General features: G+C 67.5%; 97 protein-coding genes, 1 tRNA gene and 2 riboswitches (1 of these 100 cut by a window edge). Of the genes, 66 read left to right on the top strand and 32 right to left on the bottom strand.

Annotation, left to right across the window (positions count from 1 at the left end):
- Positions 1-138: 138 nt before the first annotated feature.
- Positions 139-1,164, bottom strand: coding sequence for a hypothetical protein (locus ABZ004_RS22765; protein ID WP_355682460.1), 1,026 nt, complete (start codon positions 1,162-1,164; stop codon positions 139-141).
- 274 nt (positions 1,165-1,438) lie between these two features.
- On the opposite strand from ABZ004_RS22765, the gene ABZ004_RS22760 reads away from it, so the two are divergent.
- A complete protein-coding gene (locus tag ABZ004_RS22760) occupies positions 1,439-2,305 on the top strand; it encodes a GNAT family N-acetyltransferase (protein WP_355682458.1) in 867 nt (288 codons plus the stop codon).
- A 49-nt stretch (positions 2,306-2,354) separates the two neighbouring features.
- On the opposite strand, the gene ABZ004_RS22755 is transcribed toward ABZ004_RS22760, so the two are convergent.
- Positions 2,355-3,467, bottom strand: coding sequence for a dipeptidase (locus tag ABZ004_RS22755; RefSeq protein WP_355682456.1), 1,113 nt, complete (start codon positions 3,465-3,467; stop codon positions 2,355-2,357).
- A 12-nt stretch (positions 3,468-3,479) separates the two neighbouring features.
- On the bottom strand, positions 3,480-3,677 hold the full coding sequence (locus ABZ004_RS22750) for a hypothetical protein (RefSeq protein WP_355682455.1): 198 nt from the start codon (positions 3,675-3,677) through the stop codon (positions 3,480-3,482).
- A 92-nt stretch (positions 3,678-3,769) separates the two neighbouring features.
- On the opposite strand from ABZ004_RS22750, the gene hisI reads away from it, so the two are divergent.
- From hisI to ABZ004_RS22690, 12 genes are read left to right on the top strand one after another with little or no spacing between them, the layout of a single operon-like run.
- Positions 3,770-4,099, top strand: coding sequence for a phosphoribosyl-AMP cyclohydrolase (gene hisI / locus ABZ004_RS22745; RefSeq protein ID WP_355682453.1), 330 nt, complete (start codon positions 3,770-3,772; stop codon positions 4,097-4,099).
- Positions 4,096-5,586 (top strand): anthranilate synthase component I, encoded by a 1,491-nt coding sequence (locus ABZ004_RS22740; protein ID WP_355682451.1) that lies wholly within the window; start codon positions 4,096-4,098, stop codon positions 5,584-5,586. The genes hisI and ABZ004_RS22740 overlap by 4 nt, the downstream gene beginning before the upstream one ends.
- Positions 5,586-6,116 (top strand): Trp biosynthesis-associated membrane protein, encoded by a 531-nt coding sequence (locus ABZ004_RS22735; protein WP_355682449.1) that lies wholly within the window; start codon positions 5,586-5,588, stop codon positions 6,114-6,116. Before ABZ004_RS22740 ends, ABZ004_RS22735 begins: the two co-directional genes overlap by 1 nt.
- A 53-nt stretch (positions 6,117-6,169) precedes the next feature.
- Complete coding sequence (locus ABZ004_RS22730; protein ID WP_355682447.1) at positions 6,170-6,433, top strand: HGxxPAAW family protein; 264 nt, start codon at positions 6,170-6,172, stop codon at positions 6,431-6,433.
- A 16-nt stretch (positions 6,434-6,449) separates the two neighbouring features.
- Complete coding sequence (gene trpC, locus ABZ004_RS22725) at positions 6,450-7,256, top strand: indole-3-glycerol phosphate synthase TrpC (protein WP_355682445.1); 807 nt, start codon at positions 6,450-6,452, stop codon at positions 7,254-7,256.
- 56 nt (positions 7,257-7,312) lie between these two features.
- Complete coding sequence (gene trpB / locus ABZ004_RS22720; protein ID WP_355682444.1) at positions 7,313-8,521, top strand: tryptophan synthase subunit beta; 1,209 nt, start codon at positions 7,313-7,315, stop codon at positions 8,519-8,521.
- 55 nt (positions 8,522-8,576) lie between these two features.
- Positions 8,577-9,401, top strand: a complete 825-nt coding sequence (gene trpA / locus ABZ004_RS22715) for a tryptophan synthase subunit alpha (protein ID WP_355682442.1) — start codon at positions 8,577-8,579, stop codon at positions 9,399-9,401.
- A 7-nt stretch (positions 9,402-9,408) separates the two neighbouring features.
- Positions 9,409-10,071, top strand: a complete 663-nt coding sequence (locus ABZ004_RS22710) for an SCO family protein (protein ID WP_355682440.1) — start codon at positions 9,409-9,411, stop codon at positions 10,069-10,071.
- A complete protein-coding gene (locus ABZ004_RS22705; protein ID WP_355682438.1) occupies positions 10,068-10,754 on the top strand; it encodes a thioredoxin domain-containing protein in 687 nt (228 codons plus the stop codon). Before ABZ004_RS22710 ends, ABZ004_RS22705 begins: the two co-directional genes overlap by 4 nt.
- A gap of 51 nt (positions 10,755-10,805) precedes the next feature.
- Complete coding sequence (gene lgt, locus ABZ004_RS22700; protein WP_355682436.1) at positions 10,806-11,804, top strand: prolipoprotein diacylglyceryl transferase; 999 nt, start codon at positions 10,806-10,808, stop codon at positions 11,802-11,804.
- Positions 11,801-12,523 (top strand): VIT1/CCC1 transporter family protein, encoded by a 723-nt coding sequence (locus ABZ004_RS22695; protein WP_355682434.1) that lies wholly within the window; start codon positions 11,801-11,803, stop codon positions 12,521-12,523. Before lgt ends, ABZ004_RS22695 begins: the two co-directional genes overlap by 4 nt.
- Positions 12,524-12,565: 42 nt before the next feature.
- The gene (locus ABZ004_RS22690) at positions 12,566-13,375 is read left to right on the top strand and encodes a hypothetical protein (protein ID WP_355682433.1); all 810 of its coding nucleotides are present in this window, start codon (positions 12,566-12,568) and stop codon (positions 13,373-13,375) included.
- Here the strand turns inward: ABZ004_RS22690 and ABZ004_RS22685 are convergent.
- Entirely contained in the window at positions 13,348-14,265 is a 918-nt protein-coding gene (locus ABZ004_RS22685) for an alpha/beta hydrolase (RefSeq protein WP_355682431.1), read from the bottom strand. The genes ABZ004_RS22690 and ABZ004_RS22685 overlap by 28 nt on opposite strands.
- Positions 14,266-14,366: 101 nt before the next feature.
- Here ABZ004_RS22685 and ABZ004_RS22680 point away from each other — a divergent pair, with 101 nt between their 5' ends.
- Positions 14,367-14,825, top strand: coding sequence for a MarR family winged helix-turn-helix transcriptional regulator (locus tag ABZ004_RS22680; protein WP_355682429.1), 459 nt, complete (start codon positions 14,367-14,369; stop codon positions 14,823-14,825).
- Between the two features lie 150 nt (positions 14,826-14,975).
- Here the strand turns inward: ABZ004_RS22680 and ABZ004_RS22675 are convergent, their stop codons facing one another.
- The gene (locus ABZ004_RS22675; RefSeq protein WP_355682427.1) at positions 14,976-15,911 is read right to left on the bottom strand and encodes a phosphotransferase; all 936 of its coding nucleotides are present in this window, start codon (positions 15,909-15,911) and stop codon (positions 14,976-14,978) included.
- A gap of 263 nt (positions 15,912-16,174) precedes the next feature.
- Between ABZ004_RS22675 and gltB the strand changes: the two genes are divergently transcribed.
- From gltB to pyk, 4 genes are all read left to right on the top strand, one after another.
- On the top strand, positions 16,175-20,698 hold the full coding sequence (gene gltB, locus ABZ004_RS22670) for a glutamate synthase large subunit (RefSeq protein WP_355682425.1): 4,524 nt from the start codon (positions 16,175-16,177) through the stop codon (positions 20,696-20,698).
- A complete protein-coding gene (locus tag ABZ004_RS22665; protein WP_355682423.1) occupies positions 20,698-22,164 on the top strand; it encodes a glutamate synthase subunit beta in 1,467 nt (488 codons plus the stop codon). The genes gltB and ABZ004_RS22665 overlap by 1 nt, the downstream gene beginning before the upstream one ends.
- A 141-nt stretch (positions 22,165-22,305) precedes the next feature.
- Positions 22,306-23,868 (top strand): metallophosphoesterase, encoded by a 1,563-nt coding sequence (locus tag ABZ004_RS22660; RefSeq protein ID WP_355682422.1) that lies wholly within the window; start codon positions 22,306-22,308, stop codon positions 23,866-23,868.
- A gap of 61 nt (positions 23,869-23,929) precedes the next feature.
- Positions 23,930-25,372 (top strand): pyruvate kinase, encoded by a 1,443-nt coding sequence (gene pyk / locus ABZ004_RS22655; RefSeq protein WP_355682420.1) that lies wholly within the window; start codon positions 23,930-23,932, stop codon positions 25,370-25,372.
- A gap of 75 nt (positions 25,373-25,447) precedes the next feature.
- Here the strand turns inward: pyk and ABZ004_RS22650 are convergent, their stop codons facing one another.
- Positions 25,448-26,029 carry a transposase gene (locus ABZ004_RS22650; protein ID WP_355682418.1) on the bottom strand — a complete coding sequence of 194 codons (582 nt, stop codon included), beginning with the start codon at positions 26,027-26,029 and terminating at the stop codon, positions 25,448-25,450.
- Between the two features lie 211 nt (positions 26,030-26,240).
- Here ABZ004_RS22650 and ABZ004_RS22645 point away from each other — a divergent pair.
- The 3 genes from ABZ004_RS22645 to ABZ004_RS22635 all read left to right on the top strand — a co-directional run bounded on the left by ABZ004_RS22645 (position 26,241) and on the right by ABZ004_RS22635 (position 27,748).
- Positions 26,241-26,323 (top strand) — tRNA-Leu (locus ABZ004_RS22645).
- Positions 26,324-26,355: 32 nt separating this feature from the next.
- Positions 26,356-27,144: a transcriptional regulator gene (locus ABZ004_RS22640; RefSeq protein WP_355682417.1), complete on the top strand. Its 789-nt coding sequence runs from the start codon at positions 26,356-26,358 to the stop codon at positions 27,142-27,144.
- A gap of 16 nt (positions 27,145-27,160) precedes the next feature.
- Positions 27,161-27,748 carry a response regulator gene (locus ABZ004_RS22635; RefSeq protein ID WP_355682415.1) on the top strand — a complete coding sequence of 196 codons (588 nt, stop codon included), beginning with the start codon at positions 27,161-27,163 and terminating at the stop codon, positions 27,746-27,748.
- Here the strand turns inward: ABZ004_RS22635 and ABZ004_RS22630 are convergent.
- Positions 27,719-28,036, bottom strand: coding sequence for a hypothetical protein (locus tag ABZ004_RS22630; protein WP_355682414.1), 318 nt, complete (start codon positions 28,034-28,036; stop codon positions 27,719-27,721). The genes ABZ004_RS22635 and ABZ004_RS22630 overlap by 30 nt on opposite strands.
- 79 nt (positions 28,037-28,115) lie before the next feature.
- Positions 28,116-31,082 carry a BTAD domain-containing putative transcriptional regulator gene (locus tag ABZ004_RS22625; protein WP_355682412.1) on the bottom strand — a complete coding sequence of 989 codons (2,967 nt, stop codon included), beginning with the start codon at positions 31,080-31,082 and terminating at the stop codon, positions 28,116-28,118.
- Positions 31,083-31,338: 256 nt separating this feature from the next.
- On the opposite strand from ABZ004_RS22625, the gene ABZ004_RS22620 reads away from it, so the two are divergent.
- The 5 genes from ABZ004_RS22620 to ABZ004_RS22600 all read left to right on the top strand — a co-directional run bounded on the left by ABZ004_RS22620 (position 31,339) and on the right by ABZ004_RS22600 (position 37,243).
- Positions 31,339-32,583 (top strand): branched-chain amino acid ABC transporter substrate-binding protein, encoded by a 1,245-nt coding sequence (locus ABZ004_RS22620; RefSeq protein ID WP_355682410.1) that lies wholly within the window; start codon positions 31,339-31,341, stop codon positions 32,581-32,583.
- A 79-nt stretch (positions 32,584-32,662) separates the two neighbouring features.
- Positions 32,663-33,979 (top strand): branched-chain amino acid ABC transporter permease, encoded by a 1,317-nt coding sequence (locus ABZ004_RS22615; RefSeq protein ID WP_355682408.1) that lies wholly within the window; start codon positions 32,663-32,665, stop codon positions 33,977-33,979.
- On the top strand, positions 33,976-35,655 hold the full coding sequence (locus tag ABZ004_RS22610; RefSeq protein ID WP_355682406.1) for a branched-chain amino acid ABC transporter permease: 1,680 nt from the start codon (positions 33,976-33,978) through the stop codon (positions 35,653-35,655). The genes ABZ004_RS22615 and ABZ004_RS22610 overlap by 4 nt, the downstream gene beginning before the upstream one ends.
- Positions 35,652-36,530, top strand: a complete 879-nt coding sequence (locus ABZ004_RS22605; protein WP_355682404.1) for an ABC transporter ATP-binding protein — start codon at positions 35,652-35,654, stop codon at positions 36,528-36,530. Before ABZ004_RS22610 ends, ABZ004_RS22605 begins: the two co-directional genes overlap by 4 nt.
- Entirely contained in the window at positions 36,527-37,243 is a 717-nt protein-coding gene (locus ABZ004_RS22600; RefSeq protein WP_355682402.1) for an ABC transporter ATP-binding protein, read from the top strand. The genes ABZ004_RS22605 and ABZ004_RS22600 overlap by 4 nt, the downstream gene beginning before the upstream one ends.
- A 43-nt stretch (positions 37,244-37,286) precedes the next feature.
- Here the strand turns inward: ABZ004_RS22600 and ABZ004_RS22595 are convergent, their stop codons facing one another.
- Positions 37,287-38,027 carry a DUF554 domain-containing protein gene (locus tag ABZ004_RS22595; RefSeq protein ID WP_355682400.1) on the bottom strand — a complete coding sequence of 247 codons (741 nt, stop codon included), beginning with the start codon at positions 38,025-38,027 and terminating at the stop codon, positions 37,287-37,289.
- A 159-nt stretch (positions 38,028-38,186) separates the two neighbouring features.
- Here ABZ004_RS22595 and ABZ004_RS22590 point away from each other — a divergent pair, with 159 nt between their 5' ends.
- Entirely contained in the window at positions 38,187-38,831 is a 645-nt protein-coding gene (locus tag ABZ004_RS22590) for a GNAT family N-acetyltransferase (protein ID WP_355682399.1), read from the top strand.
- Here the strand turns inward: ABZ004_RS22590 and ABZ004_RS22585 are convergent.
- A complete protein-coding gene (locus tag ABZ004_RS22585) occupies positions 38,794-39,219 on the bottom strand; it encodes a hotdog fold thioesterase (RefSeq protein WP_355682397.1) in 426 nt (141 codons plus the stop codon). The genes ABZ004_RS22590 and ABZ004_RS22585 overlap by 38 nt on opposite strands.
- 128 nt (positions 39,220-39,347) lie before the next feature.
- On the opposite strand from ABZ004_RS22585, the gene polA reads away from it, so the two are divergent.
- Positions 39,348-42,059 carry a DNA polymerase I gene (polA, locus tag ABZ004_RS22580; RefSeq protein ID WP_355682464.1) on the top strand — a complete coding sequence of 904 codons (2,712 nt, stop codon included), beginning with the start codon at positions 39,348-39,350 and terminating at the stop codon, positions 42,057-42,059.
- Between the two features lie 785 nt (positions 42,060-42,844).
- Here the strand turns inward: polA and ABZ004_RS22575 are convergent.
- Both ABZ004_RS22575 and ABZ004_RS22570 read right to left on the bottom strand, forming a co-directional pair.
- A complete protein-coding gene (locus ABZ004_RS22575; RefSeq protein ID WP_355682395.1) occupies positions 42,845-43,324 on the bottom strand; it encodes an NUDIX domain-containing protein in 480 nt (159 codons plus the stop codon).
- A complete protein-coding gene (locus ABZ004_RS22570) occupies positions 43,321-44,586 on the bottom strand; it encodes a polysaccharide biosynthesis protein (RefSeq protein WP_355682393.1) in 1,266 nt (421 codons plus the stop codon). Before ABZ004_RS22570 ends, ABZ004_RS22575 begins: the two co-directional genes overlap by 4 nt.
- Before the next feature lie 48 nt (positions 44,587-44,634).
- Here ABZ004_RS22570 and ABZ004_RS22565 point away from each other — a divergent pair, with 48 nt between their 5' ends.
- A complete protein-coding gene (locus ABZ004_RS22565) occupies positions 44,635-46,317 on the top strand; it encodes a hypothetical protein (RefSeq protein ID WP_355682391.1) in 1,683 nt (560 codons plus the stop codon).
- 59 nt (positions 46,318-46,376) lie between these two features.
- Positions 46,377-46,541: a DUF2613 family protein gene (locus ABZ004_RS22560; RefSeq protein WP_185444721.1), complete on the top strand. Its 165-nt coding sequence runs from the start codon at positions 46,377-46,379 to the stop codon at positions 46,539-46,541.
- Positions 46,542-46,553: 12 nt separating this feature from the next.
- On the opposite strand, the gene ABZ004_RS22555 is transcribed toward ABZ004_RS22560, so the two are convergent.
- Positions 46,554-47,654, bottom strand: coding sequence for a glycosyltransferase family 4 protein (locus ABZ004_RS22555; protein ID WP_355682389.1), 1,101 nt, complete (start codon positions 47,652-47,654; stop codon positions 46,554-46,556).
- A 132-nt stretch (positions 47,655-47,786) separates the two neighbouring features.
- Between ABZ004_RS22555 and ABZ004_RS22550 the strand changes: the two genes are divergently transcribed.
- Both ABZ004_RS22550 and ABZ004_RS22545 read left to right on the top strand, forming a co-directional pair.
- Positions 47,787-48,539, top strand: a complete 753-nt coding sequence (locus ABZ004_RS22550) for a class I SAM-dependent methyltransferase (RefSeq protein ID WP_355682387.1) — start codon at positions 47,787-47,789, stop codon at positions 48,537-48,539.
- Complete coding sequence (locus ABZ004_RS22545) at positions 48,536-52,603, top strand: alpha-(1->3)-arabinofuranosyltransferase (RefSeq protein ID WP_355682385.1); 4,068 nt, start codon at positions 48,536-48,538, stop codon at positions 52,601-52,603. The genes ABZ004_RS22550 and ABZ004_RS22545 overlap by 4 nt, the downstream gene beginning before the upstream one ends.
- Here the strand turns inward: ABZ004_RS22545 and ABZ004_RS22540 are convergent.
- Positions 52,492-53,715 (bottom strand): acyltransferase, encoded by a 1,224-nt coding sequence (locus ABZ004_RS22540; protein WP_355682384.1) that lies wholly within the window; start codon positions 53,713-53,715, stop codon positions 52,492-52,494. The genes ABZ004_RS22545 and ABZ004_RS22540 overlap by 112 nt on opposite strands.
- The gene (locus tag ABZ004_RS22535) at positions 53,712-55,529 is read right to left on the bottom strand and encodes a hypothetical protein (RefSeq protein ID WP_355682382.1); all 1,818 of its coding nucleotides are present in this window, start codon (positions 55,527-55,529) and stop codon (positions 53,712-53,714) included. Before ABZ004_RS22535 ends, ABZ004_RS22540 begins: the two co-directional genes overlap by 4 nt.
- 111 nt (positions 55,530-55,640) lie before the next feature.
- On the opposite strand from ABZ004_RS22535, the gene ABZ004_RS22530 reads away from it, so the two are divergent.
- The gene (locus tag ABZ004_RS22530; protein WP_355682380.1) at positions 55,641-56,732 is read left to right on the top strand and encodes a DUF3068 domain-containing protein; all 1,092 of its coding nucleotides are present in this window, start codon (positions 55,641-55,643) and stop codon (positions 56,730-56,732) included.
- Positions 56,733-56,750: 18 nt separating this feature from the next.
- Here ABZ004_RS22530 and ABZ004_RS22525 read toward each other — a convergent pair whose 3' ends face one another.
- Genes ABZ004_RS22525 through ABZ004_RS22515 form a run of 3 tightly spaced genes read right to left on the bottom strand, consistent with a single transcriptional unit; the run spans position 56,751 to position 58,650 of the window.
- Positions 56,751-57,557, bottom strand: coding sequence for a class I SAM-dependent methyltransferase (locus ABZ004_RS22525; RefSeq protein WP_355682378.1), 807 nt, complete (start codon positions 57,555-57,557; stop codon positions 56,751-56,753).
- Between the two features lie 5 nt (positions 57,558-57,562).
- Positions 57,563-58,087, bottom strand: a complete 525-nt coding sequence (locus ABZ004_RS22520; protein ID WP_355682376.1) for an SRPBCC domain-containing protein — start codon at positions 58,085-58,087, stop codon at positions 57,563-57,565.
- The gene (locus tag ABZ004_RS22515; RefSeq protein WP_355682374.1) at positions 58,084-58,650 is read right to left on the bottom strand and encodes a TetR/AcrR family transcriptional regulator; all 567 of its coding nucleotides are present in this window, start codon (positions 58,648-58,650) and stop codon (positions 58,084-58,086) included. Before ABZ004_RS22515 ends, ABZ004_RS22520 begins: the two co-directional genes overlap by 4 nt.
- Positions 58,651-58,822: 172 nt before the next feature.
- Between ABZ004_RS22515 and ABZ004_RS22510 the strand changes: the two genes are divergently transcribed.
- The 4 genes from ABZ004_RS22510 (at position 58,823) to ABZ004_RS22495 (ending at position 63,067) form a co-directional block, all read left to right on the top strand.
- Positions 58,823-59,704: an SGNH/GDSL hydrolase family protein gene (locus ABZ004_RS22510; RefSeq protein WP_355682373.1), complete on the top strand. Its 882-nt coding sequence runs from the start codon at positions 58,823-58,825 to the stop codon at positions 59,702-59,704.
- Positions 59,705-59,735: 31 nt separating this feature from the next.
- The gene (locus ABZ004_RS22505) at positions 59,736-60,647 is read left to right on the top strand and encodes a phosphotransferase (protein ID WP_355682371.1); all 912 of its coding nucleotides are present in this window, start codon (positions 59,736-59,738) and stop codon (positions 60,645-60,647) included.
- Between the two features lie 259 nt (positions 60,648-60,906).
- The gene (rpsA, locus tag ABZ004_RS22500) at positions 60,907-62,385 is read left to right on the top strand and encodes a 30S ribosomal protein S1 (RefSeq protein WP_355682369.1); all 1,479 of its coding nucleotides are present in this window, start codon (positions 60,907-60,909) and stop codon (positions 62,383-62,385) included.
- Between the two features lie 130 nt (positions 62,386-62,515).
- Complete coding sequence (locus ABZ004_RS22495) at positions 62,516-63,067, top strand: isochorismatase family protein (protein WP_355682367.1); 552 nt, start codon at positions 62,516-62,518, stop codon at positions 63,065-63,067.
- Here the strand turns inward: ABZ004_RS22495 and ABZ004_RS22490 are convergent.
- The 6 genes from ABZ004_RS22490 to ABZ004_RS22465 all read right to left on the bottom strand — a co-directional run bounded on the left by ABZ004_RS22490 (position 63,060) and on the right by ABZ004_RS22465 (position 66,844).
- A complete protein-coding gene (locus tag ABZ004_RS22490) occupies positions 63,060-63,641 on the bottom strand; it encodes a DUF664 domain-containing protein (RefSeq protein WP_355682365.1) in 582 nt (193 codons plus the stop codon). The genes ABZ004_RS22495 and ABZ004_RS22490 overlap by 8 nt on opposite strands.
- Positions 63,642-63,693: 52 nt before the next feature.
- Positions 63,694-64,407: an SDR family oxidoreductase gene (locus ABZ004_RS22485; protein ID WP_355682363.1), complete on the bottom strand. Its 714-nt coding sequence runs from the start codon at positions 64,405-64,407 to the stop codon at positions 63,694-63,696.
- Between the two features lies 1 nt (position 64,408).
- A complete protein-coding gene (locus tag ABZ004_RS22480; RefSeq protein WP_355682362.1) occupies positions 64,409-64,852 on the bottom strand; it encodes an SRPBCC domain-containing protein in 444 nt (147 codons plus the stop codon).
- Positions 64,853-64,877: 25 nt separating this feature from the next.
- Positions 64,878-65,216, bottom strand: a complete 339-nt coding sequence (locus ABZ004_RS22475; RefSeq protein ID WP_355682360.1) for a metalloregulator ArsR/SmtB family transcription factor — start codon at positions 65,214-65,216, stop codon at positions 64,878-64,880.
- On the bottom strand, positions 65,213-65,674 hold the full coding sequence (locus ABZ004_RS22470; RefSeq protein ID WP_355682358.1) for an SRPBCC domain-containing protein: 462 nt from the start codon (positions 65,672-65,674) through the stop codon (positions 65,213-65,215). Before ABZ004_RS22470 ends, ABZ004_RS22475 begins: the two co-directional genes overlap by 4 nt.
- A gap of 84 nt (positions 65,675-65,758) precedes the next feature.
- Positions 65,759-66,844, bottom strand: coding sequence for a crosslink repair DNA glycosylase YcaQ family protein (locus tag ABZ004_RS22465; protein WP_355682357.1), 1,086 nt, complete (start codon positions 66,842-66,844; stop codon positions 65,759-65,761).
- A 97-nt stretch (positions 66,845-66,941) separates the two neighbouring features.
- On the opposite strand from ABZ004_RS22465, the gene ABZ004_RS22460 reads away from it, so the two are divergent.
- From ABZ004_RS22460 to uvrB, 8 genes are all read left to right on the top strand, one after another.
- Positions 66,942-68,279, top strand: a complete 1,338-nt coding sequence (locus tag ABZ004_RS22460) for an NAD(P)/FAD-dependent oxidoreductase (protein WP_355682356.1) — start codon at positions 66,942-66,944, stop codon at positions 68,277-68,279.
- Complete coding sequence (locus tag ABZ004_RS22455; RefSeq protein ID WP_355682355.1) at positions 68,276-68,698, top strand: DUF4440 domain-containing protein; 423 nt, start codon at positions 68,276-68,278, stop codon at positions 68,696-68,698. The genes ABZ004_RS22460 and ABZ004_RS22455 overlap by 4 nt, the downstream gene beginning before the upstream one ends.
- Positions 68,699-68,707: 9 nt before the next feature.
- Positions 68,708-69,313: a dephospho-CoA kinase gene (gene coaE, locus ABZ004_RS22450; protein WP_355682353.1), complete on the top strand. Its 606-nt coding sequence runs from the start codon at positions 68,708-68,710 to the stop codon at positions 69,311-69,313.
- Between the two features lie 110 nt (positions 69,314-69,423).
- Positions 69,424-70,635, top strand: a complete 1,212-nt coding sequence (locus ABZ004_RS22445; protein WP_355682351.1) for a PrsW family glutamic-type intramembrane protease — start codon at positions 69,424-69,426, stop codon at positions 70,633-70,635.
- Positions 70,632-71,690: a hypothetical protein gene (locus ABZ004_RS22440; RefSeq protein ID WP_355682349.1), complete on the top strand. Its 1,059-nt coding sequence runs from the start codon at positions 70,632-70,634 to the stop codon at positions 71,688-71,690. The genes ABZ004_RS22445 and ABZ004_RS22440 overlap by 4 nt, the downstream gene beginning before the upstream one ends.
- 506 nt (positions 71,691-72,196) lie before the next feature.
- Positions 72,197-72,793, top strand: a complete 597-nt coding sequence (locus ABZ004_RS22435; RefSeq protein ID WP_355682347.1) for a hypothetical protein — start codon at positions 72,197-72,199, stop codon at positions 72,791-72,793.
- A gap of 43 nt (positions 72,794-72,836) precedes the next feature.
- Entirely contained in the window at positions 72,837-73,748 is a 912-nt protein-coding gene (locus ABZ004_RS22430) for a hypothetical protein (RefSeq protein ID WP_355682346.1), read from the top strand.
- Positions 73,749-73,827: 79 nt separating this feature from the next.
- Positions 73,828-75,933, top strand: coding sequence for an excinuclease ABC subunit UvrB (gene uvrB / locus ABZ004_RS22425; protein WP_355682344.1), 2,106 nt, complete (start codon positions 73,828-73,830; stop codon positions 75,931-75,933).
- Positions 75,934-75,988: 55 nt separating this feature from the next.
- Here the strand turns inward: uvrB and ABZ004_RS22420 are convergent, their stop codons facing one another.
- Complete coding sequence (locus ABZ004_RS22420) at positions 75,989-77,881, bottom strand: galactose oxidase early set domain-containing protein (protein ID WP_355682342.1); 1,893 nt, start codon at positions 77,879-77,881, stop codon at positions 75,989-75,991.
- A 186-nt stretch (positions 77,882-78,067) separates the two neighbouring features.
- Here ABZ004_RS22420 and ABZ004_RS22415 point away from each other — a divergent pair, with 186 nt between their 5' ends.
- The 3 genes from ABZ004_RS22415 to ABZ004_RS22405 all read left to right on the top strand — a co-directional run bounded on the left by ABZ004_RS22415 (position 78,068) and on the right by ABZ004_RS22405 (position 80,528).
- A complete protein-coding gene (locus ABZ004_RS22415; protein ID WP_355682340.1) occupies positions 78,068-78,421 on the top strand; it encodes an MmcQ/YjbR family DNA-binding protein in 354 nt (117 codons plus the stop codon).
- Positions 78,422-78,486: 65 nt separating this feature from the next.
- Positions 78,487-79,224 carry an SDR family oxidoreductase gene (locus ABZ004_RS22410; RefSeq protein WP_355682338.1) on the top strand — a complete coding sequence of 246 codons (738 nt, stop codon included), beginning with the start codon at positions 78,487-78,489 and terminating at the stop codon, positions 79,222-79,224.
- A 278-nt stretch (positions 79,225-79,502) separates the two neighbouring features.
- Positions 79,503-80,528 (top strand): TerC family protein, encoded by a 1,026-nt coding sequence (locus ABZ004_RS22405; RefSeq protein ID WP_355682336.1) that lies wholly within the window; start codon positions 79,503-79,505, stop codon positions 80,526-80,528.
- 58 nt (positions 80,529-80,586) lie between these two features.
- Here the strand turns inward: ABZ004_RS22405 and ABZ004_RS22400 are convergent, their stop codons facing one another.
- The 3 genes from ABZ004_RS22400 to ABZ004_RS22390 are packed head-to-tail and all read right to left on the bottom strand — an operon-like array spanning position 80,587 to position 83,317.
- A complete protein-coding gene (locus ABZ004_RS22400; RefSeq protein ID WP_355682334.1) occupies positions 80,587-81,453 on the bottom strand; it encodes a C40 family peptidase in 867 nt (288 codons plus the stop codon).
- Positions 81,450-82,517 carry a dipeptide epimerase gene (locus ABZ004_RS22395; RefSeq protein WP_355682332.1) on the bottom strand — a complete coding sequence of 356 codons (1,068 nt, stop codon included), beginning with the start codon at positions 82,515-82,517 and terminating at the stop codon, positions 81,450-81,452. Before ABZ004_RS22395 ends, ABZ004_RS22400 begins: the two co-directional genes overlap by 4 nt.
- Positions 82,514-83,317 (bottom strand): serine hydrolase, encoded by an 804-nt coding sequence (locus ABZ004_RS22390; protein WP_355682330.1) that lies wholly within the window; start codon positions 83,315-83,317, stop codon positions 82,514-82,516. The genes ABZ004_RS22395 and ABZ004_RS22390 overlap by 4 nt, the downstream gene beginning before the upstream one ends.
- Before the next feature lie 118 nt (positions 83,318-83,435).
- Here ABZ004_RS22390 and ABZ004_RS22385 point away from each other — a divergent pair, with 118 nt between their 5' ends.
- From ABZ004_RS22385 to ABZ004_RS22375, 3 genes are read left to right on the top strand one after another with little or no spacing between them, the layout of a single operon-like run.
- Complete coding sequence (locus tag ABZ004_RS22385) at positions 83,436-84,374, top strand: cobalamin biosynthesis protein (RefSeq protein ID WP_355682328.1); 939 nt, start codon at positions 83,436-83,438, stop codon at positions 84,372-84,374.
- A complete protein-coding gene (locus tag ABZ004_RS22380) occupies positions 84,365-85,045 on the top strand; it encodes a histidine phosphatase family protein (RefSeq protein WP_355682326.1) in 681 nt (226 codons plus the stop codon). The genes ABZ004_RS22385 and ABZ004_RS22380 overlap by 10 nt, the downstream gene beginning before the upstream one ends.
- The gene (locus ABZ004_RS22375; RefSeq protein ID WP_355682324.1) at positions 85,036-85,995 is read left to right on the top strand and encodes a DUF3500 domain-containing protein; all 960 of its coding nucleotides are present in this window, start codon (positions 85,036-85,038) and stop codon (positions 85,993-85,995) included. Before ABZ004_RS22380 ends, ABZ004_RS22375 begins: the two co-directional genes overlap by 10 nt.
- A gap of 12 nt (positions 85,996-86,007) precedes the next feature.
- Here the strand turns inward: ABZ004_RS22375 and ABZ004_RS22370 are convergent, their stop codons facing one another.
- Together ABZ004_RS22370 and ABZ004_RS22365 are read right to left on the bottom strand one after the other, a co-directional pair.
- Positions 86,008-88,101: a beta-galactosidase gene (locus tag ABZ004_RS22370; RefSeq protein WP_355682322.1), complete on the bottom strand. Its 2,094-nt coding sequence runs from the start codon at positions 88,099-88,101 to the stop codon at positions 86,008-86,010.
- Between the two features lie 47 nt (positions 88,102-88,148).
- Positions 88,149-89,192 carry a LacI family DNA-binding transcriptional regulator gene (locus ABZ004_RS22365; RefSeq protein WP_355682320.1) on the bottom strand — a complete coding sequence of 348 codons (1,044 nt, stop codon included), beginning with the start codon at positions 89,190-89,192 and terminating at the stop codon, positions 88,149-88,151.
- Positions 89,193-89,367: 175 nt separating this feature from the next.
- Between ABZ004_RS22365 and ABZ004_RS22360 the strand changes: the two genes are divergently transcribed.
- From ABZ004_RS22360 to ABZ004_RS22345, 4 genes are read left to right on the top strand one after another with little or no spacing between them, the layout of a single operon-like run.
- A complete protein-coding gene (locus ABZ004_RS22360; protein ID WP_355682318.1) occupies positions 89,368-90,738 on the top strand; it encodes a sugar ABC transporter substrate-binding protein in 1,371 nt (456 codons plus the stop codon).
- Complete coding sequence (locus ABZ004_RS22355) at positions 90,728-91,618, top strand: sugar ABC transporter permease (protein ID WP_355682317.1); 891 nt, start codon at positions 90,728-90,730, stop codon at positions 91,616-91,618. The genes ABZ004_RS22360 and ABZ004_RS22355 overlap by 11 nt, the downstream gene beginning before the upstream one ends.
- On the top strand, positions 91,615-92,484 hold the full coding sequence (locus ABZ004_RS22350) for a carbohydrate ABC transporter permease (RefSeq protein WP_355682315.1): 870 nt from the start codon (positions 91,615-91,617) through the stop codon (positions 92,482-92,484). The genes ABZ004_RS22355 and ABZ004_RS22350 overlap by 4 nt, the downstream gene beginning before the upstream one ends.
- Positions 92,481-94,334: an RICIN domain-containing protein gene (locus ABZ004_RS22345; protein WP_355682313.1), complete on the top strand. Its 1,854-nt coding sequence runs from the start codon at positions 92,481-92,483 to the stop codon at positions 94,332-94,334. Before ABZ004_RS22350 ends, ABZ004_RS22345 begins: the two co-directional genes overlap by 4 nt.
- Before the next feature lie 56 nt (positions 94,335-94,390).
- Here ABZ004_RS22345 and ABZ004_RS22340 read toward each other — a convergent pair whose 3' ends face one another.
- Together ABZ004_RS22340 and ABZ004_RS22335 are read right to left on the bottom strand one after the other, a co-directional pair.
- The gene (locus tag ABZ004_RS22340) at positions 94,391-94,657 is read right to left on the bottom strand and encodes a hypothetical protein (RefSeq protein WP_355682311.1); all 267 of its coding nucleotides are present in this window, start codon (positions 94,655-94,657) and stop codon (positions 94,391-94,393) included.
- Positions 94,658-94,668: 11 nt separating this feature from the next.
- Positions 94,669-94,869 (bottom strand): hypothetical protein, encoded by a 201-nt coding sequence (locus tag ABZ004_RS22335; RefSeq protein WP_355682309.1) that lies wholly within the window; start codon positions 94,867-94,869, stop codon positions 94,669-94,671.
- Between the two features lie 93 nt (positions 94,870-94,962).
- Here ABZ004_RS22335 and ABZ004_RS22330 point away from each other — a divergent pair, with 93 nt between their 5' ends.
- The 11 genes from ABZ004_RS22330 to ABZ004_RS22280 all read left to right on the top strand — a co-directional run.
- A complete protein-coding gene (locus tag ABZ004_RS22330; protein ID WP_355682307.1) occupies positions 94,963-95,793 on the top strand; it encodes a GNAT family N-acetyltransferase in 831 nt (276 codons plus the stop codon).
- Between the two features lies 1 nt (position 95,794).
- Positions 95,795-95,922, top strand: a riboswitch (cobalamin riboswitch).
- Between the two features lie 33 nt (positions 95,923-95,955).
- On the top strand, positions 95,956-99,675 hold the full coding sequence (gene cobN, locus ABZ004_RS22325; protein WP_355682305.1) for a cobaltochelatase subunit CobN: 3,720 nt from the start codon (positions 95,956-95,958) through the stop codon (positions 99,673-99,675).
- A gap of 43 nt (positions 99,676-99,718) precedes the next feature.
- A complete protein-coding gene (surE, locus tag ABZ004_RS22320) occupies positions 99,719-100,495 on the top strand; it encodes a 5'/3'-nucleotidase SurE (RefSeq protein ID WP_355682303.1) in 777 nt (258 codons plus the stop codon).
- 83 nt (positions 100,496-100,578) lie between these two features.
- Positions 100,579-100,716, top strand: a riboswitch (cobalamin riboswitch).
- A gap of 72 nt (positions 100,717-100,788) precedes the next feature.
- On the top strand, positions 100,789-102,906 hold the full coding sequence (locus tag ABZ004_RS22315; RefSeq protein ID WP_355682301.1) for a putative cobaltochelatase: 2,118 nt from the start codon (positions 100,789-100,791) through the stop codon (positions 102,904-102,906).
- Positions 102,906-103,520 (top strand): cob(I)yrinic acid a,c-diamide adenosyltransferase, encoded by a 615-nt coding sequence (gene cobO, locus ABZ004_RS22310; RefSeq protein ID WP_355682299.1) that lies wholly within the window; start codon positions 102,906-102,908, stop codon positions 103,518-103,520. Before ABZ004_RS22315 ends, cobO begins: the two co-directional genes overlap by 1 nt.
- A complete protein-coding gene (locus ABZ004_RS22305) occupies positions 103,517-104,683 on the top strand; it encodes a cobyrinate a,c-diamide synthase (protein ID WP_355682297.1) in 1,167 nt (388 codons plus the stop codon). Before cobO ends, ABZ004_RS22305 begins: the two co-directional genes overlap by 4 nt.
- A gap of 15 nt (positions 104,684-104,698) precedes the next feature.
- Positions 104,699-104,872: a hypothetical protein gene (locus ABZ004_RS22300; protein ID WP_355682295.1), complete on the top strand. Its 174-nt coding sequence runs from the start codon at positions 104,699-104,701 to the stop codon at positions 104,870-104,872.
- On the top strand, positions 104,869-106,272 hold the full coding sequence (gene bluB / locus ABZ004_RS22295) for a 5,6-dimethylbenzimidazole synthase (RefSeq protein ID WP_355682293.1): 1,404 nt from the start codon (positions 104,869-104,871) through the stop codon (positions 106,270-106,272). Before ABZ004_RS22300 ends, bluB begins: the two co-directional genes overlap by 4 nt.
- Before the next feature lie 13 nt (positions 106,273-106,285).
- Positions 106,286-106,876, top strand: coding sequence for a hypothetical protein (locus ABZ004_RS22290; protein ID WP_355682291.1), 591 nt, complete (start codon positions 106,286-106,288; stop codon positions 106,874-106,876).
- A 228-nt stretch (positions 106,877-107,104) separates the two neighbouring features.
- Entirely contained in the window at positions 107,105-108,235 is a 1,131-nt protein-coding gene (locus tag ABZ004_RS22285) for a hypothetical protein (RefSeq protein WP_355682289.1), read from the top strand.
- 193 nt (positions 108,236-108,428) lie between these two features.
- Positions 108,429-108,788 carry the beginning of an ABC transporter ATP-binding protein gene (locus ABZ004_RS22280; RefSeq protein WP_355682287.1) on the top strand. It continues 504 nt past the right edge of the window, so the window shows 360 of its 864 coding nt (coding positions 1-360); it begins with the start codon at positions 108,429-108,431; its stop codon lies beyond the right edge, outside the window.

The raw sequence follows: 108,788 nt of genomic DNA, 5'->3' as shown, positions 1-108,788 counted from the left end.
GCCCCCACCTCTCGCGCCCGCCCGCGCCCCGCCCGCCTTTGGAGGGGCACCTTGTGCCCGAGATATCCATCGGGTCGGCGCGCGTTTGGTGGAATGGGGCACAAAGTGGGTCGCGAGCAAGGGGGCGGGCGATGGCGGTCAGGTGAAGGCGTCGTGGCCGGGGTGGGGGCGGAATGGGTAGTCGGCCAAGTCGGGTGTGCGCCATACGGGGCTGTCACCGGTACGGCGGAGTCCGCGGCTGAACGCGGCCCGGAACCGGTCGGCGAGTTCCGCGGGACGACCGACGTCCTCCCATCCGAAGTGGACGACTTCGACGTCCAGGTCTGCGAGTCGATGATCTCGGTGCTGATGGCGCCGGAGAAGTCGGCGGCGCTCGGCTGCCGTCGCAGCCTCGAATTTGCCGAGACCATCCCCTTCACCGATGGTGCGGTATTCCGGCCACCAGAAGTCGACCCGTTCGTCCATCCACCACGACCCCTCCCAGAACTGGACCTGCAGCACCGGCGCCGGCAGTCCGGCCTCGGCGAACACCACTCGCGCGAACGACTCGAGGGGGGATTCCGAGCGAGGGTCTGCGAAGGCCAGAACCGACCTTGCCCCGGCGATGCCCGGCCAGCGGCGCTGGCGCCGGACGACATCCTCCAGTTGTTCAGGGGTGACCGCGACGGCGAGTGCGTGATCGGCCGTCACCACCGCCTCGGCGAACGGTAGTTCCCGGGCCAGGTCGATCGTCGTCCGGGCATCCGAGGTCAGCACCAATCCCAGGTGGCGCTGGAGATCGCCCGGTCGGAGAGTCGCTCGCCGGAGTACGAGGTCGGTTTTGTTCCGGTTGCGTCGACACTTACCCGGTGGGTAGGTCAGCCAGGTCCTCGCTGGTGGAGGGGGGTGTCCATCGGACCAGACGCGGAGATCACGTAGTTGAGCGGCGGTGACATGGCTGATCACCGAATGGGCATACGCCGCCTGCACGCAGCGAGCTGTAGCCAACTGCACATCAAGGGTGCCGCTGATGTAGTGGTGATGAAATCTCTGCAGGGTGTCGTTGCGTAATAGCCGCCGGACGTCGTGGTCGAGCAGACCGAGTCGTCGGAGATCGCTGTACCGCTGAGGCGTCCAGAGAACGGCCTGCAGCGACTCCCGGACCTCGACGCTGAGCTTTTCCATCATCAGATGCTGCCGGACGAACCCGTGCCGCCGCTCTCTCCCGCTGCCCTCCTGTGGATAACCCACAACCCGCATCCGACGCGCGCCTTCGGGGTGACCTTGTGCCCCACTTCACCGCCGAGGTCGAGCCCGTTTGGTCAAGCCGGGCACAAAGTCGCCGGAATGAGGCGGCGACGCGAGGCGGCGATGCGGGTGGCTGGGTGGGCGTGAGTTGGGGTCGGGCCGCGGGGGAACTGGGGTGCGGGGTGGGGGTGGGGTGGTGTGGGATGGGGGGATGACTATTTCGTTGGGGACGGCCTCGGTGGAGGGGTTGGCGGGGGTTGCGCGGGTGCTGGGGGAGTGGCAGACGGATGCGGGGGTGTTCCAATTGCATCCGGGGGACCTGGGGTGGTTCTGGCGGTTTGGTGGGGAAAGGACCGCGGGGGCGGTTCGGGTGTGGGAGCGGGACGGGGTGACGGTCGCGGTCGGGTTGCTGGATGAGCCGGATCTTTTGCGGCTGGCGCTGGCGCCGGACGTGTTCGAGGACGAGGAGGTCGCCCGGCAGATCGTTGCGGATGTGTCCGATCCGGAGCGCGGCGTACTGATCGAGGGCAAGGTGTACCTCGAGGCGCCGACCGACTCGCGGGTGAAGGACCTGTTGTTCAAGGACGGGTGGGCTGTCGATGCGCCGTGGACGCCGCTCCGGCGCGGGCTCGCGGAGCCGGTCGAGGAGCCCGGGCTGAGCATCGAGGTGATCGACGCGGAGAGCGCGCCGGTCCGTACTGCGGTGCAGCGGGCCGCGTTCGACGGGTCGACCTTTACCGAAGAACGCTGGCACGCGATGGCCGGGGGAGCGCCGTACGCCGATGCGCGGTGTCTCGTCGGTCGCGACGCGGATGGCGAGCGGGTCGCCGCGGTGACGGTGTGGTCGGCCGGGCCGGGGAAGCCTGGTTTGCTGGAGCCGATGGGTGTCCACCGGGACTTCCGCGGCAACGGGTACGGGCAGGCGATCACGCTCGCCGCGGCCGCGATGCTGCGCGAACTGGGTTCGTCGAGCGCGGTGGTCGCGACGCCGAGCTCCAACGTCGGCGCCGTCGCGACCTACCAGGCAGCAGGTTTCGTCCCCCTCCCCGAAACCCGCGACCTGGTCCGCGACAACTAACCCCTCGACACCTCGCCGTGCGACACCTGGCTGCTCGACGACTGAACAGTCAGGCGGCGGCCTCGTCGGCGGCGCGGAGGGTGCGGAGGATGTTGCCGCCGGCAAGTTTTGCCAGGTCGGCGTCGCTCCAGCCGCGGTCGGCGAGGGCGTAGAAGAGGGACGGGTACGTCGCGACGTCGGACAGGCCGGCCGGGAACTCGGGGCAGCCGTCGTAGTCGCCGCCGATGCCGATGTGGTCGACGCCGGCCACCTCGCGGACGTGCTCGACGTGCTTCACCACGTCGTCCAGAGTGGCCTGCGGTTTCGGCTTGTCGTACGCCTCCATCAGCTTGCGCTGGTCGGCGGGCCGCAACGGGTCGAGGTCGAGCGACCCAGCGACCTCCTGCGCCTCGGCGACCCAGTCGACGAAGGGCTGCGAGACGAAGTACGGGACGAAGGTGACCATGCAGACACCGTCGTTCGCAGCGAGGGTCTGCAGCACGTCGTCGGGTACGTTCCGCGGTACGTCGCAGACCGCGCGCGCCGACGAGTGGCTGAAGATCACCGGCGCGCTCGTCACCCGGAGTGCGTCGCGCATGGTGTCCGCCGAGACGTGCGAGAGGTCGACGAGCATGCCGATCCGGTTCATCTCCCGGACCACGTCCTCACCGAACGCGTTCAGCCCACCCAGCACGGGCTCGTCGGTCGCGGAGTCCGCCCACGGCACGTTGTGGTTGTGGGTCAGCGTCATGTACCGCACGCCGAGCGCCCGCATCACCCGCAGTACCCCGAGCGAGCTGTCGATCGAGTGCCCGCCTTCCATCCCCATCAGGGAGGCGACCTTGCGATCCTTGAACACGGCCTCGACCTCGTCGGCCGTCGACGCCAGCGCGAGCGAATCCGGGTAGCGCGCGACGAGCCGGCGTACGAAGTCGATCTGCTCGAAGGTGCGCCGTACGGCGTGCTCGTCCTCCGGCACCCACAGCGACCAGAACTGCCCGCCGACCTGCCCGACCCGCAGCCGCGGCAGGTCGGTGTTCAAGGCCGGTACGCCGACGCTGAGGTCATGCGCGTCCAGGTCGTACTCGCACAGTTCGTAGAACGCGATCGGCAGATCGTTGTGACCGTCGATCAGCGGATTCTCCTGCAACAGACCCTGCACCCGCGCAACACTCGTCGTCATCCCGCCATCCTGTCAGGACTGCTCGAAACTCGCGCGCGGGGTGACAAACGTGTCCATCACCTTCACCAGTACGTCGTACGCCGTAAGGCCGGTCAGTGAGGCATAGGCGATCGCAAGGGCACCGGCCCGGTCGGCGGCCAGGACCAGCCTCGTCAGTCTGTCCGGCGGCACGGGTGCCCTCCGGTCGTTGCCCAGGACGGCCCAGCGCATCGCCGCTGTTCCGCGTAGTACGCCTTCAGGTTCACGTCCCGAACCTACCCGTGTGGTCGGAAGTGTCGGAGGGATGCGGGAGAATGAGACCCGTGAGCATCGAGGAGCTGAAGTTCGACTCGGCGGGGTTGATTCCTGCTGTGGTGCAGCAGCACGACACGCGTGAGGTGCTGATGGTCGGCTGGATGGACGCCGAAGCGGTACGGCGTACGGCGAAGACCGGGCGCAGCACGTTCTGGTCGCGCAGCCGCCAGGAGTACTGGGTGAAGGGCGAGACCAGCGGTCATCGTCAGCACGTGAAGCAGATCCTGGTCGACTGCGACGCCGACACCCTCCTCGTCCTCGTCGACCAGGAAGGTCCCGCCTGCCACACCGGCACCCGGAGCTGCTTCGAACACGGCGAAATCGAGGTCACGCAGTGAACACCCCCGATCTGGAGACGTTCCGCGAATACGCCAAGGACCGCCGCGTCATCCCGGTGACGCGGCGGCTGCTCGCCGACGCCGAGACCCCGATCGGCGTCTACGGCAAGCTCACCGCGGAGCGCGAAGGCACCTTCCTGCTCGAGTCGGCCGAGAACGGCGGCGTCTGGTCGCGTTACTCGTTCATCGGCGTCCGCTCGGCCGCGACGCTGACCGAACGCGACGGCCAGGCCCTCTGGACCGGCAACCCACCGGTCGGCCTGCCGCAGACCGGTGACCCGCTCAAGGCGCTGCGCGAGACTCTCGAGATCCTGCACACCCCACGTCTGCCGGGCCTGCCGCCGCTGACCGGTGGCATGGTCGGCTTCCTCGGGTACGACGCGGTCCGCCGGCTGGAAAGGTTGCCGGACACAACGACCGACGACCTCGGCCTGCCGGAGCTGACCTTCCTGTTCGCGACCGACCTGGCCGCGCTCGACCACGAGACCGGCGAGGTCTGGCTGATCGCGAACGCGGTCAACTGGGACGACTCCGACGAGCGCGTCGACGAGTCGTACGCCGACGCAGTACGCCGCCTCGACGCGATGGAACGCGATCTCGCTCAGCCGACCCCGTCGTACGTCGTACACGCTGACCGCCAGGCGCAACCGGACCCGCATCGCCAACGGTCCAGCGCCGAGTACCGGGAAGCAGTCGAGACCGCCAAGGAAGAGATCCGGGCAGGCGAGGCCTTCCAGATCGTCGTCTCGCAACGCTTCGAACTGCAGACCAAGGCCAGCGCGCTCGACATCTATCGCGTACTGCGCAGGTCGAACCCGAGCCCCTACATGTATCTGGTCCGCCTCGACGGCTTCGACATCGTCGGTTCCAGCCCGGAAGCGCTGGTGAAGGTCACCGACAACAAGGTGATCCTGCACCCGATCGCCGGCACCCGCCCGCGCGGCGCGACGCCGGAAGAGGACCACGCGCTGGAGGAGGAGCTCAAGGCCGACGCCAAGGAGCGCGCCGAGCATCTGATGCTGGTCGACCTCGGCCGCAACGACGTCGGCCGCGTCTGCGCACCCGGCACGGTCGAGGTGGTCGACTTCATGGACGTCCGCCGCTACAGCCACGTGATGCATCTGGAATCGACCGTCACTGGTCGGCTGGCAGCAGGGAAGACGGCGTTCGACGCACTGACCGCAGCGTTCCCCGCCGGAACCCTCTCCGGCGCACCGAAGCCACGAGCGATGCAGATCATCGACAAGCTCGAAGTGACCAGACGCGGCGTGTACGGCGGCGTCGTCGGCTACCTCGACTTCGCCGGTGACGCCGACACAGCGATCGCGATCCGTACTGCGGTGCTTCGCGGCACCACCGCCTACGTCCAAGCAGGCGCCGGCATCGTCGCCGACTCGGACCCGGCTTCGGAAGACGCCGAGTGCCGCACCAAGGCCGCCGCCGTCCTGAACGCGATCGCCGTCGCCGGAACGTTCTCCGAGGTCTGATGCGCCCACAACGACTGGTGGACCTGCTGACCCTGGTAGCCCTCGTGCTGCTGGCCCTCTCGGGTTACCTCACGTGGTCCAGGGCCGACCCGGGCAGCGGCCGCCCGAAGGTGAACTTCAACGGCTACACGGTTTCGCACGCGCCCGTGACGCTGGGCCTGGCGGCAGTGGTGGCGGTGATCGTCACCAAACTGGCCGGTACTGCGCTGCGCCGGGTGATCTCCGGCCTGCTGGTGTTCATGGGTGCGGCCGCGATCGGCGTTGCCCTGCAGGTGCGGCCCAACGCGACCGAGCTCGGCAGGCTCCGCCCGGAGCTCAGCCAGGCCGTCACCGACCACGTCACCTTGAGCACCGGACCTGCCCCGTGGCTCGCGTTGGCAGGCGGTCTCGTGCTCTTCGCGGCCGGCGTGATCGCCGTACTGACCGCTCATCGATGGCGGCGGCCCACCGCGCGGTACGAGCGTGATCCGGCCGCCACACCGGCTGATCAGTGGAAGGCGATCGACGCGGGTGAGGACCCGACGATCTGAGTTCGGCGGGGTACCGCCACAATAGGACGGGACGACAACGAGGAGTGGCGCCAATGGTGGACAATACGACCGCGGATCAAGCGGCGACTTACGAGAGCGAAGACGCTCACGCAGGCGGCCTGCACGGCAGCACTCCGGCGGCCTGGACCGCCGTGGTGATCGTGCTCGTCGGTTTCACCCTCGGCGCCATCGCGATGGTGATGGGCCCGAACTGGGTGCTGTTCTGGATCTCCGCCGCGATCGCCGTGGCCGGTGGTCTGGTCGGCAAGGTGATGCAGCTGCTCGGCTTCGGTGCCAAGTCCAGCGACCACCACTGACGGACGGACCACAGACATGACTGTGCTTGACGACATTCTCGCCGGGGTTCGGGAGGACCTCGCGGAGCGCCAAACGCGGGTCAGCCTGGACGACCTGAAGCAGGAAGCGCAGCGCAAGCCCGACGCGAAGGACCCGATGCCGGTGTTCCGCGGCGACGGGATCGCGATCATCGCCGAGGTGAAGCGCTCCAGCCCGTCCAAGGGCGCGCTGGCCGACATCGCCGATCCGGCGGCGCTGGCCTACGAGTACGCCGAGGGTGGTGCGGCGGCGATCAGCGTGCTGACCGAGAAGCGCCGGTTCGGCGGCAGCCTGGAAGACCTCCGTGCGGTCCGCGGCCGGGTCGACGTACCGGTGCTGCGCAAGGACTTCATCGTCTCCTCGTACCAGCTCTGGGAAGCGCGCGCGGCCGGCGCCGATATGGTGCTGCTGATCGCCGCGGCGCTCGAGCAGGAGGCGCTCGTCTCGCTGATCGAGCGGGCCACGTCCATCGGGTTGACCCCGTTGGTGGAAGTGCACGACACCGAGGAGACCCTGCGTTCGGTGGACGCCGGGGCCCAGCTGATCGGCGTCAACAACCGCAACCTGAAGACGCTCGAGGTCGACCGGGACACCTTCGCCCGGGTCGCGCCGTCGATCCCGACCAACCTGGTCCGGGTGGCGGAGTCGGGTGTCCGCGGGCCGCATGATGTAATCGAGTTCGCGCGCGCCGGGGCCGATGTCGTCCTCGTCGGTGAAACCCTGGTGACCGGCCGCGATCCGCGCGCCTCGGTCGCCGACCTCGTCGCTGCGGGATCGCACCCCGCCATCCAGCAGCGTCACTAAGACGTCCGCGGTTTCCTCCACTGCCGTGGAGGAAACCGTGCACTGGAAGGCGAATGATGACTGCTGTGCTTCCTGACCAACTCGGGCACTTCGGCCGCTTCGGCGGCAGGTTCATGCCGGAGGCGCTGATCGCCCCGCTCGACGAGCTCACGAAGGCATGGCAGGAGGCGATGGCCGACAAGGCCTTCACCGACGAGTTCGAGCGGATGCTCCGCGAGTACGCCGGTACGCCGAGCCTGCTCTACGACGCGACCCGGCTGTCCGAAGTCGCCGGCGCCCGGATCCTGCTCAAGCGCGAGGACCTCAACCACACCGGCGCGCACAAGATCCGCAACGTGCTCGGCCAGGCCCTGCTGACCAAGCGGATGGGCAAGCGACGCGTCATCGCCGAGACCGGCGCCGGCCAGCACGGCGTCGCCACGGCCACCGCTTGTGCTTACCTGGATCTCGACTGCGTCGTCTACATGGGCGAGGTCGACACCGAGCGCCAAGCCCTGAACGTCGCCCGGATGAAGCTGCTCGGCGCCGAGGTGATCCCGGTGAAGACCGGCAGCCGCACCCTGAAGGACGCGATCAACGAGGCCTTGCGCGACTGGGTCTCCAGCGTCGACGACACCCACTACCTGCTCGGTACGGCGGCCGGCGGTCACCCGTTCCCGGCCATGGTCCGCGACTTCGTCCGTGGCATCGGTGACGAGGCCCGCGCCCAGTCGCTCGAGCTGCTCGGCAAGCTGCCGGATGCCGCGATCGCCTGTGTCGGTGGCGGTTCCAACGCGATCGGTCTGTTCGCTGCCTTCGTTCCGGACGTCGATGTGAAGCTCTACGGCATCGAGGCCGGCGGCGACGGGTACGAGACCGGCCGGCACGCCGCGACCATCACGGCCGGCCAGATCGGCGTACTGCACGGCGCCCGGTCCTACCTGTTGCAGGACGAGGACGGTCAGACGATCGAGTCGCACTCGATCTCGGCCGGCCTGGACTACCCGGGCGTCGGGCCGGAGCACTCGTGGCTCGCGGAGACCGGGCGCGCGTCGTACCGGCCGGTCTCGGACGCGGACGCGATGGAGTCGTTCCGGCTGCTGGCCAGGACCGAAGGCATCATCCCGGCGATCGAGTCGGCGCACGCGATCGCCGGCACGCTGGAGATCGCCAAGGAGCTCGGCCCGGAGGCGACCCTGCTGGTCTGCCTGTCCGGCCGCGGCGACAAGGACATGGACACCGCCGGCGAATGGTTCGGCCTCATCGATGCAGAAGGCAAAAAATGAGCGAGCTGGTGGCCGGCGAATGGTTCGGCCTGATCGACGCCGAAGGCGGCAGCAAATGAGCGAACTGGTTGCCCTGGGCAACGCCGGGGCCGCGATCCGGAAGGCCAACGACGAAGGGCGCGCCGCGCTGGTCGCCTATCTGCCGGCGGGGTACCCGACGATCGCGGGCGGGATCGACGCGATCAAAGCGCTGATCGACGGCGGTGCTGACGTGCTCGAGATCGGGTTGCCGTACAGCGACCCGGTGATGGACGGCGTGACGATCCAGCGGGCCGCGGAGACCGCGCTGGCCCAAGGGCTGCGCACGCGGGACGTGCTGAGCACGGTCGAGCAGCTCGCCGCGTACTCCGACGTACCGGTGCTCGTGATGACGTACTGGAACCCGATCGAGCGGTACGGCGTGGACCGGTTCGCCGCCGACTTCACGGCCGCCGGGGGAGCGGGGCTGATCACGCCCGACCTGACCCCGGACGAGGGCGCGGAGTGGATCGCGGCGGCGGACAAGAACGAGCTGGACAAGGTGTTCCTGGTCTCGCCGTCCTCGACCGACGCGCGGATCTCGATGACGACGGCGAACTGCCGTGGTTTCGTCTACGCCACGGCCGTGATGGGCGTCACGGGTGCTCGCGAGAAGACCTCGGATCTGGCGGCACCGCTGGTGGCCCGGACGAAGGCGGTCACCGGGATCCCGGTCGGGGTCGGTCTCGGGGTCTCCAACGGCGACCAGGCGGCGGGAGTCGCGGCGTACGCCGATGCGGTGATCGTGGGCTCGGCCTTCGTGAAGGCGCTCGACGAGGGCGGGTCTTCCGGCGTACGGGAACTGACCGAAAGCCTGGCCGAAGGCGTCCGCCGGGAACCTCGCACCTTCGCCGTCCGTTAGAGCGAGCGTGAGTCGAAACCGGAACGCGGCCATTTTCTTCGCCGCGGTGGCTCTGCTTGCCCTGGTGGGCTGCAGTGGCGGTCAGAAGCAGACAGCGGACAACCCTGGCGGAGCGATCATCCGTACGCCGGCCGGTGATCCGAACGGGTTGCGTGGGGCAACTTTGGACCGGCCGTACACGCTGCCGGCCAAGTCGCTGACCGATACCGACGGCAACGAGTTCAACCTGGTCACCTCGACGAAGAAGCCGGTCACGCTGGTGTTCTTCGGCTACACGAACTGTCCGGACGTGTGCCCGACGGTGATGGCCGACGTCGCGTCCGCGCTGACCAAACTGGACGATGCCACCCGCAAGCAGATCCAGTTGCTCTTCATCACGACGGACCCGGCCCGCGACACGGGGCCGGTGATCCGGAAGTACCTGGATCGCTTCGACCCGTCGTTCGTCGGGCTGACCGGAACGCTGCCGGCCATCAAGGACATCGCGAAGGCGGTCGGCGTACCGGTCGAGGGCATGCAGAAGCTGCCGTCCGGCGGGTACGAGGTCGGCCACGGCGCGCAGGTGATCGGCTTCGGCGCGGACGACAAGGCGAACGTGCTGTGGCTGTCGAACGCGGCGATCGGCGATCTCGCCCACGACTTCGGCAAACTGGTGGCGGACAACCAATGAGTAACCCGTTGTTGCAGGAACGGCGCCGGCGGCTATCGGTCGGTGTAGTGGCCGTGGGCGTCGTCCTGCTCGCCATCGTCACCATGGTCGGCGTGAAGTACTGGCAGGAGCACTCCAAGATCTCCGTCACCGCGAGCGGAAGGCCCGAGCCGGTGGTGATCACCGGGCCGGGGACCGCTGGCAAGGGCATCACCATCGGCAAGGCCGGGGCGAAGACGAACATCGACCTGTACCTCGACTTCCGCTGCCCGCACTGTGAGGAGTTCGAGACCGCGACCGGTCCGACCCTCGACAAGCTGGTCGAGGACGGCACGGCGACGATCACCTACTGGCCGCTGGCGTTCGTCAGCCCGGACGACTCGCCGCGCCTCGCCAACGCGTTCGCCGCCTCGGCCGCTTCGGGGAAGGCGCTCAGCTTCGTCGACGCGGTCTACGGGGACTTCTCGAAGGCCTGGACGACCGATCAGCTGATGCAGCTCGGCAAGCAGTTGGGGGTGGACGAGACGAAGTACGCGGCCGCCGTGAACGGGAACACGTACGCCGGGTGGATCGACTCGGTCTCGAATGCATCGACCGATCGCGGGGTCACCGGGACCCCGACGGCGTACGTGAACGGCAACCAGGTGGATGCGCAGAAGATGACCCCGGACGGCATCAAGGCGGCAGTCGAGTCTTCATCGTGACCGCCTGTCGGTGGTCGGGCCCGGGGGCGTCGAGTAGCGTTCGTGCTTGCCATGTCTAGTCAGCTTCCCGCCGTGGTCGTGCCGGCATTCATCCCCAGTCCCAGCCAGGGCGTCTGGCACCTCGGCCCGTTGCCGGTGCGCGCGTACGCCCTGTGCATCCTGATCGGCATCTTCGCCGGCTACTGGCTCGGCCGGAAGCGCTGGATCGCCCGCGGCGGAACGCCCGAGGTGCTCGCCGACATCATCATGTGGGCGGTCCCGTTCGGCCTGGTCGGGGCGCGGATCTACCACGTGATCACCGACAACGAGCTGTACTTCGGCGAGGGCAAGCACCCGATCGACGCGCTGAAGATCTGGCACGGTGGGCTCGGCATCTGGGGCGCGGTCGCCTTCGGGCTGCTCGGTGCCTGGATCGCCTGCCGCCGGCACAAGGTGCCGTTCCTGGCCGTCGCGGACGTGATGGCACCGGGGATCGCGCTCGCCCAGGTGGTCGGCCGGTTCGGCAACTACTTCAACCAGGAGCTGTTCGGGAAGCCGACGACGCACTGGTGGGGACTGAAGATCGACGCCGCGCACCGGCCCGACGGGTACGCCGACTTCGCCACCTTCCACCCGACATTCCTGTACGAAGCGATCTGGAACCTCGCCGTGGTCGCGCTGGTGATCCTGGTCGACAAGCGCTTCAAGCTCGGCCACGGCCGGGCGTTCGCCCTGTACGTCGCGGGCTACACGGCCGGGCGCGCCTGGATCGAGAACCTTCGCATCGACACCGTCAACCACTTCGCCGGGCTGCGGCTGAACGTGTGGACGGCGCTGATCCTCTTCGTGCTGTCGGTCGCGTACTTCGTCTACGCCTCCCGCACCAAGCCGGGCCAGGAAAGCATCGTCACCGCGGCGCCGTCCGACGACAAGCCGACCGAGGACGCGGCCGAGGTCGATGCCGCCGAAGCCGAAGCCGAGGCCGGCAAGGCAGCCGGTACTGCGAGCAGCACGTCTGCTGGGGCTCCGGAATCCACCGAGCTGCCCTCCGTCATCAAACGGGAAAAGTGACCGACGCCCAGGTGTCCGCGGAGCACTCCGGGGACCACGTTCACCGGGACGTGACCGGCGGGTGGCTGCGCCCGGCGGTCTTCGGGGCGATGGACGGGCTGGTCTCGAACTTCGCGCTGATCGCCGGGATGGACGGCGGGACCGAGTCCGGCTCGAAGTTCATCGTGCTCGCCGGCCTGGCCGGGCTCGCCGCCGGCGCGTTCTCGATGGCGGCGGGGGAGTACACCTCGGTCGCCTCGCAGCGCGAACTCGCCCGCGCCGAGATCGAGGTCGAGCGCCAGGAGATCAAGCGGCACCCGAACGACGAGGAGCGCGAACTCTCCGCGACGTACCAGCAGAAGGGTCTTGACCCCGAGCTGGCCGACCAGGTCGCCAAGCAGTTCCACGCCAACCCCGACCAGGCGCTGGAAGAGCACGTCCGCGAGGAACTCGGCCTCGATCCCAACGACCTCCCGTCCCCGGTCGTCGCGGCGGCCTCCTCGTTCATCTGCTTCGCCATCGGCGCCCTGATCCCGCTGCTGCCCTACCTGCTCGGCGCCGGCAGCGTGATCCCTTCGCTGGTCCTGTCGCTCACCGCCCTGTTCATCTGCGGTGCGGTCGTCAGCCGCGTCACCACCCGCTCCTGGTGGTACTCCGGCCTGCGCCAACTCATCCTCGGCGGCGCCGCAGCAGCCCTCACCTACGCCGTCGGCACCCTCGTCGGCCCAGGCGTCGGTTAAATCCGTCGTGCCGGCCGTCCGCTGATCACTAGAGTCGGCGGAATGTTTCCTGGGGAGATCGACGAACAGCCAGTCACCCATCTCGAGCGAATCGGCGAGGTCTTCGCCCGCTTCGGCGCCGACACGCAGGACTCGGGCAACATCTCGTACGGCGTACAAGTCGGCCCCGAGCGCTACTTCTTCAAAACCGCCGGTGTCGCGTCCGACACCGAGCCCTACCTCGACTTCGAAGCCCGCCAGGAACTCCTCCGCAACGCCGCCCGCCTGGCCGAGTCGGTCCTCCACCCGGCGATGCCAACCTTCCACGGTGTGATCGAGTCACCCGGCGGCCCCGTCCTGGTCTACGAATGGCGCGAAGGCGAACTGCTCTACGCGGCCGGGGATCAGCCTGACGATCCAACTAGCGCACCCCAGCGCTTCAAGGCGCTTCCCGTTGACGAGTTGGTCGCTGCACTGGACCAGCTCTTCGACCTCCACGCCGACCTCGCCAAGGCCGGCTGGGTGACAGGCGACTTCTACGACGGCGCCCTCATCTACAACTTCTCGGAGCGACAGCTGACGGTCATGGACCTCGACAGCTACCGTCCTGGGCCGTACCGCAACGACATGGGCCGCATGTTCGGCTCCAGCCGTTTCATGGCCCCCGAGGAGTTCTCACTCGGCGCGCCCATCGACGACCGCACCACCGCGTTCGTGATGGCGCGCACCGCCCTCGTCTTCCTCTCCGACGGCACCCTCGACCCCACCGCCTGCCGCGCTATCGCCCCGCAGTACGCCGTACTCCAAGAAGCCACCACCACGAGATTCCCCAGCTATGCAGCCTTCTACGACGCCTGGCGAGCAGCTTCGTAACGCACCAGTTGGTCGCTCAAGAAGAGCCCGGCGCGGTCGAGGGCTTCGTCAGCCTCTTCGAGTTCGCCGGCGAGGAGCTGGAAGACATGAGGCGCGCCGGCGACGACCTCCAGCCGGACGTCGAGTTCGCTCTCGGCTGCCCGGGCGGCGAGCCGGAGCGAATCATCGAGCAGCACTTCGTACGAGCCGACCTGGATGAGCAACGGCGGCAGACCGGTCAGGTCGGCGAAGGCGGGGCTGACCAGCTCGTCGAGCGGGCTCTGGCCGGCGAGGTACTGGTCGGCGTACCACTGCACCTGCGCACGGTCGAAGATCGGGTCGAGGTGCTCCCGGTGGGCCATGCTCGCGCCGGACAGCGACAGATCGGTCCAAGGCGAGAAGAGCGCTGCGCCGGCCGGTAGCGGCAGGCCGTCGCGGCGAGCCGAGAGCAGCAGGGCGAGCACCAGTCCGCCACCGGCCGAGTCGCCCGCGAGGACGATGTCGCTCGCCGGGGTGCCGCCGTCGAGCAGCGCGCGGTAGGCGGCGTACGCGTCGTCGACGGCCGCCGGGAAGGGATGCTCGGGAGCCAGCCGGTACTCCAGCGAAACCGCCGGGGTGCCGACGCGGCGGGCGAGTGCGGTCGCCAGGATGCTGCCGGTGTTCGCCGAGCCGACCACGTAGCCGCCACCGTGCAGATAGAGGATCACGCCTGGACGGTCGCCGCCGTCGACGGTGATGTCGATGGCGTCGACCCCGCCCAGCTTGGTGGCGCGCGACGTGACGCCCGCACCGAGCGGGCGGTCCTTGAACTGCCGGTCGAACGAAGCACGCTGACCGGCCGTCGTCCGGTCCTCCGACTGTGGTGCGCTGCGCATCAGTTCGATGATCGCCGCGCGTTGTTCGTGACTCATGTCAACCTCCGGGGGAGTTGTCTGCGAGGATGGATTCCAAGGAATCCACTTCCTGTCAACTACATTCCCTTGAATCTAATTCCCGAGAAGGTTGTCTTTCTGTGGCGGAGCTCGCGGCGGTGTTCAACGATCTGGTCCGGGTGGAGACGCGGCTCTACAACGCGATCGATGCCCGGTTGCGGGCGGAGCACGAGCTCCCGCTCGGCCAGTACGAGTTCCTGCGGTTCATCGACAGCCGTGGGACGTGCCGGGTGTACGACCTGGCCCAGGAGATGGCGATCACCGTCGGCGCCACCAGCAAGGCGGTCGACCGCCTCGAAGCGGCCGGCCGCGTACGCCGCACCGCCAACCCCGACGACCGCCGCTCGTCACTCGTCGCCCTGACCCCCGTCGGCCGGCGCCTGCTCGCCGAAGCCGAGCCAACCTACAAGTCCGAACTCACCACCTGGATCGGCTCGATCCTCCCCACCGACTCCGTGGACCAGCTGGCCGCTACCCTCTCGACCCTCCGCCAGCACGCCGACCGGGACCCCCGAACAGCCCGCGCAGACCACCCCTGACCCCCACCTCCTGCGCCCCCCGCACCACGCTGACCCGCACCACGCTGCCCCGCGCTCCGGCGAACCCACACGATGAGGGGTTAACCCCTCAAACCGTGGGTTGCCTCTGTGCATACCGGGTGCCAACCCACAGTTTCGAGCGTTAACCCCTCATCGTGTGGGTTCGCCGTTGGCTTCGGCGATCAGGTTGCTCAGGTGGAGGAGGCGGGTGAGGTGGTCGCCCGGGTCGGGTTGGGTGAGGGACCAGGCGGCGCGGGAGATGGCCGTGTAGGCGGCGGTGAGGACGGCGCCACGTCGTACGGCGTGGAGGTTGGCGGCGGTCATCCGGTTGGAGGGCTCCTGTTCGCCATTCGGAGGTCGGTCGGCGAGTGCGTAGGCCGCGAGGAGGTCGTCCAACGGCAGGTCGACGGCGAGTATGAGGTAGCCGAGGTCGAAGCCGGTGGGGGCAAGGCCGAATTGTTCCCAGTCGATGGCGATCACGTCCTCGCCGTCCCGGCCGATCAGGTTGCCCGGGTGAGCGTCGCCGTGCGTAGGAACACGCGGCAGCGCGTCCAGTTCCGCAAGAGCCGCGTCACGCCGTACCCACAGATCCCGTACGACGTGACGCAGGTCCGCCGGCAGCTCCGGGTCGAGCGCGCCCCACCCACCCCGACCGGCAACCGTTGCGAGCCGATCCCGGAGCACATCCCGCGCACCCCAAGAAGGCTCCGGAACGTGGGCCTGGGCGAAGCGCCCGAGCGCCACCGCGAGGAAGAGCGGATCCCCAGCCCCGGGCGAGCGGCCATTGGCGGCGGGCGAGGCGGCGGCATCGGTGGCCGGTGAGACCTCGGCTGTCCAGATCGTTGCGCCTCCTTCGTCCCACTCGACCTTCAGGCAGGTAGGGGAGCGCAGGCCTGGGGTTGCTTCCAGGAGACGGGATTCGGCTAGTAGGGGCTGGCGGCGCCAGTAGGCGTGGTGGCGGGGGTTGTCGACGCCGGGGACCAGGCGCTTGACCACCCAACCCTCGGGGGTGCGCCAGACGCCGACGTTCGATTGGCCGGTTCCGGAGGTGAGTGGTTGCCAGCCGGCTGCAGGACGCCAGGTCATGTGCCCAGGAGTATCACGACGTCTTGCTGAGAAGGTGATGAATATTTGGGTGCTGTCTGGTGGTCGGGAAGCGGTTGCTGTCACCATGAGTGGAGAAGGAGTGAGCGCTTGCTTACAAGCGGTGACAGTGAACGGTGAAGACGGCCGCAACGGTGGAATGTCTGTCCACCTGTCGGTCGTCATGAGGTAGTCTCGGGACTCCCGGCTTGGGCCAATGTTGTCCCGCGGCCAGTTGTTGACCGTAGGACGACGGGAGCCCCTGAATGTTTGGTCGCCCCCCATTCCCGAGCGAGGGTCTGTACGACGGACGCCACGAGCACGATGCGTGTGGCGTTGCCTTTGTCGCAACCCTGACCGGTGAACCCACCCACGACATCGTGGCGAAAGCACTGACCGCCCTGCGGAACCTGGAACATCGCGGTGCCTCCGGCGCCGAACCCGATTCCGGCGACGGCGCCGGCATCCTGCTACAGGTCCCGGACGCGTACTACCGCAAGGTGTGCGACTTCGAGCTGCCCGTCGCTCGCGGCTACGCGACCGGTATCGCGTTCCTGCCGCAGGACCCCGACGACGCCGACAAGGCGGTCGCCCGGATCGAGGAGCTCGCCGCCGAGGAGAACCTGACCGTTCTCGGCTGGCGCGACGTCCCGACCAGCCCGGACCTGCTCGGTGCCACCGCGCGCTCGGTGATGCCGGTCTTCCGCCAGTTGTTCGTCGCCGCATCCGCGGGCCGGGTGCTCGGCCTCGCGCTGGAGCGGATGGCGTTCCGGCTCCGCAAGCGCGCCGAGCACGAGACGGCGACCTACTTCCCGAGCCTGTCGAGCCGCACCATCACCTACAAGGGGATGCTGACGACCGACCAGCTGGACAAGTTCTTCCCCGAGCTGACCGACCCCGACCTCGCCTCGGCGATCGGCGTCGTGCACAGCCGATTCTCCACCAACACGTTCCCGTCCTGGCCGCTGGCCCACCCGTACCGGTACATCGCTCACAACGGCGAGATCAACACCGTGCAGGGCAACCGGAACTGGATGCGGGCCCGCGAGGCGCTGCTGTCCAGCGACCTGATCCCGGGCGACCTCGAGCAGATCTACCCGATCTGTACGCCGGACGCCTCGGACTCGGCCTCGTTCGACGAGGTGCTGGAACTCCTGCATCTCGGCGGCCGGTCGCTGCCGCACGCGATGCTGATGATGATCCCGGAGGCGTGGGAGAACGCCACCACGATGGATCCGAAGCGGCGCGCGTTCTACGAGTTCCACTCCACCTTGATGGAGCCCTGGGACGGCCCGGCATCGGTCGTGTTCTCCGACGGCACCAAGGTCGGCGCGGTGCTCGACCGCAACGGTCTGCGCCCCTCGCGGTACTGGGTGACCGAGGACGGCCTCGTCGTACTGGCCTCTGAAGCCGGCGTGCTCGACATCGACCCGGCGACCGTTGTCCAGAAGGGCCGGCTCGAGCCGGGCAAGATCTTCCTGGTCGACGTCGACGGGCACCGGATCATCACCGACGACGAGGTGAAGTCGGCACTCGCCGACGAGCACCCGTACGACGAATGGCTGCACGCCGGCCTGATCCGCTTCGAGGACCTGCACGAACGCGAGCACGTCGTACACAGCCACGCCTCGGTCACCCGGCGCCAGCAGGTGTTCGGCTACACCGAGGAGGAGCTGCGGATCCTGCTCACCCCGATGGCCAAGACCGGCGCGGAGCCGATCGGCTCGATGGGTACGGACACCCCGATCGCCGTGCTGAGCGACCGTCCGCGGCTGCTGTTCGACTACTTCGCGCAGCTGTTCGCCCAGGTCACCAACCCGCCGCTGGACGCGATCCGCGAGGAGCTCGTCACGTCGCTGTCCTCGTCGCTGGGGCCGGAGGCGAACCTGCTCGACCCGAGCCCGGCGTCCTGCCGGCAGGTGGTGCTGCCGTTCCCGGTGATCACCAACGACGAACTGGCCAAGCTCCGGCACATCAACCTGGACGGCGACCTGCCCGGCCTGGCGACCACCGTGCTCCGCGGGGTCTACGAGGTCGAGGGCGGCGGGCCCGCGCTGAAGGCCCGGCTGGACGAGATCTGCGCCGAGGCCGACGAGGCGATCGCCGGCGGCGCCCGGATCCTGGTGCTGTCCGACCGGCACTCGAACGCCGAGAACGCGCCGATCCCGTCCCTGCTGCTGACCGCCGCGGTTCATCACCACCTGGTGAGGGAGAAGACCCGCACGCAGGTCGGTCTGGTCGTCGAGGCCGGGGACGTCCGCGAAGTGCACCACGTCGCCCTGCTGATGGGGTACGGCGCCGCGGGCATCAACCCGTACCTGGCGCTGGAGTCGGTCGAGGACCTCTGCCGGCGCGGCACCTACCTGCCCGGGATCGAACCCGAGCAGGCGGTCCGCAACCTGGTGAAGTCGCTCGGCAAGGGCGTCCTCAAGGTGATGTCGAAGATGGGCGTCTCCACCGTCGCGTCGTACACGGGCGCGCAGATCTTCGAGGCCAACGGTCTGTCGCCGGACCTGGTCGACGCGTACTTCACCGGTACGTCGTCGAAGCTGGGCGGCATCGGGCTGGACGTGATCGCGCGCGAGGTGCACGAGCGGCACCTGCGGGCGTACCCGGCGGACGGGATCGTCGCCGCGCACCGAGCACTCGAGGTCGGCGGCGAGTACCAGTGGCGGCGTGAAGGTGAGCCGCACCTGTTCGACCCTGAGACGGTCTTCCGGCTGCAGCACTCCACCCGCACCGGGCGCTACGACATCTTCAAGCAGTACACGTCCCGCGTGGACGAGCAGTCCGAGCGACTGATGACGCTGCGCGGGCTCTTCGGCTTCGCGTCGGATCGTGAGCCGATCAGCATCGACGAGGTCGAGCCGGTCTCCGAGATCGTCAAGCGGTTCTCCACCGGTGCGATGAGCTACGGGTCGATCAGCGCCGAGGCGCACACCACGCTGGCGATCGCGATGAACCAGCTCGGCGGCAAGTCGAACACCGGTGAGGGCGGCGAAGACTCCGATCGCCTGCACGACCCGGCCCGGCGCAGCTCGATCAAGCAGGTCGCGTCCGGTCGCTTCGGGGTCACCGCGGAGTACCTGACGAACTCCGACGACATCCAGATCAAGATGGCGCAGGGCGCGAAGCCCGGCGAGGGCGGGCAGCTGCCCGGCCACAAGGTGTACCCGTGGGTCGCCAGCACCCGGCACTCCACACCAGGCGTCGGGCTGATCTCGCCGCCGCCGCACCACGACATCTACTCGATCGAGGACCTGGCGCAGCTCATCCACGACCTGAAGAACGCGAACCCGTCCGCACGGGTGCACGTGAAGCTGGTCTCCGAGGTAGGCGTCGGCACGATTGCCGCAGGCGTCAGCAAGGCGCATGCGGACGTCGTACTGATCTCTGGTCATGACGGCGGAACTGGTGCTGCTCCACTGACGTCGCTGAAGCACGCGGGTGGTCCGTGGGAGCTGGGGCTGGCTGAGACGCAGCAGACGCTGCTGCTCAACGGGTTGCGCGACCGGATCGTCGTACAGACCGATGGTCAGCTCAAGACCGGCCGGGACGTCGTGATCGCGGCACTGCTCGGCGCGGAGGAGTACGGGTTCGCCACGGCTCCGCTGGTCGTCTCGGGCTGCATCATGATGCGCGTCTGCCACCTGGACACCTGCCCGGTCGGCGTCGCGACCCAGAACCCGGTACTGCGTGAGCGGTTCGCCGGGAAGCCCGAGTTCGTCGTGAACTTCTTCGAGTTCATCGCCGAGGAGGTCCGGGAATACCTTGCTTCGCTGGGATTCCGGACGCTGAACGAGGCGATCGGGCACGCCGAAGTGCTGGACATCCAGCGCGCGGTGGACCACTGGAAGGCCGACGGGCTCGACCTGTCGCCGATCCTGCACGTGCCCTCGCTGCCGGAAGGTGCCTCCCGGCACCAGACCGTGCTGCAGGACCACGGCCTGGACAAGGCGCTCGACAACGAGCTGATCCGGATCTGCGCGCCGGCCATCGACAACGGCGAGCCGGTCCGGGCGCAGCTGCCGATCCGGAACGTGAACCGGACCGTCGGCACGATGCTCGGCCACGAGATCACCAAGAAGTACCGAGCCGCCGGGCTGCCGGACGGCACCATCGACCTGACCTTCACCGGGTCGGCCGGTAACTCGTTCGCCGCCTTCGTGCCACGTGGCGTCACGCTGCGGCTGGAGGGCGACGCGAACGACTACGTCGGCAAGGGCCTGTCGGGCGGCCGGGTGGTGATCCGGCCGGACCGGAACGCGCGCTTCGACGCGGCCGACCAGATCATCGCCGGCAACGTCATCGCGTACGGCGCGACGTCCGGTGAGCTGTTCATCAATGGTGGCGCAGGGCAACGGTTCTGTGTCCGGAACTCCGGTGCCACCGCCGTGGTCGAGTCGGTCGGCGACCACGCCTGCGAGTACATGACGGGTGGTCGCGTCGTGGTGATCGGCGCGGTCGGCCGGAACTTCGCAGCGGGCATGTCGGGCGGCGTGGCCCACGTGCTCGACCTGGACCCCGCGCTGGTGAACCCGGAGCTGGTCGACCTGCTCCCGCTCACCGCCGAGGAGTCCGAACTGTTGCAGGACCTGGTGCGGCGCCATCACGAGGAGACCGGTTCGGAGCGGGCAGCGAAGCTGCTCGGCGACTGGACCGCCGCCGCTGCCAGGTTCGCCACGGTGATGCCCCGCGACTACGCCCGGGTGCTCGCAGCGAAGGCCGCTGCCGAGCGGGACGGGCTGGACGAGGACGCCACCACGCGAGCGATGATGGAGGCCATCTGATGGCTGACCCGAAGGGATTCCTGACCACCCCGCGCGAGGTCGCGGAGCGTCGCCCGGTCGAGGAGCGCAAGCAGGACTGGAAAGAGGTCTACCCCGGTGGCGCGGGCAAGGCGCTGCTGCCGATCATCACCAAGCAGGCCGGCCGGTGCATGGACTGCGGTATCCCGTTCTGTCACTCCGGCTGCCCGCTCGGCAACCTGATCCCGGAGTGGAACGACCTGGTCTGGCGCGACGACTGGACCGGTGCGATCGAACGGCTGCACGCGACCAACAACTTCCCGGAGTTCACCGGGCGGTTGTGCCCGGCGCCTTGTGAACCGGCCTGCGTGCTGGGGATCAACCAGGAGCCGGTGACGATCAAGAACGTCGAGGTCGCGATCATCGACAAGGCCTGGGAGGCCGGCGACGTCAAGCCGCAGCCGCCGGAATGGCTGACCGGCAAGACGATCGCGGTCGTCGGCTCCGGCCCCGCAGGACTGGCTGTTGCCCAGCAACTGACCCGGGCCGGGCACACGGTCGCCGTCTACGAGCGTGCTTCGGCACCGGGTGGGCTGCTGCGATTCGGCATCCCCGAGTTCAAGATGGAGAAGGTGCAGGTCGAGCGCCGGATCCAGCAGATGAAGGAAGAGGGCACCGTCTTCCGGGCCGGCGTCAACGTCGGCGTGGACGTCACCGGCACCCAGCTCAAGCAGCGGTACGACGCGGTCGTGATCGCCACCGGTGCGACCGCGGCCCGCGATCTGCCGGTGCCCGGCCGCGAGTTCGGCGGTATCCACCAGGCGATGGAGTACCTGCCGCAGGCGAACAGGGTCGCGCTGGGGGAGACCGTCGAGGACCAGATCGTTGCTACCGGCAAGGATGTGGTGATCATCGGTGGTGGTGACACCGGAGCCGACTGCCTCGGGACGGCACACCGCCAAGGTGCCCGGAGCGTGACCCAGCTGGAGATCATGCCGCGGCCGTCCGACGAGCGGCCGGCCGGGCAGCCCTGGCCGACGTACCCGATGATCTACCGGGTCGCCTCCGCGCACGAGGAGGGCGGCGAGCGGGTCTACGCGGTCTCGACGGTGAACTTCGAGGCCGATGCTGCCGGCAACGTCTCCGGCCTGAACCTGGTCGAGGTCGAACTCGTCGACGGCCGGTTCACCCCGGTCGAGGGTTCGGAGCGGACCATCCCCGCGCAGCTCGTGCTGCTGGCGATGGGCTTCCTCGGCCCCGAGCGCGAGGGCTTCCTCGAGCAACTGGGTGTCGACCTGGACGAGCGGGGCAACGTCAAGCGGGACAAGAACTACCAGACCTCGGTCGACGGTGTCTTCGTCTGCGGCGACGCCGGCCGCGGTCAGTCGCTGATCGTCTGGGCCATCGCCGAAGGCCGCTCCTGCGCCAACGGCGTCGACAAACACCTCACCGGCTCCTCCACCCTTCCCACCCCCATCCCCCCCACCGCCCGCCCCCTGGTCGTCTGACCGCTTGCGTCCGAAGAAGTGGAGTGCACGTCCCTCCGCTTCTTCGGACGCAACGGAGGGTGAACGAGGGGCGGTCCGCAGTACGAGATGCACCGCGCGGCGAGCTGCGGCGATTTGATCGTTCGCAATAGGTTGTAAACCGTGTCTGCTCGGCTGGTGACGAAGGCGCGGCTCCGCAAGGCGGCGCCGTGGGTGGCGCTGGTCGTGCTCTGGGCGGTCGTCTCGGCCGGGGTCGGGCTGCTCGGTTTCGTCAACGACTCCGAGCGGGTCACCATCGGCGCGCACGCCGCCGAGGTCTCGCCGACCTTCGACGGTCACGCGACCCTCGACCTCGGCGCCGTTCTCCCGCGGCTCCGGCTGAAAACCGACCTGCCGGCCGGTCTCGGCCTCAACGTCGACATCCAGGAGACCGACGCCGACAACCTCACCGACCTGCTCAACCGTGACGCGCTGATCGCCAGCCAGCCGGACGGTGAGATCGCCAAGATCCAGCAGGTGATCCAGGAGATGGCCGTCGACAACGCGGTCGCGGGTGCCGGATCGGGACTCCTCGTCGCGGTCGTGGTCGCGACCGCCTGGGCGATGGTCGGCCCGCGCCGGCGCCGGGAGCTCTTCGTCGCCCTGCACAGCTCCGAGCGACGCGTCCAGCACCGGGCATTCGTCGTACTGGTTGCGATGCTCATCACCATCGCGTCGATCTTCGGACCGGGCCGGATGCGCGCCCCCGAGATCGCGCCGACCGTCTGGAAGCCGCTCGCCTCACTGCTGCCGGAGGTCTCTTTCGACCAGCGGCTGAAGGATGTCGAGGTGGCAGCCGGGTTCAACACCACCGGCGGCGTCGGGGTGATCCGTACGGCGGTGCAGACGTACGAGCGGTCGACCCAGTTCTACGGCAAGGTCTTCGACAAGGTGGATATGGTCGGCGGCCGGATCCATCAGGCCGCCGAGGGGGAGACCGTCGCGCTGATGGTCTCCGACCGGCACGACAACATCGGGATGGACCCGATCGCCGCCGAGATCGGCAAGGTGGCCGGCGCCAAGGTACTGATCGACGCCGGCGACGACTCCTCCTCCGGGCAGTCCTGGGAGGGGTTCACGATCAACTCGCTGGCCCAGCACTTCAAGGACCTCAAGGTGGTCGCGGTCGCGGGCAACCACGACGCGGGCGGCTACATCGAGTCCGAGATGCGGAAGAACAAGTTCACGGTGCTCGACAGCAAGCCGGTCGAGGTGGAGGGGATTCGGTTTCTCGGTGACAGCGACCCGACGAGGACTGGTCTGGGGAGCGCCGATACTCCTGGCGACGAGACCACCGCGCAGCAGTCGGTGCGGCTCGCGGATGTGGCCTGCGACCAGCCGGCCGACAAGCCGATCTCGACGATGGTGGTGCACGACCCGGCGTCGTTCCAGGACACCGCCAACCGCGGCTGCGCGAACCTGTTGCTCTCCGGCCATCTGCATCGCCAGGTCGGCCCGGACAGCAAGATCATCGAGGGCCGCTCGGTGACCACCTTCACGAACGGGACCACCGGCGGAGCGGCGTACGCGTTCGCCCTCGGCTACACCCTGCGGCGGCCCGGTGAGGTCACTCTGGTCACCTATGTGAAGGGATTGCCGGTCGGTCTGCAGACCGTCACGGTCGAACTGACCGGCGACATCACGGTCGGCACGTACCGCTCGCTGCCTCCTGACACGGAACGTTAACCGTCCAGTAACGGGGACGCACCAGCTGGCGACTGGTCTTGTAGGAGTAGGGTTTTGTGACGTGCGTCGCGCAAAGATCGTTTGTACGCTTGGCCCGGCTACTGCCGCCCCCGAGCGTGTCCTTGAACTCGTCCAAGCTGGTATGGACGTCGCCCGGCTGAACCTGAGCCACGGCGCCCATGCCGAGCATGAGCGCATCTACCAACGGATCCGCACCGCAGCGGCCGAGACCGGCAAGAACGTCGGCATCCTGGTCGACCTGCAGGGCCCGAAGATCCGGCTGGCCGAGTTCGCCGAGGGCAAGGTCACCCTCACCTTCGGCGAGCGCTTCACGATCACCACCCGGGAGGTGCCCGGTGACGTCACCGTCTGCGGTACGACGTACGACGGGCTGCCTGGTGACGTGAGTCCGGGCGATCAGCTGCTCATCGACGACGGCCGCATCGCTCTGGTCGCCGAGGAGGTGACCGAGACCGACGTGATCTGCCGTGTGGTCGTCGGCGGACCGGTGTCGAACCACAAGGGCATCAACCTGCCCGGTGTCACGGTGAGCGTGCCGGCGATGTCGGAGAAGGACGCCGAGGACCTGCGCTGGGCCCTGCATCTGCCGGCCGACATGATCGCGCTGTCCTTCGTCCAGCGCGCGGACGACATCCGGGCCGTGCACAAGATCATGGAAGAGGAAGGTCACCGGATCCCGGTGATCGCCAAGATCGAGAAGCCGCAGGCGGTCGCCAACCTGGACGAGATCATCGACGCCTTCGACGGCTTCATGGTCGCCCGCGGTGACCTCGGCGTGGAGCTCCCGCTGGAGGAGGTTCCGCTGGTCCAGAAGCTGATCATCGACCAGGCCCGGCTGAACGCGAAGCCGGTGATCGTCGCCACCCAGATGCTGGAATCGATGATCTCCGCCCCGCGGCCGACCCGGGCCGAGGCGTCCGACGTCGCCAACGCCGTCCTGGACGGTGCCGACGCGGTGATGCTGTCCGGCGAGACCAGCGTCGGCCGGTTCCCGATCGAGACCGTCAAGACGATGGGCCGGATCGTGGAGTCGACCGAGGAACACGGTCTGAGCCGGATCAAGGAGTTCGAGTGGGAGCCGAAGACCAAGGGCGGCGTGATCGCCAAGGCGGCCGCTGACGTCGCCGAGGCGCTGAACGCGAAGTTCCTGGTCGCCTTCACCCAGAGCGGCGACACCGCGCTCCGGCTGGCCCGCTACCGCACCGAGATCCCGGTCCTGGCCTTCACCCCGGTCCCGTCGGTCAGCTCCTGGCTGTCGGTGGTCTGGGGCATCGAGACGCACATCGTCCCGACCGTCCAGCACACCGACGACATGGTCCGCCAGGTCGACCAGCGTCTCCTCGAACTCGGCAAACTCGACAAGGGCGACCTGGTCGTCATCGTCGCCGGCTCACCCCCGTCCATCCCCGGCTCCACCAACGCCCTCCGCGTCCACCGCATGGGCGACGCCATCTCCGGCGCAGCCCCCGCCTACCGCGACTGACGAACCAACAAGAAGTGCTAGAGGGTTGTCAGCAACGTCTGCCAACCCTCTAGTTCCATCCGGTCACGCCGTCGGCTACGACTTCGGCCCGATGAATTCGTCCAGCCGGGTGGTCCAGTTCACGACTCGGCACCTGTCGGAGTCGAACAGGCCGCGCAAGAACTCCATCGGATGGACGCGCACGATCTCCTGCTGCCAGTCGTCCAGCTCGATCCGCCGAAGGTGCTTGGGACCAGGCCCGTGCTGCGGAAACAGACAGGGCCAGTGCTTCCAGTAGGAGAGGACGCTGGTGTACCCGACTGCCTGCACCCGATGAACCGGCCGACTTGGGTGTACTGCTGTAACCGCCGCCTCAGCCTCATCGATCAGTCGTGGGTACTTGTCATCACACGCGATCCGCAGCGAATACACGCCCTTCTTCAACGCCGACAGACACCCATCACCCAGATACAACCCGAGCAGATGCGCGAACGGTGCCGCCGGAAGCTTCCCCTCCGAGCACCGAGGACAGTCGTTCGTGCGAACCGCACCGCCCGACCGGTCCCGCCAGTCACGCAGAGTGGCCCGGCTCACCCCCAGCCGCCTGCTCACTGAGTTCAGGCTCTCACCAGCCGTGAGGGCTGCCCGTGCGATCTCGCGTGTCCGCTCGTCGTACATTGCCCAAGGCTCCCAGCATCCACCGACAGGTCCTGGCCATTGCCCGAGGGACCCCGGCACGAGCGAACCCGCGCGAACTGCGCCAACGTTCCCGCGCGATGCCGCCCGCGAAGACCGCCTGCTCTTGTTCGCTTGGGGCAGTCTCGGTGTGTCCCGGTGAGCTGAGGTGAAATCGGACCGCCAAAGAGGTTAGAGTTTCTCCAGCAACCTCGCCGGGTTGGTGGAATGGCAGACACGATGGATTCAAAATCCATTGCTCGCAAGGGCGTGTGGGTTCGAATCCCACACCCGGCACAAACTGTCCGTGCTCTGCTGGAGCATGAGACATGGCTCACTTCAGGTCGCAGGAGACGGTGGACTCCGCGTTGCGGATGTCCGACAACGGGGTCAGTGATCGGGCCAACGCCGAGATCCATGGTGTGGCGATCAAGACGATCAGACGGTGGCGTCGGCAGTATCAGAGGCTGGGGCTGCCTCGAGGACAGGGGTTTGAGCCGACGCCTTGCCCGCGGTGCGATGGGGCTGCGTTGGACGAGTCGGCGTACGCGTTGTTGCTGGGGTGGTATCTGGGCGACGGCCACATCGTCGCGGCTCGGCGTGGGGTCTACACGCTGCAGATCGCGAACGACGCCAGGTATCCGGAGCTGAGTCAGGAAGTCGCGGCGACCATGCGGCTGGTGAAGCCGACCGCGAGTCCGTGTCTGAGGGGGCATGCGACGGCGGCCTGCACCAGGATCGAGGTGCGGTGGAAGCATTGGCCGTGTGTGTTTCCGCAGCATGGGGCGGGCCGGAAGCATCTGCGGAGGATCGAGTTGGTCGACTGGCAGCGGGAGATCGTTGCCAAGTACCCCGAACAGTTGCTGCGGGGGCTGTTCCACTCTGATGGGTGCCGGATCATCAATTGGGCGACGCGGCCGATCGTCGGTGGGGAGATCCGGCGGTACGAGTACGTCCGGTACATGTTTTCCAACGAGTCCGAGGACATCATCGGGATCCTCACGGATGCGCTGGATCTGCTCGGGATTCCGTGGCGGCGGCCGCGACGGAATGTAGTGGCGGTGAGTCGTAAGGAGGGGGTCGAGGCGCTGGATCGGTTCGTCGGGGCGAAGAAGTAGGGAGGGGATCGCTAGGGTGTGGGGTGTGACTGCTAAGCGTGTGGTGATCGCTGAGGACGAGGCGTTGATCCGGATGGATCTGGCCGAGATGCTGGCCGAGGAGGGGTACGACGTGGTCGGCCAGGCCGGCGACGGCGAGGAGGCCATTCGGCTGGCGATCGAGCATCGGCCCGATCTGGTGATTCTGGACGTGAAGATGCCGAAGCTGGACGGGCTGAGCGCGGCCGAGAAGATCGCGGGGGAGCGGATCGCCCCGGTGCTGATGCTGACGGCGTTCTCGCAGCGGGAGCTGGTGGAGCGGGCGCGGGACGCGGGTGCGATGGCGTACCTGGTGAAACCGTTCTCCAAGGCTGATCTGCTGCCGGCGATCGAGATCGCGGCGTCGCGGTACGTCGAGTTGGCGGAGCTGGAGCGCGAGGTCGCCGACCTCGCCGAGCGGCTGGAGACCCGCAAGCTGGTAGACCGCGCGAAGTCGGTCCTGCAGACCAAGTTCGGCCTCTCCGAGCCGGACTCCTTCCGCTGGATCCAGAAGACCGCCATGGACAAACGCGTCTCCATGCGCCAGGTAGCCGAACTAGTCGTCGACGAAGCCGGTACGGCGTAGTACGGGCGGCCGGTACGGCGTGATCTTGGCGGTTCGCCGCTGGAAAGCGGCGGCAGGGAAACGGCAGGTGGGGGCGCCAGACTGGCTGCGGAACGTGTAGGTGACGCGTTCGGCAGGCAGTGGAGGAGAACTGTGCTCGAGAGCCGCCCCGTCGAGAGCCGTCCTGTTGAGAGGTCCCAGCGCGAAAGACGCGAGGCCGACGCGAGCGTCCACAGGAACGTGCCGAGCCGCCACCGGGAGAGCCGGCGCTGGGAGACGTCGTACGGCGGCCCGCGCTCCGACAGCCACCGCTGGCTCCGCTTCCGTTGACACCCGTCGCAGCACCGATCGCCCCGCCGACTTCGCCGCCGACGGAACCACTGGTCGATCAGATCGACGAGTCGCCAGGGCCGTCTGCTGAGCCCGAGGATGAGTGGAGTGCGCCGGCGTTGGCTGCTTGGTGATCTTTGGCGGTGAGGAATTGTTCTAGGAGGTCGTCGGAGGAGGGGAGGTCGGCGAAGAGGATCTTGAAGCGCTGGTGGGCGGCTTCTGCTTCGTCGGTTCGGCCTAGGGCATGGAGGGCCTTGCTGAGTTGTCTTTCGGCGGCTGCTTCGCCGTGGGGGTTTCGGAGGCGACGGGAGATCGCCAGGGCCTGGCGTACTGCCGGCTCGGCCTCGGCTGGCTGGTGCATGCGTAGTAGTAGCTCGGACTTCATCAGCAGCGCGACCCACTCGTCCTCGCGGTTGCCGACCTGACGACAGACCTGCAGTCCTTCGGCGAGCATCTCCAGCGCCTCCTGATGGCGCCCCAGCTGCCCATAGGCCCGTCCCAGCGCCACCAGCGTGATGCTCAGGCCGCCGACGTCACCCTGCTGCCGGCGTACGGCGAGACTGCGCTCGAGGTACTGCATCGCCTGGTGATGCTCACCTGCCTGCGCATACGCCTCGCCGAGATTGTGCAGCCCCATCCCCAGCCAGGACGGCGGCTCGAGGTCCTTCACCAGCTCGATGCTGCGGCCGAGCTGCTCGATCGCATCGGGCAGCCGGCCCATCCGATGGAAGAGCCAGCCGAGGTTGTGGATCGCCCGTGCCTCGCCCTCGACGTCCCCGGTGAGCTGGATGAGCCGCAACGACCGCCGGAGATTCTCCTCGGCCTCGTCGAACCGCCCAGCACGCCAGTTGCAGGTCGCCAAGGACCGAAGTGCCATCGACTCAGCGGTCTGATCGTCCAACCGGCGCGCGGTGGCAACCGAGAGCGTCGCCAACCGCCTGGCCTCATGCCACCGCCCGCGCTTCTGCAAGATCACGGCGACCAGCGGTGTCACCTGAGTGAGCCAGTTGCCCAGCAACTCCGGTCGCTCGGCCGCCTGCGCCGCGAGCGCCACCAGGGTCCCCAGCTCGGCGTCGAGCCAGTCGATGGCGTCGGCGGGGGAGTCCAGCTGCAGAACCGGCGGCGCATTGGTGTCGCGCACGTCCGACCGCGTCCCGTTGATCGAATGGTTGACCTCGGCAACAGCCGTCAGATACCAGTTGTACGCCCGGAGTACCGTCGCGTCCCGAGCAGAAGCGGAATCGATCCGGGTCGCGAGGTCGCGGCTGTACAGCCGGAGCAGGTCGTGCATCCGGTACCTGCCCGGTACGCCGGAGACTTCGAGCAGATGCAGTTCCACCAGCTGCTCCAGAATCCGGGCGGCTTCGTCCGCCTCCACCGAGAGCATCGCGGCCACAACGGGCACCGTGACCTCGGGAGCCAGCAGCAGCCCGATCGACCGGATCGCCCGGGCCGCCGCCAGCGAATGATCGGGATCGTCGCGCCGATCCTCACTCTGCAACTGCCGATAGCTGCTGTCGAACGACGACCGCACCGACAGCTCATCCGTCTCCTGCCACTGCCCAGCCTGAAGCTGCCGCGCGACGGTCGCGATCGCAAGACTGGGACTACCGGCCAGCCGAGCTCCGACCATCCGCAACGCCAGCGGACTGTGCCCGCACCAACGAGCAACCTCAGCCGCGGCATCGGACTCGGCAAGCACGCGATCGCGTCCGGCAAGCAACGACAGCAACTCGATGGCCTGAGCAGTATCCAGCGGCGTCGCTGCCACCTGCACAGCGGGCAATGTTGTTAGTTGCTGCCGGCTAGTAATCAGTACTGCGCATGTCGAGCTGGCCGGGAGCAGCGGCATCACCTGCTTGATCCCCGCCGCGTTGTCCAGCAGAAGCAGCATCCTGCGTCCGGCGAACTCGGTCCGGAACCTGGCGGCGAGCTCACCCTCGTCGCTCGGCAGATCAGCTTCGGGCGTCCGTGCCCGCAGGAACCGCCCGAGCACGTCGACCGTGGTCAGCGGCTCCAGCCCAGGACTCGAGCCCTGCAGGTCCACATAAAGCTGCCCGTCGGGAAAGCGGTCGCTGACCAGGTGCGCAGCGCGGATCGCCAGCGTCGACTTCCCGACTCCACCGGGTCCATGCAAGGCGACGACGACCGGCGCCTGCCGAGGCCCGCTGCGGTTGTCCAAGGCCTGCACCAGCGTTTCGAGCTCAGCCGCACGGCCCGCGAAAGTGACGATGTCCGGCGGCAACTGGCGGGGCGCGCGATCAGGCTCTTCCGTAGTACCGGCGGATTCGGCGAGGAGTGCGGCGTGTAGCTCGCGCAGCCGGGGACCAGGGGCGACGCCGAGTTCGTCGTCCATGACCTCACGCACCGTCTGGAAGGCGGCCAGGGCCTCTGCCCGCCGGTCGGACCGGTACAACGCCTCGATCAGCTGCTCCCAGAAGACCTCGCGCAGGGGGTACTCGTTCGTCAACGCCCGCAGCTCGGCGATGACCTCCGCGTGCCGGCCGAGCAGCGACTCCACTTCGACCCGTCGCTCGATCACCTGCAGGCGTTGCTCGGCAAGCCGCGGCACTTCAGTGAGCTGGAGCCGCTGGGAAGGGATGTCGGCGAGCGGAGCACCTCGCCAGAGCGCGAGCGCCTCGGCCAGCGAGGAGGCCTCCGACGCGAGGTCGCCCTGCTCGCCGGCGCGCCTGCCGCGGAGTACGAGGTCCTCGAACTGGTGCAGGTCGATCGCCTCCGGGGCGACCTCGATCAGGTAGCCGTCCGCCGCGGTGCGGATCAGCTCGTCGCCGCCGATGCTCTGGCGGAGGCGCATCACGTACTGGTGAACGGTTGCCCGCGCAGTTCCGACCGGCTCCTCGCCCCAGAGCCGATCGATCAATTCATCGATGGAGACCGGCCGGTTCGGCTGCAGCAGCAGGGACGCGAGGATCACCCGGTGCTTGCCGGCCCGGACCGGCACGAGTCCGCCCCGGGAGCGCACTTCGAGCGGTCCGAGCAGTCCGAACCGCAACTGTGCTGTCATCCCGCCCTACTCGCCTGGAAAGCCGAGCCAGCATCCTATGCGAATCGACGGACAGCGTCGGGATCCTCGACGCAGCGTGACGAGGCGCACGTTGTCGCCGGGCCTGCACAGCTACAACTTGGCAGGACGATCCTTACCAGGGTAACGACCTCACAACACACGCTCCGTCACGTTCGCTTGGAGAGCCGCCGGAGGTCTAGCCTGCGGGTGCTCGCGGCAAACGCGGGGGTCCGGTCATTTGCCGGACCATCCAGACATGGGAGGAACAGTGCAGCAGCGTTCCGTAGTACGGGTCGGCGCGACGCTGATCGTTGCGTCGTTGGCCCTGACTGCTTGCGGTTCACGCAATAGCAACGACAGCGGCGGCGACAACTCCACGAGCACCAAGACCGCCAAGATCGGCGTGATCGCACCCTTGTCGGGCGACCTCTCCGCGCTGGGTCTGGGCATTCAGCACTCCGTCGAGCTGGCCGTCAAGCAGGCCAACGACTCGGGCGCGATCCCGGGCTGGAAGCTCGAGGTTGCTGCCAAGGACGACGAGGGCAAGCCGGAGCCCGGTAAGAACGCGGCGACGTCGCTGTCCTCCGACAAGGACGTGATCGGCGTGGTCGGCACGCTGAACACCAGCGTCGCGCAGCAGGTCACCCCGGTGCTCGCGCCGAAGAACATCGTCCAGGTCTCCCCGGCCAACACCGGTCCCGGCCTGACCCAGGGCGCCCAGTGGCAGACCGCCCCGAAGCGGCCCTTCCCGGTCTACTTCCGGACCTGCACGACGGACGCCGTCCAGGGCCCGTTCGCTGCCCGGTACCTGTACGAGACGGCGAAGATCACCAAGGTCGCCACGATCCACGACAAGAAGGCCTACGGCCAGGGTCTGGTCGGCACCTTCACCGACGAGTTCAAGAAGCTGGGCGGTACGGTCGTCGCGGCCGAGACCGTGAACCCGGACGACACGAACTACCAGGCTGTGCTCTCGGCGATCAAGCCGTCGGCGCCGCAGGCCATCTACGTGGGCAGCGAGTACCCGGTGGTCGGCCCGCTCTCGCAGCAGGCGAAGGCCGCCGGCCTCACCGTCCCGGTGATGGGTGGCGACGGCATCTACGACCCGAAGTACATCCAGCTCGCCGGCAAGAACAGCAACGGTGACCTGGCCACCTCGGTCGGTGCCCCGGTCGACGCGCTGCCGTCGGCGAAGAAGTTCGTCGCCGACTACGCCGCGCAGGGCTACAAGGAGCCCTACGCGGCGTACGGCGGTTACTCCTACGACGCGGCGAACGCGATCATCGCTGCGCTGAAGGTGTCGCTGAAGGACGCCAAGGACGTCGAGTCCGCCCGCCAGGCGACCGTCACCGCGATGAGCAGTGTGTCGTTCGACGGCGTCACCGGCAAGGTCGCGTTCGACCAGTACGGCGACACCACGTCCAAGGTGCTGACCGTCTACAAGGTGGACGGCGGCAAGTGGGTGACCGTGGAGACCAAGGACTTCGCGGCCAGCAAGTAGTCGACCTGATGACCTCGGGGGTGGGACCCACGTCCCACCCCCGAGTCATGTCGGAACTGAAAGCAGTTGGGAGGTCGACGTGGACCAGTTCTTCCAGCAGCTCGTCATCGGGCTGACCCTGGGATCGCTGTACGCCCTGATCGCGGTCGGGTACACCGTCGTCTACGGAATCGTGCAGCTCATCAACTTCGCCCATGGCGAGGTGTTCATGATCGGTGCGTTCGGCGCACTGACCACTTATCTCTTGTTCTTCAACGGTCATACCTCGGTCTGGATCCTGCCGGTGATGATCATCGGCGCCATGGCGGCGTCGGTCGGGACCGCGGTGCTGATGGAACGTGTCGCGTATCGTCCCCTGCGGAACGCGCCACGGCTGGCCCCCCTGATCACCGCCATCGGCATCTCGGTCTTCCTGCAGGAGTTCATCCGGCTGTTCTACGAAGAGCCGGCCTGGACGATCTTCGCGGTGTCCGGGCTGACCATCCTGGTCACCTACCTGATCGGCGCGCGGTTCAGCAAGGTTCCGCTGGACCACCCGATCACCAGGTGGCGCGACCGCGCTCCGTTGTTCGCGGCAACGGTCTTCGCGCTGGCCGTGTGGATGGTGCTCCGGCTGCTCGAGCGTGACCTGTCGGTGCTGATCACGCTGGCGGCGGTCGTCGGCGGCCTGATCGTCGGTACTGCGGCCGGCTGGCTGGTCGCGGCCGGTCTGACCGGTCAGGACCGGGCCAGGGCACTGGTGCAGCCGGTCGCGATCGTCGCGGTGGCCACCGGCGTACTGCTGGAGATCTTCTGGCTGTTCTACAAGGAGGTCATTGGCAAGGTCGAGTGGCCGAGCGCGAAGCTGAAGATCCCGTTCCCGCAGATCGACGTGGTGACCGGTCAGGCGTTGGAGATCGGTGGCATCACCGTCCAGCGGCCGGCCATCTTCACGATCGGCGCGCTGGCGATCTGCACGGCGCTGCTCTGGTACTTCGTGAACCGGACCCGGCTGGGTCGGGGCATGCTCGCGGTCTCCCAGGACCCGGACACGGCGCGCCTGATGGGCATCAACGTGGACCGCATCATCGTGATCGCGTTCGTTCTCGGTGCGGTACTGGCCTCGATCGCCGGCGTCGCGCAGGGCGTGCAGGACAGCAACATCGGCTACCGGATGGGCTTCCTGGCCGGTCTGAAGGCGTTCACCGCGGCCGTGCTCGGCGGCATCGGCAACATCCAGGGCGCCGTCGTCGGTGGTCTGGTACTCGGCGTCGTCGAGTCGATGGCCACGCAGTACGTGCCCGGGCAGTTCGGCGGTGGTTCCTGGAAGGATGTCTGGGCCTTCGTCATCCTGATCCTGGTCCTGGTCTTCAGGCCGCAGGGTCTGCTCGGAGCAAGGGTGGTGGACCGCGCATGAGCGACGTGAAGACGACAGAGCCGGGCCGGCTGGCCTGGTCGCTGGGGGTCGCCGGTGTGGTGCTGGTGATCGCCGGCTCCTTCCTGTCCTGGAGTTACGACCGGAGCATCCTCGGGGACCTGTCGATCATCGGCAATCCCGGTGGCCTGCAGCGGCTGACGATTCTCGGTGCCGTGCTGGCGCTGCTCCTGCTGCTGACGGTCAAGGGCCCGCTGACCCACGGGCTCGGCCACTGGCTGGACGCGACCCTGGGCCTGCGAGCCTTCGGGATCGGCCTCACGCTGTACATGGTGCTGGTCCTGGTCGCGGTCGGCAAAGAGTCCTCCGGCCTGATCAACGTCGACCCGGGGGCGTATATCGCCCTGGTCGGATCGATCCTGTTGCTGGTCAGCTCGCGGATGCTGCCGTTGCGGCAGCTGAAGGACCTGAGCAAGGCGAGGGCACCGGGCTGGGCCGAGATCCTGGCCATCGCGGTGACGATGGCGGCGTTCCTGTTCGGCGCGGCCTACGCGCTCGGCCTGGGCGATGCGTGGTCGTTCATCCTCTGCCTGGTCTTCTACGCCGCGGTGATCACGGCGCTCTTCCGGACCGGCACGCTGAGCTGGTTCGGGCACGTCGCCCAACGCAACAAGAAGGTCCTCACGCTGGCGGCGTTCGTGGTGGCGTTCTTCTTCCCGTTCACCCAGAACGGGTCGGACGCGAACATGTCGATCGCGACCCAGGTGCTGATCTTCGCGGCCACCGCGATGGGCCTGAACATCGTGGTCGGCCTGGCCGGCCTGCTCGACCTCGGGTACATCGCCTTCCTCGGTTCCGGCGCGTACGTCGCCGCGATGCTGTCCGAGTCCGCGTTCGCGACGATCCACTGGCACCCGCCGTTCCCGGTCGTGGTGCTGCTCGGTGCCTGTGTGGCGGCGACCCTGGGTCTGATCATCGGTTCGCCGACGCTGCGGGTCTCGGGCGACTACCTGGCGATCGTGACGCTCGGCTTCGGTGAGATCTTCCGGCTGTCGATGGGGAACCTGGACGGCACCAACGGTCCGCTGCTGACCAACGGCCCGAACGGCATCCCGGGCATCCCGGAGCTGGAGATCGGCGGGTTCAACTTCGGTGACACGCACACCGTCGCCGGGATCGAGCTCGGCCGGTTCTCGAACTACTACTTCCTGCTGCTGCTCCTGATCGGTTTCGTGATCCTGGTCTTCGCCCGGATGAACGACAGCCGGATCGGGCGTGGCTGGGTGGCGATCCGGGAGGACGAGAAGGCCGCCGAGGCGATGGGTGTGAACGTCTTCGGACTGAAGCTCCTCGCCTTCGCGATCGGTGCCTTCCTGGCCGGCCTGGCCGGCACCATCAAGGCTCACCAGGACGCCGCGGTCAGCCCTGACCAGTACGTCTTCCTCGAGTCGGCGTTCCTGCTCGCGGCGATCGTGCTCGGCGGTATGGGCACCATCGCGGGCGTCCTGCTGGGTGCGACGATCCTGAAGCTGCTGCCGGAGAAGCTGCGGTTCTTCTCGGAGTACCGGCTGTTGATCTTCGGTGCGACGCTGGTGCTGATGATGCGATTCCGTCCTGAAGGACTGGTCGCCAGTAGACGCAGGCAGCTGGAGTTCCACGAAGAGGACGAGGCGCTCGCGGTGGCCATCGAGAGCGAACTGGTCGAGGAGGCGAGATGACGGTCACGGATACGCCGGCCAGCCCGGCGCGCGCGATCGGCGCCCCGGTCCTGGAGGCCTCCGGCGTCACCATGCGGTTCGGTGGTCTGCTGGCGGTCAACGATGTGAACCTGACCGTCCGCGAAGGCGAGATCGTCGGTCTGATCGGTCCGAACGGGGCCGGCAAGACGACGTTCTTCAACTGCTTGACCGGCCTCTACAAGCCGACCAGCGGCCAGGTCAGGTTCGCCGGCCAGCCGCTGGCGCCGAAGCCGCGGGCGGTGGTGCGCGCGGGGATGGCCCGGACGTTCCAGAACATCCGGTTGTTCGCGAACATGACCGCGCTGGAGAACGTGATGGTCGGGCGCTACTGCCGGACCAGCTCGGGCGCGATCACCTCGATCCTGCGCGGGCCGAAGTTCCGTCGCGAGGAGGCGGCCACCCGGGCGCGTGCCCAGGAGCTGCTCGAGTTCGTCGGACTCGGCAAGTCGACCGAGTACCTGGCGCGGAACATGCCGTACGGCGACCAGCGGCGGCTCGAGATCGCCCGGGCGCTGGCCACCGACCCGAAGCTCATCCTGCTGGACGAGCCGACGGCCGGTATGAACCCGCAGGAGACCCGGCAGGCCAGTGACCTGATCTTCAAGATCCGGGACTCCGGGCTGTCGGTGGTCGTGATCGAGCACGACATGCGGTTCATCTTCAACCTCTGCGACCGGGTGCTCTGCCTGGTCCGCGGCGAGGCCCTGATCGAGGGCACGCCGGGTGAGGTGCAGTCGGATCCGCGGGTGATCGAGGCCTACATCGGCACCGGCGAGGACGACGACGATGACGTGGACGTCACGACCGCCCGGGTCCAGGACACCACGGTGGCCGAAGAGGAGGGCCAGGCATGACCGCGATGCTCGAGGTCAAGGACCTGGAAGTTGCCTACGGCAAGATCGTCGCGGTGAAGCGGATCAGCTTCTCAGTCGAGCAGGGCCAGGTGGTCTCGCTGATCGGCACGAACGGTGCCGGCAAGACGACCACGCTGCGCACGATCTCGGGTCTGCTCCGGCCGACGTACGGCGAGATTTTGTTCCAGGGTCAGCGGATCGACCAGGTACCGGCCCACGAGATCGTCACGATGGGGCTGGCGCACTCACCGGAGGGCCGGCGGATCTTCCCCCGGCTGTCGGTGGAGGAGAACCTGCTGCTCGGTGCGTTCTCGCGCAACGACCATGCGGCGATCCGGACCGACCTGGACGCGGCGTACAACCTGTTCCCGATCCTCGGGGAGCGGCGCAAGCAGCCGGCCGGGACGTTCTCCGGTGGTGAGCAGCAGATGCTCGCGATGGGCCGGGCGATGATGAGCAAGCCCAAGCTGTTGATGCTGGACGAGCCGTCGATGGGTCTGTCGCCGATCATGATGAAGCTGATCATGTCGACGGTCACCGAGTTGCAGAAGCAGGGCACGACGATCCTGCTGGTGGAGCAGAACGCCCAGGCGGCCCTGAAGCGGGCCGACTACGGCTACGTGCTGGAGGTCGGCAGGATCGTCCTGTCGGGCACCGGCCGCGACCTCCTCACCAACGACGAGGTCCGCAAGGCCTACCTCGGCGAGGACTAGCAGCTAGTTGCTGGAAGCCCCGATCCGCTCGGATCGGGGCTTTTCAGCGTCTGATGACCACCAGGAGCTGGACGAGGAGCGGCGCGACGATCAGTGCGGGGAGGAGGTCGGCCACGGCGATCTGCTTCAGCTTGAGGAGCCGGAGCGCCACGCCTATCAGCAGCAGGCCGCCAGTGGCGCCTAGGGCCGTCACGTGGGCGTCTGGGAGTACGTCGCCGAGGACGGCACCCACCGCGGTCATCAGGCCCTGTATGACGAGCACGACGACCGCCGAGGCCGCGACACCCCAGCCCAGCGACGCGGCGAAGGCGATCGAGGCGAAGCCGTCGAGCACGGACTTGAGGAAGAGCTGGTCCGCGCCCCGGCCGAGACCGTCCGACAGCGCACCCAGGAACGTCAGCGGTCCGACGCAGAACACCATCGACGCGGAGACGAACCCTTCGACGAAGGTGCTCTCGCCGTCGCCGCGGCTGAACCGGTGCTGCATCCAGGCGCCGAGCCCCTCCAGCCGCTGCTCGATCCGTAGCAGCGAGCCGGTGATCCCGCCGATCAGCATCGCGCCCAGCACGATCAGGACGGGAGCACTCGAGCCGACCGCGTCGCTGAGCACGTGATCGCCGACGGTGAGTGCGGAGGTGATCGCGATCAGCAACGTGACCAGGCCGAGCGCGTCGGTGACCAGGTCCCTGGTGCGCTGGCTGAGCCGATGGCCGATCAGTACGCCGAGCACCGATCCGGTGAGGACGGTCGCGACGTTCACGACAGTCCCGATTCCGATGAACAAACCTGGTCTCCGATCGCCGGCTGTGACTGCCGGTGTGGGGGCTGTAAGGTGCGCACGTCACTGCTTTGAAAGTGACACCGGAAGCCCTACTGTTGCGCGGGGATGAGCGTATCCGCCCATCCTGTTCACCTCGGGGGTGGACCAGACCAGGAGGCCGACGTGGCACCACTGATCGAGGTGCGCGACGCTCGCCCGGACGACGCGGACGCCTTGGTGACGCTGTGGCGGGAGATGGCCGCCGGCACCGGACATCAGTCCAGGCTGCTGGCAGCGCCCACCGCGGAGTCGGCCCGGTCGTCGATCGAGCGGCAGCGCAACGATCCCTTCGGGCGGCTCGTCGTGGGGGAGATCGACGGTCACCTCGGCGGGATGGCGTACCTGCGCCAGACCCCGATCAGCCCGTTGCACGACGAGGTCACCGTGACGGTGGAGTACTTACACGTCAGCGATCACGCCCGCCGGCATGGCCTCGGCAAGGCGCTGATCGCCGAAGCAGCCGGCTGGGCCGAGCACGAGAACTGCCCGCACCTTGCCGTCGTCGCTCCCGCGGTTGCCCGCGAGGCCAACCGGTTCCTGGCCCGGCTAGGACTAGGACAGGCCGCCGTACTACGGATCGCCGGCACCCACACCGTCCGGCGGCGCCTGGCTGCCGAGCACGCCCCGAACCTGCTGGCCCTGCTCTCCTCGCGCCGCTCGGTGATCGCGCGCCGCGCCCAGCTCACCAGGTCGCCGCTGACCGACGACCCGGCGTACGCGGGCAGTGAACTCAGGATCCCGGCGGAGCCTGAATCAGCTGGCACGTGATCCGCGCCGTACAGACCCGCTTGTCGCGCTCGTCGGTGATGACGATCTCGTACGACGTGGTGGTGCGGCCCAGGTAGATCGGCTTCGCGACACCGGTGACGACACCGTCGCGGACGGCGCGATGATGGGTGGCGTTGATGTCGACGCCGACCGCGACCTTGCCGAAGTTGGCCGCGTGCAGCGCGGACCCGATCGAGCCCAGTGTCTCGGCGAGCACGCAGGAGGCGCCGCCGTGCAGCAGGCCGTACGGCTGGACGTTGCCCTTCACCGGCATCGTCGCGACCACTTGCTCGGGCGAGGCCTCGGTGACGACGATGCCCATCAGCTCCAGCAGGGTGCCCTCGGTCTGCATCCCGGCGGGCAGGTCCGCGGCGTTCTCGTCGCTCACTTGGTGTCTCCTCAGCTTCTTGTGCCCTGTCGTTTCGAAGACTACGTGAGCGCCAGTGTCCGCGTGTAAGAACTGTCGGCGGGACCCACTAGAGTCGGTACGTGGCTCCTGAAACTGACTCCTCGACGTTGACCAAGGACCCCGGTACGGCGGTGGCCGAGCCCACCACCCGGCCGCGGATCCTGCTGCTGGACGGGCACTCGCTGGCCTACCGGGCGTTCTTCGCGCTACCCGTGGAGAACTTCTCCACCACGACCGGGCAGCACACCAACGCGGTGTACGGGTTCACCTCGATGCTGATCAACATGCTCCGCGACGAGCAGCCGACCCACATCTGCGTGGCGTTCGACGTGTCCCGCAAGACCTTCCGGTCCGAGCAGTACACGGAGTACAAGGCCGGCCGGTCGAAGTCGCCGGACGAGTTCAAGGGGCAGGTCTCGCTGGTCAAGGAGGTGCTGGAGGCGCTCCGCATCCCGACCACCGAGATCGACGGCTGGGAGGCCGACGACGTCATCGCGACGCTCGCGACCCAGGCCGACGAACAAGGCTTCGAGGTGCTGATCAGCAGCGGCGACCGGGACTCGTTCCAGCTGATCAACGACAACATCACCGTGCTCTACCCGAAGCGCGGCGTCTCCGAGATCGCCCGGATGGACCCGGCTGCCGTCGAGGCGAAGTACGGCATCCCGCCGCGGATGTATCCGGACCTGGCAGCGCTGGTGGGGGAGAAGAGCGACAACCTGCCCGGCGTCCCGGGGGTCGGCGACAAGACCGCCGCGAAGTGGCTGAACCAGTTCGGTTCGCTGAACGACCTGATCGACCGGGTGAACGAGATCAAGGGAAAGGCCGGTGAGTCGCTGCGCGAGCACCTGGCCGACGTGATCCGGAACCGGCAGATCAACGAGCTGGTCCGCGATCTGACGCTGGACGTCTCGGTCGACGACCTGGTCCGGCACCCGTGGGACCGCGACAAGGTGCACACGCTGTTCGACAGCCTGGAGTTCCGGGTGCTGCGCGAGCGGCTGGTCGCCGAGCACGAGCAGGTCGAGGAGACCATCGAGGAAGGCTTCGACCTCGAAGGCACCCAGCTGAAGCCGGGCGAGGTGGCCGGCTGGATCAAGGAGCACGTCTCCACCGGCGCCCGCACCGGTGTGGCTGTGCAGGGTAGTTGGGGACGTGGCACCGGCGAGATCACCGGCCTTGCTCTGGCGACCTCGACCGGCGCGGCCGCCTGGTTCGACCCCGCGACGCTGACCGCGGACGACGACTCTGCCTGGCAGTCCTGGCTCGCGGATCCCAAGCAGCCCAAGGCTCTGCACGACGCGAAGGGCCCGCTGCTGGGGTTCCTCGAGCGCGGCTGGAAGCTCGCCGGCCTGACCTCGGACACCCAGTTGAGCGCCTACCTGGTGCGTCCCGACCAGCGTTCGTACGACCTCGCCGACCTGACTGTGCGGTATCTCAAGCGTGAGCTGCGGACCGAGGAAGCCGAAAACGGGCAGCTGAGCTTCGACGACATCGAGGGCGGGCCGGCCGCCGACGCGACGATGCTGCGAGCGCGCGCGATCGCCGACCTGGCCGACACCCTCGACGCGGAGCTCGAGAAACAAGCCGGTACGGCGTTGCTCGCCGACGTGGAGTTGCCGCTGATCGACGTGATCGCCGACGTCGAGCGAGTCGGCATCGCGGTCGACCGGGCGTATCTCGAGCAACTCGAGGAGCGCTTCGCCACCGGCGTACGGGATGCGGCGACGTCGGCGTACGAGGTGATCGGTAAGGAGATCAACCTCGGGTCGCCGAAGCAGCTGCAGGTGGTGCTGTTCGACGAACTGCAGATGCCGAAGACGAAGCGGACCAAGACCGGGTACACGACGGACGCGGATTCGCTGCAGGCGTTGTTCGAGAAGACCGAACACCCGTTCCTGGCCTACCTGCTGGCGCACCGCGACGCGACCCGGCTGCGGCAGACCGTCGAGGGGCTGCTGAAGACGATCAGCGCGACCGACGCGCGGATCCACACCACGTTCAACCAGACGATCGCGGCGACCGGGCGGCTCAGTTCGACCGACCCGAACCTGCAGAACATCCCGATCCGGACCGAGGAAGGTCGCCGGATCCGGGAGGCGTTCGTGGTCGGCGAAGGTTTCGAGGCGCTGATGTCGGCCGACTACAGCCAGATCGAGATGCGGATCATGGCGCACGTATCGGAGGACGCCGGGTTGATCGACGCGTTCAACTCCGGCGAGGACTTCCACTCGGTCACGGCCGCGCGGGTCTTCTCGGTCGAGGCGTCCGAGGTGACGCAGGAGCAGCGCGCGAAGATCAAGGCGATGAACTACGGGCTGGCGTACGGCCTGTCGGCGTACGGCTTGAGTCAGCAGCTGAAGATCGGCGTGGACGAGGCGAAGGGCTTGATGGACGAGTACTTCGAGCGCTTCGGCGGGGTCCGCGACTACCTGCGCAGCATCGTGCTCGAAGCCGGCAAGAGCGGCTACACCGAGACGATCCTCGGTCGCCGGCGCTACCTGCCGGACCTGACCAGCGACAACCGGCAGCGCCGCGAGATGGCCGAGCGGATGGCGCTGAACGCACCGATCCAGGGTTCGGCCGCGGACGTCATCAAGATGGCGATGCTGAAGGTCGACGCGTCGCTGCGCTCCGAAGGCCTGAAGTCCCGGATGCTGCTGCAGGTCCACGACGAACTGGTCTTCGAGATCGCCCCCGGCGAACGCGAAGCCCTGGAGAAGCTGGTCCGCCGCGACATGGGCAACGCCGTCGAAATGGCCGTCCCCCTAGACGTCTCGGTCGGCATAGGCCGCACCTGGCACGAAGCCGCCCACTGACCGATGCCCGACGAGCACGAACCACTCCACCCCGGAGGTCGGCCTGGTGGGCCGTCTCCGCTGGGGGATTGTGCTGGTCGAGCCGGCGGGTATCAAGGGCGCCTTCGGCGTCCCTGCGGGATCTTCGACCTTTGACACCCACCACCTCGACCAGGGAAAGACGCAACTACGCGAATCCCGCCAGACATGTGAGCCGGGAGCAGGTGACGCCGAAGCCGGTCGGGTCGAGGGGAAGGGCCGCCGACTCGACTCCACCCGCACCGGCTGGTCGGTCCGCGGCCCCGGGAACCAGGTTGAAGGGCCAAACGGTCGCCGCCCGCTCAACCTGTTCGACCTGCGACTGTCCGGCGCCAAGAGGGCCAGCCAAGAGGCGGCCTCGCTCCCGGTGCTGGGGTTCACCCCCTCCTCTAGCAGGGGGCTAAGCACCACAAGAAGAGCGGAGAACACCCGGAGAGCCGGGCACGCCCGCGGAGGAGGGAACCCGGGCGTAGGGAAGGCGGCGAATGGGGTTCCATCACCACCGGCGTACCGACGGACATGAGGTGTCGGGCTTCAGGAGGGCAGAGTCACGCTCAAGCACGGCCGGGCGGCGGGGGAAATGGCGCATACCTCATGTCCGTCGGGACGGCAGGCGACGAGGCTCTGCGCGAATCAGGTCGGATGGGAGCACGGGCAATCAGTTCCGGGCAGGAGTGGGCGCGGGACCGTACTTCGGCCAGGGAGGCGGTGCGGGATGCGGTGCGGACGGGATTGGAAAACGGTGACCTGGCTCGCCGGTAGCTGGTTCAGGCGGGGCGGCCGGTGTACTTCGGGAGGGGGTCGGACGACAACGCGTTGGTGAGGCAGATTTGTTCGCGGGCGGGGATTTCGGGCATGGCGTCCAAGGGGAACCAGCCGACTTCGAGGGACTCGTCGTCGTTGACGCGGGCTTCGCCGGAGAGCGGTCGGCAACGGAAGCAGAGGTCGAGGAACTGGACCTGGTCGCCGTTCGGGTAGGACGACGGCGGCATGGCCTCGAAGCTGACCAGGCGCTCCACCTCCGCCACGATGCCGGTCTCCTCCTGGATCTCGCGGAGGATCGCGACGGCTGGTTCCTCGCCGGGTTCCAGCACGCCCGCGATCAGGGTCCAGCGGCCGTTGTCGGCGCGGCGGACCAGAAGCACGCGGTCGTCGGGGTCGAGGACGACCGCGGTGATGCCGGCCAGGAAGAGCGGATCGTGGCCGATCTTCTCGCGCAGCTGGAGAATGAACTTCGGCGTCGTCATGAAGCAGCCTGCCGGTGGAGGCCGGAGGCGAGCGCTGCGGACAAGGCCAATGCACACGTCGCAGTCATCGCGACGAGCACCTTCACACCAGCGAGTCCGGTGGCGATGTGCGCGCCGAGGATGATCGCTGCAGCAGCCGCCAACCCGATCAAGCCGATCCAGATCAGCAGCGCAGCCCGCTTCTCCTGCTGGGCGATCGCCGCGTAGACGACGAGTTGCAGTACGGCGTACGACGAACCCGCCAAGGCGAAGAGCCACGCAAACGGACCGAGCGCGGCGTACTTCTCCTTGCCGCCGACAACCGCCACCACGATGTCCGGCAACAGCAGAGCCCCAAGCACGCAACAGACTCCGAGCGCCGCCACCGCCTGGATAGCGCGCCGAAGCCGGGCAGTGTCGCCCGGCGACGAAGCCAGCGAGGGGAACACAGTGACGATCACGAACTGCGGCAGGAAGAGGCACGCCTTCGCCACGATCACCCCGGCCGCGTAGTACCCGCTGCTCTGCTTGTCGAGCAGACCACGTGCGAGCAGCACGTCCGCGTTGGCGATGACGAAGAACGCCAGCAAGGTGTGCGTGCCGTGGATCGTCTCCCGCAGCACCTCCTTCACCTGCTCCGGAGTACCGCCGGTCGACCCGCGGAGCAGGAAAGAACCGACTGCTGCCGGGATCACCGCGCCAAGTGCGATGCCGACCATCGCCGAGGTCAGACTCGGATGCACCAGCAGCGCCCCGCCCCCCAGCACGACCCGTCCGACGCCGACGGAGATGTAGACGGCCGCGAGTTCGGTCCAGTTCTGCCCACCTTGCAGTACGCCGAGTTGCGACCCCATCAGCGACAAGCAACCGAGCGTCGGCGCAACCAGCAGTACGGAAACGACCGAATCGATGTGCAGCAGGATCACGAACAGCGGCGTGAGTACCAGCGACACCACGGTCAGTCCGACGGCCGCCCGACGACCCGCTCGCAGCATCGAGTCGGCCAGCGCCGCCTGCCCCGGACCGGTATGCGTGGCGATCCGCCGGGCGCCGGAGGCCTGTAGTCCGAGCGGGATCACGTTGCCGATCAGCAGCAGTCCGAGCAGGGCGGTGACAGCACCGAACTGTTCCGGCACCAGCCGGTGGACCGCAATCAAGGTGAAACCGTAGGCCGCAAGGTTCATGATGGCCATGCCGACCGCTACTACGGCAGCGCTGCGGAGGAAGCTCGGTTGAGCCGCCGCGGTGGGAGGCTGCTGCTCTGGCGTCGTGTCTGAAGTCATGCAGCTTCCAGGTAGGTTGCGCGGGAACAAGACGGTGAGGTGGGGGTTGTGGAAGGGCGTGCGGCGAGGTGGGCGCCGTGGGGCTGGCCGGTGGCGCTCACTGTGCTGATCACCGCTCCTCTGCTCGCTCCCGGGTATGTCGTCGGGTACGACATGGTGTTCGTGCCGGACCTCACGCTACGGCGTGATCTGTTCGGAGTCACAACTGCCTTGCCGCGTGCCGTGCCATCGGATCTGCTGGTCGCCCTGCTCGACGAGGTCGCAGGCGGTCAGTTCCTGAACAAGCTGGCGCTGATACTGATCCCACTGCTCGCCGGCCTCGGCATGACCGCTCTCTGGCGAGAGCTCCGTCTAGGCGGCCCGCTGGCAGGCGCAGCCGCTGCCACTCTCTACATGTGGAACCCGTACGTCGCCGAGCGTCTCCGCTTAGGCGCCTGGGCCTTACTGCTCGGCTACGCGGCTCTTCCTTGGCTACTAAGAGCAGCTCTCCGCGTACGCCGAGGCGAAGGCTGGCCTGGATTCCTCCTCGCCGCAGCCGCCTGTGCTCTCACTGCATCAGGCGGCCTCATCGGACTACTGCTGGCTGCCCTAGTCCTGCTCTGGCCCGGCACCACCGCCAAGCGAGGCTGGCCGCTCCTAGGCGCAGCCCTCTTGAACGCACCCTGGCTAGTAGCCGGCCTAGCCCGTACTACGGCAGCCACGACCGACCCAGCTTCGGTGCGAGCCTTCGCTGCGCGCGACGAAGGCTACGGAGGAGTCCTGCCGACCCTGCTCACACTGGGTGGCTCCTGGAACGCCGACGTCGTACCGGCAAGCCGTGGTGACCTCCTCCCGCTGATGCTCGGCTTCGCCATCCTCCTGGCCTCCGTAGTCGGTGTAGTGATCTGGTGGCGCCAGGACCGGCTGGCAACGCCACTGGTGATAGCCGCCGTCCTTGCTGTCCTCCTAGGCGTAGCAGGAGTCGTCGCGCCCAATGCAGCAGCTCAAGTCGTCGCGCATGTCCCAGGCACCGGCCTACTACGCGATGGCCAGCGCTACCTGTCACCACTGGTTCTCCTGGAGTCCATAGGGCTTGGCGCCGCGCTGGCAGCACTGCTCCAGATAGCCCCGCTCAAGCGTTTGGTTGCGGCGACGGTGGTGCTACTGCCGATCGCAGCACTCCCTGGACTCGCCTTCGGTGGCGGGTTGAAGGTCGCGCAGTACCCGGACGACTGGAAGCAGGCCCGGCAAGTGCTCGCCGACGATCATCATCCAGGCGACTTCATCCCCTGGCCGTTCGAGGCATACCGCGCACCGGCCTGGAACGGACGCCGGCCCGTGCTGGATCCGATGGAGCGGTACTTCACCCGACAGGCCGTAGTACCGGATGAACTGATCGTCGGCGGCCGTCGGTTGGCGGGGGAGGACCTGAGGTCTGCTGTGGTGGCGGATGCGGTCAGAGCGGCGGTGCGGAACGGCACTGATCCGACAGCGGCCCTGCTGCAGCAAGGGGTCGGCTGGATCGTCGTCGACATCGAAGCAGGTGGTCCGCCGCCCCACGCGCAGTTCACCGAGGTCTTCGCCAGCCCGACCGTGGCGGTCTACCGGCTCAACGGCGACCCGTCGCCAAAGCGCGTCCAGCCGTGGTTCGTCGTCGCGGTGCTGCTCGCCTGGGCCCTCGCAGCGGGTGTGCTGATCGCCGCTCTGGTAACGGTTGTCGCCCGCAGAGCAGCCATCAGGACCGGGCACTAGCGAAGTTACTGGCCGGTTGCTAGCATCCCCGCTACTTGTCTAGGAGGGGACACGCTTACATGGGAACACTGATCGGTGCGGCTATCGCCGTGCTCGCCGGGATGGCCGTCGCGACCACCGCCGTCGTCGGAGTCGTGCAGACGGTCAAGGACGACCCGGCCGTGCCGCCGGGCCAGACCAACGGACAAGCGGACGTCCCGCTCGTCAACTACGGGGACAAGTAACAACAGCAACTGTCACGGGCCGGTCAGCGCAGTAGCTGGCCGGCCTTCGTGCGCAGCGGACCCGGTCAGCACCCGGTCCCACGCAGCGACCGTCGCAGTCCACGTGAACTGCCCAGCCGTCGCAGTAGCTCCGGCAGACAACGCGTTACGAGCCGTCTGATCCTGCAGCAGCGCAGTGATCGTGGCAGTGAACTCCTCGGCAGTGTCGACGAGCACGCCCGAGTGCCCGTCATGCACGGACTCGGTAGGACCACCCGCGCTCCGATAGGCAACAGCCGGTACGCCGTGCCCGGCCGCCTCGCCCACTACCAATCCCCAGCCCTCCTTGAGACTGGGCAGCGCGAGCACCCACGCCTCGTCGTACGCCGCGTGCTTGTCGGCCTCACTGACGTGGCCGCGGAACTCCACTGCGTCTTCCAACCCACGCTCGACCACATACGAACGCAGCGACTCCTCCCACCACCCAGAGCCCACGACGACGAGCTGCGCAGAGGGCAGGGTCAGCCGTGCCTCGGCAATGGCGTCCACTGCGTGCTCCACCTGCTTGTGCGGCACGATCCGCCCGACACAGACGACAGTCGGTACTGCGGCCCGCTGCCGCTGCCTGGGAGGCGCAGGGTCGGTCCCGTTGTGGATCACCTCGACCGCGCGGACTCCGAGTCCGTGCAGCTCGTCGCGCGATGCCGAGGAGACGGTCACATAGCTGCAGTCCCGGTAGAGCCTCGGTGCCACCCGTGATTCGAGCCACCAGCCGAGTCGCCCGCGCCAGCCCGGATAGACCACCGGCCACTGCTCCTGGTGCACGTGGTGGACGAGCACGACGACACCGGTACGACGTACGAAACGGGTAAAGAATGGGAGTCCGTTCTGCACGTCCACCACCCGGTCCGGGCGGCTCAGCAACGTGTGCAGCAGACCGCGCAGGTAGACGGTCACCTTCGTCCCGCGGTACAGGTACCGCACGTTGTCCCGCCGGGCCTCCCGGGGACTCCCGGGATAGGCGGCGCACAACACCGTGACGGACCAGCCCAGCACTGCAAGGCCTCTCGCGACCTCTTCCACGTACCGCTCGGATCCACCACCCTCCGGATTCGTCGTGTCCCGCCAGTTCACCAAAAGCACGGTCTGCGCGCGCACTCTCCAAGCCCCACCCTCTGCTAGCCCGCCCCCGGGGTAATGGGGCGCGAGGTTACCAAGGAGTAACGATGTCCGCCAGACCTCGTCGAATCCGTTATCGTCCCGGCTGTGCCCGAAGCGATCGCCAGCCCGTCAGCAGCCACCGGCTGGCGGGCCGATCTCAGCCGCACGCTACGGCTGTACCGGGCCTTCCGGGTCGAGCAGACGGACCCGGATCGCTTCTACACAACGCTTGCCGAGGACTCGGTCGGCCAGGTCGGTACCTACGCGGATCCGCGTGGTGCGACGGTGCTGGACGTCGGCGGCGGCCTCGGATATTTCGCGGATGCGTTCCGTGCTGCCGGCGCGACCTACTACCTGATCGACTCCGACCCCACCGAGCTCAGCCGGCGAAAACTACCGGGCACTGTGCAGGGCAGCGGGATGGCGTTGCCGATCGGCGACGGCAAGGTCGACATCTGCTTCTCCTCGAACGTGCTGGAACACGTGCACGATCCCTGGCTGATGGCCGACGAGCTGATCCGCGTCACCCGGCCGGGCGGCACGATCTTCCTCTCCTACACCGGCTGGTGGGGACCGCACGGCGGCCACGAGACCGCCCCCTGGCACCTGCTCGGCGGCGACTACGCGGCCAGACGCTACGAACGCCGCCAGGGCCGCCCGCCGAAGAACCGGTACGGCGTATCGCTCTTCCGCATCACGGTCGCCGAAGGCCTGCGCTGGGCGCGCGACCGGGCCGACGTGGAGCTGGTGGAGGCGTTCCCGCGCTACCACCCGCGCTGGGCGTACGGCGTACTGGCTGTGCCCGGGGTGCGTGAGGTTGCCACCTGGAATCTCGTCCTGGTGCTCCGGCGCCGATGAAGAACCTGAAGAGCGCACAGCTGGTGGTCTGGCGAGCACGGCTCGTCCTGGGCTGCCTGGTTCTCGTGGCGTTGTGCTTCCACCAGGCACCGGGCGAGATCGTGCCGGACACCAAGCTGGACCTGACGGCGAACCCCGGTGGCTTCCTGGCGAGGGCACTGCACCTATGGGATCCGCAGGGCGCGTTCGGGCAGCTCCAGAACCAGGCGTACGGCTACCTGCTGCCGATGGGTCCGTTCCACTGGCTGCTGGACGCGGCCACCGTGCCGGACTGGGTCATCCAGCGGCTGTGGTGGTCTCTGGTCCTGTGTGTCGCCTTCCTGGGTGTCTGGAAGTTGTCGGGCGCTCTGGACCTCGGAGCGCCCTGGGCGAGGTACGCGGCAGCACTGCTGTACGCGATGAGTCCACGGATCCTCGGTGAACTGGCGATCCGCTCCATCGAGGTCTGGCCGATCGCGATGGCCCCGTGGGTCCTGCTGCCCCTGGTGACGCCTAGGGCGAGGTCGGGCTGGTGGCGGGTCGGGTGGTCGGCGCTTGCCTTCGGTCTGGTCGGCGGTGTGAACGCAGTGGCGACCGGTGCCACTCTGGTGCTGCCTGCGATCTGGCTGGTCACCCGTCGCTGGGACCGCTCGACGCTGAAGGTCACTGCGGGCTGGCTGGTGTGCGTAGTGGCCGTCGCGTTCTGGTGGCTGGTCCCACTGATGCTGCTCGGCCGCTACAGCCCGCCGTTCCTCGACTGGATCGAGAACGCCGCGGTCACGACCAAGACAGCGAGTGTCTTCGAGTCCTTCCGCGGTACGTCGCAGTGGCTGAACTTCCTGAAGACCGGAGGCGGCCCCAGCTGGCCCACTGGCTGGCTGTTCGTCACGCAGCCCGCCTTGATCATCACGACAGTCGCTATCGCTCTACTGGGCCTAGTCGGACTAGCGATGAGTTCACTGAAGCACCGCGGCTTCCTTCAGCTCTCACTGGTCGCAGGCCTACTGCTGATGACCATGGGCCACGACAGCTCGCCACTGTCGTCGCAGTTTCAGGCACTGCTGGACGGACCGCTCGCGGCTGCACGCAACACGCACAAGTTCGAGCTGGTCGCCCGGCTACCGCTGACGCTTGCGGCAGTCCATGCGATGACTCGTATAGCCACCTGGAGCAGAGCACGCGGTATCCATCGACGCACCGTGCCGGCACTGGTCGCCTGCCTCGCACTAGCAGTCGCCAGTCCTGCGATCTTCGCCCAGCTACCCACACCCGAGGGCTACAAGGCGATCCCGGCTCACTGGCGGGATGCGGCCACCTGGCTCGACAAGCAGCAGACGAGCGGCAGCGTGCTCGTAGTACCGGCTGCTTCGTTCGCGGACTTCGCCTGGGGTTCCACTGAGGACGAGCCGTTCCAGGCGCTGCTGAAGCGCCCGATGGTGGTGCGTGACTCGCTACCGCTCGGCTCTGCCGGTACTACGCGTTGGCTGGACGAAGTCGAACGCCGACTCGGCTCGGGCGTCGGTGACGGTACCATCCGGCAGACGCTCGCTCGAGCAGGCGTGAGGTACGTCCTGGTCCGCAACGATCTCCGGTACGACGCGCAGGTCAACTCGCTGATCGCTGTTCACGAGAGTCTGGCCGAATCCGGTCTCGGCCGCGTCGCCGACTTCGGCCCGCCGGTCGGCAGCACTCTTGAACGCCCCGACCTGACCCTCGACGAGAAGTCACGGCTGCCCTACCCGAGCCTGGAGGTCTACGACGTCGGTGATGCCGCTCCCGCGCGGTTGGTGCCGCAGTCGCAACTGGTAGAGGTCCGGGGAGCCTCCGAAGACGTGCCTTCGGTCCTGACGGAGCTGGGTGGTGACCGCGAGGCAGTCACGAGCACTGACGCGAAGGCCCTGCCCGGCAAGCTTCCGCTGGTCCAGACCGACGGCATGCAACGCCGTGAGGTCGACGTCGGCCGACCGGCCCAGAACGTCTCACCCGTCCTCGCGGCGAACGACCCGGGTCGCCTGGACCGCCGCACACTCGGCTACGTCATCGACCCGAACGCACCCAGTACTACGAGGTTGTCGGCGGGCGGCGTCGTCGACATACGGGCCTCGTCGTCGGCAGCCGACGCCGGTGCGACGCTACGGACCGGGCCCGGCAACGGGCCCTTCGCTGCGGTGGACGGAGATCCGTCGACCCGCTGGATCTCGGGGAGATTCGGTCAGAGCGGCGGGGAATGGCTCGAGCTGGACTTCGTGACGCCGAGATCCGTCGAGAACCTGAAGCTGCAGTTCTCGCTCGCTGCGCCGACGACCGATCCGGTGCGAACCCTGCAGATCGACACCGACAGTGGAACGTTGACGACCGTCGTCGGTGCGACCGACAAGCCGCAGAACGTACCGACCCCGTCCGGCCCCACCCAGCGACTACGGATCACCGTCGGAGTCACCGATGGCAAGAACCCGAACGGCGTGGCCATCTCCGAGGTGTCCCTGCCCGGACTGGCTCCGCGCAGCAGACTCGTCGTACCGGGTGGGCTCGACCGGCAGCCGGACGCACTCGTACTACGGAACCAACAGCTCGGTCGCTCAGGATGCCTGCATGCAGGTGGCCGGCCTTTGTGCAGCGCGGGGTTCGCGCAGGACTCCGAGGAACCGACCGGGCTGTTCCGCAGCATCGAGTTGCCGGCCACCACGGCGTACCAGTTCACCGGAACCGCGTTGCCGCGGGACGGAGCCTTCCTCGAGCGGTTGCTCGCGGCGCCCGGTGCGATCAGCGCGACGGCGTCCTCCCGGGCGGTCACGGCGCCGGAGGGGAGACCGAGCGCGGCGATCGACCGCGACCTCGGGACCGGCTGGGTGGCCGCGGTGGGGGAGCTCGACCCGTCGCTGACGATGAAGTTGCCGGCGGCAAGGAAGCTCCAGGGGCTGCAGTTCCTCAATGACGCCTTCCTGGCCGCGTCCAAGCCGGCCGAGGTGTCGGTCCGGTTCGACGACGGCCATGAGGTCAAGCTGCCGGTCTCCGCGAAGGGTTACGTCGACTTCCCGGACAAGAACCGGCTGGTGAAGTCGTTGAAGCTGACCTTCACGGCGAAGCACGACGTCTTCACCGTCGACTCGGCCACCGGATTCGCGCATGCGCTGCCGGTGGGGGTCTCCGAGATCCGGGTGCTCGGTGCGGACAACTTCCGCAAGGGACCGAACCTGAACGCGAAGACCGGCTCCCTCTGCGGGTTCGGCCCGGAGATCGAGGTGAACGGCGTCCGGCACGACACCCGGCTGACGGCGACCGTGCGGGACGTCCTGCAGCGGCGTGAGGTGAGCTTCACCACCTGCCGGTCCGACCTGCAACTGCCGGCCGGTCGCGGCACGCTGGATGTCCTGGCCAGCAAGGACTTCGTGCCGACCGAGGTGAAGCTGACCCGCACCGGCCTCGACAACAAGGCGGTCACCCCGACCAAGCAGGTCGACATCTGGCGACCGAACCCGGCCGAGCTGACTCTCGAAGTACCGTCGGCGGACGAGCCCTCGGTGCTGACCGTCGCGCAGAACTACAGCGACGGCTGGGAGGCGTACGACAGCAGCGGCCACAAGCTCGCACCGATTCGCATCGGCGGTTGGCAGCAGGGCTGGTTGCTGCCTTCGGGACCCGAGCAGGTCGTCACTGCGCGGTTCCTGCCGGACAGGACCTATCGTGCGGGCCTACTGGTCGGACTGCTCAGCCTGTTGTCCGTTGCGGCGCTGGCGATCTTCTCCCGGCGCAGGTCGAGGCACTCGAGCCACCGGTTGAAGGAGAGCCGCCGCATCGGTCCATGGCTCGCGACGGTCCTGGCTGTCGCCACCGGAGTGTTCATCGCCGGCTGGGTCGGTCTGGCAGCTACAGCCGTCGCTGCAGTACTGGCGTGGTACCTCAAGGGTCGCAAGCCGTTGCTGATCGGTCTGGCCGCCGGTGTCGTCCTGCTGGGCGGAGCGATCGCCGCTGCTCAGCCCTGGCCGGCCGGGGCAGCGGGCCTGGACTCCGGAGTCGTCCAGGCATCGGTCCTGTTCGGCTGCGCGCTGGTCCTCTTGTCCAAGCCGACCGGCGACACGTCGTAGTTCCGGTCGCGCCGGCCGCGGCGCATGATCGGCCGCTCCATCCAGTAGTAGCTGGCCGCGGCCAGCAGCGCCGAGATGATCACCGTGCTGAAGAACAACACCACGAAATGCCCCTTGAACAAGGGGTAGCCGGTGATCTGGGCCACCAGGTTGAGAACGATGAGGTGGTAGGCGAATACGCCGTACGAGATGTCACCCGCAACATGTCCCGCCTTGCCGCCCAGTACTGCGGCGATGCGACGGGTCGGCGAGATCGCCGGGAACACCACGCACGCGGCGATCGCGGTGTAGAGCAGGCTCTTGACGAACGCCTGCCCAGGCGTCGGTGCAGTCAGGTTGTACGTCCCGGCCACGGGGCTGGACGCGATCAGCAGCAGCGCAAGGCCGATGCCCCAGACGGTCGCCGGGATCTTGGCAAGCGTGTCGAGCAGGGACGACCCCAGTCGCCCGCTGCTTCGCGCTACCTGCCACAGCGCGAGCCCCATCCCGACGGCGAACCAGCCGAGGTACCCGGGCAGCCAGAGGCCTGCATGTGAATGATCCGAAGCCGTAGCAGTAGCCATCCAGACAGGCCCGAGCACAGTGAAGAAGGCCAGTACTGCGAGGCGCCAGCGCACCGCTCGCCGGGTCGGCCGTTCGTAGCCGGTCAGGAACCTCGCCAGCACCGGCAGCGCCAGGTAGAACAGCACCTCGGTCGCCAGGCTCCACAGCTGGGTCAGCCCTTCGACGACCGGGCCGTCGAGGTAGATCTGGGTGAGCGTGGCGTGCTGCAGGTACGACGTCCAGCTGACCGGCCCGTTGTTCGGCACCAGCAGCGCGGCAAGGATCACGGCGACCCAGAGTGCGGGCAGGATCCGCAGCGCGCGGTTGCGCAGGTAGGGCAAGGTCAGCGGCGGGTCGGTCTCCTCGAACCACGCGACCACGTGCGGGCGGTAGAGCAGGAAGCCGGAGATCGCGAAGAAGATCGCGACGCCGATGTCCAGCCGGGACAGGATCCCCGCGAACGGGCCGTGCAGCGCGTCGCCGCTGCGGAAGCCGACATGGGTGCTGACGACGGCCAGCGCGCCGAGTGCGCGCAGGCCGTCCAGGGCAGGGAATCTGGTGCGCCTCATCCGGTCACCACGGGAAGTCCGATCTCGAGGTCGGTGATGCAGAGGTTCGTCTCCGGGTCGGTGGTGGTCAGCCGGATCGAGGTGGCCAGGATCCTTGCTGACGGTCCGAAGTACATCGAGGAGCCGTTGCTGGCCGGCCAGCTGGCGGCCGGCTCGGGCAGCGCTACCGTTCGGCCGGAGGCGTCGAGCAGTTCGATGCGCAATCGTGACTCGTGGTCGGCGAAATAGCCGGCCTTGACGAACCATTCCGCCTCGATCAGCTCCGACTGGGTCGGCCGCAGCGGGAAAGTGAGCGAGGCGGCGCCGGACATCGGCATGTCGCAGATCGGGTTCTTCTTCGGTGCCCCGGCGCGGGACCAGACGGCCAGGTGGGACGGTTTGAGATGACCGGTTTCGTCGACGAAGTAGGGATCGCTGCCAGGTCCCTGTAGGCGGAACGGGACGCCGAGCATCCGTAGTACGGGGGACAGGCGGCGGTCGGGGGAGAGGAGAGTGACGACGTCCGCGGGCATTGGGGAGTCCCACAGATTGACGGACGGACCAGCCTTGTCCAGCTCGGCGGTGACGTTGTCGAAGTACGGGCGGGACGGGTTGTCACCCCAGGCCTTGGCGAAGTTCGCGTCCGAGACGACGACGCCGGCGGTCCAGGCGAGCAGGCAGCACCAGGCGATCGACGGAGCCAGGATGCCCTTCAGCTGAAGAGATTTCGCCGTCAGTACGACGGCGAGTGTCAGTGGGATCGAGAGGTCCGACCAGTAGTGATAGTGGATCGTGAAGGTGTCGCCGAAGGCCGCGAACCGGCCGTAGGCGACGAGGAAAAGGGTGACGAGGACATAGATCAGGATCGATGCCCACAACAGCAGCGCGCGCCGATCCTGCCGCCAGGCGACCGCCAGCAGGAAGACCGCCACGATGCCACCGAGCAGCACTGCGATCGGCGGCGCCGCGGCCGTACTGAACGGCGCCGCGAACGTGATCCAGTGCCAGGGCCCGCCGGCGAGTGCACCCAGCGGTACGGCGAACGACTGCCCGCCGAGATCCAGCAGCTTTCCGAAGCCCGGCAGTTGCTGGGACGAGGCCTTCTGGTGCGTCAGCCAAACGATGCCGAAGGCAACTACCGGGACGATCAGAGCGGCTGCGTAGGCGATGCTCTGCCGGAACCACTGCCGGATCGGCCGATCCCGGACGTACAGGGCGAGCGCGACCGCGGTGAAGATGATGAGGCCGGATTTCTCCCAGCAGGCCAGCGAGATCAGCAAGGAAAGGGGGCCATAGGCAACGGCTCGGCGGCGGTTGCCGGCGTACCAGTCGAGGGTCGCATGCAGGAGCAGCAGGCCGAAGACGTGCGCGGGCAGATTGTTCACCGCGCTCGACAGCGACATGAACGACGGCATGCTCAGCGGGGTCAGTGCGTAGAGCAGGGTGCCGGCCACGATCCAGCGGCTGCGGCCGAGCAGGCGGATCAGGAGCATCCCCATCAACGCGATGGCGACGGCCTGCATGAGCACCCGCCAGACGACAGTCACATCCCAGTTCAGCGGAGCGACGGTCGCGAACATTGCATAGACAAAGCGAAGTCCGGGTGCGATGTGATCGTTCACCGGAGTGAGCAACTCCGCGGGGGCGAAGCCGCGATCGCCCTGGACCAGGAAGTCGATGTCGTCGCTCAACCAGGAACCGCGCCGCGCGAGCAGGCCGAGAAGGCCGGCCTGGACGACGGCGATGACGAGCACGACGGTTCGCAGTACTGCGCTGTCGGGCGCGCCGTGGACCACCTTGGCCAGCCGGGCCGGCACGCTTTCGATCCCCCTCATGGAGCCGGACTATATGACAGTTCGGCCACTGCCGGATTTTGTCGATGCCGGTCCCTGTTCAACCTGGCTACCCGCTGGTAGCGTCCCGCGGACAGACCGGGAGGGGTTGTTGTGGGGAATCGCAGTCGTGCCTTGGTGATCGCACTGGGGATCTTCTTCATCGGCGTTGCGGCGTTGGCCAAGTTCTACGCGTATCCGACGCTTTCGGTGGCACCGCCCGACCAGGTGGCGCACACCTTGTCGACCGGACCGAACGCGACCATCTTCAGCGTGAAGGACCTGGCCGAGAAGCCGGGAGTCGATCTGTGGGCACGGCGTACGGTCCGGGGGGACGTCGCCGCGGCGGACAAGATCAGCAAAGCTCTGAATCGTAAGGTCGTCGTCTTCGACACCGCCGTGGTGACCGACGACGAGAAGGACTACACGTTCCCGGACGACGCGACGCAGACCGACAAGCTGCCGTTGAGCTTCGTCCAGGAGCGGGTCGTGCTGGACGCGCACACCGGTGAGTCGGTGCGCTGGAACCCGAAGGATCCGGCGGACAACAGCGGCGAGTACGTCGCCACCTCGCTGGACCCGGCCGCGCGGCTGAAGCCCGACGAGACGAGCGAGTTCTTCAAGGGTCATGACGGCCTGGTGCTGAAGTTCCCGTTCGGCACCGAGAAGAAGACGTACAAGTTCTGGGACACCACCACGCGCAAGGCGTACCCGATCCAGTACAAGGGCTCGACCAAGCTCGACGGGCTGCCGGTGTACGTCTTCGAGCAGAAGGTGCCGAAGCAGGACCTGCCGCAGGCGAAGCCGCTCGAGGTGCCGGGCAGCCTGGTCGGCGAGCAGGGCAAGGACTCGGTGGTGGTGCAGCGCACCTACCAGAACACCAGGACGCTGTGGATCGAGCCGGTCACCGGCGCGATCATCAAGGGCCAGGAAGACCAGCTCGCCACCTTCGCCTACAACGGCGAGGACAAGGTCACCGCGACCAAGGTGTTGATCCACTACGACGACGACACGGTGCGCAAGAACGTCGAGGGTGGCAAGGGCGCGGAGTCCAAGGAGGGCGGCTACAAGTCCAAGGCCGCTCAGCTGCACCTGATCGGTTTCTGGGTGCCGCTGCTGTCCTTGATCATCGGGCTGTTGCTGCTCGCGATGGTCGGCTTCTTCCAGCTCCGGCCGCGCACCACGCAGCCGACCGAGGAGTCCTAGCGACAGGCTGAGGGTCTCTCAGAGGGACTTATGGGCGGACCAGATCGCGGTGCCGGGAATCAGCCGGCCGCGTTCTGGTCCCCAGCCGCCCCAGACCTGGTCGTGACCGGCCGGCCATTCGGGTTCGAGCAGGTCGTCGACGACCAGGCCGGCGCCGGTGAGGGCACGGATCCAGTCGCCGGTGGTGCGGTGGTGCTCGGCGTAGACCGGCGTACCGGCGTCGTCGACCTCGACGTACGGGGTGCGGTCGAAGTACGACTGGGTGATCCGCAGGCCGGCCGGCGACGGGTCGTCGGGCAGGCTCCAGCGGATCGGGTGGCTGACGGAGAACACGAGCAGGCCACCGGGTTTCAGCACTCTGACGATCTCGGTGAGCGCCGCTTCCGCGTCGGCGACGAAGGGGAGTGCCCCGAACGCCGAGCAGACGATGTCGAAGACGCCTGTTGCGAAGGGGATCCGCACGGCGTCGGCAGCAACAGTCCGTACGACGGTCGCCGTCTTCCGGTCGAGCTCTTTGGCTTTCAGGAGCTGCTGGATCGAGATGTCGAACGCATAGGCGTCGGCACCTTGCTGGGTGAGCCAGCGTGAACACTGCGCTGCTCCGGCCCCGACCTCCAGCACCCGCTTGCCTCTGACGGGCCCGAGCAGCTGTGCCTGCTCCTCGTCGACTCCCTCGGGACACCAGATGAACCGGTCGTCACCGAGGAACTCACCATGCTCGGCGAGATACTCGTCCGCTGCGCTGTCCCAATACGTGCGGCTCGCCCGCGACGTCTCCGCCTCGGTCAACCCGATCCGCCGCGGCCCGACCACCTCGTAATCCACGCGGATCACCCTAGTGCGGCGGCCCTGGTCGCGAGTGCCTGGTTCATGGCGGCGAACTGGGGCTTGATCTTGCCTTCGAGCCAGCCCGCCGTCATCGGTACGGCGACGCCGCGGAAGGTCTCCTGCTGGATCAATCGTGAACGGCCGCCGGGCAGCGGCTCGATCCGGAACGAGTGCTCGCCGTCGAAGATGCCGCCGAAGCCGACCTTGCCGATCCAGCGCAGTTCGCGACCGGGCTCGACGGCCAGCAGCTCGGGCGTGAAGATGGTCTCCGAGCCGCTCGAGTCGCGGAGGACGTTGGTGATCTTCGCGCCGGTCTTCAGCTCGCCGGTCGACGAGACGATGAAGGGATTCCACTCCGGATAGCTGGTGCGATCGGTGAGCACCTGCCAGACCTGGTCCGGTGATGCGTCGACCTCGGTGGTCACCCGCAGAACGGTCGGCTTGGCGATCGAGAACACGCAGTACGCGATCAGTACGACGGCGGCGGCGCCGAGTCCGATCAGAACTTTCCGCCTCCTGGACGTCATGATTTCTCCTCACCGAGGACGCTGCTGACGAGCGTCCTCGCGTAGTCGGGGGTGAGCGGCTCGCCGGTGACGAGCAGGCGGTAGTACAGCGGGCCTACGAGCTGGTCGACCAGAACGGCGGGGGCGACATGGCCGAGCACCAGGCCGGCTTCCTGGGCGTTGGCGACGACGGCCGTCACCGCCCGGTGCCGGTCGGCCCAGAGCGCGCGGACGCTCTCGCCGACCCGGGGTTCGCGGGCTGCCGCGGCGGCGAGATCCGCGATCAAGGTGGTCGGGGTGCCGGCCAGGCCCGCGGCGATCGCGGTGACGAGTCCGGTCAGATCGCGCCGCGGGTCGTCGGTCGGCTCGAACGGCACCTCCGAGCGCATCTCGGCGATCAGGGCGACGACGAGCTCGGCCTTGCTGGCCCAGCGCCGGTAGAGCGTGGTCTTCGCGACCCCGGCCCGTTCGGCGACGCGGTCGATCAACAGGCCGTCGTACCCGCCGCGCTGCAGCTCTTCGGCGGCGGCCGCCAGTACCCGTCCTTCGACGCCGGCATCCCTGGGCCTGCCGCGTGGAACCATCGCTCTCCTCCTTTTCGCTACCTCGGTGTCGTTAATGTAGCAGTACTTGCGAAACTGCGGTAGCGAAAATGTTTCCGGGGCTGAGGTCTTGCCGAAAAGATGACTTTTCTTCATGCTGCTCGAACGGACTGTTACCGATCGGTCACTTATCGTTCAACCTGAGGCGGGCAGCATGCGGAAGATCTCGCGATTCACAGCAGTGGTGAGTGCGTTGGCGTTGGTCGTCGCCGGTTCGGTGCAGGCGTCGGCCGCGCCGCCGCCGCTGGTCTACGTAGCGATGGGTGACTCGTTCGCGGCCGGGTCGCTGGTGCTGCCGCAGACCGACCTCTTCACCTGTGCGAGATCCGCGATCAACTACGCCGGCCTGATCAACCAGCAGGTCAAGCCGAAGGTGTTCCGCGACGTCACCTGCGGCAGCGCGACCACGGAGCATTTCGCGAACCCGCAGCCGGGCAACGTGTTCGGTACCGCGGCCCCGCAGTACGACGCGTTGAGCAAGGACACCACGCTCGTCACGGTCGGGATCGGCGGCAACGACATCGGGCTGATCGGCCTCGCGGTCTCCTGCGTGAACCTGCTGCCGGTCGGGACGTCCTGCAAGGCGACCCAGACGGCCGGGGGCGTGGACAGGCTGGCGCAGCAGATCGATGCGTTCGCGCCGACGTACGGCACGGTGATCGAGGAGATCCGCAAGCGGGCGCCGCAGGCGAAGATCCTGATGGTCGGCTACCCGACCGCGATCCAGCCCGGCGGCTGCTGGCCGTTCGTCCCGGTATGGGGGCAGGACGCCGACTACTTGCAGGCCTCGCTGACCCGGCTGAACCTGCGGATGAAGCAGCAGGCGGTCGCGCACGGGGCGAAGTACGTCGATCTGGCCACGCCGAGCATCGGGCACGACATGTGCCAGGGGATCACCAGCAAGTGGATCGAGGGTCTGATCCCGTCGATTGTGACGGACGGCCTGGCGCCACTGCACCCGAACGCGGCCGGCCTGGCGCACGCAGTACAGCCTGTTCTCGCTGCGGCCGGGCTTGGTGGTTCATCCAAGTCCTAGTTTGTCGGCGCGGACTGGCAGGATCGCCTAGGTGGATGGATTCGAGGCGATCGCTGCCAGTGCCGTGCCGTTGACAGGTGGCTACGGCGGTGAGACGTACGCCGTGAGCGCCGCCGGGGAGGACGCCGTACTCCGGTTGTATGTGCGCCAGCCCACCCGGGCGGCCGTGGACGTCTCGCTGATGAGATTGGTCCGCGGGCTGCTTCCGGTGCCGCGGGTGCTCGACGCGAAGCCGGAGGTGTCGGACGAGGGGCCTCCTTATGTACTGACAGAGCGGCTGCCCGGGGTGAACCTGGAGACGTATCTGGAGACCGCAGGTGAGGCGCAGCGGCAGCGGGTGGGGGAGCAGCTCGGAGAGCTCCTGGTGAAGCTGAGCGGGATGCCGTTCCTCTCGTTCGGTGAGTTCACCGGGCGGGAGCTGGTGATCTCGCCGTTCGGTTCCGGGTCCGATGGGCTGATGGAGTGGTTCGACCTGCATGTGGAGGACATGGGGCTGACGCGAGACCAGGTCGAGGCATTCCACGCCGTGATCGATGACGCGGATGAGCTCGCCGCTTCCGGGGTCGACCGGGTCTGCCTGGTGCACAGCGACTTCAATCCGAAGAATCTGCTGGTGGATCCCGGCACCGCGGAGATCACCGGGCTGATCGACTGGGAGTTCGCGCATGCGGGTTCGCCGTACACGGACCTGGGGAACCTGCTCCGGTTCTGCGACGACCCGGTGCTCGGGGAGGCGGTGCTGCGCGTCGTACGGAGTACTGGTCCTGCCCTCGGGGATCGCCTCGTGGATCGGGGGAGGGTGGCTGATCTGTGGGCGCTGATCGACCTCGCGAGCCGGCCGGCGGCGAACCCGGTGGCGGCTGCGGCGCACGCTCTGATCACCCGGATCGCCGACACGGCGGACCTGTCCGGCGGCCGGATCTGGCCGGACGTCGTACATTGAGTTCAGGTGTTCTTGAGTAGCGCGTCGGGTGACCTCGGCGGGCAGCCGGTCCGGCCGGGTGCCCCGGGTTGCCGTGCCCTGCGTCATACACGTATTCTGTGAGATGCGCTATGGGCCCGCGCGACCTCGGACGGAGCAGGCTCGTGCTCGCAGCAGTCGGTGGTGAATCTGTCCTGTTCAGGCAATCCAGCGGTTTGGTGCGATCCAACGGCCCCTGCGCACCCGTACGACACCATCAGCCCACGGAGCAACCCACCACATGACGGCCAGCATCGAGGCACCTCTCGACCCCGCAGTACGCACCACCCCGCAGGTAGCGGTCAATGACATCGGGTCGGAGGAAGACTTCCTCGCGGCGATCGATCTGACCATCAAGTACTTCAACGACGGCGACATCGTTGAGGGCACCATCGTCAAGGTCGACCGGGACGAGGTTCTCCTCGACATCGGTTACAAGACCGAAGGCGTGATCCCCTCCCGCGAGCTGTCGATCAAGCACGACGTCGACCCGAACGAGGTCGTCAAGGTCGGCGACCACGTCGAGGCCCTGGTTCTCCAGAAGGAGGACAAGGAAGGCCGCCTGATCCTCTCGAAGAAGCGCGCCCAGTACGAGAAGGCCTGGGGCACGATCGAGAAGATCAAGGAAGAGGACGGCGTCGTCACCGGTACCGTCATCGAGGTCGTCAAGGGTGGACTCATCCTGGACATCGGCCTGCGTGGCTTCCTGCCGGCGTCGCTGGTCGAGATGCGCCGGGTCCGCGACCTCCAGCCGTACGTCGGCCAGGAGATCGAGGCCAAGATCATCGAGCTCGACAAGAACCGCAACAACGTGGTTCTGTCGCGCCGGGCGTGGCTGGAGCAGACGCAGTCCGAGGTGCGGATGAACTTCCTCACCCAGCTGCAGAAGGGCCAGATCCGCAAGGGTGTCGTCTCCTCGATCGTCAACTTCGGTGCGTTCGTGGACCTCGGCGGCGTCGACGGTCTGGTGCACGTCTCCGAGCTGTCCTGGAAGCACATCGACCACCCGACCGAGGTGGTCGAGGTCGGCCAGGAGGTCACCGTCGAGGTGCTGGACGTCGACATGGACCGCGAGCGCGTCTCGCTGTCGCTGAAGGCGACCCAGGAAGACCCGTGGCAGCAGTTCGCCCGGACCCACCAGATGGGCCAGATCGTGCCCGGCAAGGTCACCAAGCTGGTGCCGTTCGGTGCGTTCGTCCGCGTCGAGGAGGGCATCGAGGGTCTGGTGCACATCTCCGAGCTGGCCGAGCGTCACGTCGAGATCCCGGAGCAGGTCGTTCAGGTGAACGACGACGTGATGGTCAAGATCATCGACATCGACCTCGAGCGTCGCCGGATCTCGCTGTCGCTGAAGCAGGCCAACGAGGGCGTCGACCCGGTCTCGGACGACTTCGACCCCACGTTGTACGGCATGGCGGCGACGTACGACGACCAGGGCAACTACGTCTACCCGGACGGCTTCGACCCGGAGACGGGCGAGTGGCTCGAGGGCTTCGACAAGCAGCGTGAGGAGTGGGAGCGGCAGTACGCCGAGGCCCACGCGCGCTGGGAGGCCCACAAGAAGCAGATCGAGGACGCCAGTAAGGCGGACGTCGAGGCCGGCGAGGCCTCCACGTACTCGTCCGCGGCGGCCCCGAAGGACGACGCTCCCGTCGAGGGCGCGCTCGCATCCGACGAGGCACTGCAGGCGCTTCGCGAGAAGCTGACCGGCCAGGGCTGAGTAGCTCCGTAGCAACAGTCGAGACCCCCGCACCCTTCCTGGGTGCGGGGGTCTCGCCGTCTGTGCGGGAATTGTCGGTGCGGTGTTCTAGCCTGGCCGGGTTCTCAGAGGGCGACTGTGGGAGGGCGTTGTGACGACGTTGGAGAACCGGCCCAAGGCCGGGGTGCTGGTGATCGATGTGCAGAACGGAGTGGTCTCCGGGGCGCACGAGCGGGACGCGGTGATCGGCAACATCAACAAGCTGGTGGACAAGGCGCGCGGCGAGGGCGTCGACGTCGTCTGGATCCAGCACAACAGCGACGAGCTGAAGACGGGCAGCGACGCCTGGCAGTACGTGCCGGAGCTGGTACGCCGCGACGCGGAACCGCTGGTGCAGAAGGAGTACGGCGACTCGTTCGAGGAGACCGAGCTCGAGGCCGTGCTGGCCGAGCGCGGCATCGGGCGGCTGTTCGTCTCCGGTGCGCAGACCGATGCCTGCATCCGGTCGACGCTGCACGGAGCCATCGCGCGCGGCTACGACGCGATGCTGGTCGCCGATGCGCACACGACCGAGGACCTCTCGGAGTACGGCGCACCGACGCCGGACAAGGTGATCGCGCACACCAACCTCTACTGGGAGTATCACCGCGCCCCGGGCCGGACCGGGGGCACGGTGATCACCGACGAGGTCGACTTCAGCTGAGGCCGGGCAGCCGGTAGCTGCCGGAGGTGGAGTGCCAGCCCGCGGGCGGGTCTTCACCGGTGCGGCCGTCGACGGCTTCGCGGAGCAGGTCCGCGTGGCCGGTGTGGCGGCCGTACTCCTCGATCAGGTCGCAGACGAGCCGGCGGAGATTGGCCTTCCGATCTCCCCAGCTTGCGTGGATCGCCTGGTCGAGTCCACCGTCGGCGAGGGCCGCGGCCAGCCGGGTGCGACTTCGCTCGACCGCGTTATCCCAGAAGTCGTAGAGCTGCTCCGGGCTGTCATCGGCGGCAGTGGCGAACTCCCAGTCGTTGCTGCCGTCCCACCCGAGGCTCTCCCACGGCTCACCGATCGGCCGGCCCGCCAGCTTGACGGTGAACATGTTGTCCTCGTTGGCGGCCATATGCTTCAGCAACCCGCCGAGCGTCAAGCTGGAGGCGCCGACCTTCGCCGACAGCCCGGCCGCGTCCAGACCGTCGGCCTTCCACCGGAAGGTAGTGCGCAGCCGCTCGAGCGCGCCGAGAAGTGCCTCGACCTCGTTCCCTGCCAGCGGCGGTTCCCACGGATATTCGTTCATGGCACCACCGTAGAACCCGTTCCGGACGATCTGCTTCCGGAATTCAAGAACCTTACGGTAGTTGCTGCAGGCCACTACCTGTCAGCACGTACGCCGGGGAGATGTCAGCCGCGCCGGTCAGCTCGACCAACTCGCTTCCGGCCAGCTCCGGGGTGACGGGTGGGCCGACCTGCTGAAGGAACTCCTCGAGGGTCTGCCCGGCGCGAGCGGCATAAGCCCGTACTGCGGGTTGCCCGACACCGGTCTCCGGCGCGAACCGGGGAAGGATCGCGGTGAACGTGATCTCCAGGCCAGCTCGCGAAGCCTCGTCCTGGGCGTAGGACGTGATGAACCGCTGGGTCGCCTTCGCACCGGCGTACCCGCCGCTGAGCGGTGATCCGGCGAGTGCGGCGCCGCTGCTGACCACGATCACCTTGCTGCCGGGACGCAGCGGTTTGAGCAGGATCTCGCGGAGCCAGCCGAACGTGACCCGGACATCGGTCTCCCAGTTGACCGAGAACGTCTCCCAGGTCTGCTCCTGCAACGGACGCATGTGCGGGCTCGCACCGGCGACGAGAACGACCACATCCGGCTCGTACCGGTCGAGCAGACGGGCCGGCACCGTCGCGTCACCGGCATTCGCGAGCTCGGACTTGACGGAGCCAGGGAAGTCGGCGGGCGTACGGGAAACGGCGACTACCGAGTCGCCGGCTGCCGCGAAGGCCAGCGCGATCCCGTGGCCGAGACCGCGGCTCGCGCCGACGACGATCGTGGTCCGGACCGGCATCTCAGCGCCAGTCGCTGACGCGCAGCTCGTGCGGAGCCGGGGAGCCGGAACCGGTCTCGACCAGCTCCTTCAGGCTGAGCAGGAAGGTCGCCCACTTGGTGCTGCAGTGGTACATGAACTCGACCGGCTCCTTCCAGCCGAGGTGCTCGAACAGGATGACGGTGTAGTCACCGTTCTGCTTGAGGTTCCAGTTGACCGTCGTACCGATCCACTCCTCGGGTCCGTCGACGACCTCCCAGCGGACGAGTTCGCCGGGCACGAGGTCGAGCACCAACATGGTGAAGCCGCCGTTCTCGAACCGGAAGTCGATCACGTCACCGAGGCCGGTCTTGCCGGTGGTGTCCGTGGTCCACCAGGCGGCGAGACCGTCGATCGTGGTGAGCGCCTGGTAGACCCCGTCCGGGGTGCTGGTCCTGGTGGCGACGCGGTGCAGGATGTCTGACATTTCAGTGCCTCTCTCGACGATGGGTTCACTGCTCTTGACTGCGCTGGATCGCCTCAGCGATCCGTTTGATGCGCCGCAGCCGGGCGTCCCACATAGCCCCGACTGTGGACAGCTGTGCCACAGCGCGAGCGAGTTGGGCGTCATCGACGCGGTAGCGCATCTCCCGGCCGGCCGGAGTGACGTGGACCAGACCGACCCGGTCCAGTACGCCGAGGTGTTTGGCGACCGCCTGCCGTGTCACCGGCAGTTGCTCGCTGAGGCTGGTCGCGGTTCCTTCGCCGGCTGCCAGCAGCAGGTCGAGCATCCGGCGCCGGGTCGGGTCGCCGATCGCGGACCAGAGGTCGTCGTCGATCGCGGTGCTCATCGCCGTGCGGCCAACTGTGCGGCGTACGCGGCGAGCCGGGGGACGAAGAGGTCCCAGCCCTCGCCGTGTTCGCGGTACATCTGCTCGAGGACGGCGACCTCCCAGCCCTTCTCGCGGAAGCCCGATTCGGTCAGCCGCAGCGTCGTGCCCTTGCCGGTAGGGACGAGGTCGACCGTCACCAGCAGCGAGTTGCCCTGCTGCCCGGCCTCGTCGTAGACCCAGCGGAAGGAGAACTTCCGCGGCGGGTCCGCTTCGACCACCGTGAAGGGCTCGACATGCGACCGGGGCTCCTCGACGCTGCCCCAGGCGAGCTCACCGACGGCGCCCGGGGTCGCGGACTTCAGTTCCGCCTCGTCGGCCCACCACTCCTGGATGTGCTCCGGGCTGCTGACCACCTCGTAGACGATCTCCGGCGTGGCGTCGATGTGGATCTCGCGCTCGAGAGTTCCGAACTCCATGATCTTCCCGCTTTCTGCAACGTTTGGTTGCAGATAACGTAGACCACGGCGGGCGGGCTGCGCAACCATTGGTTGCGCGGAGGGTCAGGACAGGTCGATCTTGTCCAGCTTCAGCCAGCCGGCCAGGTCGTCGAGTTCGGCGCGGACGCCCTTGGTGATCGCCCGGGTGAACTTGACGTCCTGGTGGATCGCGTTGACCCGGAGGACGGAGGCCTTCTTGTCGGCGATCACGTCGACCTTGCCGACCAGTTGATCGCCGTGCAGGATCGGCAGCGCGAAGTATCCCCAGCGGCGTTTGGCAGCCGGCTTGTACATCTCCAGCGTGTACTCGAAGTCGAACAGCTCCACTGCGCGGACCCGGTTGTGGATCAGCCGGTCGAACGGCGACAGCAACGCTGTCCGGCCCTCGAAGTCGCCGACCTCCAAGGCGGCCGGATCGACCCGCCACACGCCCTTGGTGCCCTCGACCTCGGCCGGTTCACCGGCGTCCCCGACGATCGCGGGCTCGACCGGCACCGCGGTGCCCTTCGCCCGCGCGATGCCGAGCGACCGGAGCCGTCGTTCGTTCTTGATCCGATGAGCCTCGGCGGCGGCCGGGACGACGGCATCCGCCGGGTAGATGTGCTCGGCCAGGTGCCAGAGCCGTTCCCGCCCGATCCGGCCGGCGATCGCGACCTGGCCGCGCATCATCAGGGACTCGAGCATCTGGGTGACGTTCTGGTTGTTGGTCCAGCCGGTCGACTTCCACGGCACCCGGCAGGTGTCCGGGATGTCCCGCGACGTCACCGGCCCGCGCTCGCCGAGGATTGCCAGGATGTCGCGCTGGAAGGGCTCGTTCACCCGCAGCCACTCCCGCCGGGCCTCCCACTCCGGCCAGTCGGCGGCGCCTGCGAGATACAGCCCGATGTCGGACATCGGCCTGATCAGCGCATCGAGCTCGAACAGGCTCCGGTCGACCTCCACCGCCTGCTTCAACTGCGCAGGCTCGTACGCCGGACCGAGGCGGCTCCAGCACACCAGGTCGGCGCTCGGCGCGACCGCCGAGGTCGGATCGAGCTGCAGCAACGTCAGCTGCTCGACCATCGTCACCAGCTCATCAGGCCGTGCAGCGTCCAGCAATTGCGCCCGCACGGCGATCCGCCGCGCCTGCTCCCGAGTCAATCTCAGCATGGGCAGGACACTAGTGTCGGCCGGGGACAATTCGGTGATCTGGTACGACTGTTGTCAGTGCGTCGCCGGGCGCGCGGTGGGAAGAGAGGGCCTGCAGATGAGTGACTACGACGTCATCGTGGTCGGTGGCGGTTCACCGGGCGAGCACTGCGCCGGGGAGCTGGTCGACCGCGGACTGCGCGTCGCGCTGGTCGAGCGTGAGTTGGTCGGAGGCGAATGCTCGTACTACGCGTGCATCCCCTCCAAGACGCTGCTGCGCCCCGGCGAGGCCGTGAACCAGGCGCGCGAGGCGGAGACCACCGCCGAGATCGATCCCGCGAAGGCGCTGGCCTGGCGCGACTTCATGGTCTCGGACTACTCCGATGCGGGCCAGGAGCAATGGCTCGCGAGCAAGGGCATCGACCTGCTCCGCGGGAGCGGCAAACTCGCCGGCACCGGGGTGGTCGAGGTTGCCGGCAAGCAGTACACGGCCGACAACGTCGTACTGGCCACGGGTTCGGAACCGGTCATTCCGCCGATCCCGGGGCTGCAGGGGCTCGAAGGCGTGTGGACCAACCGCGAGATGACGGCGATGAAGGCTGTCCCGCGGCGCCTGATCGTGCTCGGTGGCGGCCCGGTCGGCGTGGAGATGGCCCAGGCCGTACGCCGGCTCGGCGGTGAAGTTGCCCTGATCAACAACGGCGATCACGTCCTGGCGAGGGAACCAGCTGCCTTGGGCGAGGCGCTCGGTGAGGTGCTTCGGCGCGACGGGATCGAACTGGTGCTCGGCATCCGGGCGACCGCGGTGCGGCGTGAGGGGGAGGACTTCGTCGTGACGCTGGCCGACGATCGTGAGCTGCGGGGCGATCGGTTGCTCGTGGCAACGGGCCGGCGGCCGCGGGTGGACGGGATCGGTCTGGAAACCGTTGGCGTCGAGGCCGACGCGCACGGCGTACCGACGGATGAGTATCTGCAGGTTTCCGAGCGGCTGTGGGCGGTTGGTGATGTGACCGGCATCAAGCTGCTGACGCATGTGGGGAAGTACCAGGGCGACGTCCTGGCGGCGAATCTTGCGGGGGAGAAGCGGAAGGCCAACTACGAGGCTGTGCCGAACGTGGTCTACACGGATCCGCAGGCGGCTTCGGTGGGTGTGGCCGAGGATCGGTTCAGTGCGACCACTGCGGTGAAGGATGTCGCGAAGACTGCTACCTATACGCGGGCCTATGCGGAACACAATGGCTTCCTCACGCTGGTGAGCGACGGTGAGCGGCTGACGGGTGCGTACGCGTTCGGTCCGGAGGCCGGGGAATGGTTGCAGCAGGCAACACTCGCCATCCGCGCCCATGTGCCGGTCGATGTGGTGGCCGACACCATCCAGCCGTTCCCGACCTTCTCCGAGATTTACGTTCCCACCCTCAAGACACTGCGCCAGCAAATCGCCGGGCAGAAGTCTTGAGCGACGACGAGGCGGCGATCGAGGACGTCGTACGGGCCTTCTTCTCTGCGTTCGTCTCCGGGCCGGAGTGCATCGAGCGGCTGGCGGCGTTGCGCGAGTTGTTCGTGCCGGGGGCGCTGGTGGTCCGGACTTGTGGGATGGAACCGGCGATTTACAGCGTCGACGAGTTCATCGCGCCACGGCAGGAGTTGCTGATGAGCGGCAAGCTGGTGGACTTCAAGGAGTGGGCCGAGGACGGGCGGATCGATCTGTTCGGCGATATCGCGCACTGGTTCGGCGGCTATGCGAAGGACGGGCTGCAGGACGGTACGCCGTACGCGGGCCGTGGGATGAAGTCGATCCAGTTCATCCGTACGCCGGAAGGCTGGCGAATCACCGCGGCGGCCTGGGACGACGAGCGACCTGGGGTGTCCCGCTAAAGTGCTGGCGTGCTGAGAGTCGGACTTACCGGGGGTATCGGGACAGGGAAGAGCGCTGTGTCGCGCCTGCTGGGCGGGCGCGGCGCGGTGGTGATCGACTCGGACGTGCTGGCGCGCGAAGCTGTTGCGCGCGGCACCGACGGGCTCGCCGCCGTGGTCGAGGAATTCGGCGACGTGCTGACGCCGGAGGGCGATCTGGATCGGCCGGCGGTCGGGCGGATCGTGTTCGGGGACGAGGATGCCCGGCGGAAGCTGGAAGCGATCATCCATCCTCGGGTCCGCGCCAGAGCCGCCGCGATCGAGGCCGCGGCGCCGGCTGGGGCGGTCGTCGTGCACGACATCCCGTTACTGGTCGAGACCGGTCAGGCGGACAGCTTCGATCTGGTCCTGGTGGTCGATGTCGAGCCCGACCTGCAGTTGCGGCGGCTGACCGAGCTGCGGGGGATGACTGCCGAGGAAGCGAAACAGCGGATCGCTAGTCAGGCGAGCCGGGCGGACCGGCTGGCGGCGGCCGACGTGGTGGTCGACAACTCGGGCAGCCTGGACGATCTGGAGCGCCGGGTCGGCGAGATCTGGGCGGAACTGACCGCTCGCGCGGCGGAGAAGCAGCACTAGGACGGCCACGGAACGGACACGAAAGGGTGACCCTTGCGCGGGAAATGATGAAAGCGGGCCGACCTGTACAAGAATCTTGCGGTCCGTAAGTCCTAGGTTGGGAGGATGGCGTGGAGTGTCCGCGCTGTAGCTCTGCCGTTCCTGAGGTCTCGCATTTCTGCCATCACTGTGGCAACGATCTGCAGTCCCAGGACGCCGGGCGCAAGAAGGCGTACGCCGCGAGACCGGACGAACCGGTCGCGTCGTTCAAGCTGGTCTCGACGATCATGCCGCAGGGAGCCGGCCGGCAGCCGTACACGTACAAGGTCGCGCTCGGCGTCTCGCTGCTGCTGACCGTCGTACTGGCCGCGCTGGGAGCCTTGCCGGTCGCCATCATGGTGGCCGCCTTCGCCATCCCGATCGTCTACATCCTCTACCTGTACGACGTGAACCTCTGGGAGGACGAGCCGATCCCGGTCGTCGCCGCGGCGTTCGTGCTGACCGGCATACTGGCGGCGGTCTTCACTTGGTTGTGGTCGGACAAGCTCGGCTTGTCGGCGAACACGATCGGCTCCAGCGACGCCGGACCGGCCGGTCGCGACCTGCTGATCCTGATGCTGCTGGTCCCGGTCGTCTCAGAACTGATCCGGCAGGTCGGCCCGCTCTACCTGGCCTCGCGGCCCCGGTACGACGACCTGATGGACGGCTTCACCTTCGGCGTGGTGGCCGGTGTCGGCTACGCCTGCTTCGAGACCCTCGTTCTGCACTGGAGCTGGATCAGTGGTGGGTTCGCTGGTCCCGGGAGCAGTGCTGGGACGTGGATCTCCATCGTTGTTCTGCAAGGTTTCTTGAAGCCGCTGATCTATGGGTCGGCTACAGGGTTGGCGGCTGCGGAGTTCTCTGGGCTGGGTGAGAAGTACGACGGCTTCACTCCGCGCTGGGTGGCTGGACTGGCTCAGGCGATGGTGGTCAACGCTCTGTTCCAGGGTGGCGTCTACCTGCTCGGCTTCGTCGGTGGGCACGGCTCCACGATCGGTGCCATCCTCGGTGTCGTCTGGGGCCTGGTGCTGCTCGGCGGGTTGATCATTCTGGTCCGCACTGTGCTGCACAAGGGTCTGCTGGAAGCAGCACTCGAGTCGGCGGCCCGGGGCGGCTCCAACCACGCTTCTGGCGAGCTGGCGTTCTGCTCTCGGTGTGAGATGCCGCTGCTTCCGCACTCCGACTTCTGCTCGGCCTGTGGCAACTCGGTGCGTTCGGTGCCGAAGTCAGAGCGTGGAGTGGCTGTGCAAGGGAGTGGACCGGCAGCGGGCTTCGAAGGATCGACTGGGGAGACGCAGGCATGAGCAACCAGCAACCGCCTTACGGTCAGTCCGGTCAGCCGGGACAGCCTGGTCAGCCGGGGCAACCGCCGTACGGAGGGCAGCCCGGCTACGGGCAACCGCCGTACCAGGGGCAGCCGCCGCAGGGTCGTCCGCCGCAGGGGCCACCTCCGCAGCAACCGCCGTACCAGGGACAGCAGCCGCCGTACCAGGGCCAGCAGCCGCCGTACCAGGGTCAACCTCCGCAGCAGCCGCCGTACCAAGGGCAGCCGTCGCAGCAGCCGCCGTACCAGCAGGGGCCGCCGCAGCAGTACCAGGGGCAGCCTTATCCCGGGCAGCAGCCGGGCTACCCGCCGCAGCAGCAGTACCCTGGCCAGCAGTTCCCCGGGCAGCAGCAGTGGGGTCCTGGTCCGGGTCAGCAGTTCGGCGCGCGTCGTGGCGGTCAGAGCAGCAAGAAGATCCTGCTGCTCGCCGGTGGCGGTCTGGCCGCGGTCGCGGTGATCGGTGTCGTGCTGGCGCTGGTGTTCGGCGGCGGTGACGACAACAAGGTCCAGCCGGACCCGACGCCGACCCAGCCGACCGGCAAGCCGACCGATCAGCCGACGAACGTCGACGAAGGGATCGAGGTCGGCGAAGGCGTCTTCGTCAAGCCGCGGACCGGGTACGTCCGCAAGACCATCTCCGGCTACAAGGGCGTCTACCTGCTCAAGCAGAGCGAGGCGTACTTCATGGTCGAGGCGTTCAAGGGCGGCCCGAACGACGACACCGATACGCTGCTGCCCCAGTTGATGGAGGCGGAGAAGAAGGGCGTCACGTCGAGCACCTTCAAGCCGAACGATCCCAAGGTGACCAAGCCGGGGCCGGACGACAAGACCGACATCAAGGTGATCACCACCCAGAGCTACCAGGCCGTGTCGAGCAGCCAGAACGGCAGCACGCCGGTGATCGGGTACGTCGCCGTCATCGAGCGCAACGACGGCGTGATCACGATCGTCAAGGTGTACGGCCGCAAGGACAAACAGGCCTCCATCGAGCCGGACTCGACCGCGATGCTGCAGTCGGTTCTCAAGAGCGAGTGAAGAACAAGCGCGACAAGGGCCCGGACAACCCGTGGATCCGCAAGCCCGCCAAACCCGAGAAGGCAGCCCCACCCCCGGAGCCGCCCCCCTCACCTTGGTCCCTCGAAGTCCCACCCACAACAAACCCACCCGGCACTGCCGGCGCCAGCTCTCCCACAACCGGTACGCCGGGCGCTGGTGCTGCCGGATCGGGAGAGCCGTCCGGGTGGGGCCGGAAGCCTGGTGCGGCGAGCAGCTCCGCCGGCGGACCGGGCACGACCGGCACGACGCCCTGGGGTGCCTCGAGTTCCTCGACCACCCCAGGCACTGCCGGCGCCGGGTCGCCCGACGCCGGTGCGCCGGGGGCTGGTGCTGGCGGAGTGGTGAAGCCCTCTGGGTGGGGGCGGAAGACTGGTGGTGCGGGCGGCTCCGCCGGCGCACCGGGTGGTTCGGGGGGGGGCGACAAAGGTGGGGCGCCTTCGGTGGGGGCGTTGGGGGCGGTCAAGAAGGGGCCTAATGTTCCGCCTTTGTTGATTCCCGTGGTGGCGGGGATTGCGGTGGTGGCGTTGGTGGCGGTGGCGTTGATCGTGGTGACCCGTGGTGACGACACCGCTGGTCCGCAGCCGACGCCGTCGAGCCCGGGCACGGTGACCACGCCACCGACCTCGTCGTACACGCCGCCGGCCAACGCGCTGCCGGTCGCGTTCGGCGTCTCCGTCGTGCCGGTAGCCGGCTGGAAGGTGCTGGTGCGGGAGACGGAGGGCAAGCAACTCGTCACGTACGCGCCGAACGGCGAGCCGCGGGCGTTCTTCTGGATCCGGCAGAAGCAGAATGTCACGGCGAAGAACTACATGCTGGCGATCGTGGAGGGGGAGACCCAGGGCGAGATCGCCCAGCTGGGGAACCCACGGAACCTGGTCTGCCCGGGCAGCGTCTTGGAGGAGTGCATCGCGATCAGCTACACGTCGACCTCCAAGGGCGTGAAGGTCCAGGGCTGGGTGGAGGCCTACCGCCGCAAGGACGGGGTCACCACCGCGATCGACTTCCGGACCCGGGTCGACTACGCCGCGAAGGCCGAGGCCGACGCCGCGACGATGAAGACCTCGGTCGTCGACAGCATCTGAGATCCGCTCCTATCCCGCCCGTTCAGAGACCGCGAGAGATCACATGAGTCAGCAGTACGGACCGCCTCAGGGACAGCCCGGACCGCAGTACCCGCAGCAGAACCCGGGCACACCGCAGTACCCAAGCGCACCGCCGTACCAGGGCGCGCCGCAGTACGGCGGACAGCCGCAGACCGGCGGGGGAATGCCCCCGACCGGCGCGGGGATGCCGCCGACTGCACCGCCGCCGCAGAGCGGCTGGGGGCCTGCGCCGGGGCAGCGGCCGCGCAAGTCCGGCCGGAGCCAGTGGATCGTGGTGGGCGGCGGCGTGCTGGCCGCCGCACTGATTGCCGCCGGCTTCATCGTCATGGTCACCGGCGGCAAGAAGGACCCGGCGCCGGCGTCGGCGCCGGTCGCCACGGACACGCGGACGCCTGACCCGGTCGGGACCCTCTACACGCCACCCACGCCCGCGCCCACCGAGCCGGTGATCACGAAGGGCCCGTACGACAAGGGTGTGTCGATCGGTGGTGGAGTCTGGTTCACGCCGGCGAAGGGGTGGATCAAGGATCCGGACAAGGGACGGTCCGGGGTCAGCTACCTGCTGCCCGAGCCAGGGCGGCCAGGTGCGATCGACGGATACTTCTGGGTGCGGCAGACGAAACTGATGGGCGCGAAGGCGTTCGCGGACCACCTGGTCGACGTCGAGTCGAACAACCTCCAGCACGTCGTGATCGGCAAGGGCAGCTACCGCAAGTGCACGAACAAGGCGCTGAAGCTGTGTTACGCCACCAACTACTCCGCGGTGGTGCCGGTCAAGGGCAAGCCTTCGGTGGTGTTCTCGGGGTTCATCCAGTCCTTCGAGGACCACAACGGGCAGACCACGGCGACCGACGCGGCGCTGCAGCGTGAGGTCTGGGCGAGGCACAAGCAGGAGGTCCTGAACATGAACGGGTCGCTCGTCAAGAGCTTCTGACAGGCTCCGTCGGGTGGCTGGGCGTTCGCTCAGGGTGGATTTTCGGAAACTGTCGGCGCGGGGTCGTACGGTTGGTGGCATGAGACAGGTCACCGATCTCCAGCGTATGGTCGCGCCCCTCAAGGTCGTGTCCGATTTCGACCCTGCGGGCGACCAGCCGGCCGCGATCGCCGAGTTGGAGCGCAGGATCAACGCCGGCGAGCAGGACGTGGTGCTGCTGGGCGCCACCGGTACCGGCAAGACCGCGACGATGGCGTGGCTGGCGGAGAAGATCCAGCGCCCGATGCTGATCCTGCAGCCGAACAAGACGCTGGCGGCCCAGTTCGCCACCGAGCTGCGGCACTTCTTCCCCGACAACGCCGTCGAGTACTTCGTCTCGTACTACGACTACTACCAGCCCGAGGCGTATGTCCCGCAGACGGACACCTATATCGAGAAGGACTCCTCGATCAACGAGGAGGTCGAGCGGCTCCGGCACTCCGCGACCTGGTCCCTGTTGACCCGGCGCGACGTGATCGTGGTCGCGACCGTGTCGTGCATCTACGGCCTGGGTTCGGCCGATGAGTACCTGAACCGGATGATCCACGTGAAGGTCGGCGACGAGATGGATCGCGACGGCCTGCTGCGGAAGCTGGTCGGCGTTCAGTACGCGCGCAACGACCTGGCCGGCACCCGCGGCACGTTCCGAGTCCGGGGCGACACACTCGAGGTCTTCCCGGTGTACCAGGAGCTGGCCGTCCGGGTGGAGTTCTTCGGCGACGAGATCGAGCGGGTGATGACGCTGCACCCGCTGACCGGCGAGGTGCTGAGCGAGGAGAACGAGCTCTACATCGGTGCGGCGACGCACTACGTGACCGCGCCCGAGAAGATGGAGCGCGCGATCACGAGCATCGAGGCCGAGCTGGAGGAGCGGCTGGCCGAGCTGGAGCGCGGCGGGCAGCTGCTGGAGGCACAGCGGTTGCGGATGCGTACGACGTACGACATCGAGATGATGCGCCAGATCGGGACCTGCTCCGGGATCGAGAACTACTCGCGGCACACCGACGGACGGGAGCCGGGCACGGCACCGCACTGTCTGCTCGACTACTTCCCCGAGGACTTCCTGCTGGTCATCGACGAGTCGCACGTGACCGTGCCACAGATCGGCGGGATGTATGAGGGCGATATGTCCCGCAAGCGGACGCTGGTCGAGCACGGGTTCCGGCTGCCGTCGGCGATGGACAACCGGCCGCTGCGCTGGGAGGAGTTCCTCGAGCGGATCGGCCAGACGGTCTACCTGTCCGCGACCCCGGGGCAGTATGAGCAGGACAAGTCCGACGGGTTCGTCGAGCAGATCATCCGGCCGACCGGCCTGATCGACCCCGAGGTGATCGTCAAGCCGACCAAGGGCCAGATCGACGACCTGATCCACGAGATCCGGATCCGGACCGAGCGCAACGAGCGGGTCCTGGTCACCACGCTGACCAAGAAGATGTCCGAGGACCTGACCGACTACCTGCTGGAGATGGGGATCCGGACCAGGTATCTGCACAGCGAGGTCGACACGCTGCGCCGGGTCGAGCTGCTCCGCGAACTACGGATGGGCGAGTACGACGTACTGGTAGGCATCAACCTGCTGCGGGAAGGTCTCGACCTGCCCGAGGTGTCGCTGGTCGCGATCCTCGATGCGGACAAGGAAGGGTTCCTCCGGTCGGGCCGGTCGTTGATCCAGACCATCGGCCGTGCGGCGCGAAATGTCTCGGGCGCGGTGTTCATGTACGCCGACAAGATCACTCCGTCGATGGAGATGGCGATCGACGAGACCAACCGGCGGCGGGCGAAACAGGTCGCGTACAACACCGAGCATGGTGTCGACCCGCAGCCGCTGCGGAAGAAGATCGCCGATATCACCGACATGCTCGCTCGCGAGGATGCGGACACGGCCGAGCTGCTCGGCTCCGGTCGCAACCAGAGCCGCGGCAAGGCGCCGACACCCGGTGGGCTCAAGGGCAAGGTGGGGGAGAAGGCGAAGGAGCTGGCCGGCGGCATGCCGTCGTCCGACCTGGCCGACCTGATCCAGCAACTCACCGACCAGATGCACAACGCCGCCGCCGAGCTTCAGTTCGAGGTCGCCGCCCGCTACCGCGACGAGATCTCCGAACTGAAGAAGGAACTCCGCCAAATGGTCAACGCCGGCGCCAAGTAAGCACCAGCACCACCACCAACCCCGTCGCCAAGCGCTGCGGGGTTGGTGGTTCGGGCTAGCAGCAGCCGGTTCCGCAACTACAACAGCAGGAAGCGGAAGCAGCCGGTGCTCTTCCTGCTGCCGATGCAACTGCGGCTGACGTAACGACGGTCGGTGCACCTGCGGTGGGTGTGGAGCCTCCGGCAGTTGCTGTGGTGTTTTCGATGATGCGGACTATCAGGGACTTCGAGGGGATGTTGCGCCAGTCGCGCAGGGACAGCATGTACAGGCCGGGCGGGAGGATGCCTCTGTTTGCCTCGATCTTCAGGGTCTTCGTGCCCCAGACGGTCGTGGCGACAACCGGTACGTCGACCGAACGCTGGTTCGGGTCCGACGAATGCGTCATCGAGGTGAGCCGTTGCAAGCTGGCGCCGTCCACTGTCGCCGGTCCGCTGAAGGTCACCGTGTAGCTGGCGCCGAGCTTCATGGTCGGCGCGACACTGGTGATCGTCGGACGGGTGACTCCGGCCTGCATGTACCACGGCTTGTAGACCTCGAGCCGCGACTCGACCGAAACCTCGCTGGCGGTGGTGCCCATGGTGACGACGGATCCGTCGAGCAGCAGCATGCAGGAGCTGTGGTACATCCGCGGCACGGTCGGACTTGCGACCTGCTGCCAGGCCGTGGCGCCGACGGGTAGCCGGGCGGCGCGTAGTACGGGCTTGGTGTTGTGATCGGCGCCTCCGGCAACGAACGCGGACTTGTCGGGAAGGATGGTCGCGCAACTGTGCATCGCGGCGAACCCGACGTACGGGCCGGTGGCGAACTTCATCGACGCGGCGTTCATGTCGACCGTCTGGGTGGTTCCGGTCAGGCCGGTCGGGCAGCCGCCGCCGATCACCATGAACTTCTGGGACTGCGCCGGGTAGAGCAACAGGTTGCTCGCCTGGTCGCGGCAGTCGGGGTAGACGAGACCGGGGATCGGATACCAGGCGTTGTTGGTCCAGTTCCAGCAACCGGGTGCGGCGCCGGCCTTGCCGCCCATGTTGGTGCCGGAGTAGCAGAGGGTCCCGTTCTTCCTGAGCACCATTCCGGCGTACAGAGGGAAGATCCGGGTGCCGGGGAGTTTGCTCCACACGCCCGTGAGGGGGTTGAAGGTCTCGTTGGTGGAGGTGACTTTGCCGGCCGCGTCGAGACCGCTGACGACGATCGGGTTGCCGACGGCGTTGACCGGTCCGTTCGGATACCAGCGGGCGACGTTCATCAAGCCCGTGGAGGTGAACGTCTCGGTGGTGTCGTCGAACGCGTAGGTCTGGCGGATTCCGGTGTAGTACTGCGAGGCGTCGGCGTAGTGACCGGTGCCGCCGAAGAACAACACCCGGCCGTCGGGGAGATGCGAGTGGCCGGAGCAGAACAGGTCGATACCGGCCGGCATCGGGATCTCGTGCGGACAGGTCGCGGGAGTGGTCGGATCCCACAGCCAGGTCTTGAAGACCTTCTGATCGAAGTTCGCCCTGCTGTACCCCGATCCGGCCGTCATCAGGACCTTGCCGGATTTCGTCAGGCTCGCGTGGATCGGGTTGATTTTGTAACCGTCGACGGTGCAGTTGCTGACGACTGACCAGGATCCAACCTCTGCGGGTGTCGCCGCCGCGGCCTGCTTCGGCGCGAGCACCGGCTGCTTCTCCGCGGCGGTGTAGACGTGATCGGGTGAGTAGGCGCCGTTCGGATCGGTCAGCATCCGGCTGATGCAGGCACCGAGTTGCTCGGCCGGCACCGTGTTGCAGGTGACGCCGTGCGCCGCCGGTGCCACGGCCGCGGCTGCCGCCGGAGCTTTGAGTCCGGGGAGGTTCGACTGCACGGAATTGGCTGTCGATGCGTTGAGCATCGGGATGAAGAGAGCAGAAACCGCAGTGAGGGCGATCGCCCACCTGGTTTTGCGCGCGCGAAAGCCACTTCTGGTGTGCATGTGGAGCCCCCAAGTTGAAACCGCACCGAGAGTTCGGTTACCACGCACGATGCGGCGGGCCTAGCAAAAGTTGCGTTACCGTGCCGGGAGGAGCTGGACCGGGAGGGGAGCGGAGATGCTGGATCACCTGGCGTTGCAGTGCGATGACCTGGCGGCGAGTAAGGAGTTCTGAGAGGGAGTAGCGGGATGCGGATGACCGGGGCGGAGTTGCTGGAGTACTGCTTGGGGAAGCCGGGGGCTTGGCAGGATGAGCCGTGGGAAGGGGATGTGGTCGCGAAGGTTGGCGACAAGATCTTTGCTTTCCTCGGCGGTGGGGACGCGGTCGGCGTGAAGTGCGGGAACAACCGCGAGGAGGCCGACGAGTTGGTCGACACCTACCCGGACGATGTGGTGAAGAGCGCCTACATCGGGCGATCGGGGTGGAACACGGTCAAGCTCGGCGGCGCGGTACCGGATGACGAGTTGCTCGAGTTGGTCGATACGTCGTACGAGACGATCGTCGCGAAGCTGCCGAAGAGCCGCCGGCCTGCCCGAACGTGAGCAGTTTGGCGGTCGCGGGCGGCGAGTCGAGGCGGCCGGGCTGACCCCGCCAATAGCCTCGGGGGATGACTGAGCTGTGGGGGAAGAAGGCGCTCGTGACCGGAGCCACGTCGGGGATCGGGCGAGCCGTCGCGCGGAGTTTCGCGGCGGCCGGGGCCGAGGTCGTGGTGACCGGCCGGCGGGCCGAGCAAGGGGCGCAGACCGTTGCCTTGATCACCGATGCCGGCGGCCGAGCGACGTACCTGCAGGCTGATCTCGGTGAGCTGGCTGAGGTCGACCGCCTCGCGCAGGCGGTCGGCGACATCGACATCCTGATCAACAACGCCGGGTTCTATCCGATGGTGCCGACGACGGCCGTCACCCCGGACGAGTTCCAGCGCATCTACGACGTGAACCTGCGCAGCGCGTACTTCCTGACCGCCACCATCGCACCGCGGATGGCCGCGACCGGCGGTGGAACGATCGTCAACACCTCCTCGATCGGCGCCAAGATCGGGATGCCGGTCGCTGCCGCCTACAGCGGGACCAAGGCGGCGCTGGAGTCGATGACCCGGTCGTGGGCGGTGGAGTTCGGGCCGTCCGGCGTACGGGTCAACGCGGTCTGCCTGGGCGCGGTCCGCACCGACACGCTGCTGTCGATCGTGCCCGAGGAAGTGCTGCAGGCGACCAGCGCGCAAGGCCCGCTGGGACGGGTCGGTACGCCGGAGGAGGTTGCCGAGGTGGTGTTGTTCCTCGCCTCCCCGCGGTCGAGCTTCGTCACCGGCGCGGTGCTCGTCGCCGACGGCGGATACAGCGTCCCCTAGCCCGGCTGGGGTGAACAGACGATCACCGCGAAGCCGCAACCGTCTGTGACTATTCCCGGATCGGCTTGTGACGATTTCGACAGGCGGACACGGTGTCCTGGATTTGGAGTCCGGGACGGCCACCCGTCACACTGTGGGGGAAGAAGGGGAGTATTCCTTCGCGGCGGCATCGTCATCACGGCCGTGGGTTCACGCTCACGCCCGGTGCCCCGGTCGGCCAGGTGGCGGGCGGAAGAGACCTTCGGAGTCCGATTTCGTCTGCGCTCCGGAGGTTTCCTGTGCACGTCGCTGACTACGTTTGGTACATCACGGTCGGGGTGCTGCTCGCCCTGCTGGCCTTCGACGTCTTCGTCATCGGCCGTCGCCCGCACGAGCCTTCGACGAAGGAATCGGCCCGGGCGATCGTCTTCTACGTCTCGCTCGCGGTGGTCTTCGGCCTCGGCGTCTGGTTCTTCTCCGGCGGTGAGTACGCGGGCGAGTTCTTCGCCGGCTGGCTGACGGAGTACAGCCTCAGTGTGGACAACCTGTTCATCTTCCTGATCATCATGGCCAGGTTCCAGGTGCCCAGGAAGTACCAGCAGACCGCGTTGCTGGTCGGCATCATCCTGGCGCTGTTCTTCCGTGGCATCTTCATCGCCGTCGGCGCGGCCGCGATCAACGAGTTCTCCTGGGTCTTCTACCTGTTCGGTGCGTTCCTGGTCTACACCGCGATCCACCTGGCCAAGCAGGGTGAGAACGACGACGAGGACTACAAGGAGAACGCGGTCATCCGGTTCGCGAAGAAGCGGCTGAACGCCACCGACGAGTACAACGGCGTCAAGCTGACGGTCGTCAAGAACGGCAAGCGCCTGGTCACCCCGATGACGATCGTGATCATCGCGCTCGGTACGACGGACCTGCTGTTCGCGCTCGACTCGATCCCGGCGATCTACGGACTCACCCAGGAGCCCTTCCTGGTCTTCGCCGCGAACGTCTTCGCCCTGATGGGTCTGCGCCAGCTGTACTTCCTGCTCGGCGATCTGCTCCGCCGGCTCGTCTACCTGTCCCTCGGCCTCTCGGTCGTGCTCGCCTTCATCGGCGTCAAACTGGTCCTGCACGCGATGCACGAGAACGAACTCCCGTTCATCAACGACGGCCACCACATCACCTGGGCCCCCGAGATCCCGATCTGGTTCTCCCTCGGCTTCATCATCGTCACCCTGGGCATCACCACCATCCTCAGCCTGCACAAATCCCGCACCACCGCCACGGCCGAGGTCGAAGCCCCTTCCGCCCCAGAGCAAGCCGACACCAACAAACCCTGACCAGCCACCGCCCGCAGTACGAACGCCCCGACCTCAACGGTCGGGGCGTTCGGCGGTTCTAGAGGCGGGCGGTGGCGACGAGGGTTTCCCGGCGATCGGGGAGGAGGGGTTCGTTTTCCAGGCGTTTGCCGGTTTCGGAGGCGTGGAGCATGCCTTCGGGGGAGACGAACCCGACGTGGTGGACGGACTTGCCGGGGCGGCCGAAGAAGTAGAGGTCGCCGGGGCGGGCTTCGTCGATGGGGATCGAGGTGAGGGTGTCCGCCTGGTCGTGGGCGTCGCGGGGGATGCGTTGGCCGACGACGCGGCTCACTGTATGCACCAGTCCCGAGCAGTCGAGCCCGTACGTCGAAGTGCCGCCCCAGAGGTACTCGAGTCCCAGGAACTGCGACCCCAGCCGCAAACGCTCCTCAGGAGTCGTCGGTGCCTCGACCGAGCGAAGTGCCGACGAGGCGACCCAGCCGGACTCGCCATCGGGCAGCGCGACCCGGGTGAACCCGTCCACGTGCTCCAAGGACGCCAGCACTGTCGCGAACGACAGCTCCACCACAGGCGCCGACCGAGGCTCCCGGGACAACGACACCGACGGTACGGCGACCGCAACCGGATCGGAGGCGCTCGACGGCAACTCACCGAGGTGACTGGAAGGAACCCAGCCCGGATACCCGAGCTCGTCGGCCGACGACGGCTGCCACGGCGCAAGGATCTCGGACCAGCCATCGCGTTCGGAGCGGATCAGCACCGGCTCGCCCAGCAGCAACTGGGTCAGCGTCCGCCCGTGCAGGCCGAGGCGTGTCTCGGTATCCATCGACTTCGCCCACCCGGCGACATCCGGGGATGCGGCGATCGCGGGAGCATCAATCTCACGTGGCGCATCAGGCGAGGTCCACACCGTGCTGACCGGAACCCGAGCTGCAACTAACTTCATGCTTTCAAGCCTTCCACGCCGAGCCCAATACCAGTAGGCAAGTGGATCGTCGAACCTTCATAGCGAATCCCGCCTGTCACAGGAGACTCCTTCAGCCACCAGGCCGCGTCCAGATCATTCACGGCACTAGTGGGATAGGCAGCTACCAGCGCCGCGGCTGCTCCGACCCCGACGTGGCTCTCCATCATCGACCCGACGATCGAACCCAGCCCATGCTCCCGGGCGAGTTCGAGCAGCGTCCGGGCCGGCCCGAGACCACCACACTTGGCCAGTTTCACATTCACCAGATCGGCCGCTCCCCAACGAATCACGGCAACCAGGTCGCGTACGCCGTACACGGACTCGTCCGCGAGGATCGGCGTACTGACCCGGTCGGTGACCCACGCCATTCCGGCGAGGTCAGCCGCGACGACGGGTTGCTCGACCAGCTCGATCGCACAGCCTGCGTCCTCCATCGCCCGGATCGCGTTCACCGCATCCCGCCGCGACCACCCCTGATTGGCATCCAGCCGCAACCGCGGCTCCGGTCCGATCGCCTCCCGGACCCGCCGAACCCTTTCGAAATCAGCCGCCGCGTCGCCGGTCCCGACCTTGACCTTCAGTACGTCGAACCCGTCGGCGACCCGTGCCTTCCCGGCAGTCACCAAAGCCGACGCGTCCCCAGCGGACAACGTCACATCGGTCCGCACCGACGAAACCGTCGACCCCAGGAAGCCGTGCAGCGTCTGCCCGCGACGACGCGCCGCCAGATCATGCAGCGCGACATCGACCGCGGCCTTCGCCCCGAAGTTCCCCATCGCAGCACCTTGCACCCGGCGAAGCGCCTCGGTCAGATCGTCCGGCGAGAGATCGTGCAAGGCAGCCGAGATCGGCCCTTCGACACAAGCCTGCGCACCGGCGAGCGACTCGCCGGTCACTTTCCAGACCTGCGGCGCCTCACCCCAGCCGGTCTCCGAACCGTCGCTCACCGACACCAGCAACGAGTCCGCGTGCGTCGCAGTACGCAACGCAGTCACGAAAGGGGTGTGCAGCGGCGCCGACACCAGGTGGGTGGAAATCTTCATCGAACAGTCTCCAGGTCGTGCCGGTGGTCCCAGGCCTCCGCGGCGACGGCCGCGATCAGCTTCTGTGCCTCAGTGTCGGGCAGATCGGATGTCGTGCACATGGCGAGCACGAAAGGCTCGGCGTCGTCAGGCCGGACGATCCCGCCGTCGTGCCGGATCCGGGTGTCCCACCCGTTCTTGTGCTCGACTCGCGTCCCCGCCGGTATGCCGGCCGGGATCTCCCCGTTCCACTGGTTCGCCGCGAGCAGGTCGCGGACGTACTGATTTGGACCGTTGCCGACAGCAACCAGTACCGCGGCCAGATCCGCTGGGCTCATCTCATTGCTGATCCCCGCCCGCTGGGCAGCGACATCGTCGATCCCGCGCCGGATCGCGCTCCGCCCGGACCCGAGCGTTGCGAGTACGGCGTTCGCCGCGTCGATCCCGACCAGCTCGAGCACCAGATCGGTCGCCAGGTTGCTCGACACCGTGATCATCTCGGTCGCCAGCCAGCCGAGCGAGACCTCTGAGCCCAGGTGAGTCCAGGTCGCCGGCGCTTCGTCCTCGGCCGGATTCACCCCGAACCGCCCCCCGGCCGCTGACGCGAAGTCGTTGTGTACGGTCACCGGCTGATCCAGCGACAGCTCGCCGGCCTCGACCTTGCGCATCATCGCCATCGCGACCGGCAGCTTCATCGTGCTCGCGGAGTAATGCGTCCGCTCCGCTTCGTGGTCGAAGACCGGTATGCCGTCCAGCCGGCCCAGCCAGACCCCGAACTCACCGCTCCCGGCGACGCCGTCGAGCAGCTCCGCGATTCCCATGGTCGTAACCTTTCCACATTCCCTCCCCCTTGATGGTTACCTTTCCACAAGGTGGCCGGGCCGAACCCACCAGGTCAGCGTCGCGGAGTTCGCCCCGCCGACCTGGCAGACTCGCCGGGTGTCCAGAACTGCCGGATTGCTGCTCGGGTTCGCCGCCGACCGCCTGCTCGGCGACCCCCGCCGGTTCCACCCGGTGGCCGGGTTCGGCCGGCTCGCGGGTCGCGCCGAAGAGAGCCTGTACGCCGACTCGCGAGCTGCCGGTACGGCGTACGCGGGGTTGCTGGTCGGTTCGGTGGCAGCCGCGGGCCTGGTCGTCGAGCGGTTGGTCCGGGACCGGCCGGTCGCTCGAACCCTGGCCACGGCCGCGGCCACCTGGGTGGTGCTCGGTGGACGCAGCCTTGAGCGGGAAGCCGACATCATGGCGTCCTATCTGCTGGCGGACGACCTCGGTGCGGCGCGGGGGAGGCTCGGGTATCTCTGCAGCCGCGACGCCACCGACCTGGAGGCGGACGAGCTCGCCCGGGCGACGGTGGAGTCGGTCGCGGAGAACACGTCCGATGCTTGTGTGGCGCCGTTGCTGTGGGGAGGCGTGCTCGGGATCCCCGGGCTGATCGGGTACCGCGCGGCGAACACGCTGGACGCGATGGTCGGCTACAAATCGGCGCGCTATCGCAACTTCGGATGGTTCGCAGCGCGGCTGGACGACGTACTGAATCTGCTGCCGGCTCGTGCTTGTGCTGTGCTCACCGGGCTCGTCGCCGGGCGGCTGGGGGAGACGTGGGTGGTGTGGCGGCGCGACGCTGCCAAGCACCCGAGTCCTAATGCGGGACCGGTCGAGGCGGCGTTCGCGGGTGCGCTCGAGTTGCGGCTGGGTGGGACAAACACCTACGGCGACGAGGTGGAGGATCGCGGGTCGCTCGGCGACGGATCACCGCCGACGGTCGCCGACATCCGGCGTACGGCGTCGTTGGCGCGGCGCGTCGGGTATGCGGCCGCTGCTTCGGCGGCAATCCTGGCGCTGCTCTCGCGAACTTCAAGGAGGCACTCGTGCATCTGAATCAGCGGCCGTTGCGGATCGCGTTGGTGCGGCACGGGGAGTCCGAGGCGAACCTGGACAAATCGATCTTCGAACGGGTTCCCGATCACGCGATCGCGCTCACCGCGCACGGCGTACAGCAATCTGCTGAGACCGGACGGCAATTGCGGGCGTTGTTCGGGAACGAACCGGTGCGGGTTTATGTTTCGCCTTATCTGCGGGCGTTGCAGACGCTCGATGCGCTTGGTCTCGATGATTTGATCGGACTCGCGCGGGAGGAACCGCGGCTGCGTGAGCAGGACTGGGCGAATTACCAGGACACGAAGGACATCGAGGAGCAGGAGAAGTTGCGCGACTCGTACGGGCATTTCTTCTACCGGTTCACGCACGGCGAATCCGGCTCGGACGTCTATGACCGGGTGTCGAGTTTTCTGGAGACGATGCACCGCGATTTCGAATCGCCGGATTCGCCGCGGAATGTCCTGCTGGTGTCGCACGGGTTGACCATGCGGCTGTTTTGTATGCGGTGGTTCCACTGGTCGGTGAAGTTCTTCGAGACGCTGCGGAACCCTGACAACGCCGAGACTCGCGTCCTGCTGCGCCAACCCGATTTCCGGTACAAGCTGGATCGGCCGTTCGAGCAGTGGACCGACTATCAACCGACGGAACGGGAGCGATCGGCATGGTTGTAGAACAGACCCGCGCGGCCGCACTGGAGTTGCTGGCCGCGCTCTCCGACGAGCAGCGCACGCGGATTCTGGCGCCTTTCGATACGCCGGATCACCAGGTGTGGACATATCTGCCGGGTGATCGGCCGGGGGTGACGCTGGGTGAGCTGGATGTTTCGCAGCGGTCGCTGGCGATGCGATTGCTGGAGCTCGGGTGCAGCGAGCGTGGTTATGCCGACGCCCGGGCGGTGTTGTTCGCCGAGGCCGTGCGGCGGGGGCTGGCGCAGACGACGCCTGGTTCCGCGGTCGATCTCGGGTCGGAGCAGCGGTACTACCTCCGCATCCTGGGCGATCCTTCGGACGACGGGCCGTGGGCGTGGCGGATCAACGGACATCACCTCGCGCTGCACGTCACGCTCGTCGACGGGGTCGTTGCGTTCACGCCGCAGTTCTTCGGCGCCGAACCGGCGAGGGTGCTGTCGGGGCCGCACGAAGGGCTTCGCGCGTTGCCGATCGAGCAGGATCTCGGCTTCAAGCTTCTCCATGCGCTGGAGCCGGCGCAGCGTTCCGTTGCTGTGGTGTCGGAGGTGGCGCCGGCCGACATCCTCACCCGCTACGACCCGGTCGCTGATCCTTCCGTACTACGGCGTGGGCTCGCGTTCGGCGACATGACCGAGACGCAGCAGGCGCTGCTCAGCAAACTGATCGGCCAGTACGTCGGGCGCGCGGCCGAGCCGATCGGTCAGCGCACCTGGAAGGAAATCACCGACAACGGCATCGAGCGCCTCACCTTCACCTGGGCCGGCGGCGCCGAACCAGGCATCGGCCACTACTACTCGATCGCCGGCCCCACCTTCCTCGCCGAATACGACAACACCCAGGACAACGCCAACCACATCCACTCGGTCTGGCGCGACCTCCACAACGACTGGGGCCAAGACCTCCTCGCCCAGCACTACGCCGCCCACAAGTAGCAGCTGCGGGAGTTATTCGGAGATCACCCTGACGTCCCAGGGCTCCAGACGGATGGGGTCGCCGAGGCCGATCGGGGTCTTCGTGAGGAGGTCGAGGAGGTCGCTCGGCGCGGTGAGCTCGCACGGTTCCCATGACCAGTTGTGGATGAAATGCAGTCGGCGTCCTGCGCGGTCGACGGCGGTACGTACAGTCACGGAGTCGGGCAGGGGACCCCAGGTGTCGGGGACCGGACTGATCAGCACGAAGAGGGCGCGGGCCAGTGCGTCGTCCGGGACAGTACCGACGTAGGTGATGCGGCCGTCACCTGCGGTGCTGGTCGTCACGGCCGGCCATTGCGCGAAGTGCGGATGCGCATAGGTAGCCAGAACCTCTGCGCCATCGACCACCAGACCGTCGATCCAGTGCGTGCCGGCTCCTTGGAGAACCTCCCCGACGACCGGGACGTCGTACTCCAGATTGCTGAACTCGTCGTACCAGACGCCTGCTCGATCGGCGAGCAACGCGGGCGCGATGTCGGTCCGGGCCCGCCCTTCGGTGTCGGCGTACGCCGTGCGAGGGCCGAGGACCAGGTGCCCACCGGCGGCGGCGTACTCGCCGAGCCAACGCAGCAGACGGTCGTCGGTCAGATAGATGCCGACGGCCACGAGTATGGGGTTCGTCCGGGCGAACTCGGCGGGGGTCTGTGGCGGTTCCAGGCCGGTGCCTTCGAGCAGTTGGGGAACGTGCACGATGCGCGCCTGCAGCCCGGCGTCGAAGGCTCCCTTGTAGAACGCGTCGAAGATCTCGTGCCAAGCGCGCTCGTGCGCCTCGCCGTCCGGCCCGGCAAGGGGCGGGTACTTCTCCATCAGCCACTTGCTCGGCGTCGAGTAGAGGAACGCGACATCCGCCTGGGGTGTCAGCCCGACAACCCGTTTGCCGGCCGCGGCGAACTCGGCGCCCAACTGCGCGATCTCGCGGTAGGTCCGCCCGGGACGTTGGTTGTGCGGAAGGACTCCGCCCCAGTAGGTCTCGGCACCGAAGTGCAACGTGTGCCAGTGCCAGTATTCGATCATCTCGGCACCGCGGGCGACGAGCGCCCAGCCGGCCTGACGCCACTGACCGTCGTACGCCGGCTTGTTGCTCCACGGGAATCCGATCGACGAGGCATTGGTCTCGGTGACCAGGAACGGCGCCTGTTTGGAGGCGTACATCCGGTCTGCCGTCAGATTGAGCGACCACACACCGCGGGTGCGCCACAGTTGCCGGGCCCGATCGCCGTCGGGGAGCAGCAACCCGTCCTGCATGTCGTAGTAGGCATTGCCGGATGTGACGTCGAGCGTCCTGGACACCTGCTCGTCGTCGATCGCGGGCCGCTCGTAGGCGATGCAGGTTGTGACGAACTGGCTCGACGACGCGTACTCACGCACGATGTCCGCCTGCCAGCCGATGAACTCGGTCGTGAGGCTGCCCTGGAATTCGCGCCAGGCGACGTCGTACTGCGGTTGGGCGTTGTTATCCGGTGTCCAGAGGTCGGACCAGTCGGACAGCCGATGCGACCAGTAGACGAGTCCCCAGGCTTCGTTGAGTGCTTCCACGGTGCCGTAGCGGTGCCGGAGGTGGTCGACGAATCGCTGGAAGACGTTGTGGTTGTGGAACAAGTGCAGTCCCGGCTCGTTGTCGACCTGGAAACCGATCACCGCGGGATGATCGGCGTACCGGCTGATGACGGCGCGGATGATCCGTTCGGCGTGGAAGCGGAAGGCGGCGTGGGTGTAGTCCACCTCCTGCCGGGCGCCCCAGCCCATCCGGTGACCGGTCCCGTCCTCGCCGGTGATCTCGGGGTAGGTGCGGGCCAGCCACGGCGGAACCGCGTACGTCGGCGTTCCCAGGACGACCGAGATCCGCCGCTCGTGGGCGCCGTCGAGAACAGGCTGGAGCCAGTCGAGTTCGAAGCGTCCGTCCTCGGGCTCCCAGGTCGACCACACGGACTCGCCCACCCGGATGACGGAGAAGCCGGCCTCGGCCATCAGGTCGAGATCCTCCTTGAGCCGGTCGTTCGGCTGGTACTCCGTGTAGTAGGCCGCTCCGAACAGGACGCGTTCAGGCGTGCGGGATCCATCACCCATGAAGGTTCTCCTCGTATCCGTAAGGGTCGACCGGCGACAGCAGGTCGTTACCGGCGCCGGCGATGTGGCCGTGCTGCGGTCGATTCGCGCACGACCAGGGGCGGGTCGACCTCGTGCAGGGTCGTCTCGGCGGAACCCGGGTCGGTGATCTCGGCGACCAGCAGGCCGATGCCTTCGGTCGCCACGACATCGAAGTCCAGGGCGACGGTGGTCAGGGCGGGACGCAGATAGCGGGCAGCGGGGACGTCGTCGGTACCGACGACGCTGACGTCGTCCGGCACCCGGACACCGAGATCGCCGAAGGCGCGCAGGACACCGATCGCCATGTCGTCGTTGGCGACGAAGACGGCCGTCATGTCCTTGTCCGCAGCGAGCCGGACCCCTGCCTGGTAGCCGCTCTCGCACGACCAGTCGCCGGCCACGGGATCGGACAGCGGGAGGCCGGCCTCGGTCAGGGCCGTTCGCCATCCTTCCGCACGGTCGCGCGATGCCCACCACTCCTCGGGGCCGGACACGTGCCGGATCTCCTGGTGACCGAGCTCGATCAGGTGCCGGGTGGCGATGTAGCCGCCTCGATCGGCCTTCTCGGCGGACCGGATCCGCCGGCCCGCGACCAGACCGGGAAAGCGGCCGATGGTCAGCACCGGTACGTCGACGCCGACCCCGATCGGGCCCTCGTCGACGGCTTCGGACAGGACGATTCCGTCGACCCCCTGCTCGATCAGGCCGTCGATCGCGTCGGCGATGCTGTGCTCGTCGTCCTCGCTCGTGTGGGCGATGCTCACGGAATAACCGAGCCGGCGAGCGGATCGCTCGATGGCGACGACCATCGTCATCGGTCCGTACAACCGGGTGCCCAGGGAGATGACTCCCAGTCTGTTGCTGCGGCCCGAAGTCAGGCTGCGCGCCGCCCCGTTGGGGCGGTACCCCAACTGGCGAGCAGCCTGGAGAACGCGCTCCCGCACCTCGTCGCGGACGTAGGGCTCGTTGTTCATCACCCGCGAGACCGTCTTCTGGGAGACCCCCGCGAGCCGGGCGACGTCGGTGCTGGCCGGCCGCACGGCAAGGTCTCGCAGCTGCTTGCTCGGCACGTGACCCGCACCGTCCTTTCGATCTGTCCCACAGGTGTGACTACGCAGTCAATCAGGACTTTGCGCAGGGCGCAAGAATACCCGTGAGCTATTGACTTTGCGGCCGACACGAGCTCAGACTCGCCGCTGACTACGCAGTCAGAAGTCAATTCGGCCTCGAAGGAGCGTGCAAGCTATGTCCATCGGTCAGGAGCGCAACCAGATCGGCATCAGCCGGCGAGGCTTCCTCGCCACGGCCGCCGTCGCCGCCGGCACGGTGCTCGCCGGCTGCTCGGGCAGCGGTGGAGGCAGTTCGCAGGCCAAGCCGGTCTCGGCCGCCGACAGAGCAGCCGCCTTGAAGAAGCCGGCCGAGATCACCTTCTGGAGCTGGGTGCCGAACATCCAGCAGCAGGTGGCGATGTTCCGGAACAAGTACCCGAACATCAAGGTCAACCTGGTCAACGCCGGGCAAGGGCTTGACGAGTACACCAAGCTGCGCACCGCACTGAAGGCCGGCAAGGGCGCGCCCGACGTGGTCCAGATCGAGTACTCGTACCTGCCGACCTTCACCATCACCGACGACCTGCTCGACCTCGGCGGGTACGGCGCGAACGACCTCAAGGGCGACTACGTCGACTGGACCTGGAAGCAGGTCTCCGTCGGTGACAAGGTCTACGCCATCCCGCAGGACACCGGCCCACTCGGCATGCTCTACCGCAAGGACGTCTTCGACAGGTACGGGCTGAGCATCCCGAAGACCTGGGAGGAGTTCGCGGCCCAGGGTCGCAAGCTGCACTCGGCCAACCCCGCGATCTCGATGACGAACTTCGCCAACAACGACGCCGGGCAGACCTTCGGCTACGCCTGGCAGGCGGGTGCGCGGCCGTTCAAGGTCGACGGCGCCAAGATCAGCATCTCGATGAACTCGCCGGAGATGAAGAAACTCGCCGGCTTCTGGTCACCGCTGGTCGCCTCCGGGGTGGTCTCCGCCGACGCCGACTTCAACAACGACTGGTACGCCGGGCTCAGCAACGGTTCCTACGCCACCTGGATCACCGCGGCCTGGGCACCGATCTTCCTCACCGGATCGGCAGCCAAGAGCGCCGGCAAGTGGCGCGTCGCCCCGATGCCGCAGTGGAGCGACGGTGCGCCGGTCTCCGGCAACTGGGGCGGCTCGACCTCAGCGGTGACCAAGCAGACGAAGTACCCCGAGGCCGCCGCGGCGTTCGCGATGTTCCTCAACCACGACCCGGAATCGTCCCTGGCGCTGGCCACCAAGCAGTCCTTGTATCCGCCACTGAAGACCACGCTGGAGAATCCGCAGTTCCGTGGGCAGGCGCTGCCGTTCTTCGGCGGGCAGAAGGTCAACGAGCTCTTTGCCGGGATCTCGGAGACCGTCGCGACCGACTTCCAGTGGAGCCCGTTCAACGACTACGTGACGTCGACGAACAACCAGATCCTCGGTGGCGCACTGACGAAGAAGACCGACCTGTCCGCGGCGTTGGACAGCTGGCAGGACAACCTCGCCGGGTACGCCAAGAAGCAGGGTTTCACCGTTGAGAGCTGAGCTGAGGTCTCGTCGTCGGCACGGCCGGTCCGGGTACCTGTTCGTCGCACCGTTCATGGTGGTGTTCGTCGCCATGTTCGTCGCGCCGCTGGCCTACGCGGCGTACCTGAGCCTGTTCCGGACCCAGCTCATCGGCGGCACAGTATTCGTTGGCCTCGGCAACTATGCCGATGCACTCAAGGACCAGCACCTGTCGGCCGGTCTGCTCCGGATCATCAAGTTCTTCTTCCTGCAGGTCCCCTTGATGATCGTGCTGGCCACTGTGTTCGCGCTGATCATCGACTCCGGCCGGGTGTGGGCCCCGAAGCTCTACCGGTTGGCGTTCTTCGTCCCGTACGCCGTACCCGCCGTTGTGGCCTCCTTGATGTGGGGCTACCTGTACGGCCCGAAGTTCGGCGCGTTGACCAATCTGGCCGCCGATGCCGGCCTGCCGAACCCGGGCTTCCTCTCGCCGGAGCACCTGCTCACGTCGATCGCGAACATCGTGACCTGGGAGTTCACCGGCTACAACATGATCATTCTGTACGCCGCCCTGCGGGCGATCCCGACCGAGCTCTACGAAGCCGCCCAGATCGACGGGGCCGGTCCGGTGCGCGTGGCGCTGACAATCAAGCTGCCCCTACTCAAACCGGCACTCGGCGTGATCGTGCTGTTCTCGATCATCGGCTCGTTCCAGCTCTTCAACGAGCCCCGCGTGCTCTCACCCACAGCAGGGGCCGCGATCACCCCCGACTGGACCCCGAATCTGTACGCCTACACGCTCGCGTTCACCGACCAGCGGATGAACTACTCCGCGGCCGTCTCGTTCCTGCTCGGCGTCGCGATCCTCGTCGCCACGTACGTCGTGTTCGGGCTCGGGCGCCTCCGGAGGAGAGTATGACGACCACCCGGTCAGCGCTGACACCGAGAAGCTCGGTGCTCGCGAACGCCTTCATGATCGCGTTCCTGATGTACTTCCTGATCCCGCTCGGCTGGCTGGTCATCTCCGCGACCAAGACCAACGGCGAGCTCTTCGGCTCGTTCGGGTTCTGGTTCTCCGGGAAGTTCAACCTCTGGGCGAACCTGCGCGGGGTCTTCACCTATTCCGACGGCGTCTTCTGGCACTGGATGGGCAACTCGGCCTGGTACTCGCTGGCCAGTGCGCTCGGCGCGGCGGTCTTCGCGACCGCGGCCGGCTACGGTTTCGCGAAGTACGACTTCGCCGGAAAGTCGGCCATGTTCGGAATCATCCTCGGCGCGATCGCCGTTCCGACCACCGCGCTGGCCATCCCGACCTATCTTCTGTTCAGCAAGATCGGTGTCGTCGACACGCCCTGGGCGGTGATCCTGCCGTCACTGGTGAATCCACTGGGCATCTATCTGATGCGCGCCTATGTCGCCGACTCGATCCCCGACACGATCGTCGAGGCCGGGCGGATGGACGGCGCGAGCGAGGTCTCGATCTTTGTCCGGCTGGCGCTGCCGATGACAGTCCCGGGATTCATCACGGTCTTCCTGTTCTCGCTGGTGTCCACCTGGAACAACTACTTCCTGCCGCTGGTGATGCTGAACAACCCGAAGCTGTACCCGGTGACCGTCGGTCTCGCGCAGGTCAACGCGACGGCGAACAACGCCGGCGGCGGTTCACAGGGTCTGTTCACCGTCGTGATCACCGGCGCGCTGGTATCGATCATCCCGCTCGTGATCGCCTTCCTGCTCCTGCAGCGGTTCTGGCAGTCGGGGCTGTCGAGCGGTGCCGTCAAATGACAGACAGGAGCGACATCATGGTGACGAAGCAGTTCAGAAGACGAGCGCCGATCGTGCTGCTCGGCGCACTCGCGATACTGGCTGCGCCGCTGGTGACGGCGGATGCCTACAGCCCGACGATGGGCACGGTCTATCAACTCCCGACCTCGCAGCCCTGCCTCAAAGGCCGCGGCAACTGCGCCATCTATCCCAAGGCCGCCCAGCTTCCCGGCGGACGTCTCGTCGCCGCGTTCGAGAAGTCCACGGTCGCACCGTCCAGCGGCGCGGCGACCGGCCAGACGCTGCCGATCTACAAGAGCGACGACAGCGGAACAACCTGGCAGCACCTCACCGACGTCCAGGCGCCGGCGTACCTGTCCAGTGGCTCTGCTGTCTCGAAGTACGTCAGCAACTGGACCAACCCCTACCTCTACACGCTTCCGCAGGCAGTCGGGAACCTGTCTGCCGGCACTCTCGTGATGGCCACCGTCGTCACGGGAGAAGACGTCTACTACACGGAGCACAAAGCCGCCGACCCGAATTGGACCCCGACCAACGACGGCGATCGCAAGGACGTTGCCCTGGCCCTGTACAAAAGTACGAACCAGGGGGCGAGCTGGAGCTTCGTCAACATCATCACGACGGGCGGGTGGCAGGGCGGGAGCGCCGGTGCGACCGGGACCAACGTCGCCGGCGCCAACACGTTCCGGCAGGTCGACCCGGTGTGGGAGCCGTACCTGATGGTCTACAACGGTCAACTCGTCGCCTACTACTCCGACGAGAACGACTACACCACCTTCAACGCCACGACCGGGGCTCTGACGCTCGATCCTGCGAACAGCACAGCCACCGACTGCCGGTGCCAGGTCATCGCGCATCGCACCTGGAACGGCGTCAGTGCCAACTGGAATTCCGCAGTCGTCGACGTCGCCGGTACGACGGTGCCGATGGGTGGCGGCAAGAACGAGCTCGGCGGCGGCCGGCCGGGGATGCCGAATGTCGTTCGGACCACGGACGGCAAGTGGATGCTCACCTACGAATACTGGGGTGGTGGCGCCAACGTCCGGTTCAAGCTCGCCTCGGATCCACTCAAGTTCTTCGCCGACGGCGACCCCGTGGGTCAGGAGATCAGCCGTGCCGACGGACAGCAGGCAGCTCTGCCGTTCGCACCAGGTTCACGCGGCCTGTCCTGGGGTGGAAGTCCCGTGCTCATCCGTACTCCGGAAGGTCGCCTGCTGTACAACGCCTCCGACAGTGGCGACGTGTGGATGAACCCCACGGGCAACAGCACCGGCGTCTGGACTCAGTACCAGACCACCATGCCCGCCGGCTACAGCCGCAACCTCACCTACGTCCAGAACACCGGACGAATTGCCATCCTCGGCAATACCGGCACCTCGAAGATCGTGTACGCCGATGTCGACTTCGGCCGTTCCAGCGGCACGTACTACAAGGTGTCCAATCGGAAGACCGGTCAGGTCATCGGGACCGGCAACCACACCAATGACGCCGACATCGGCAACGGTAACGCACCCGACGTCCGGCTCGAGACCTCCGGCGCAACGTCCAACGGCGACACGCAGTACTGGCACCTGGTCACCAAGGCCAACGGTGCCGCGACGCTCCTGAACAAGTCGGGTGGCCGGGCCGCGGCCATTTGGACAGGCAATGCAACGGTCGGTCAGGGAATCGGCCAATGGGTCGACGACACGACCGCCGGTCTTTGGAACCTGGTCCCGACGACAGGCGGCTACTACAAGTTCCAATCGACAGCCAATCCGGCCCTTTACCTCACCGGCTCCACAGCCGGAGCCGCCCTGACCCTGGAGAACGCGACGACAGACGGATCCCAGGAGTGGAAACTCCAGTAGCAAACATCGACTGCCCGCCAGCTCCCGCTCGGATACCCCTGCCCTGTGTTCGCCGGTCAGATATCGAGGGGATTGCTCGTGATGCGGGTGCCGAGGCCGGACTGGATGGCTCGGGCTGCGGAGGATGTTGGTTTGCGGCTGGCTTGGGACTTGAAGCAGGTGAGGAATTCGGTGGGGAGGTCGAGTCGGGGGTGCTGTTGGAGGACCTCAGCGCGGAAGGATGGGTTGAGGTCCTCGAGGTTCTTGCCGACGATGTCGAGGGCTGCCGCTCGGGACAGGAGGTGGCCCTCGGGGTCGGCGGAGACGTCGACATCGGGCCACATGTGGCGGACGATCACCTCGCCCAAGCGTTCGCGGCCACGAAAACCTGCTCAGCGTCGTACGGGATGCCGTACTGCGTACCGAGCGCCGCCGCCCACAGGTAGACCCGGTGCGAGTGACTCATCAGCGCGGGGGAGTGGTAAGCGGAAGCCACCTCCAGAGCCGCCGACGAGGCGGTCGTGTCAGGAACGACGAGACCGTCCAAAGTGATCATGCTTCGACGGTACGGCGCGGTGGGCGCGTTAGTTGGTCCAGTCGGTCATCACGATTGCGGGCCAATTGACCGTGAGCCCGCTACCGTCGGCAGATGGAGCTCAGGCGGTTGCAGGAAGAGGATCTGGCTGGCCTCGAACGCGTTGCCGAGCGGGTCTTTCTCGAACCAGGGCAGCCAGGACGTCCGCCGGCGATCATTGCGGCCTGGATCTCCTGGGCGAGGCATTTCCTGACGACAGATCCGGCTGGCTGCTGGGTGTCGGTCGACGAGGGGATCACCGGATTCGCCTTGTCCCAGAATCGTGGTGAGCTCTGGTATTTGGCGACGTACGGCGTACTCCCGGAAGCGCGTAGTACGGGGATCGGCCGGCGCCTGCTGGACGTAGTACTGGAACACGCCGGCGACCGACCAGGCATCTTCAACTCCACCACTCACCCAGGAGCCACTCGCCGCTACCGCTTGGCCGGGTTCGACCTGCTTCCGCAGATGCGCATGACCGGCACGGTCGACCGCTCCGCGATCCCTGCCATCCGCCAATTGGCCGAGGGGGATGAGAACGATTTCGACTGGATGGACGCCCTGGACACGAACCTGCGCGGCGCCGGCCACGGCCCGGATCACGCCTTCCTGCTGAACAGCCAACGGCTCGTCGTCTCCCGCTCACAGCGTGGCTATGTGTACGTCGACCAGCGCGCTCGCGCGACGCTTCTCGCGGCAGCCGACCCCCGTACTGCGCAGGAGTTGCTCTGGGAAGCCCTCGCGTCCTCGACCGGCGACACCGTTGTCGACTTGATCACGCCCGAGAACGCCTGGGCGATCGACGTCGGGCTGGCGGCTCGGCTCGACCTCGCGACCGAGGGGTACCTGGCCGTCCGTGGAATGGCGGCGCCGGCTCCCTATCTCCCCGGTGGGCGCTTCCTCTGAACCGAACAGCTAGAGTCTCGGTGTCATCGACGGACGTGCAGGAACCCGGTGTGAGTCCGGGGCGGTCCCGCCACTGTGACCACGTTCGCGTGGGAGTCAGGAACTGCAGCCGTCGTACCTGCCACCTGGGGCGTGGACACCCCGAGGAAGGACCGGCCGCGCGTGCCCGCGAACCTGTTGCTGCTTTCGACCGCCGATACCGATCTGCTGGCCGCATCCCAGGCCGGTGTTGGCTGGCGGGTCGCGAACCCGGCCCGGGTCGACCTCGCGGACCTGCCCGCATTGCTTGACGGCGTCGAGGTCGTAGTGGTCCGCCTGCTGGGCGGCCGCCGCGCCTGGGAGGAGGGCCTCGACGCCGTCATCTCCGCCGGACTCCCGACCGTCGTGCTCTCCGGCGAGGCCGCTCCGGACGCCGAACTGATGTCGATGTCCACGGTCCCCGCCGGTGCCGTCACCGAGGCACTCGCCTACCTGCGCGAGGGCGGTTCGAAGAACCTCGCGAACCTGGCCGGCTTCCTGCGCGACACCTTGCTCCTCACCGGCGACGAGTTCGATCCGCCGCACGCACTTGCGACGTACGGCGTCCGCGCGGGCCGCACCCTCGTCGAGGACGATCGCCCCGTCGTCGGCATCGTCTACTACCGCGCGCACGAGATCTCCGGCAACACCGCCTTCGTCGACGCGCTCGCCGACGCCATCGAGACGGCCGGCGCACAGGCTCTCCCCGTGTACTGCGGAACGCTGCGCGGCCTGGATCCTTCGAGCGCCGAGAACGCCGAGCTCTTCACCCTCCTCCGCAAGGCCGATGTCCTCGTCACCACCCTGCTCGCGGCCGGCGGGACCGTCGCCGCGAACGCCAGTGCCGGAGGCGACGACTCCTGGGATGCAGGCGCGCTCGCGTCGCTGGACATCCCCTTGATCCAAGGTCTCGCGCTGACCTCGACGCGCGAACAGTGGCTGGAGAGCGACGCCGCGATCAGCCCGCTGGACGCCGCGACCCAGGTCGCGATTCCCGAGTTCGACGGCCGGCTGATCACGATCCCGTTCTCCTTCAAGGCGTACGACGCCGAAGGGATCGCCAGCTACTCGCCGGATCTCGAACGTTGCGCCCGGCTTGCCGGAATCGCCACCGCGCAGGCGAAACTCCGGCACGTGCAGCCGAAGGACAAGAAGCTCGCGCTCGTCCTCTCGTCGTACCCGACCAAGCACGCCCGGATCGGTAACGCGGTCGGCCTCGACACCCCTGCTTCCGCGGTGGTCCTGCTCGGCCAGTTGAAGGACGCCGGCTACGACCTCGGGCCCGATCTCAACCTCGACGCCCTGCAAGGTTCCGAGGGCGCCGACGGCCTGATCCACCGGCTGATCGCGGCCGGCGGGCACGACGTCGACTGGCTCACCGACGAGCAGCTGTCGAGCGCGGTCGCGAAGATCCCGCTCTCGACCTATGCGAAGTGGTTCGGTGGCGTCCCGGAATCGTTGCGCTCGGCAATGATCGAGGTCTGGGGTGAGGCGCCGGGAAGCCTGTACGTCGACCAGTCGGGCCCGGAGCCGGCGATCGCGCTGGCTGCTCTCAGATTCGGCAACGTCGTACTGATGATCCAGCCGCCCCGCGGGTTCGGTGAGAACCCGGTCGCGATCTACCACGACCCGGACATGGCGCCGTCACATCACTACCTGGCGGCGTACCGATGGCTCGAAGCCCCGGTCGAGGAGGGTGGCTTCGGCGCCCACGCGGTCGTCCACCTCGGGAAGCACGGGACGCTGGAATGGCTTCCTGGCAAGGGGATCGGGATGGCGGCCGACTGCGCGCCGGACGCCGTCCTGGGCAACCTGCCGCTCGTCTACCCGTTCATCGTCAACGACCCCGGTGAAGGGACGCAGGCGAAGCGCCGTGGGCACGCGGTGATCGTGGATCACCTGGTGCCGCCGATGGCGCGCGCCGAGACGTACGGCGACATGGCGAAGCTGGAGTACCTGCTCGACGAATACGCGACCGTTTCCGCGCTCGACCCGGACAAGGTGCCGACGCTGCGCGCGCAGATCTGGACGTTGATCCAGGCGGCCCAGTTGCACCACGATCTGCACACGTCGGAGAAGCCGGAGGACGAGGAGTTCGACGAGTTCGTCCTGCACCTCGACGGGTACCTGTGCGAGATCAAGGACGTCCAGATCCGGGACGGGCTGCACATCCTCGGCGGTGGGCCGGTCGGTGAGGCTCGGGTGAACCTGGTTCTCGCCGTACTGCGTGCGCAGCAGATGTGGGGCGGCAAGGCAGGCGCCGTACGAGGGCTTCGTGCTGCTCTCGGCGACACGTTCGGTGTCGACGAGGCCGCGATGCTTGCCGATCCGGGGAAGGCCGTGCCGGAGTTGGCCGACCTTGCCACGCTGGCCGATCTGCCCGCCGTGAGCGGTGCCGACGGTGTCGACCTGCTGGAGTCGGTGGCCCGCAAACTCGTGCTCGGCATGGAGACACTCGGTTGGGACGGTTCCAAGGTCCCGGTCGTCGTCGAGGAGGTTCTTGGTCGGCCATCCGCTGGGGTTTCAGCTTCTTTGACTTTCGCCGCGACCGAGGTCGTGCCGCGGCTGGGGCGTACGGGCGACGAGCTGACCAACGTACTGCGGGCGCTCGCCGGCCGCTTCGTCGAGGCCGGCCCGTCCGGCTCGCCGACTCGTGGCCTGGTGAATGTGCTGCCGACGGGGCGGAACTTCTACGCCGTCGACCCGAAGGCGATCCCGAGCCGGAACGCCTGGGACGTCGGTGTCGCGCTGGCCGATTCGCTGCTGGCTCGGCACAAGGCGGAGACGGGGGAGTGGCCGCGCTCGGTTGGTCTGACCGTGTGGGGTACGTCGGCGATGCGCACGCAGGGCGACGACCTCGCCGAGGTGCTGTGGCTGCTCGGTTGCCGCCCGGTCTGGGACGAGGCGTCTCGCCGGGTGACCGGCTTCGAGGTCGTCCCGCTGGCTGAGCTCGGCCGGCCGCGGGTGGACGTGACGATCCGGATCTCCGGGTTTTTCCGGGATGCTTTCCCGCATGTGGTGTCGCTTCTCGACGAAGCAGTGCGGACCGTTGCCGCTTTGGAGGAAGATGCCGCTGACAACTACCTCCGGGCGCATGTGCAGGCTGATGTTGCCGCGGGCAATGATTTGCGGTCGTCGACGGCTCGGGTCTTCGGATCCAAGCCTGGCTCCTATGGCGCTGGTCTGCTGCCGCTGGTCGATGCGCGGAACTGGCGCACCGACGCGGAGCTCGCCGAGGTGTACGCGGTGTGGGGTGGCTATGCCTACGGCAAGGACCTCGACGGTGCGGAGGCACGGCCGTCGATGGAGCGGGCCTACGCGCGGATCCAGGTTGCGGCGAAGAACGCGGACACCCGCGAGCACGACATCATGGATTCGGACGACTACTTCCAGTACCACGGTGGGATGGTCGCGATGGTGCGGCATCTGACCGGGTCGAACCCCAAGGCGTACATCGGCGACTCCGCCGTACCGGCTCAGGTGAAGACGCGGACGCTGGAGGAGGAGACCAAGCGGGTCTTCCGGGCGCGCGTGGTGAACCCGCGGTGGATGGCGGCGATGCAGCGGCACGGGTACAAGGGTGCCTTCGAGATGGCCGCGACGGTGGACTACCTGTTCGGGTACGACGCGACCGCGGGCGTGGTGGACGACTGGATGTACGAGACGCTGACCACGGAGTACGTCGCCAACCCGGAGATCGCCGAGTTCTTCCGCAAGTCGAACCCCTGGGCCCGGCACGGGATCGCCGAGCGGTTGCTGGAAGCCGCCCAGCGCGGACTCTGGGCGGAACCGACCGACGAAGCCCTGGAGACGCTCCGGACGGCCGTCCTGGAAACAGAAGGTGACATCGAGGACCGCGGCTGAGACAGCGCTGTGCCGGCCTTCGCCGGTGTGATTGGGTGGCGGTATGGCTTCTGAGCAGCTGCGGATCCTGGTCACCAACGACGACGGCTACCAGGCCCGGGGGATCCGGGCCCTGGCCGGCGCACTGGCCGCCGCCGAGTACGACGTACTGGTGGTCGCGCCGCTGACGGACCAGAGCGGGGTCGGTACGGCGCGGGCCGGGTGGGTGAACAAGCCGATCGCGACCGCTTCGGAGGATGCTGATGGGGTCACCTACATCGGAGTGGACGGGACGCCTGCGCTCGCCGTGACGATGGCGCGGCTCGGGATCTTCGGGAAGTCGCCTGATCTGGTCGTGTCGGGGATCAACCACGGGTTCAACTTCGGGGCGATCCTGCACTCGGGGACCGTCGGTGCCGCGCTGACGGGTGCGACGCAGGGGTTGTCGGGTCTGGCTGTGAGCATCGGTTCCGAGGATCCGCAGTACCTGGATGTGGCGGCGGAGATTGCGGTCGAGTTGGTTCCTTGGCTTCGCGACCAGCCGACCGGGACCGTTCTCAACGTCAACGTGCCCGACGTCCCGAAGGCATCGCTACGGGGTGTGCGCAATGCGCGGCTCGCTCCGGTGAACCCGAGCCGCCTCAAGGCCGGCGTCGCCCCCACCGGCGAGCCGATCATGATCCTCCGCGACCCCGACCCGTCCCAGGACCCCGAATCCGACGAGGCCCTGCTCACCGAGGGCTACGTCACCCTCACCTCGATCACCGGCATCCAATCCCACCCCAACACCACCGCCACCCACCACCTGGCAGACCACCTCCCCGACCTCCCAACCACCTGAGGTCGCCGCCCAACCCGCTTCGGCGGGTTCGTCTGACGTGTCTCGGCGGGTGAGGTTGGTCTCCGGCTGAGCAGGGGGTGCGGGTGGTGTGGAATGATCGCGGGGACGTTGGAGAGGAACACCGGTGCCGGCTCTTCGGAGCTGAAGTCCGGGGCGGTCCCGCCACTGTGACCGGGTGATTTTCCGGAAGCCAGGACATCTCCGAGCGTCCGCCGGGAGCGCCTTCCGCGTTGCCGGTGTGCCAGGTGCCGAGGCGGGCGTGGACACCCGCAGGACGAAGGGATACGCCGCTGATGCGGTCTGCTCTGACCAACGGATTCCCGTTCACCGCCGTCGTGGGGATGGAAGACCTCCAGCTCGCCCTGATCCTCGCAGCGGTCTCGCCGGCGATCGGCGGCGTACTGATCCGCGGCGAGAAGGGTACGGCGAAGTCGACCGCCGTCCGCGCCCTGACCGAGATCCTCCCCCCGGTCGAGGTCATCACCACGTGCCGCTTCTCCTGCGACCCGGACCACCCAGACCCCGACTGCCCAGACGCTCCGCATGCTGAGGGCGGTGGTGAGCGGTCTCTGCGGCCTGCTCGGCTTGTTGAGTTGCCGGTGGGGGCGACCGAGGATCGGGTGCTCGGGTCTTTGCATCTTGAGCGAGCGCTCTCCGAAGGCGTTACGGCGTACGAGCCTGGTCTGCTGGCGGCGGCTCATCGGGGACTGCTGTACGTCGACGAGGTCAACCTGCTGCACGACCACCTGGTCGACGTCCTGCTCGACGCCGCCGCCATGGGACGCGCGACGGTCGAGCGCGACGGCGTCTCGGTCACCCACCCGGCGCGGTTCGTGCTCGTCGGCACCATGAACCCCGAGGAAGGCGAACTCCGGCCGCAGTTGCTCGACCGGTTCGGGCTGACCGTCGACGTGGTGGCGAGCCGCGATCCTGCCGTTCGCGTCGAGGTGATGCGGGCGCGGCTGACGTACGAGGCCGATCCCGCCGCGTTCGTGGCGAAGTTCGCCGATCAGCAGCGCGAACTCGCCGAGCGGATCGTCAAGGCGCAGAGCCTGCTGTCCGAGGTGATCCTGACCGACGCCGCGCTCCGCCAGATCGCCGAGATCTGCGCGTCCTTCGACGTCGACGGCATGCGCGCGGACCTCGTGACAGCCCGTACGGCGGTCGCGCACGCCGCCTGGTCGGGACGAACCGTCGTCGAGGTGGAGGACGTCCGCGCCGCCGCCAAACTCGCCCTCCCACACCGCAAACGCCGCAACCCGTTCGACGCCCCGGGCCTGGACGACGAACAGCTAGAACAAGCCATCACCGACAGCACCCCACCCGACCCGAACCCGGACGACCCCAACCCGGACGACCCGGACGGCGGAGGGTCAGACGGCGGCGGCCCGGACGGCGGGTCAGATGGCGGTCCGGACGGGGGCGACGTGTCAGACGGCGGCCGGCAGGACCCCGCCGATCGTGAGTCGTCCGCCGAGCAGGATGCTTCCGCCGACCAGCCTCCCGCTGACCGGGACGTCGAGAACGACCGAGAGAGCGCGGGGAGCGCTCTCCCCGGCCCCGCGCCAACAGGCCAGATCGCCGCAAGCTCGGAGCCCTACAAGGCCCGCCTCCTGAGCATCCAGGCAGCCGGCGCAGGCGTAACCGGCCGCCGCTCCCGAGCCATCACCGAGGCCGGCCGAGTAGTAGGAGACCGCGCTCGAGTAGGCCGCGAGTCCGGCCGCCCCCACCTACTCGCCACGATCCGCGCCGCCGCACCACACCAACACTCACGCCGTCTTTCTTCCACAGCTGACCGACCCGCGCTCTCAGTACAGGGCAGCGACATCCGGTTGGCTGTGCGGGAGGGGCGGGAAGGGAATCTTGTGTTGTTTTGTGTTGATGCGTCCGGGTCGATGGGGACGAAGAGGCGGATGGGGGAGGTCAAGACGGCGATCGTCTCGTTGCTTCTTGATGCCTATCAGCGGCGCGACAAAGTGGGGCTGGTGACCTTCGCCGGAGCGACTGCCACGGTTGCGCTGCCGCCGACGGGTAGCGTCGAGACCGCAGTACGGCGGCTGGAATCTTTGCCGACCGGTGGTCGTACGCCGCTCGCCGAAGGGCTTCTGCAAGCAGTTGACGTACTACGAATTGCCGCGATCCGTGACCCTCGGCGCCGACCGTTGCTCGTCCTGGTGACTGACGGTCGGGCGACCCACGGAGAGAGCGCGTTCGCGAAGGCGAAGCGGGCCGCCGGGTGGTTGGGACTGCAGGGGATCGCGTCGGTCGTGGTGGACTGCGAACCGCGCCGCGGAGTACGGCTGGGGTTGGCCGCTGAGCTCGCGACGGACCTCGGCGCGGAGTACCTGGATCTCGGAGAGGTTGCTGCAGGCAACCTCGTGAAAGCCGTCACCGCGAGGAGCGCCGCCTGATGCCCCAAGGACAGCCGAGCGTCGTACCGCAGGACGGCTTGACCACCAGGCAACGCCGCAACCGGCCGCTACTGATGGTGCACACCGGTGAGATGAAGGGGAAGTCGACCGCGGCGTTCGGGATGGCGTTGCGCGGCTGGAACCAGGGCTGGAACATCGGTGTGTTCCAGTTCGTGAAGAGCGCGAAGTGGAAGGTCGGCGAGGAGAGCGCGTTCAAGGCGCTCGGGAAGTTGCACGAGGCAACGGGTGAGGGCGGCCCGGTCGAGTGGCACAAGATGGGCGAGGGCTGGAGCTGGTCGCGCAAGGCCGGCACCGAGGAGGATCACGCCGCCGACGCCGTCGAAGGCTGGCGCGAGATCCAGCGCCGGATCCAGGCCGAGACGCACGATCTCTACGTCCTGGACGAGTTCACCTACCCGATGAAGTGGGGCTGGGTCGACGTCGACGAGGTGGTCGAGACGCTGGTGAACCGCCCTGGTCATCAGTACGTCGTGATCACCGGCCGCAACGCCGATCAGCGCCTGCTCGACGCCGCCGACCTGGTCACCGAGATGACCAAGGTCAAGCACCCGATGGACACCGGCCAGAAAGGCCAGAAAGGCATCGAGTGGTGATTCCGCGCATTGTCGTTGCTGCGCCGTCGTCGGGGGCGGGGAAGACGACCGTTGCTGTTGGGTTGATGGGTGCTTTGCGGCAGGCGGGGCATCGGGTTGCTGGGTTCAAGGTCGGACCCGACTACATCGACCCCGGTTTCCACGCGGTGGCGACCGGGCGCCCGGGCCGCAACCTCGACCCGATGCTGTCCGGCGAGGAGCGGGTCGCGCCGCTCTTCGCGCACGGTGCACAGGACGCGGACCTCGCCGTCATCGAGGGCGTGATGGGCCTGTACGACGGTGCGCTCGGCACCGAGGGTTACGCGTCGACGGCACACGTCTCCAAGTTGCTCAAGGCACCGATCGTGCTGGTCGTCGATGCCTCCGCAGCGGGCCGCAGTGTCGGTGCTGTCGTCGCCGGATTCCTCTCCTACGACACCGGCGTACGGATCGTCGGCGTGATCCTCAACAAGGTCGGCACGGACCGCCATGAGGCCGAGGTACGCGCCGGCGTCGCGCCTACCGGCGTACCGGTGCTTGGTGTCCTTCGCCGCGATATCCGCCTGACTGTGCCCAGTCGGCACCTCGGACTGATCCCTGCTGATGAGCAACGAGAGCAGGCAATCACGGCAGTGGCAGCTGCGGCGGAGTTGGTGCGGCAAGGCGTCGACCTGGAAGCGTTCGTCGCGGCGGCCAAGGCAGCTCCTTCGCTTGAGACGACTGCTTGGGATCCGGCCGAGGAAGTCTCCCCCGCGGAGGAGGGCCGGCCGGTGATCGCGATGGCGGGCGGGCCGGTGTTCTCCTTCCGCTACACCGAGACGGCCGAACTGCTGACCGCTGCCGGCGCCGAGGTGGTCACCTTCGATCCGCTCCGCGAATCGTTGCCCGAAGCAACGTCGGCTCTCTATCTAGGCGGCGGTTTTCCCGAGCTGCATGCCGAGGCCCTGTCCGACAACGCCGTACTGCGTCAGCAGGTCGCCACTGAGGTCGCTGCAGGACTCCCCGTTGTAGCGGAGTGCGCCGGCCTGCTCTACCTGTGCCGTGAACTCGACGGTCACCAGCTGACTGGCGTACTGCCTGCCACTGCGCAGATGACGAGTCGTCTGACGCTCGGCTACCGTACGGCGGTTGCAGCGACCACCACCGCGTTCTTCGACGAGGGACGGCGAGTGCGCGGGCACTAGTTCCACCGGACGACGGTGTCGTTCGACGAGTCCCACGACAGCGCTTGGTATCTCCCCGGCGGTGTCCAGGAAGGCGTAGCGCTTCCGCAGATCCACGCGTCCTACCTGCACCTGCACTGGACGGCTACTCCGGACGTCCCAGCCAGGTTCGTCGCCGCAGCTCGTGTCTACGCGGGGTTGGAGAAGTGAACCTGGTCCTGGGCGTAGGCCTCCGCTCCGGTACGTCGTATCGGGAGCTCCGAGACCTTGTGGAGAAAGCTCTAACCGGCTTGGAGCCGCGCAACGTAGTACGAGTGGTCACTGTCGACGGCAAAGAAGCAGAGCCTGGGCTGCAGCGACTAGTGGCGTCCCTGGGCGCCGAGCTGTTCACAGCACCCGCACTGGACCTCTCGCAACAACCAGTGCCTTCTCCCAGCGGTCGCGTAGAACAGCTCGCTAGTACTACGAGCGTCGCCGAGGCCGCCGTGCTCCTGAGCGGCGCGGAGCTCGTCGTACCGAAGCAGAAGTCAGCGGGAGCCACTGTCGCAGTCGGGAAGCTCCTGGAGAGCGCAGCAGCTCCTGGTTATGCGCACGCCGACCGGGAGACCGTGCATCGGGTGCTGGCCGAGCGGAGGGACGTGCGACGCGGGTTCCTCGACCAGCCGATTGCGGACGACATACTGACGCGTGTGCTCGAGTCTGCTCACCGGGCACCGAGTGTGGGGCTCAGCCAACCGTGGGACTTCGTGCTGATCCGGGACATTGCGACCCGGCGCAAGGTGCACGACCTGGCTACTGCACAGCGTGATGCGTTTGCTGCGTCGCTGCCGGCTGATCGGAGAAGTGCCTTCGACGGGTTGAAGATCGAGGCGATCCTCGATACTCCACTGAATATTGCTGTGACTTGTGATCCCGGTCGGGGCGGACGGCATGTGCTGGGCAGACATGCGGATCCGCGGACCACTTGGTTCTCGGCGGCGATCGCTATCCAGAACTTGTGGCTGGCTGCGCGCGCTGAAGGACTTGGTGTCGGCTGGGTGTCGTTCTTCGAGCCGGGCGAGGTTGGCGCCGTACTGGATCTGCCTGCGCAGGTGGAGCTTGTCGGGTACCTGTGTGTCGGTCACGTGGAGGAGTTCGCCGCTGCACCCGAGCTGGTGCGAAGTGGGTGGGCGGCGCGGCGTCCGCTGTCGTGGGCTGTGCACCATGAGGCGTGGGGTCAACGCGGCCTGCCGGGGGAGACGCCTTCGCAGGTGATCATGCAGGACGCAGTACGGGCTGAGGGTGTTGTACAGCCAGTCGGTGCTCAAGTGGTGCACCTTGTGGTGGCTGATGCTGTGCAGGCTGAAGCACTGGAGCGGCCTGAGGTTCTCGTAGTACAGGTGGGTGCAGTGAAGCCCGCTGCGGACTTCGGGGTGCTGTGGCGGCCTGCTCGATCGGTAGACGAGGCTGTGGAGCTTGGTGTGGAAGTGGCAAGAGACCTGGTTCTGCAGGGTGTGGGGGAGATTCGGGTAGAGGTCGCTGCCGAGTCCGAGGTGGTAGCAGGGTTGGCGCGCGGCATACGGCTGGGTGGGCTTGCTTGTGGAGTGGCAGTTGTGAGCCTGCCGGGATGAAAGACTCCGTGGCATGACGATGCACGTACCTGCGTTCTCGATGAAGCAACGGATCACCCTGATGGCGAACAAGTACGAACTGTTCGCCACCAACCCGGACGGTAGCGACGGACCGCTGCTGGCGTTCGCCCAGCAGAAGCGGATGGCCTTCAAGGAAGAGGTCACCTTCTACACCGACGACACCAAGACGCAGGTGGTGTTCTCGTTCAAGGCCCGCAAGCGGCTCGACCTCGGCTCCGGGTATGACGTCTTCGACCCCGAGGGCCGGCCGATCGGCTGGTTCAAGAAGGAGTTCGGCAAGAGCCTGCTGCGGTCGAGCTGGCAGCTGGGCAGCGGCGAGATCCAGTCCAACGGGACCGAGCGGAACGCGACGATCGCGATCGTCCGCCGGGTGTGGGAGTTCGTCCCGTTCGTCGGCGACATTCCGCTGCCGTTCATCTTCCACTTCGACTTCAAGGACCTGACGACCGGCGAACTGGTGCTCGCCGTCGAACGCAAGGTCTCGGTCCGCGACCGCTACCGAATCACCGCCCCCGACCCCCGCCTAGACTTCCGCGTAGCCGCCGCCATGACGGTCGCCCTGGACGCCCTCCAATCCCGCTGATCATCGGTCCGTAGATCCCCGGCGAGTCGCCTGTCGTCGGTCCCTTGATGCCGGCTGCCGTGATCCGACGGCTGGTGATGCCTTCGGTGGCCGTGGAATCGACGGACCGACGAACCACAACACGCCGGGTAACAAGGGACCGATGATGGGGGTGGGTGTTCACTCTTTTGGGGGATTGGACCCTGACGGGGCTTGGTTCGGGGTGGGGGCGGTGCGAGTCTTGTAAGCATGGGAGCAACGCAGCGGAGTCGACGGTGGTTGGTGCCGGTCACGGCAGTCGCGGTGGTGGCGGGTGTGGGAGCACTCGGGCCGGTGGTCGCGGATGCCTCGCCAGACCTGCCCGGGATCACGGCGCAGGACCTGCTCGCCAAGGTGCAGACGGCGAAGGTCGACGGCCTGACGGGCACGGTGACGTCCTCGACGGATCTCGGTCTGCCGGCGATCCCCGGGCTCGGCGGCGACAGCGCCAAGTTCACCGACCTGCTGACCGGTAAGCACACGGCGCGGGTCGCGTTCGCCGGTCCGGACAAGGCCCGGATCTCGGTGATCGACAACATGGCCGAGCGGACGATCACCACGGACGGGAAGACCGCCTGGGTCTACGACTCGTCCAGGCGTGAGGCGACCAAGCTCGCCCTTCCCGCGCGCCCGGCCGAGCCGGAGGTGGCGCCGGACAAGCAGACGTACGACCCGCAGGCCGTGGCGAAACAGTTCCTGGCCGCGATCGACCCGTCGACCAAGGTCGAGGTGAGCGGCACGGAGAAGGTGGCCGGCCGCGACGCCTACAAGCTGCGTCTGGTGCCGAAGACCGACAAGACGACTGTTGGTTCGGTGACACTCGCGGTCGACTCGAAGACGTGGATCCCGCTGCAGGTGACGGTGATGCCACGGACCGGCAAGGATCCGGCGGTGCAGTTGGGCTTCTCGGCCGTCTCGTTCGGCGTACCGGCCGCGAGCACGTTCTCCTTCACCCCGCCGAAGGGCGTCAAGGTGACCGAGGAGAAGGTCCCCGCGACCCGCCACACCGAGCCCAAGGGCCTCCCGAAGTCCGGCAAGCCCGACGCTTCCAAGCCCGACGCTTCCAAGCCGGACGCGATCAAACCGAGCGCCGACAAGCCGACCACGATCGGCGAGGGCTGGGACACAGTCCTCGTACTACGCGGCGCCAAGCTTCCCGCAGACTCCGGCCCGGCCGGCCAGCTGCTGGCGAACGCCCGCACAGTCTCGGGCAGCTGGGGCTCGGGCAAGATCCTGACCACCAAGATGGTCAGCGCCCTGATCACCGACGACGGCCGCGTCTTCGTCGGCCTGGTCACGCCTGACACCCTCCAATCCGCCGCCACCAAGGCCCCCCGCTGACCACCCGCCCCCTGAACCCGGAAGCGCCGACAAGGTGACCACCGAACCATCCCCGGCGCTCCCGGGTCGGCCGACGGCCGGAGCCCCGAGCAACACCAGCACGCCGAGCGGAAGCGGCGCCTCGGGTGGGGCGCCGATTGTTACCAGGGGGCTTACCAAGCGGTTTCGTAGTGGGCAGGTGGCGGTGGATGGGGTGGATCTGGAGGTGCCGGCGGGGAGCATCTTCGGGTTTCTGGGGCCGAACGGGTCGGGGAAGACGACGACGATCCGGATGTTGCTGGGGTTGATTGCACCGACCTCGGGTTCGGTGGAGTTGCTGGGGGAGCCGATGCCTAAGGCGCAGTTGTCGGTTCTGCCGCGGGTCGGAGCGTTGGTGGAAGGTCCGGCGTTCTACCCGTTCTGGACGGGGCAGGCGAATCTGCTGCGCTTTGATGCGGCCGACCGGACTGCGGATCCGCGGACTCGCAAGGCGCGCGCCGGGCAGGCGCTGGAACGCGTCGGGTTGTCCAACGCGGCTGGTAAGAAGGTGCGCAACTACTCACTCGGTATGCGG

The organism is Kribbella sp. NPDC006257 (assembly GCF_040613535.1).
Classification (GTDB): Bacteria; Actinomycetota; Actinomycetes; order Propionibacteriales; family Kribbellaceae; genus Kribbella.
The sequence above is the reverse complement of the archived record's forward strand: the minus strand, read 5'-3'. Positions and strand labels throughout refer to the sequence as shown.

Bases quoted from the DNA above. Each gene is read 5' to 3' on its own strand.
- ABZ004_RS22430 (WP_355682346.1), top strand. From the start codon at position 72,837: ATGAGTCAGCAGTACGGACCGCCTCAGGGACAGCCCGGACCGCAGTAC.
- ABZ004_RS22730 (WP_355682447.1), top strand. From the start codon at position 6,170: ATGGTGGACAATACGACCGCGGATCAAGCGGCGACTTACGAGAGCGAA.
- ABZ004_RS22640 (WP_355682417.1), top strand. From the start codon at position 26,356: ATGGCTCACTTCAGGTCGCAGGAGACGGTGGACTCCGCGTTGCGGATG.
- rpsA (WP_355682369.1), top strand. From the start codon at position 60,907: ATGACGGCCAGCATCGAGGCACCTCTCGACCCCGCAGTACGCACCACC.
- ABZ004_RS22685 (WP_355682431.1), bottom strand. From the start codon at position 14,265: ATGAGTCACGAACAACGCGCGGCGATCATCGAACTGATGCGCAGCGCA.
- ABZ004_RS22290 (WP_355682291.1), top strand. From the start codon at position 106,286: ATGACGATGCACGTACCTGCGTTCTCGATGAAGCAACGGATCACCCTG.
- ABZ004_RS22400 (WP_355682334.1), bottom strand. From the start codon at position 81,453: ATGAAGTTAGTTGCAGCTCGGGTTCCGGTCAGCACGGTGTGGACCTCG.
- ABZ004_RS22515 (WP_355682374.1), bottom strand. From the start codon at position 58,650: ATGGTTCCACGCGGCAGGCCCAGGGATGCCGGCGTCGAAGGACGGGTA.
- ABZ004_RS22545 (WP_355682385.1), top strand. From the start codon at position 48,536: ATGAAGAACCTGAAGAGCGCACAGCTGGTGGTCTGGCGAGCACGGCTC.
- ABZ004_RS22600 (WP_355682402.1), top strand. From the start codon at position 36,527: ATGACCGCGATGCTCGAGGTCAAGGACCTGGAAGTTGCCTACGGCAAG.
- uvrB (WP_355682344.1), top strand. From the start codon at position 73,828: ATGAGACAGGTCACCGATCTCCAGCGTATGGTCGCGCCCCTCAAGGTC.
- ABZ004_RS22475 (WP_355682360.1), bottom strand. From the start codon at position 65,216: ATGAGCACCGCGATCGACGACGACCTCTGGTCCGCGATCGGCGACCCG.
- ABZ004_RS22285 (WP_355682289.1), top strand. From the start codon at position 107,105: ATGGGAGCAACGCAGCGGAGTCGACGGTGGTTGGTGCCGGTCACGGCA.
- trpA (WP_355682442.1), top strand. From the start codon at position 8,577: ATGAGCGAACTGGTTGCCCTGGGCAACGCCGGGGCCGCGATCCGGAAG.
- ABZ004_RS22570 (WP_355682393.1), bottom strand. From the start codon at position 44,586: ATGACTTCAGACACGACGCCAGAGCAGCAGCCTCCCACCGCGGCGGCT.
- ABZ004_RS22510 (WP_355682373.1), top strand. From the start codon at position 58,823: ATGCGGAAGATCTCGCGATTCACAGCAGTGGTGAGTGCGTTGGCGTTG.
- ABZ004_RS22620 (WP_355682410.1), top strand. From the start codon at position 31,339: ATGGGAGGAACAGTGCAGCAGCGTTCCGTAGTACGGGTCGGCGCGACG.
- ABZ004_RS22575 (WP_355682395.1), bottom strand. From the start codon at position 43,324: ATGACGACGCCGAAGTTCATTCTCCAGCTGCGCGAGAAGATCGGCCAC.
- ABZ004_RS22375 (WP_355682324.1), top strand. From the start codon at position 85,036: ATGGTTGTAGAACAGACCCGCGCGGCCGCACTGGAGTTGCTGGCCGCG.
- ABZ004_RS22735 (WP_355682449.1), top strand. From the start codon at position 5,586: ATGCGCCCACAACGACTGGTGGACCTGCTGACCCTGGTAGCCCTCGTG.
- ABZ004_RS22535 (WP_355682382.1), bottom strand. From the start codon at position 55,529: ATGAGGGGGATCGAAAGCGTGCCGGCCCGGCTGGCCAAGGTGGTCCAC.
- ABZ004_RS22335 (WP_355682309.1), bottom strand. From the start codon at position 94,869: ATGATCACTTTGGACGGTCTCGTCGTTCCTGACACGACCGCCTCGTCG.
- ABZ004_RS22465 (WP_355682357.1), bottom strand. From the start codon at position 66,844: ATGCTGAGATTGACTCGGGAGCAGGCGCGGCGGATCGCCGTGCGGGCG.
- trpB (WP_355682444.1), top strand. From the start codon at position 7,313: ATGACTGCTGTGCTTCCTGACCAACTCGGGCACTTCGGCCGCTTCGGC.
- ABZ004_RS22440 (WP_355682349.1), top strand. From the start codon at position 70,632: ATGAGCAACCAGCAACCGCCTTACGGTCAGTCCGGTCAGCCGGGACAG.
- ABZ004_RS22395 (WP_355682332.1), bottom strand. From the start codon at position 82,517: ATGAAGATTTCCACCCACCTGGTGTCGGCGCCGCTGCACACCCCTTTC.
- ABZ004_RS22520 (WP_355682376.1), bottom strand. From the start codon at position 58,087: ATGACGTCCAGGAGGCGGAAAGTTCTGATCGGACTCGGCGCCGCCGCC.
- ABZ004_RS22340 (WP_355682311.1), bottom strand. From the start codon at position 94,657: ATGTGGCCCGATGTCGACGTCTCCGCCGACCCCGAGGGCCACCTCCTG.
- ABZ004_RS22485 (WP_355682363.1), bottom strand. From the start codon at position 64,407: ATGCCGGTCCGGACCACGATCGTCGTCGGCGCGAGCCGCGGTCTCGGC.
- ABZ004_RS22330 (WP_355682307.1), top strand. From the start codon at position 94,963: ATGGAGCTCAGGCGGTTGCAGGAAGAGGATCTGGCTGGCCTCGAACGC.
- ABZ004_RS22625 (WP_355682412.1), bottom strand. From the start codon at position 31,082: ATGACAGCACAGTTGCGGTTCGGACTGCTCGGACCGCTCGAAGTGCGC.
- ABZ004_RS22410 (WP_355682338.1), top strand. From the start codon at position 78,487: ATGACTGAGCTGTGGGGGAAGAAGGCGCTCGTGACCGGAGCCACGTCG.
- ABZ004_RS22705 (WP_355682438.1), top strand. From the start codon at position 10,068: ATGAGTAACCCGTTGTTGCAGGAACGGCGCCGGCGGCTATCGGTCGGT.
- ABZ004_RS22690 (WP_355682433.1), top strand. From the start codon at position 12,566: ATGTTTCCTGGGGAGATCGACGAACAGCCAGTCACCCATCTCGAGCGA.
- ABZ004_RS22560 (WP_185444721.1), top strand. From the start codon at position 46,377: ATGGGAACACTGATCGGTGCGGCTATCGCCGTGCTCGCCGGGATGGCC.
- ABZ004_RS22460 (WP_355682356.1), top strand. From the start codon at position 66,942: ATGAGTGACTACGACGTCATCGTGGTCGGTGGCGGTTCACCGGGCGAG.
- ABZ004_RS22665 (WP_355682423.1), top strand. From the start codon at position 20,698: ATGGCTGACCCGAAGGGATTCCTGACCACCCCGCGCGAGGTCGCGGAG.
- ABZ004_RS22415 (WP_355682340.1), top strand. From the start codon at position 78,068: ATGCGGATGACCGGGGCGGAGTTGCTGGAGTACTGCTTGGGGAAGCCG.
- surE (WP_355682303.1), top strand. From the start codon at position 99,719: ATGGCTTCTGAGCAGCTGCGGATCCTGGTCACCAACGACGACGGCTAC.
- ABZ004_RS22755 (WP_355682456.1), bottom strand. From the start codon at position 3,467: ATGACGACGAGTGTTGCGCGGGTGCAGGGTCTGTTGCAGGAGAATCCG.
- ABZ004_RS22765 (WP_355682460.1), bottom strand. From the start codon at position 1,164: ATGGAAAAGCTCAGCGTCGAGGTCCGGGAGTCGCTGCAGGCCGTTCTC.
- trpC (WP_355682445.1), top strand. From the start codon at position 6,450: ATGACTGTGCTTGACGACATTCTCGCCGGGGTTCGGGAGGACCTCGCG.
- ABZ004_RS22315 (WP_355682301.1), top strand. From the start codon at position 100,789: ATGCGGTCTGCTCTGACCAACGGATTCCCGTTCACCGCCGTCGTGGGG.
- ABZ004_RS22750 (WP_355682455.1), bottom strand. From the start codon at position 3,677: ATGCGCTGGGCCGTCCTGGGCAACGACCGGAGGGCACCCGTGCCGCCG.
- ABZ004_RS22370 (WP_355682322.1), bottom strand. From the start codon at position 88,101: ATGGGTGATGGATCCCGCACGCCTGAACGCGTCCTGTTCGGAGCGGCC.
- ABZ004_RS22540 (WP_355682384.1), bottom strand. From the start codon at position 53,715: ATGAGGCGCACCAGATTCCCTGCCCTGGACGGCCTGCGCGCACTCGGC.
- ABZ004_RS22360 (WP_355682318.1), top strand. From the start codon at position 89,368: ATGTCCATCGGTCAGGAGCGCAACCAGATCGGCATCAGCCGGCGAGGC.
- ABZ004_RS22480 (WP_355682362.1), bottom strand. From the start codon at position 64,852: ATGTCAGACATCCTGCACCGCGTCGCCACCAGGACCAGCACCCCGGAC.
- lgt (WP_355682436.1), top strand. From the start codon at position 10,806: ATGTCTAGTCAGCTTCCCGCCGTGGTCGTGCCGGCATTCATCCCCAGT.
- ABZ004_RS22760 (WP_355682458.1), top strand. From the start codon at position 1,439: ATGACTATTTCGTTGGGGACGGCCTCGGTGGAGGGGTTGGCGGGGGTT.
- ABZ004_RS22345 (WP_355682313.1), top strand. From the start codon at position 92,481: ATGACAGACAGGAGCGACATCATGGTGACGAAGCAGTTCAGAAGACGA.
- ABZ004_RS22610 (WP_355682406.1), top strand. From the start codon at position 33,976: ATGAGCGACGTGAAGACGACAGAGCCGGGCCGGCTGGCCTGGTCGCTG.
- ABZ004_RS22420 (WP_355682342.1), bottom strand. From the start codon at position 77,881: ATGCACACCAGAAGTGGCTTTCGCGCGCGCAAAACCAGGTGGGCGATC.
- ABZ004_RS22390 (WP_355682330.1), bottom strand. From the start codon at position 83,317: ATGGGAATCGCGGAGCTGCTCGACGGCGTCGCCGGGAGCGGTGAGTTC.
- gltB (WP_355682425.1), top strand. From the start codon at position 16,175: ATGTTTGGTCGCCCCCCATTCCCGAGCGAGGGTCTGTACGACGGACGC.
- ABZ004_RS22605 (WP_355682404.1), top strand. From the start codon at position 35,652: ATGACGGTCACGGATACGCCGGCCAGCCCGGCGCGCGCGATCGGCGCC.
- ABZ004_RS22350 (WP_355682315.1), top strand. From the start codon at position 91,615: ATGACGACCACCCGGTCAGCGCTGACACCGAGAAGCTCGGTGCTCGCG.
- ABZ004_RS22675 (WP_355682427.1), bottom strand. From the start codon at position 15,911: ATGACCTGGCGTCCTGCAGCCGGCTGGCAACCACTCACCTCCGGAACC.
- ABZ004_RS22470 (WP_355682358.1), bottom strand. From the start codon at position 65,674: ATGGAGTTCGGAACTCTCGAGCGCGAGATCCACATCGACGCCACGCCG.
- ABZ004_RS22490 (WP_355682365.1), bottom strand. From the start codon at position 63,641: ATGAACGAATATCCGTGGGAACCGCCGCTGGCAGGGAACGAGGTCGAG.
- cobO (WP_355682299.1), top strand. From the start codon at position 102,906: ATGCCCCAAGGACAGCCGAGCGTCGTACCGCAGGACGGCTTGACCACC.
- ABZ004_RS22650 (WP_355682418.1), bottom strand. From the start codon at position 26,029: ATGTACGACGAGCGGACACGCGAGATCGCACGGGCAGCCCTCACGGCT.